The organism is Wenjunlia vitaminophila DSM 41686, from assembly GCF_000380165.1.
Classification (GTDB): Bacteria; Actinomycetota; Actinomycetes; order Streptomycetales; family Streptomycetaceae; genus Wenjunlia; species Wenjunlia vitaminophila.
In genome coordinates this window covers 113,843-229,185 of record NZ_KB904669.1, presented here as the reverse complement: position 1 = coordinate 229,185, position 115,343 = coordinate 113,843, and the positions used below count along the sequence as shown (strand labels likewise).

Sequence of the window (115,343 nt, the reverse complement as noted above, 5' to 3'; positions counted from 1 at the left end):
CTCCGTCGCCAACAGCGCGTCCGTGGCACAGTTGCTCACCGCCTGGCAGCACACCGCCGAGATCCACTCCGATCCCGAGCTACTGGCCGCCCTGACCAGGAGCCACGACACCGACCACGGCCCCGTTCCCGACCCCAGGGAAGACGCGTGACCCCTGGGCGCGGGGACCGGGCGGCACCGCCCGCACCGGAGGGGCAGTGGGAGGTGCGGTTCGCCGACGCGGCCTCCGCCAAGGGCTGGTTGTGCCTTTCCCAACAGGCCGCGGAGAACACCTACCGCGCCTGGCTCACCCTGCGCACCGACCCGGCACCGATGACGGAGACCTCGCGCCACCACCGTCTGAAGGGCAAGCTCGCGCACGGCACTTACCGTGGTCGGACCTGCGAGCAGTGGCAGATAGAGGTGACCTCGGGCGGCCGGATCTGGTACCTGCTGGACACCCCGAACGCCACGTGTTGGATCACCTTCGCGGGGACCGGCCACCCGCGGGCCACGGACCCCCCGGCGCGGTGAGCGGGGGCCGCGTCGGAGAGTGTCCGGACAAACGGTTGTCGTGGACGCCCCCGAACCCATGTCGCGGTCACCCTCACCCAACGGCGGTCGGCGGCGTTCCTGTGGCAGAACCCCCGGGTCCGGCGTGCTGGAGTCCGCGTCGCACGCCGGACCCGAGACCCAGGGTTCGGGTCAGCCCTTGGGCAGTTGGCCCTTCTTGTCCACGACGGTGACCTCCAGCACGGCGCTGGAGCTCGTGACCTTCCCTGCCCTGATCCGCTCCAGGGTGGTCATCTTCTTACCGGCGGTCCCCTTGCCCGGCTTGATCCAGACGGAGCGGTTGCCCAGGAACTCCAGGGTCTTCTCGTCGAAGAGGGCCTGGTCGCACCAGCCGCCGTTGTACGAGTCCACCCGGGCGATGGCGACGGCGGGACGCCCCGCCGCGTCCTTGACGTCGGGAACGACGATCACTCCGGGAATCCTGCCCGCCGCCCGGTACATGGCCGCGCTGACGTCCGGCGGCACCAGTGCCTCGCCCATGAGGTCCCGGACGAGGTTGAACGCCTCCTGGTTCGCGTCGCGGTCCTCTCCCTTGACGCCGTTCGACAGCAGCCACTGGAGCATCTCGTCGGGGTCGGTGGGCAGGGTCTCCAGGTGACGGTAGTTGTTGCTGTACTCGTACCCGGTCTCGCCGGGGGCCGGATCGGGCTCGGTGACGTCGATGTCGCGCCCGAGGGCCACCCGGTCGCGGATCAGGATCCCGCGGGTGCCGTCCACCGAGTGCCACACCTCCCGTTTGTGGAGGGGGATGACCTTCGTCCTCGTCGGCTTCGCCTTCCCGTCCTTGTCCACGTCCAGGGTCTGGACCACGGAGGTGTCCATGCTGCGGACGTAGACGAACTGGTCGTCCCGGATGTGCGCCGGCACCGTGGACTCGGCCGCGACCGTGGCGATGCGGTCGAGGAGCGGCACGGGGTCGCTCGGGTCATCGGGGGTGTGCGGGGTGACCTGGGAGGCGTTCCCGCGGTCCTTCGCCGTCGGCGTGCCGTCGCCGTGCGAACCGCCGAGCACCGTGACGCCCGCGACCAACGCCAGGGTCAGCACGCCCGCGGCGGCGGGTGCGGCGACGGCCGGACGCAGCCACCGGGGCCGGGACGGGGCCTTGTCAGCGGTGTCGTCGCGTCGTATCTCGCGCATCAGGTGCTCCTTGAGCTGTCGGTGACGGCCCGGCGGGAGGTCGCGCTCGGGAAGCGACGGGGTGTCGTTCATCGGTTTCCCTCCTGTATGGGCCTGGCCGCAACGACGCGGCCATCTCTCACCTGTCCCCGGTCCGGTCGGGGTTCCCGTCTCTCCGCGGCTGCCGCGAGTTTCCTGCGCGCCCTGGACAACCGGGACCTGACCGTGCCGACCGGCACCCGAAGCGCCCGCGCCGCCGAGGCGTAGTCCAAGCCGGACCACACGCACAGCGCGAGCACCTCGCGTTCGGGGCGGCGCAGGGTCTGTAGGGCCTGCTGGACGGCGGCCAGCGAGGCGGCGTCGTCGAGGCGCCCGGCGACCTCGTCCGCGATGTCAGGCAGCGCCTCCTCCGCGGTCAACCGGGACAGCGCCGCCGCGTGCCGGCGGGCGGCGCGCCGGGTGTTGCGCACGACGTTGGTGGCGATCCCGAGCAGCCACGGGCGCAGCGACCCGCCCTCGGCGTCCACCCGCCCGCGTAACCGCCACGCCTCGAGGAAGGTCAACGAGACCACGTCCTCGGCGACCGACCAGTCCCACGTCAGGCGGAAGGCGTGGTTGTACACCGAACGCGCGTAGGCGTCGAAGAGCTCGGCGAACGCGTCGCGGTCCCCCTCGCGGACACGTGTCCGCATGTTCGTCTCCACACCACTGCCCTGTCCGGGCGCCCACGGCTGGTTCCCGTGACGTGGGTCACCGGGCGGGCGGCGCCGGTTCTGCCGCCGGCACGGCCCAGCGGCTTATCCACGCGTGCATGGCGATGGCGGCGGCGGCCCCGGCGTTGATCGACCGGGTCGAGCCGAACTGGGCGATGGAACACACCCTCTCGGCGTGCTTCCACGCCTGGGCGCTGAGGCCGGGCCCCTCCTGCCCGAACAGCAGCACGCACCGCCGGGGCAGCTCGGTGGTCTCCAGGGGCACGGCGCCGGGGAGGTTGTCGATGCCGATCAGCGGCAGGTCGTTCGCGTCGGCGTAGGCGGCGAGCGCGTCCACGTCGGGGTGGTGCCGCAGGTGCTGGTAGCGGTCGGTGACCATGGCCCCGCGGCGGTTCCACCGACGGCGCCCCACGATGTGCACCTCGGCGGCGAGGAAGGCGTTGGCGGTGCGGACCACGGAGCCGATGTTGAAGTCGTGCTGGAGGTTCTCCACCGCGACGTGGAAGGTGTGCCGGCGGGTGTCGAGGTCCGCGACGATGGCCTCCCGCCGCCAGTAGCGGTAGCGGTCCACCACGTTGCGCCGGTCCCCGTGGGCCAGCAGCTCCGGGTCGTACCGCTCGTCCCGGGGCCAGGGGCCGGGCCACGGCCCCACGCCCACCGCACCGGCGAGACCGTCGTCGTACTGCAGGGGCTCACCCGCCTCATCACTCACACGGGAAGGGTACGTGGACCGCGGCCGACCGGCGCCCGCACCGGGCTCGCCCGGTCCCGGCGCCGGTCCGTACCGCGGGCTCGAGCAGCGTGGCCAGGGCGGCGAAGGCATACACCAATCTGGTACATACGCTAATCTTGGTACATGGCCATGAAGCGCACGAACGTCTACGCCGATCCCGAGGACCTGGCGGTCATCAAGGAGGCCGCCAAGCGTCGGGGGGTCAGCGAGGCCGAGATCATCCGCCAGGGAATCCACCTCGCGGCCATGGCCAACCGCGTCTGGGACGAGCCCCTGTTCTCTCGCACCTTCCAGGGACCGGGCCGCACGATGTCGCGGGCCGAGGTCCGTGACGCGGTGGCCGACGCCGTCACCCACGAGACGGAGCCCGGAACCGCCGCGTGATCATCGTCATCGCCGACGCCTCCGGCCTGCTTGCCGCCCTCGACTCCGGGCATCCAGAGCACGCGGCGGCGAGCGAGACCATCCTTTCCGCGGGGCTCCTGGTCATCTCCCCGCTCCTGCTCGCCGAACTGGACCACGTCGCTACGCGTGAACTGGGCCGTCAGGCAGCTCTCAGCGCGGTCAGCGATATCCGGCACTGGATGCGCAGGGGCCGCGTCGTGGTGCCCCAGATCACGGCGGATCACCTGGAGGCCGCCCAGTCCGTCCGAGCCCGCCACCAAGCGCTCGGACTCGACCTCGCCGACGCGGTGAACGTCGCTTTCGCCGCCGACTATGACACGGACGCGATCCTGACCCTCGACCGCCGCGACTTCAGGGCCCTGCGCCCACTCGGCCGCCACAAGGCCTTCCGGGTCCTACCCGACGACCTCCCCCTGTGAGCCGCCGGTCCACCCCGCACCGGCGCCCGGTCAGCCCAGGGCCACCGTCTTGGAGGCGTCGGCCGGCGGGGGTGTCGGGGTGCTGGGCCGTGACCCGGTGCCCGTCAACCGGCGCACCGCGGTGGTGGTCCTGGCGCCGGACCACACCAGGAAGGCGGTGGGCAGGAACACCGCGTCCGCGGAGATCATGGCGAGGGAGAAGAACGGCAGGCCCATCAGCACCGCTATGCCGGCGTGCTCGGCCATCATCAGGACCAGCAGGACATTCTTGACCTTCCGGTTGAACAGGGTGAACGGGAAGGCCACCTGCACCATCACGGTGCCGTAGGTGAACAGCATGATCAGCAGCCCGCTGGCGGAAAGGACGTCGGTGACCTCGGGCCAGGGGTTGAAGTAGTCCAGGTTGAACGGGTAGTAGGAGGCCGTTCCGTCCTGCCACCGCGATCCCTGGATCTTGTACCAGCCCGCGGTGGAGTAGATGAGGCAGACCTCGATCACGATGACCACCATGGCGCCGTTGTGGATCAGGTTGCCCATGATCTGGAAGACACCGCGCGCCTGGGACCTGGGGTAGTAGCGGTCGAGGCACCACCGCACCCCGTGCAGCGCCCACAGTCCCCACAGCAGCAGGCCCCAGCCCATCAGGGGCAGCAGCCCCTCCTGGTCGAAGAACGGCAGGTCGGCGAAGCCACTGGCGTGGGCGACGAGCAGCAGCGCGCCGCACAGCGACCACAGTGCCATACCCACCTTGTCGTTCACGGCTCCGGCGACCGGGTCGGCGGGGTCCTGCCCGGCGGCACGCCGCGCCCGGCGGGCGTCCAGTGACCAGACCTGCCCGCACCGGACGAACACCAGGTAGATCGCCATCAGGTGGACGACGTTGTCGCCGCCGTCCCCCATGAAGACGCTGCGGTTCTGCACCGACAGCACGCCGATCATGAACAGCACCGACGCCGTCCGGGTCCGCCAGCCCAGCAGCAGCAGCACCCCGGCGAGGATCGCCCCGTGGTAGACCACCTCGAACCACAGCCGGCTGTCCGACCAGATCAGCACGGTGAACGCGTCGTTGGTGGCGATCAGCCGACGGGCCAGGTCGATGCTCCAGGGGCTGGTGTCGCCGTAGAGCTCACTGCGGTTGGGCCACTCGCGGAGCAGGAAGACGGTGAAGGTGAGCGCGAAGCCGATCCGGACGATCGCCGCCTGGTACGGGGCCAGCGCGCTGCCGGTGATCCGCCGCAGTCCCCTGGCCAGGGTCGCGTCGAGCCGGGCGCCTGCGCCGGCGAGCGGTGAGGCGGGCGCGCTCATGAGAAGTCCTCGTCGAAGACGGTCCACCAGGGCAGTTCCCGGGTGGTCGGGTTGGTGTTCAGGTTCTCGTTGCTCCAGTCCGGCGCGGCCACCGGGGTGGACACCGAGCGGAGCTGGATGCGGTTCACCCGGCCGCCGTTGAGCTCCGGGCCGAGGCGGTGGGCGGCGATCCGGCGCAGGTACTCCTCGGAGATCTCGCCGCGTTCACCGCGGGGGGCGCCGTTCTGGTCGTGGGAGTTGCCGTAGAAGTCGAACGCCCGGCGCAGCAGGTTCTGGTCGGCGTGGCTCGGCGCGGGGTGGTGCTTGATCTGCGAGGTGTCCAGGGCGGTGAGGTCCACCCAGCCGGTGACGGTGAGCTTCCCGTCGTTCCGTCGGACCTCGGCCCGCGCGTGCACCGCGACGTTCTGCTGGACCGGGTTGGGGGCGAACAGCTTCCAGTTCTGCTCGAACTCCGGGAGGACGTACTCGTTGATCTCGTCGTTGTTCTGCCGGGACACCGTGTTGGAGGGCGCGAGGTAGAGGAAGACGGCGAGCGCGTGGACCACGACGGCGACACAGACCGCGGCGACCGCGCCCGCGATGGCTATCCGCGCGGGTATCGACCACTCGCCACCGCCCGGCGGGTCGGGGAGCACCTCCTCGGCGCGCCGCTCGCCGTCCAGCGTTGGTTCCGTCATGATTCCCCGCCCGCCTGCCTGCTGTGGTGACGCCGCCAAGATACGACCTTGACAGAGTTCCCAGCAGGCCCGCATCATCGAACCGAACGGTCGGTTGGTAGCACTCGAACAGATCCGGCACCCGGCAGGGGCCGGCAGGGGTCAGTGGAGAGGTCTGGCGATGACCGCCGTACGAGAGACTCCCCCAGCGTCGCGGTCCGCCCCCGACGCAGGACACGAAGCCGCGGACGCCGGGCTCGAGGCGGTGTTCGAAGCCACCCTGGCGGCCGACGAGCGCGTGGAACCACGGGACTGGATGCCCGACGGGTACCGGGCCACCCTGATCCGTCAGATCGCGCAGCACGCGCACTCCGAGATCATCGGCATGCAGCCGGAGGCCAACTGGATCACCCGCGCGCCCTCGCTGCGCCGCAAGGCGATCCTGATGGCCAAGGTCCAGGACGAGGCCGGGCACGGGCTGTACCTGTACAGCGCCGCCGAGACGCTGGGCGCCAGCCGCGACGAGCTGCTCGACAAGCTCCACTCGGGGCGCCAACGGTACAGCTCGATCTTCAACTACCCGACGCTGACCTGGGCTGACGTCGGCGCCATCGGCTGGCTGGTGGACGGCGCGGCGATCATCAACCAGGTTCCGCTGTGCCGCTGCTCGTACGGCCCCTACGCCCGCGCCATGGTGCGGATCTGCAAGGAGGAGAGCTTCCACCAGCGGCAGGGGTTCGAGTCCCTGCTGGCGCTCAGTCAGGGCACCCCGGAACAGCACGCGATGGCGCAGGACGCGGTGGACCGCTGGTGGTGGCCGTCGCTGATGATGTTCGGGCCGCCGGACGCCGACTCCACCCACTCCGCCCAGTCCATGGCCTGGAAGATCAAGCGGCACTCCAACGACGAGCTGCGCCAGCGCTTCGTGGACATCTGCGTCCCGCAGGCCGAGGCCCTCGGCCTCACCCTGCCCGACCCCGAGCTGCGGTGGAACGACGAGCGCGGGCACTACGACTACGGCGCCATCGACTGGGACGAGTTCCAGCAGGTGCTGCGGGGCAACGGGCCGTGCAACGAGCAGCGGCTCACCCGTCGGCGCCGGGCGCACGACAACGGCGCCTGGGTACGCGAGGCGGCGTCCGCGTACGCGGCCAAACACGGACCGGAGGAGCGATGAGTCAGGGCCAGCTCTGGGAGGTCTTCGTGCGCAGCCGCCGCGGCCTGTCCCACACCCACGTCGGCAGCCTGCACGCGCCCGACGCCGAGATGGCGCTGCGCAACGCCCGGGACCTCTACACCCGTCGGCAGGAGGGCGTGAGCATCTGGGTGGTGCCGTCCACCGCCGTCACCGCGTCCTCGCCGGACGAGAAGGACCCGTTCTTCGCCCCGGCCGGGGACAAGCCCTACCGGCACCCGACCTTCTACGAGGTGCCCGAAGGGGTGCGGAACCTGTGACCACCGCCCGACCCGAGACCCCCGCGGCGGACGCCGGCCCGGCCGAGCACCTCCACGCCGCCCTGGCGCTCGGTGACGACGCGCTCGTCCTGGCCCAGCGGCTCGGGGAGTGGACCGGCAACGCCCCCACCCTCGAGGAGGACGTGGCGCTCACCAACATCGGCCTCGACCTGCTCGGCCAGGCCAGGCACCTGCTGGGCCTGGTGGGCGACGAGGACGAGCTGGCGTTCCACCGGGACGAGCGGGAGTTCCGGAACCTGCAGTTGGTGGAGCAGCCCAACGGGGACTTCGCCCACACCATCGCCCGTCAGCTCTACTTCTCCTGCGCCCAGTCGCTGGTCCACCGGGAGCTCGCCGCCAGCGACTCCCCGCTGGCCGGGCTCGCCGGGAAGACGGTCCACGAGGTGGCCTACCACCGCGACCACGCCGTGCAGTGGACGCTGCGGCTGGGGGACGGCACCGAGGAGAGCCGGACCCGGATGCAGCGGGCCCTGGACGCGCTGTGGCGGTACACCGGTGAGCTGTTCGACCCCGTGCCCGGGCTGCCGGTGGACCTGCCGGCGCTGCGCGCACCGTGGCTGCGGGACGTCACCGAGGTCGTGGAACGCGCCACCCTGCGCCTGCCCTCCGGGCCCGACCGGGCGGCCTGGGCGGCCGGCGGTGGCCGGGACGGGGTGCACACCGAGGCGTTCGGGCGGTTGCTCGCCGAGATGCAGCACCTGCCCCGCAGCCACCCCGGAGCGCGCTGGTGAGCACGGCACCGGGACGCACCGGCGCGGGGGGAACCGCGCCGGGCGGGACGACCACCGAGGCGGAACTGCGGCGGCTCGCCGGCGCGGTGCCCGACCCGGAACTGCCGGTGCTGACCCTGGAGGACCTCGGGGTGCTGCGCGCCGTGCGGGTGCTCGGCCCCGGACGGGCCGAGGTGGACCTCACCCCCACCTACACCGGCTGCCCCGCGGTGGAGTCGATGGCCGCCGACGTCACCGGGGTGCTGGCCGCGCACGGTTGGCAGGCGGAGGTGCGCACGGTGCTCAGTCCGGCCTGGTCCACGGACTGGATCTCCGCGGAGGGACGGCGCAAGCTCCGGGAGTACGGCATCGCGCCGCCCGGGCCGGCCCGGCCGCGGTCCGGCCCCGTCCCGGTGGAGCTGTCGGTGCGCTGTCCGCGCTGCGGCTCCCCCGACACGGCCCTGCTCAGCCGCTTCTCCTCGACCGCGTGCAAGGCGCTGCGCCGGTGCCGTGCCTGCGACGAGCCGTTCGAGCACTTCAAGGAGGTGTAGCCGGTGGCCGGTGGCTTCCACCCGCTGCGGGTGACCGAGGTCCAGCCGTTGACCGAGGATGCGGTCGCGGTGACCTTCGCCGTCCCGCCCGAGTTGCGTCCGGCCTACCGCTACACGGCGGGTCAGCACCTGATCCTGCGCAGGGTGACGTCCGACCAGGACGGCACCCCTCAGGAGATCAGGCGCACCTACTCGATCTGTGCCCCCGCTCCGGGGCCGGACGGGCCGGCCACCCTGCGGGTGGGCATCCGCAGGGTGCAGGGCGGCGAGTTCTCGACCTTCGCCCACAAGGAGCTCGCCCCCGGGGACCTGCTGGACGTGATGACGCCGACCGGCCGGTTCACCCTCGTGCCGCGGCCGGGCCGGTACGCCGCCGTGGTCGGCGGCAGCGGCATCACCCCGGTCCTCTCCCTGGTCTCCACGCTGCTCGCCGAGGAGCCCGACGCCGAGTTCTGCCTGGTGCGCAGCGACCGCACGGTGGCCTCGGCGATGTTCCTCGACGAGGTCGCCGAGCTGAAGGACCGCCACCCGCGACGCCTGCACCTGGTGCAGGTCCTCACCCGTGAGGAGCGCCAGGCCGGCCTGGAGGCGGGGCGGCTGGACGAGGACAGGCTCACCGCCCTGCTCCCCGCCCTGCTCCCGGTGGGCGAGGTGGCCGGCTGGTTCCTGTGCGGACCGCACCGGCTGATCGAGCAGTCCGCCGGGGCGCTGCGGCGCCTGGGGGTGGACCGCTCCCGCGTCCACCAGGAGATCTTCCACGTGGACAGCGAGCCGCCCCCCGGGGACGGGACCCTGGCCGATCGCGGCACCGCGGGTGCCTTCGGGGCTGACGACGACGCCGGAGCCGGAGGGCACACCGTCACCGCGGTGCTCGGCGGGCGGTCCGGGAGCTGGGTGGGCCAGCCGGGGGAGACGGCGCTGGAGACGGTGCTCAGGCACCGCCCCGACGCCCCGTACGCCTGCCGGGGCGGGGTGTGCGGCACCTGCAGGGCGCTGCTGGTGTCCGGCACGGTCCGCATGGACCGCAACTACGCCCTGGAGCCGGACGAGCTGGACGCCGGCCACGTGCTGGCCTGCCAGTCCCACCCGACCTCCCCCGTGGTGGAGCTGGACTTCGACCGCTGAGCCCCCGGCGCCGCCCGCGCCCGCGGAACGGCGCCGGGGCCGCCCCGGCGGAAGCCGCTACAGTACCGTCCCCGCGGTGCCGTCGTCGGTGACCACCGGGCGCCCGGCCGCGGCCCAGGCCGTCATGCCGCCGTCCACGTTGACCACGTCCCGGCCCTGGCCCAGCAGGTACTGGGCCACCCGGGCCGACCGGCCGCCGACCCGGCACATCACGTGCACCCGGGTGTCCCGGGGCAGTTCCTCGATCCGGCCCACCACCTCGGACATGGGGATGTGGGTGGCGCCCTCGGCGTGGCCGGCCGCCCACTCGTCGGGCTCCCGCACGTCCAGCACATAGGCGTCCTGGGGCACGTCGGCGGCGGGCACGGCGGGGATCTGGGCGTCGTACACGGGTTGGCCTTTCCTGAGGGGAGTCGGTGGGGGCTGCGGCGGCGGCCAGGAGCGACCGGGCAGCGCGGTGGGGACCCGGGTCAGTCCCTCGCCGGGTGGAGGAGCTCGCCGAGCCGGGCCTCGCGCTCCGCGACCTGGGCGAGGAGCTGCTCGGCGATCTCGTTGAGCAGCCCGTCCGGGTCCTGGGGGGCGAGCCGCAGCATGGCGCCCATGGCGCTCTGCTCGAGCTCGGAAGAGCGGGCCGCCAGAGCGTCCCTGCGGGCCGCGAGCCACTCCAGCCTGGCGTAGAGGGTCTGTAGCCGGTTCTCGGTGGCCGGTGCCGCGGCGGGTTGTTCCGGGCCCGAGTCCCACTCCTCGGCGAGCTGCCGCAGGGCGGCCTCGTCGCCCCGGGCGTACGCCTCGTTGACCCGGGCGATGAAGGCGCTGCGCCGCCGCTGCTCGCCGTCCTCCTGGGCGAGGTCGGGGTGGGCCCGGCGGGCCAGTTCGCGGTAGAGCCGCTGCGCCTCCCTGCTGGGCCGGACCCGGCTGGACAGGGGGGCGTCGTCGGGCAGCCCGGGGTCCGCCGGGTCCCGGCCGGCCCACGGTCCCCCGCCCGCCCGGCCGAACAGTTCGTCCACGTCCGGCATCGGCTGGACGAAGGCCCGCGCCTGCTGGGCGCGGAGGATGTCCTCCGGGTCCCCGGTTCTCGCCGCGACCGCCTCCGCTATCAGCGCGTCCAGCTCGTCGAGGCGGGCGTACATCGGTCCCAGCCGCTGGTGGTGCAGCCGGGCGAAGTTGTCCACCTCGACCCGGAACGTCTCCACGGCGATCTCGAACTCGATCAGTGCCTGTTCCGCCGTGGACACGGCCTGGCTCAGCCGTTCCTCGTCGTCCCGCGCAGCGCTGTCTGTCCTGGCGTTGTCCTCACCCACCGGGACAGCGTAACGACCCCGCTACCAGGCGCAGGCCGGTCCTTCGTCACACGTCGGTCCGCGCGGCCAGGCGCCCGGCGCGGACAGCGGCCACGAGTTGGGCGTGGTCGGCCTCGGTCTGGTCGGCGTAGGCCACCGCGAACGCGGCCACCGCCTCGTCCAGTTCGCCGTTCTTCCCGCAGTACCCGGCGAGCAGCCGCGGGTCCACGCTGTGCGTGTGTGCCCGGGCCAGCAGCGCCCCGGTGAGCCTGCCGTAGTCGTCCAACTGCCCGGGGGCCAGCGCGGCGGGGTCCACGCTGCCCTTGCGGTTGCGGAACTGCCGCACCTGGTAGTCCCGGCCCTCGATCGAGGTCCAGCCGAGGAGGTGGTCGCTGACCACCTGCATCCGCCGCTGCCCCAGCACCACCCGGCGGCCCTGGTGCCCGGTGTCGGGGACGGGCAGGCCGGCCCTGGCCAGGTGGGGCAGGAGCGCCGAGGGGCGGGCCTCCTTCACCTGGAGGACCAGGGCCTGCCCCCGGTGGTCGGTCAGCAGCACCACGTAGGAGCGGGTGCCCACGCTGCCGGTCCCGACCACCCGGAAGGCCACGTCCTGCACGGTGTACCGGGCCAGCAGGGGCAACCGGTCGGCGGGGAGGGTGTCTAGGTAGGAGGGGAGTGCGCCGGCGACCGCGGCGGCCTCCTTGTCCGGTACCCGGCGCAGTACCGGCGGGGCGTCGGTGAAGCGGAGGCCACCGCCGGGCACCCGCACGGTGCTGCGGGCGGCGAACCTGGCGCTGGTGTTCCGGCGCGCCTTGCCCGCCACCTGTTCGAGGGTGCCCAGCAGGTCCCTGGCGTCGGCGTGCCGGACCAGGTCCTCGTCGGCGATGGCGTTCCACGCGTCGAGGGCGGGCAGCCCGGCGAGCAGCCGCACCGTGTGCCGGTACGCGGCCACGGCGTCGAGCGCGGCGGTCCGGCAGGCGTCGGCGCCGGCCCCTGACTCCCGTCCCGCCAGGACCAGCGAGGTGGCCAGCCGCTTCAGGTCCCACTCCCAGGGGCCGGGGGCCGTCTCGTCGAAGTCGTTGATGTCGATGACCAGCCGACCGGTGGCGTCCCCGTACAGTCCGAAGTTCGCCGCGTGGGCGTCGCCGCACAGGTGCGCCACCACCCCGGTGGTCGGGGTGTGCACCAGGTCGGCGGCCATCAGCCCGGCGCTGCCCCGCAGGAACGCGAACGGGCTTGCGCACATGCGTCCGACCCGGATGGGCACCAGTTCGGGCAACCGGTCCTCGTTCGACCGGATCACCGCCTCGACCGGGGAGATCCGTCCCGGTACGGGCGCGTACCCGGCGTGCTCCGCCCGGGGGACCCGGGACCGCAGGTCCTTGCCCACCCGCCGGGGTGACACCGGGGAGGGCCAGGAGGCGAATCCGGGCACCGCGGGCACCCGCGGGCCACCGCCCGGTTCGGGTTCGCGCGTCCCTGCCCGAGCCGGACGCGGTCCGGTCCTGCCGACCGCCTCCGTCAACTGCGCGCCTCCGCCTTCACCCGGCGCTGGCGCCATCCGCGCGGCGTCCGGCATCACCGCACCCTCCTCCCGCTCGACGGCCGGTCCCCGGCCCGCCGCCTCCGTGTCACCGGCAGTCTCATCCCTGTCTGGCCGCTCGGGGAGCCCCTCTGACAAAACGTTCCTGTAAAGCGGTCACTCCCGTATTGCCTATAGCACTCAGGTCACACTTGGGGGGCATTCTCGCCAATCCGCCGTCTTCACCAGACGTTTCATGTTTCGCTGTGCTTGCGGCGCGCCACCGGTGTCATAGGGGCGATCACCGCACCGTTCCCACCCTCCAGTAGGTACGTGCACCCCCGCTCGCACGTCACACACCACGACGGGAACGCACACCACCGCACTGTCCGCGCCACCCCAGCGACGGAATCCACCAGCGGAGACACACCTGAGATGATCCTGCACACCGGGCCTCTCACCACCGCAGGCGTGGTCGCCTGCCTGCGCCTCGCCATCCTGTCCGTGGACGCGGACGGGTCGATCGTCTACTGGAACCGGGGAGCCGAGGAGCTCTTCGGCCACCGGTGGGACGACGTCTTCGGCCGTCGCGCCCTGGGGTTGCTGCCGACGGTGGAGCAGCAGGTGACCGTGCCCTCCGCACGGCGCCCCACCGGTGGCCCCCCGGAGCCGGCCGGCGGCGGCACCGCACCCCGGCCGCACCTGGACGCCCTGGACCGGCTGCACCAGTCCACCGCCCCGGTGTGGGCCGGGCCCATGGCCGCGATGGACCGCGACGGGCGGGCCAAGGACGTGCTGTGGTGGTCCTACCGGCTGACCGAGTCCCCGGGCCCCGACCTGCTGGTGCTCGCCGCCAACGCCGAGCCGCTGCGGACCACGGGACCCCGGCTGGCGGTGGGCGACCGGCTGCTCGACTACGCCAGCACGGGGCCGTCCCGCGCCGGTGAGCTGCGGCTGACCGTCGGGTTCGCCAAGGTCGCGGACGAGGTGCTCGCCGAGCGGCTGGGCAGCCGGCTGAGCACCACCCTGCCCCGGGCCAACCCGGCCCGGCTGGACCGGATGGCCCGGGAACTGGTGTCCCTCGGCTACCCCGTCCTCACGGTGGACGACGCGGGGCCGTTCGCGGTGCTCCCCCAGGAGGTCTCCGCCGACCACCGCAACAGGCCGAACGGCCGGCGCGGCGCGGACCGGCCGTCCGCGGAGCCCGGCCGGTCCGCGGCGGAGAACGGCGTCACCGGGACCGGGGCAGCGCCGCCGGAGGACCCCCGTGCCCCGGGCCGCCGCCAGGAGGCCCAACGGGAGCGGTCGGCGCTGCTCCAGGCGGACGCGATGGGGTCCCTCGACACCGCGCTTGACCTGGACGCCACCGCCCGGGCGCTGTGCTCCCTGGTGGTGCCGCGGTTCGCCGACCTCGCCGCAGTCGAGGTGGTGGACCAGCTCATCGAACACGCCGAACCACCGCGCGACCAGCGCCCCGACGAGATGGTGGTGCTGCGCCGGCTGGCGGTCGAACACTCCGGGCTGCCGGCCGCCACGACCGAGCTGGCCCCCGAGGGCGAGCTGCTCGACCCGGTGCCCGGCACCCCGTGGGGCCGGTTCGCCGAGCCGATGCTCACCACCGTGGTGACCGCGGCGCTCGCCGAGGAACTGTCCCGGGACCTCGGAGCACCGGACTGCGCGCCCCTGCTGGTCGGGCACTCCCTGCTCAGTGTTCCGCTGCCGGCACGGGGCACCGTGCTCGGCCGGATGCTGCTGCTGCGTGGAGCCGGTCGCCGCCCGTTCGACCACGAGGACCTCACCACCGCCGCCCGACTCGCCACCCAGGGAGCCCTCCGGCTGCACAGCGCCCGGATGCACCTGCTGGAGTCCAAGGCAGCCGCCACCCTGCAACGCAGCATGCTGCCCACCAGCCCGCCCCGGCTGCCCGGGGTGCGGATCGCCCACCACTACCGGCCGGGTGACCGGCAGGCCCAGGTCGGCGGCGACTGGTTCGACGCGGTGCAGCTACCCGGCGGACGGGTGGCCCTGGTCGTCGGGGACGTGATGGGCCACGGCCTGCACTCGGCCGCGGTCATGGGGCAGTTCCGCACCGCCGTGCAGACCATGGCCGCCCTCGACCTGCCGCCGGCGCAGCTCCTGCGGCACCTGGACAACCTGGCCCACAAGCTGGGGCCCGACCACCTGGCCACCTGCATCTACACCATCTACGACCCGGTCAGGCGAACCCTCACCCTGGCCAACGCCGGCCACGTGCCGCCGGTGCTGTCCTCCGCCGACGGCCCCAGCCAGCTCCTCCAGGTGCCGGCCGGCGCACCCATCGGGGTCGGCGGCGTCCCCTTCGAGACCGCGGAGATCCGGGTACCGGACGGGAGCTGGCTGGTGCTGTGCACGGACGGGCTGGTGGAAGTGCGTGACGAGGGTGGAATAGGCGCGGGACTCGCCGCCCTGTGCGAGAACGTCATCGAACCCGACCAGACCCCGGAGGAGGTCTGCGGCACCATCCTGGGGCGGCTGCACAGCGAGGACCGCAGCGACGACGTGGCGCTGCTGGTCGCCAGGTTCGAGGGAATCCCCTCGCAGGACGTCGCCGAGTGGAAGCTGGCCCTCAACCCGACCGAGGTGCGCACGGCGAGGGCACTCACCCGCAAGCAGCTCACCGAATGGGGGCTCGGTGCCCTCGGTGACCTGGCCGAGCTCCTGGTCAGCGAACTGGTCACCAACGCCCTGCGGGCGGCGAGCCGCTCACTTGAGCTACGCCTGATGCGGGTGGGCAAACTGCTGGTCGAGGTCACCGACGACGACCACAACCTGCCGTTGCTGCGCCGTGCCGAAGGGCACGACGAGGCCGGTCGGGGCCTGGCCCTGGTCAGCAACCTGTCCGCCCGGTGGGGGACGAGCAGGCAGGCCGTGGGCAAGGTGGTGTGGTTCGAACTGCCGCTGCCGCACGGAACGGCACAGGACTGACTCCCCGGTCGGGCGCCCCGGGCCGCCCGACCTGGACCGCGCCCCGGGCCCGAGGAACCGGCACGGGCCCGGGAGGACGGCAGGGACACCCGTCACCGAGACCGACCACGGCCTGGACCGGCCGCAGCCGGCGTCACCCCTGCGCGGAGCCCGGGGGTATGGCGCCGCCGAAGTTGATGGACAGTCCGTAGAAGTCCTGTCCCTGGACCACCGGTGCGTTCTGTACCCCTCCGCTGACCGAGTTGCTTATCGACCCGGCACAGCGGGCGCCCTCGGCCGGCGGCTCGAACTCCTCGAGCAGGGCCCGCAACTCCTGGGCGAGCGCCGGGTCCTGACGCAGCACCCTGCGCAGCCGGGACCGCCACTCCGCCTGGATCTCCTCCGTGACCGAGGCGGACTCGGACTCCTGCGCCGCCGTCACCTCGCCCCGAGCCGCCTCCAACTCGGCCGCGAGCTGCTCCGTCTGCCCGTCCCTGTCCCTGCCCAGGAAGGCCGCCACCCGGTCCCTCACGTGGGCCCAGGAGTCCGTGACCATCGACCCGACCAGGGTCGTCGCCCCGGAAACGGCCAGCGCCGCCAACTCCGCCTCCACCGCAGTGCCCCCTCCGTGCGTCTCCTACGACACACCGTAGGAGACGCACGGAGTCGCGGCCACCACCTGTGGACAACCCACTCGTCCGTGCCCGGGAGCGGCTGCCTACCAGGTGGCCTTCCGCGTCGAACGCACCGAGAACACCCGGGCCGCGGGGCCGTCGGGCACGTCAAGGGTGACCGACCCGTCCGCGTGCGCGTGCCACGGGTCGGCGTCGGCGGGGTAGACCACCGAGACCTCCCGGGCATCGAGTCCGTCGAGCCGGACCTGACGGCCCGCGCCGCGGGACCAGACGGCGAGCAGGGCGTCCTCGCCCGGTGCCTGCAGGGCCAGTGCCAGGACGTCGTCGTCCCAGCCTGGCAGGCCGAGCGGCCAGCGGGGGTGGGCCAGGGCGATGCGGGACCGCCACCGCTTGTGCACCTCGACGGCCTGGTGCACCAGGTGGCGCTGGGACGGCCGGAGTTCGGGGAGGAACCCCGACAGGTAGAGCCGGCCCATGATTCCGGACACCATCGCGAAGACGGTCTCCTGGTCGGTCATCGCCGCCGAGGGGTAGGCCCAGTTGCCGCACTGTTCCGGCAGCACGCTGGCGGGCGCCGACACCGCGATCGGTGGGTAGCGCAGGTGGTCCTGCTGGTCACTGGTGGACTGCAGGTGGGTGACGGACAGCAGCGAGTAGTCCATCCGCATGGCGCCGGACGCGCAGTTCTCGACGAGCAGGCCCGGGTGGCGGTGCTGTATGGACCGCAGCCAGCTCCGCAACGCGCGGGTGTGGCCGAGCAGTCCGGCGCCGGCGTGCTCGCCGGTGCCCACGCCGGGGTTGATGTTGTAGTCCAGCTTGAGGAACGAGATGCCGAGGTCGGCGACGAGTCGGTCCACGGTGCGGTCCAGGTGTTCGACCGCCGCGGGGTGCCGCAGGTCCAGGTGGTAGCGGCGGTCCTCCACCACCCGGGTGCCGAACCGGCGGAAGAACGCCTCGTCGGGCAGTTCACCGGCGACGGGCGAGTCGATTCCGACGATCTCCGGTTCCAGCCAGATCCCCGACCTCATGCCGGCGGCGTGGATCGCCCCGAAGACCGAGGACAGCCCGCCGGTGAAGCGGGTGGGCGCCTCCTGCCAGGCGCCGATCGAACTCCACCAGTCCTTGCTGTCGTCGAACCAGCCCGCGTCCACGCAGAAGTACTCGGCCCCGGCCTCGGCAGCCGCGCCGATCAGCGGCAGCAGCTTCTCGGTGCTCGGGTCGGCCATCAGGGTGTTCATGAAGTCGTTGTAGATGACCGGGAGCTGCCCCTGTGGCGGGCGCAGCGTCCTGCGGTAGTCGGTGAGCGCCGCGAGCGCCGCGTCCCGTCCGCCGTCGGCCACCGCGACGCCCACGGGCACCGTGGTGAACGACTGCCCGGGCGCGAGGCGCTGGGCGAACTGGTGCTCGGCGTCGGTGGGCCCCAGCAGGCTCAGGTAGCAGCCGCGCGCGGTCTGGCCCAGCTCCCAGTGCCAGCCCGCGCTGCTCTCCACCTGCCAGGCGAGCCCCGACCGCCCGAAGAGGACGCCTGTCGGCAGGAACTCCCCGGTTGACCAGGAGCCGTGACTGGTCCGGGTGAACCTGCCCCGGCCGTCCTGGCCGTGCAGCGCGAGGTTGAGGTCGGGCAGTGCCTGGCGCAACGGTTGCTCGTGCCAGCGGCCCTCCGCGAGCCACTCGCTCTCGCCCCACAGCAGCCGGAGGTCGGCGGGGTCACCAAGACCCAATGTCAACGTTGTCATCGCGGTCAGCACCACGTCGTGCTCCGACTCGTTGATGACGGTGACCATGGCCCGCAGCCCGCTCGTCCCCGGCGCGATCTCGAACTCCGACGTCACCAGCAAGCCGCTGACCACGTCGAACTGTCGGATGCTCAGGGTTCTCTCGTCCGCGGTGTGATCGCGGTAGCGCAGTCGTTCACCCACCGCGGAACGCACGTAGCCCTGGCTGGTCCGGCCACGCTGTTCCGCCGCGGTGAACACCTCAACCAGCGGCTGCGCGTGGACCATGCCCGGGCCGCCGTTGCCCGCCGACAGGTGGGCGAGCAGCACCGGATGGTCACCGCACAGGAAGGTGGCGCACAGGCTGTCGCTGCCCCACTCAATGGTCAGGTCGGACACCTCAAGGTCCTTTCACGGGGTTCGACCGCCGGTCGTCGGTCGACACGAGAGATCATCGCACCGCGGACGGAGCCCTCCTCGGTGCTGACGACGCCCGGCCCGAAGGTGTCCCCGGCTGGCCGGGCGGGGCGGGCGAGGTCCCTCCCGGGCAGCTCAGTCGGACACCGCGGTCACCTCGGGCTCCGCCGCCGGCGCCCCCGGCTCCCCGGCGGGGCGGCCCACCGCACGGGTGGCCGGTGGGGTGCGTCCGCGAGTCAGGCGTTTGCCCAGGGGTTCGGTCCAGCGTGCGGCGAGCGGGCCGAGGATCACCAGGATCAGCACGTACGCGGTGGCCAGCGGGCCGATGCGGGGCTCGGTGCCCACCGCGAGACCGGCGATGACGATGGAGAACTCGCCCCGGGCCACCAGGGTGCCCCCGGCCCGCCAGCGGCCGGCCGGCTTGATCCCGGCCCGGCGGGCGGCGTACCAGCCGGTGGCGACCTTGGTCAGCGAGGTGACCAGGGCCAGCGCCAGGGCGGGCAGCAGCACCGGTGGGATGTCCGTGGGGTCGGTGGACAGGCCGAAGAAGACGAAGAAGACGGCGGCGAACAGGTCCCGCAGCGGGGTGAGCAGGTTGCTCGCCCCCTCGGCGACCTCACCGGACAGTGCGATCCCGACGAGGAAGGCGCCGACCGCGGCGGACACCTGGAGCTCCTGGGCGACCCCGGCCACCAGGAGGGTGAGGCCGAGGACGACGAGCAGCAGCATCTCCGCGTTGTCCGAGGAGACGGCGCGGCTGATCACCCGGCCGTGGCGCAGGGCCACGTAGAGGACGGCCCCGACGGTGCCGAGGGAGATCAGCAGGGTCAGGCTGCCACCGGCCAGGCTCACCCCGGCCAGCAGGGCGGTGAGGATGGGCAGGTAGACGGCCATCGCCAGGTCCTCGATGACCAGGACGCCCAGGATGACCGGGGTTTCGCGGTTGCCGAGGCGGCCGAGGTCGCCGAGCACCTTGGCGATGACGCCGGAGGAAGAGATCCAGGTGACGCCGGCAAGGGCCACCGCGGCGACCGGCCCCCAGCCGAGGAGCAGCGCGGCCACGGCCCCGGGCACGGCGTTGAGCAGGAAGTCCACGGCGCCGGAGGGGTACTGGGTCTTGAGGTTGGTGACGAGGTCCGACGCGCTGTACTCCAGGCCCAGCAGGAGCAGCAGCAGGATGACGCCGATCTCCGCGCCGGTGGCGACGAACTCCTCGCTGGCCGTCAACGGCAGGATGCCGCCCTGGCCGAAGGCGAGTCCGGCGAGCAGGTACAGGGGTATGGGGGAGAACCCGACACGTCCGGCGAGGCGTCCGAGCAGGCCGAGGGCGAGCAGGATGGCCCCGAGCTCGATGAGCATGGCGGTGGGGTCGTGCATCGGCGTTACCCCCCGGTGATGAGCTCGGCGACGGCGTCCACGCCCTCCCTGGTGCCGACGACGACGAGGGTGTCACCGATGGCGAGGCGGAAGTCGGGGGTGGGTGAGGGAACCGCGGCGGTCCGGCGCAGCACGGCGACGATGGAGGCGCCGGTGCGGGTCCGTGCCTGGGTGGCCCCCAGGGGGCGGCCGGCGTACGGGGAGCGTTTGGTGACCTCGATGTGCTCGGTGACCAGGTCGATCTCCAGGTGCTGGTGCAGGTGGGAGACCGGGTCGGGGGTGAGCAGCTCGGCCAGGGCGGTGGCCTCGGCGGTGGTGAGTGTCGCCGCGTCCTTGCAGTTGTCGTCGTCCTCGGGGTCGTGGAAGGCGAGGATGCGCCGACCGTCCTGGTGGACGACGAGGGACAGGTGCTTGCCCGCCGCGGTGGCGAGGTCGTAGCGGGTGCCGACGCCGGGCAGCGGGGTCCTGCTGGTGTGGGCTGGGTGTTCCATGGTTCTGTGCTCCAGGGGGCGCGGATGGGGACGGGCGGCGACCACGAGCGTGCGCGGGCTGCGGACCCTGCCGGGCGCACGGGGTGGGTCACCGCGGCCCGGCCGGTCCGCGTCGGTCGGGGGCGGTCAGCCGCGGGCTGGGCGCTCGATGGCGCCGGCTGTCGGGGCGGCTTCGGGAACGCTGTCCCGGGCGGCGTTGTGGACGCGCACGGCGCGGGGGGAACGCGAGGCCGGACAGGTGCGGGCACCGTCAACGACGGGTGGGCACGTGACGCGGACGTCCTCGCCCATGACGTGCCCCCTTCGCTGACATCCGGCGCTCGGATCGCCGGTTCGTCCAGTGCCGCACCATTCGAACACTTACCCGGGCGCACTCACAAGTGCGCACTCACCTCAAGGATAAGCAAAAGTCAGGCAAAATCACTGGCCGGTCCTGGGGTCGACCGGGGCCGTCACTCGCCACGACCGAACAGATCCGGACAGGTATCGAACGCTGCTCGCCGGGCAGGGCGGGAGGTCCCCCTGCGGTCCGGCGTTCGGGGGCCCACCGGGACCGAGCACCGACCCTCCCCACCGGACGCGGGACACGGCGTCTGCCTCACACCGCGGCCGACACCGCCGGAACCACCCCTCGTGGTCCGCGAGTTCCTGAGCAGACCCGCCGCCGCCCCGGCAGCACCGGACCTCCGCCCGCGGCCGTCAACGAGCGGACGGCCGCGGGCACTTCCCGTACGACGGGGCAGGACCGCGACACGACAGAGCGGGGCGCGGACACAACAGAGCGGGCCCCGTCGTCGTCACGACGGGGCCCGCTCAGTGTTCTGGGGTGGCACCTTCACAGGTGCTCCCTGGTGCGCGAGGGGGGAGTTGAACCCCCACGCCCTTTCGGGCACTGGAACCTGAATCCAGCGCGTCTGCCTATTCCGCCACCCGCGCATGGGTGTTGTCATGAGATTCTCTCACAGCCTACGACCATGGAACGAATCCATGATCACAATCCCCGGTTCACCGATCACCGACCAGTACCACTGGTTGACCAGGATCACTGGTGACCGAGAACACTGGCCTCTCAGGTCACTGGTGAGCCGAGGTGTCGGGTCTCGCTGGGAGAGCGCCTCGCGACACCACTGACACTAGCACGCGGCGCCGGTGTGAATCATCTCGATAAGGTCCGCCCGGTGCGGGCCCTCGTGGCCGTACCCGTTCCCCCGGGTGCACGGATTCACCAAGGCTTGCGGGACACTGGAGCAGGCCCCCTCTACCATCCCCCTAACGGAGACCCGGGGGAGGCCGGCCGGACACCGGCGACCGGGGCGGCACGCACAGCCAACGGGAGAGCAGCGGCAGGCCGCGGGCGTCGGACACCTGACGGGCGACGGGCACCGGCCCGGACGCTCACGAGACGTGTGAGTGGCGACACTCACCGTGTGGGCGGAAACGGGGAACCACGGGATTTCCCGGAGCGTGGATACGATCAGTAAGCAGTACCAGGTAGGCAGTCCAGGTAGGCAGTACGCGGCACCAGGCAGAGCACATGCGTCGGACGTTGAGGAGGGAGGTGCCAGGTGGGCGTCCTCAAGCGTTTTGAGCAGCGGTTGGAGGGCATCGTCAACGGCACCTTCGCCAAGGTGTTCAAGTCGGAGGTGCAGCCGGTCGAGATCGCGGGTGCGCTCCAACGCGAGTGCGACAACAACGCCACGATCTGGAACCGCGACCGCACCGTCGTGCCCAACGACTTCGTCGTCGAGCTGAGCGCCACCGACTACGAGCGGCTCAGCCCCTACGCGACGCAGCTCGGCGAAGAGCTCTCCGGAATGGTGCGGGACTACGCCGCGCAACAGCGGTACACCTTCATGGGGCCGGTCCGGGTGCACCTGCAACGGGCCGACGACCTCGACACCGGTCTGTACCGGGTGCGCAGCAGGAACCTGGCCTCCAGCGAGTCCCAGCCCCCGCCCGCGACCGGCGGCGGCGCACACGGCGCCCCGGGGACCCACGGGGGTCAGCACGGTGGCTACGGAGGGGCGCAGGGGGGTCCCCCGGCAACGCACGGCGGGCCTGGTCCGCAGCGCGGTGGCTACCCGTCCCCCCCACCGTCACCGCCGCCCATGCCGCCCGGCCCGCCGCGGGGGCAGCCGCCCGGACACGGATCGGTGAGCCGCTTCCCCGGCACCGGAGGTGGCCCGGCCACCATCCGGCGTTGGGTGGAGATCAACGGCGTGCGTCACCAGCTCTCCCGTTCCGTGCTGGTCCTGGGCCGCAGCACGGAGGCGGACGTACGGATCGACGATCCGGGCGTTTCGCGCAAGCACGCGGAGATCCGCGCCGGAACACCGTCGGTCATCCAGGACCTGGGTTCGACCAACGGCATCGTGGTGGACGGACAGCACACTCAGCGCGCTACGCTCCGCGACGGCTCTCGCATCGTCGTGGGCAGTACCACCATCGTGTACCGGCAAGCCGAAGGGTGAAGCGGGGGCAATGTCAGAGCTGACCCTCACGGTCATGCGGTTGGGTTTCCTCGCCGTGCTGTGGTTGTTCGTCATCGTCGCGGTACAAGTCATCCGCAGTGACCTGTTCGGCACGCGGGTGACCCAGCGCAGCACCCGGCGCGCCGCCACCCAGGACCGCCCGCCCGCCCGGCAACCGGCGCAGCAGCCGCCCCGGCAGCAGAACCGCTCCGCTGGCCGCCAGCGCCGGGGTGCCCCCACCAAACTGGTGGTCACCGAGGGTTCGCTGACCGGTACCGTGGTCACGCTCCAGGGCCAAACGATCACTTTGGGCCGGGCCCACGACTCCACCATCGTGCTCGACGACGACTACGCGTCCAGTCGGCATGCCAGGATCTACCCGGACCGTGACGGTCGGTGGATCGTCGAGGACCTAGGCTCCACCAACGGCACCTTCATGGACCGGTCTCGGCTCACCACTCCGACACCGATTCCGCTCGGTGTGCCGATCCGCATTGGCAAGACGGTCATCGAGCTGCGGAAGTAGTCGCACAATGAGCGAACGAGGCGAGCTCAAACACGGAGGGTGGGCACCGTGCGGATGTACCCGGAGCCAACGGGGGAGGTGCGCATGAGCCTGTCTCTGCGTTTCGCCGCCGGTTCTCACAAGGGCATGATCCGGGAGGGCAACGAGGACTCCGGCTACGCCGGCCCGCGGCTGCTCGCGATCGCCGACGGCATGGGCGGCCAGGCCGCCGGCGAGGTGGCGAGTTCCGAGGTGATCTCCACCCTGGTCCAACTCGACGACGACATCCCGGGTTCCGACCTGCTCACCGCGCTCGGCAGCGCGGTGCAACAGGCCAACGACCAACTCCGGCAGATGGTCGAGGACGACCCGCAGTTGGAAGGGATGGGGACCACCCTCACCGCGCTGCTGTGGACCGGCCAGCGGCTGGGGATGGTGCACGTCGGCGACTCCCGGGCCTACCTGCTGCGGGACGGGGTGCTCACCCAGATCACCCAGGACCACACCTGGGTGCAGCGGCTGGTGGACGAGGGCCGGATCACCGAGGAGGAGAAGGAGACCCACCCGCAGCGTTCGCTGCTGATGCGCGCCCTGGACGGACGCGGCCAGGTCGAGCCGGACCTGTCGATCCGCGAGGTGCGGGCGGGCGACCGCTACCTGCTGTGCTCCGACGGCCTGTCCGGGCCGGTGAGCCACCAGACCCTCGAGGAGACCCTCGCCGGCTACCACTCGCCGCACGAGACCGTGCAGGAGCTGATCCAGTTCGCGCTGCGCGGCGGCGGCCCCGACAACATCACCTGCATCGTCGCCGACGTCCTCGACGTGGACGACAGCGACACCCTGGCCGGCCAGCTCAACGACACCCCGGTGGTGGTCGGCGCGGTCGCGGACAGCCCGCCCCCGGCCACCGACCACAAGACGCTGAACACCCCCGCGGGACGGGCCTCGGGCCTCGGACGCCCGGCCCCCCAGGTGTCCCCTGCGCCGGACGGCGCGTTCGGCCCGGCGCAGCCGCTCTCCGGGGACCCGGAGGGGGACTTCGGCCCCTACGGCACGGACAAGCCGAAGCGCCGCCGCAACCCGTGGATCAAGCGCTCGGTCATCATCGTCGCCGCGCTGGCACTGGTCGGCGGCGGGTTGTACGGCGGGTACCGGTGGACCCAGACCCAGTACTACGTGGGCGCGATGGACGGCCACGTCGCGGTCTACCAGGGGATCGACGAGGAACTCGCCGGGGTGAAGATGTCCGATGTCTACCGGGAGCACCCCGACATCGAACTGAAGTACCTACCGGGCTACCAGCGCGAACAGGTGCGGGACCACATCCAGGTCAGCAGCCTCGGCCAGGCCGAGGACCGGATCGGCACGCTGCGCCAGCAGGCCAAGGTCTGCAAGATCGTGGCCGAGGCCGAGGCCAAGGCCGAGCGCGAGGCCGAGGCGAAGAAGCCCGACAAGGACAAGGGCGACACCGGGGAGCAGCGGCCCGGGACGCAGACCCCCGGGGGCGAAACCGGCCTGCCGTCCGGCACCAACCCCGACGGCGCCGACCAGGGTGGCGCGGACACCGGGGGCGTCCAGCGCATCCTCTTCCCCGGGGCCGACCTTTCCGTGGTCACGACCGTGGCCAACCCGAAGGACTCCTCAGCCGAGGACCCCTCCCCCACGAGCTCGTTCTCGCCCGAGGAGCGCAAGCTCGCCCAACAGTGCGGGCAGCGGTGAGGCCGGATCGTTGTGAGTAGCTCCAACACCACGACCATCACCCCACAGGGAGCCCCCAACCGGCGGAACACCGAGTTGGTCCTGCTCGCCTTCGCGGTGCTGGTCCCGGTCTTCGCCTACGCCAACGTGGGTCTGGCGATCGACGGTTCGCTGCCCGCGGGCATGCTCGGCTACGGCCTCGGACTCGGTGCGATGGCCCTGGTCGCGCACCTGGTGGTGCGGAAGTTCGCCCCCTACGCGGACCCGATCCTGCTGCCCATCGCCACCCTGCTCAACGGCCTCGGGCTGGTGCTGATCTGGCGGCTGGACCAGTCGAAGTACCTGGCCAGGCTGGGCCAGGGGGAGGGCACCTCCAACCAGTTGATGTGGTCCTGCCTGGGCATCGCCTTCTTCGTCGGCGTCCTGGTGCTGTTGAAGGACCACCGCATCCTCCAGCGCTACACCTACATCTCCATGGTGGTTGCGCTGATCCTGCTGGCCGCGCCGGCGTTCTTCCCCGCCCGGGCGCAGTCCTTCGGCGCCAAGATCTGGATCTACATCGGCCCGTTCTCCATCCAGCCGGGCGAGTTCGCCAAGATCATCATCGCGATCTTCTTCGCCGGCTACCTCATGGTCAAGCGGGACGCCCTGGCCCTGGCCAGCCGGCGCTTCATGGGCCTGTACCTGCCCCGCGGCCGCGACCTCGGCCCGATCCTGGCGGTCTGGGCGCTGAGCATCCTGATCCTGGTCTTCGAGACCGACCTGGGCACCTCGCTGCTGTTCTTCGGCCTGTTCGTGGTGATGCTCTACGTCGCCACCGAGCGCACCAGTTGGATCGTCTTCGGCCTGCTGATGTCCGCGGCCGGCGCCGCCTTCGTCGCCTCCTTCGAACCGCACGTCCAGCAGCGGATCACCGCCTGGCTGCACCCGATGGACATCTTCCTGCCGGAGGACCAGCGGCCGGCGGGCCTGATCTCCGACCAGTCCGCCCAGTCGCTGTTCTCCTTCGGCTCCGGCGGGGTGCTGGGCTCCGGGCTCGGCCAGGGCCACTCCGAGCTCATCGGGTTCGCCGCCAAGAGCGACTTCATCCTCGCCACGGTCGGCGAGGAGCTGGGTCTCGCCGGGATGATGGCGGTGCTGCTGCTCTACGCCCTGCTGGTGCAGCGCGGCATGCGCACCGCCCTGGCCGCCCGTGACCCGTTCGGCAAGCTGCTCGCCGTGGGCCTGTCCTCGGCGTTCGCGCTCCAGGTCTTCATCGTGGCCGGCGGGGTGATGAACCTCATCCCGCTGACCGGCATGACGATGCCGTTCCTGGCCCAGGGCGGCTCCTCCGTCATCACCAACTGGTCGCTCGTGGCCATCCTGCTCAAGATCAGCGACACCGCGCGCAGACCCGCGCCCGCCCCCGCGCCCACCACTGACGCGGAACCGACACAGGTGGTGCGACTGTGATCGGCGTGCCCGACAGACGCATAGCCGATCCCCACCAGGTCGTGTTCCCCGGTGCGGTGCCCACCACCACTCACCTCGACACCGAGGAAGGAGCCCTGACATGAACAAGCCGCTGCGTCGGGTGGCGGTCTTCTGCGGGCTGCTCATCCTCTCCCTGCTGGTCCGCGACAACTGGATCCAGTTCGTGGCCGCGGACGACCTGAAGAACCACAAGAACAACCGCCGGGTGCCGATCGAGCGGTACGCCCAGCCGCGCGGCGACATCATCGTGGACGGGGAGCCGATCACCGGGTCGGTCAAGGTGGACACCGGTGACTTCAAGTACAAGCGGACCTACAAGAACGGTCCGATGTACGCCCCGGTCACCGGGTACGCCTCGCAGGTCTTCGGCACCACCCAGATCGAGAACCTCCAGGACTCGATCCTCACCGGCGACGACGACCGGCTGTTCTTCAACCGCACCCTGGACGTGCTCACCGGCAAGCCCAAGAAGGGCGGCGACGTGGTGACCACGATCAACCCCGACGCGCAGAAGGCCGCCTGGGAGGGCCTGGGCGACAAGAAGGGCGCGGTCGCCGCCATCGACCCGGAGACCGGCGCCATCCTCGCCCTGGTCAGCACCCCGTCCTACGACCCCTCCGCCTTCGCCGGGAGCAGCGACGAGGACGGCAAGGCCTGGAACGCCCTGCAGAAGAAGAACAACTCGGACGACCCCATGCTCAACCGAGCGCTGCGGCAGACCTACCCGCCCGGTTCCACCTTCAAGGTGGTCACGGCGGCGGCGGCGCTGGAGGAGGGCATCTACGACGACGTCAACGGCAAGACCGACTCCCCGCTGCCGTACATCCTGCCGCAGACCACCACCCCGCTGAAGAACGAGGGCAACCTCCCCTGCGAGGACGCCTCCCTGATGAAGGCGCTGGAGGTGTCCTGCAACACCGTGTTCGCCGCCGCCGCGGACAAGGTCGGCAACGAGAAGATGCAGGAGTACGCGGAGAAGTTCGGGTTCAACAACCCCAAGGTGGACACCCCGACCCGGGCCGCCGAGTCGGTCTACCCGGAGGACAACCGCCCGCAGAACGCCATGGCCGGGATCGGCCAGGCCAGCAACCGGGCCACCCCGCTGCAGATGGCCATGGTGGCCGCGGCCATCGCCAACGACGGCAAGCTGATGAAGCCGTACCTGGTGCAGCAGCTCGTCGCCCCCAACCTCAACGTCATCGAGCAGACCGACCCGTCGAAGATGTCCGACGCCGTCTCCCCGGAGACCGCCCAGAAGCTCCAGCAGATGATGGAGAACGTGGTCGAGCGCGGCACCGGAACCAACGCGAAGATCTCCGGCGTCACGGTGGGTGGCAAGACCGGTACCGCACAGCACGGTGTTGACAACAGCGGAAATCCCTACGCCTGGTTCATCTCCTACGCCAAGACCGACGACGGCTCCCCGGTCGCCGTCGCCGTCGTGGTGGAGGACGCCAGCGGCACCGCCCGTGACGACATCGCAGGTGGCCGCCTCGCCGCGCCCATCGCCAAGGACGTCATGCAGGCCGTGCTGAAGAAGTGAGCGCGGTGACCGAGGACCGCCGCCCGGCCGGTGCCGGGGTCACCGGCACCGGCCGGGGCCGCATACCGGTCGGGTATCGGGTCGCGGTCCGACCCGGGCTCCGTCCGGCTGGGCGGGTACCGTATGCGCGAGCAGCACGAGGCCGATGATTCGGCGAGGGAGAGGGCTGGAGCTATGGAAGAGCCGCGTCGCCTCGGCGGCCGGTACGAACTGGGTGCGGTGCTCGGCCGCGGCGGCATGGCCGAGGTCTATCTCGCCCATGACACCCGGCTCGGCCGTACCGTCGCCGTCAAGACCCTCCGTGCCGACCTCGCACGCGACCCGTCGTTCCAGGCCCGGTTCCGTCGCGAGGCGCAGTCGGCCGCGTCGCTGAACCACCCGGCGATCGTCGCGGTCTACGACACCGGCGAGGACTACGTCGACGGCGTCTCCATCCCGTACATCGTGATGGAGTACGTGGACGGGTCCACGCTGCGCGAGCTGCTGCACTCCGGTCGCAAGCTGCTGCCCGAGCGGGCCCTGGAGATGACCGCCGGCATCCTGCAGGCGCTGGAGTACAGCCACCGCAACGGCATCGTGCACCGCGACATCAAGCCGGCGAACGTCATGCTGACCCGTACCGGCCAGGTCAAGGTGATGGACTTCGGCATCGCCAGGGCCATGGCGGACTCGGGCATGACCATGACCCAGACCGCCGCGGTGATCGGCACCGCCCAGTACCTCTCGCCGGAGCAGGCCAAGGGCGAGCAGGTGGACGCCCGTTCCGACCTGTACTCCACCGGCTGCCTGCTGTACGAACTGCTGACCGTGCGCCCGCCGTTCGTCGGGGACTCCCCGGTGGCGGTGGCGTACCAGCACGTGCGGGAGGAACCACAGCCGCCGTCCACCTTCGACCCGGAGGTCACCCCGGCGCAGGACGCCATCGTCCTCAAGGCGCTGGCCAAGCTCCCCGACGACCGTTACCAGTCCGCGGACGAGATGCGCGCGGACATCGAACGGGCCCTGGACGGCGTGCCGGTGGTCGCGCCCTCGGTGCACGGCGCCGGTGGCTACGGCGACTACGGCTACGGGGACGGGGCGCCCACCACGGCCCTGCCCCCGCAGGACGGCCCGCGCACCTCGATGATGCCGCCGGTCGCGGGTGACGGGGACGACGACGAGTACGGTGGCCGGGCCAGCCGCCGCCAGACGAAGAAGAGCAGCACCTCGATGGTCCTGCTGGTCCTCGCGGCCGTGCTGGTGCTGGCGGGCACGTTCTTCATCGGGAAGTCACTCTTCGGCAGTGACCCCAACACCAGCACCACCGTGCCCAACCTCACCGGGGAGACCGCCAAGTCCGCCCAGCAGGCGCTGGAGAACAAGGGCCTGGTCTACGCGGAGGGCGAGTCGAAGAACTGCGAGGAGGCGAAGGGCACCGTCTGCGACACCAGTCCGAAGGCCGGTGAGTCGGTCGACAAGGGGGACACGGTCACCGTCAGCCTGTCCCAGGGCCCGGAGACGGTGGAGGTACCGGACGTCGTCAACGACGACGAGGACACCGCCCGGAACGACCTCGAGGACGCCGGCTTCAAGGTGGAGACGAAGACCGAGGAGTCCGAGCAGCCGGAGGGCACCGTGCTGAGCCAGGACCCCGAGGGCGGCAGCCGGCAACCGCCGAACACCACCGTGACCATCACCGTGGCGGTGAAGCCGGAGGCCCAGCTCACCGAGGTGCCCAACGTGGTCGGCCAGTCGTACGCCACGGCCGAGCAGATGCTGAAGAACCTGGGCCTGAACGTGGCGAAGGTGGAGGAGGACGCGCCGGACAAGCCGCAGGACGTGGTCTTCAAGCAGAGCCACTCCCCGGGCAGCCAGGTGAACCCCAGCGAGACGATCACGCTCACCGTGCCCAAGGTCGTCACCAAGGTGCCCGTCCCGACGCTGTTCGGCAAGACCGTCCAGGACGCGACGGCGGAGCTCCAGGGCATGGGGCTGACATTGAGCGTCGCCAACGGCCCCGGCGACCCGACCGCCATCATCACCGGCCAGGACCCGCAGGGCGGGACCCCGGTCGATCCCAACACCACGGTGAACGTAACCACCGTCGCTCCCGGCGACATGAGCCAGGGCGGGGACGGCGGCGGGGACGGGGGAAACGGGGGAAAGCCGGACGACGGGGCCATATTCGGCCAAATGGGTAGCGCCGGCTGACCCACGACCGCACGGCTCGGGGCCGCGGACCGACTGGTCCGCGGCCCTCGTCATGGGCCCGGGCCCCCGCGGACCACCCCGAGATGACCGGAATCCCGGTGAGACAAGGGTCCAAACACGTACGGAGTACATACAGGACGTTATTTCGTTACGCGTGCCCCATTTCCTCGTTCGGTTCTCACAGCAGCTACCTGTTCCGCTGGAGAAAGCGAGGAACTGTGAGAGCCGTTCGCCTTCTGCTCGTCGGCGTCTGCGCAGGTGCCATGTCGCTCGGCGGATTCACCGCCGCCGAGGCGATGGGTCTTAACAGCCCCGGTATGGGGCAGCCGTCGAACCACGCCGGGAAGCACGACAAGCACGACAAGCACGGGAAGCACGGGAAGCACGTCAAGTACGTGAAGATCCGGACTGACCGGCACGACCGCGACCACCACAAGTCCAAGAAGGTCCACTACCACAAGAGCACCAAGATCCACATCTCCAAGAAGGACCACAAGTACTACCGGCTCAACAAGTCCTGCGTGAACAGCACGTTCGACTACTGCACCAAGAAGGTGGTGTTCAAGCCGGTGCTGATCGGCCGGTTCACCCTCACCGGCAGCACCACCACCACCGGCGCGACCACCGGCACCAACGGCGTGACGACCGGTGTGACGACCGGCACCACCACGCCTGGTACGGCTCAGTGGTGCTCGCCCGGCTTCTGGAAGAACCACCTGGCGGACTGGGGCCCGACCGGCATCAGCCCGGACGACCTGTACAGCGCCTTCTTCGGCTCCGCGCCGGAGCGGACGCCGCTGGGCATCTCCCAGGGCGCCCCGACCGACCCGACCCTGTTCACCGTCGTGGACAACCCGCAGTGGTACGGCGGTGACGCGGCCAACAACGTCGCCGACCTGCTCAGCGCCAACCACCCCGACATCAACTACGAGGGTGTCCGCGTAGACAACTGCCCGCTGTAACCCCGTCGCGCTCCACCGGGACCGGTCGGGCGCCGAGGACGCCATGTGGCTCCGAGGCGCCCTTCCGGGTGAGCAGACCCCCGGTGGCCGCCCCGGAGCAAGGCCCGCCGGGCAGGCGTTCGTCGCCTGCCCGGCGAGCCGTGGAACAGAAGGAACCCGATGGAACGATCCGGCGAGCCCACCACCAGCCGGCCGACTGACCCAGCCCTCCCGACCGGGCTGGCCGCGAAGGACCAGGAAGGACCGGAGGTGAGCCTGGTCTTCCCGCCTCCCCGGGAGGGGGACGCCGGCGCACCGGGGCCCGGGCACGACGACGGTCCGCGGTGCCCGCGGGGAACCGCCGGGCAGCGCTCGCCGTGGGCGGTCGGAGTGCTCACGTTCACGGCGATCGTCCTGGTCGGCGCCATGCTGGTGCACCTGGCCATGCTCTTCCTGAGCGTCGCCCCGCCCAACGCCCTCAGCAAGCAGTACCGGGACCGGATCAACACCTACGTCCAACCCGAGTTCAGCCAGAACTGGCAACTGTTCGCGCCCAACCCCGCGCAGCTCAACCAGGCCGTCGGCGCCCGGGTGCGCACCCAGGGGGCCGACGGGACCGTGCACACCTCGGACTGGATCAACATCACGGCCAAGGACATCGAGGCGATCAAGGGCAACCCGGCGCCCAGCCACGCGCACCAGAACATGCTCCGCCGGGCCTGGGAGGCCTACACCGACTCCCACAACTACAAGGAACAGACCAACGGGCCGCTGGGCCGGGTGGCCGCCGCCTACCTCAAACGGGTGGTGCTCCAGCGGCTGGGGACCGAGCGGCACGGGGAACCCATCGTCGGGCTGCAGATCGCGGGCCGCATCACCCTGGTGCCCCCGCCCGCATGGACCGAAGAGGACGATCCCGACTCCACCACCTACCGGATTCTGCCGTGGTCCCGGGTGACGGAGCGGGACCACGAGGGATTGTGAGTTGAGTACCGTGCCATCGACGTCCACGCGTCTCCGGTTCCTGGCGTCCACGGGACGGTGGCTGGGGGACCTCCTCGTCCGGATCGGCCGGCTCGCCCGCGGCACACAGGCGCCGTACCAGGCCGCGGTCTTCCGCATCGGGCTCGCCGGCTCTGTGCTCCTCTTCCTGCTGCGGGAGTGGCCGCACCGCAGGACGCTGTACGGCGACCGCAGCCCCCTGTCCTGGGACCTGGCCCACACCCTGACCCGGCTCGAGGGCACCTTCACGGTGCTGAACTGGTACGGCGGGCGGCTGTGGTTCGAGGTCGTGTACACCCTGGCGATCGCGGCGGCCGTCGCCGTGCTGGTCGGCTGGCGCACCCGGACCGCGTCCGTGGTCTTCATGCTCGGGATGTTGTCCCTGGAGAACCGGAACACCCTGCTGGGCGACGGCGGGGACAACCTCATCCGGATCATGGTGATCTACCTGGTCTTCACCCGGTGCGCCGAGGTGTGGTCGCTGGACGCACGCCGCGCCGCCCGCGGGCCCGCCGACCAGCAGGACCGCACGGGCGTGATCCTGTGGTCGGTGACCGGACCGCTGCTGGCCTGGGGGTTCGGCGCCCCGACCGGGGGGTGGTCGCTGGTGCTCTGGACGTTGTGGGCCGGGCACGCGCTCTGGTACGCGGCGAACCGGTGGTTCCCGCGGCACGAGGCCCGCGCGGTGCTCGACGACTGCGCGTCCATGCTGCACAACTGCGCGATGCTGGTGATCGCCGCGCAGGTCTGCCTGGTCTACGCCTCGGCCGGCTGGTACAAGATCCAGGGTCTGCGCTGGCAGGACGGCAGCGCCCTGCACTACGTGATGCACCTCGACCACTTCACCCCGTGGCCCTGGCTGTCCGGAGCCCTGGTGGGCCACAGCCTGTTGCTCCTCGTGCTGGGCTACCTCACGGTCATGGTGCAGGTGGCGTTCCCGTTCACGCTGGGCGCGCGCAGGGTCAAGAACGTGCTGCTCGTGGTGATGGTCATGGAGCACCTGGGGATCGCGGTGCTGCTCGGCATCCCCTTCTTCTCGCTGGTCATGATCGCCTGTGACGCGGTCTTCCTGCCCACGGCGTTCCTGGTCGCGCTCGGCGGCCACTGCACGGGACTCACCTCGCGGCTCCGCACCCGCAGGACGGGGAGGGCGCGGCCGGTGGAGCCGGCCGTCGGCGTGGCCGCCGGCGGTTGACCGGCCGTTCCGGAGCCGGGGCGCGGCTCAGCGCAGTTCCGCCGGCAACGTGCGCTTGTCGTCCACCTTCTGCGTGCGCACCATCTCGCCCCAGACGATCAGGCGGTGCCGGGAGGTGTACACCGGGGTGCAGGTGGTCAGCGTGATGTAGCGGCCCGCGCGCTTCTTCCCCGAGCCCTTGGGTATCGGCTCGAGGGCCCCGACGTTGTACTTGGAGGTCTCGGGCAGGGTGTTGAAGACCCGGTACACGTACCAGGTGTCCTTGGTCTCCACGACCACCACGTCGCCCTTGTCCAGCTTGTCGAGCTTGTGGAACTTCGCCCCGTGGCCATCCCGGTGCGCGGCGAGCGAGAAGTTGCCCCGCTTCGCCCAGGGCATCGCGGCCCGCACCGGCTCGGTGTAGTAACCGGCGACGCCCTTGTTCAGCTCCTCGGTGCCGGTGCCCTTGACGATCAGCACCTCGTAGCCCTTGCCCAGGGCGGGCAGGTGCAGGAAGCCGACGCCGTCCCGCGGGTCCCAGGACCGCCCCGGCGCCTCCTCCGCCTCCTGCGCCCAGTGCTCCCGCACCTTCTCACTCTTCCGGGCGGCCTCCCGGTTGGCGACGACGTTGGTCCACCACAGGGAGTAGACGACGAAGAGGGCCAGGACGAGCCCCACGGTTATCAGCAGTTCACCGAGGACGCCGACGACCGCTGCCACACCGCCGCGACGGCGCCGGGGCCCGGCACCGGTGTCCGCGTCGGGGCCGGCGGGGGTGTCTTCGGGGCTCGTCTCGGCTCCGGGGGCCCGGGGGGAGTCCTGTCCGGCGCCGCCGGTCTCCAGGACGTCGTCGTTCTCGGTGGTCACCGCGTTCTCCCCCTCGTGTGGCCGGGCGGGGCGGCCCGACTACCCAACCAGCGCGTCGGGCTTCCCCTCGCTGCGCGGACGTTCCTCCACCATCTTGCCCCACACGATCATTCGGTACTTGGAGGTGAACTCCGGAGTGCAGGTGGTCAGCGTGATGTAGCGCCCCGGCTCGGTGAAGCCGGACTCCGGTGGCACCGGGCCTATCACCCCGATGTTGGACGGTGAGGTCTGCGGCAGGATGCTGGTCATCTCGTAGACGTAGTAGTGGTCCTGGGTCTCCACCACGATCGGGTCACCCGGTTCCAGTTTGTTGACGTACCGGAACGGCTCGCCGTGGGTGTTGCGGTGGCCGGCGAGCGCGAAGTTCCCCTTCTTGTCCCACGGCATCGCGGACTTGAGGTTGCCCGAGTAGTGACCGACCATGCCCTTGTCCAGGACCTTGTGCTTGTCGATGCCCTCGGCGATCGGCGTCTTGACGTCCAGCTTGGGGATGTAGATGATCGCGAAGCCCTCGCCCGCGTCGAAGGCCCCGGGCTCGCGCTCACCGTCGGACTCCCTCCACTTCTCCTCCAGGTCCCGGGCCGCGGCGTTGGCCGCCCGGTGCGCGATCACGTTGGTCCACCAGAGCTGGTAACCGACGAACAGCAGCATCAACACGCCCAGCGTGATGAACAGCTCGCCGGCCACCCGGCTGATCACCACAGCCGGCCCGTCCTTGGCGGCCCGTGCGGCCCTGCGCGCCTCGAGCCGGCTCAGCGGCTGGCCGTCGGCGGACTCCCCCTCGGCCCCGGCCGAAGCCGACGCGGCGGGCAGCGAGGCCGTGGACGCCCTCCTGGCGCGCTTTCCGTGAGCCGGGGGACGTTTGCCCCGTACCGGTCGTCGCGCCTCCTCCTGGGCGGCCCTGCGCCGTGCGGCGCGGCCCCCGGGGGCCGGCTCGGCGCCCACTTCTGACGCGGACCCCGTGCCGGCAGCAGCCGGGGCCCCCTCGTCCCGGGCCGCCCGGCCCGCCCGGCTCGCCTGGGCTGCCTGGGCCGTCCTTCGCCGCGCGGCGCGGCCCCCGGACGGCGGGTCCGCAGACGGCAGGTCCCCAGACGGCAGGTGCGGGCTCGGGCCGGGGAGGGGGTCCTGGGACCCGGGCACCGCCCCTCCCGGCAGCCCGAGCGGGTCCACCTGGGGCAGCGGAACGGTCTGGTCAGGTGCGGCCAGCGACCGCTGCGCCGGCACCGGGACCCAGTCGGGGCCCGGCCCCCCGGCCACCGGCTGCGGGTCCTGGACGAACGGCTCCGGCCCGTACGCGTCGGGAAGGTACGGGTCAGGGAGGTACGGGTCGGGGAGGTACGCGTCGGGGAGGTACTGGTCGGACGGGTACGGCTGGAGGGCGTGGGCGTCGGACGGCGGGGGCAGCTCGGGCTGGTACGGACTGGACGGGTGGGGCTGGGGACCGAACGACGGGCTGTGCTGCCGGCCCGGCAGCGGGTCGTTCAGCGGGTCGGCGAGCCCCCCGACCGCATCGACGAAGCGTGCGGGGTCGGACGACTGGCCATCGCGCTCCGGAGGGAGCACCGTCACTTGCCGATCACCGGTGCGAGTCCGGTGGACCGCCCCACCGCCTCGGAGTCCCCGCACACCGCCAGCCAGTTGGCCAGCATCCGGTGGCCCCACTCGGTGAGCACCGACTCCGGGTGGAATTGCACCCCCTCCACCGCCAGGCGCGGGTGGCGCAGCCCCTGCACCACCCGGTTCCCACCCTCCCCGGTCCACGCCGTGACCTCGAGCTCCTCCGGGATCGAACCGGGGTCCACGGCGAGCGAGTGGTAGCGGGTGGCGGTGAACGGCGACGGGAGCCCGGCGAAGACGCCCACGCCCCGGTGCGCGACCGCCGACGTCTTGCCGTGGAGCAGTTCCGGGGCCCGGCCGACCACCCCGCCGTAGGCCACGGCGATCGACTGGAGGCCCAGGCAGACCCCGAAGACCGGCAGGCGCCGATCGGCGCAGTACCGCACCATGTCCACGCAGACCCCGGCCTCCTCCGGCGTGCCGGGGCCCGGCGAGAGCAGCACCCCGGAGAAGCCGTCGCCGGCGTCGGCGGTGCTCACCTCGTCGTTCCGCGCCACCTCGCACTCGGCGCCCAACTGGTACAGGTACTGGACCAGGTTGAACACGAAGCTGTCGTAGTTGTCGACGACGAGGATTCTGGTTCTGTTCATCGGTCGCCCCCACCGGTGCCGGTTCCGCTGTCGACGGTCACGTCACCGAACGGGAGCAGCGGCTCAGCCCACGGGAAGACGTACTGGAAGAGCACGTAGACGACGGCCAGCACCAGCAGGAGGCAGATCAGCGCCCGCACCCATGCGTTGCCGGGGAGATGCCGCCAGATCCAGCCGTACATCCCGCTCCCTTCCTCGGCCTTCCGTCCATCCGCACCAGGGTACGGGGGATCGCCGCTCAACCGGCCAACGCGGCGGGTTTTCCCTGGCCCGCGGGGAGCACGTCAACCAGGTGCGCCCAGACGACCAACCGGTGGCTGCGCCCCCACTCGGGGTCGCCGGTGGTCAGGGTGAGGTAGCGGCCCGGCCCGGGATAGGGGGCTGCCGCGGCCACGGCCGGCGCGGGGGTCGGTGCGACCACCCCGCCGTCCCCGGGAAGCGTGCGGTAGGGCTGGGCGTCCACCTGGTAGGTGAACCAGGACTCGCCGTCGGTGAGCACCACCGCGTCTCCGGGCCGGAGCCTGGGCAGGTCGCGGAACGGGTCCCCGTGGGTCCTGCGGTGCCCGGCGACCGCGAAGTTGCCGACCTCGCCGAGCCGCCCGGTGCCGCGGTAGTGGCCGAGCCCGCGCTGGAGCACCCCCGCGGACGTCCCCTCGAGCACCGGCTGTCGCCAGTCGTCGCCGAGCCTGGGGGCGTACATCACGGCGAACGCGGTGCCCTCGCGGTAGGGGGCGCCGGCCGGCGGGGCGCCCTGCCCCGCGCCACCGTTGAGCCGGGTGCCCGTCGAGTCCTGTGACCAGCGTTCCCTGAGGCTGCTGAGTTCCCGGTCCGCCCCCTGGTCGTAGGTGACCCCGGTCCAGTACAGCGTGTAGAAGGTGAAGAGCAGCAGGACCGTGCCGAGGGTGAGGAAGACTTCGCTGAGCGTGCGGACGACCAGCCTGATCGGCACGGATCCTCCCGGCGACGGTGGGCGCCCCGCTACTCCGCGAGGGGCTCGGCATGTCGAAGGTCCACTGTGCCCGAGTAGCCGCGCAGCGTCACCATGCCGTGCTCCTCCACCTTCCAGCCCAACCCGTAGGCCTCGACGTACTGGAGGTAGTTCTCGATCGCCGGGTCGTCGTCAAGGGCGGCGCGCAGCCGGTCGCGGTCGCCGACGGCCGTGACGGTGTACGGCGGGGAGTAGACCCGTCCCTGGAGGATGAGGGTGTTGCCGACGCAGCGCACCGCGCTGGTGGAGATCAGCCGCTGGTCCATCACCCGTATCCCGGTGGCACCGCCCCGCCACAGGGCGTTGACCACGGCCTGGAGGTCCTGCTGGTGGATGACCAGGTCGTTGGGGGAGGGCTCCGGCACCTCCGGGATGCGGGGCCTGGCGTCGGGGGGCGCGTCGGTGAGGGTGACGGTGACGGCGGGGCCGCGGACCGGCTTGGTTCCCGCGGCGTCCCGCAGCCGGTCGAGTTGCCGGGTGGCCGCCGGGTGGCCGTTCTCCTCGCGGTTGCGCCGGTCCACCTGCTTGTGCAGGGCGGAGAGGTCCTCGTCGAGCTCGGCGTTGCGGTCGCTGCGCTGGCCGATCAGGTCGGACAGCCGCAGCAGGGAGTCGTCGGTGCGCAGGTTGGTCCCCTGGGCCGTGTCGAAGCTCACCCAGAACAACAGGCCGGCCAGGGCGAAGACCCCGGCGGAGAGCAGTCGCGGAACCTGTCCCGCGAGGGAGCGGAGAGACGGACTCATCTGGCGAATGCGCACCGTATCCTTATCTCCTTAGCACCCTGGGAGGCACTACGCTAACGGACGCCCGGACGACTGTGGTTGCGCGCCCGGGGAGCAGACCGTACGAAGAGCCCGCGCGGTTACGCAGCGCATCGACAGGAGACCCACTCGTGCCGAAGTCACGGATCCGCAAGAAGGCAGAGTTCACGCCCCCGCCGGAGAAGCAGGGCGCCGTCAAGTTGTCCGGAGGCAACCGCCAGTGGGTGGCGCCGGTGATGCTGGCGCTGTTCCTGATCGGTCTGGCCTGGATCGTGGTGTACTACGTCACCAACACCGACCTGCCGGTCGAGTCGTGGGGCGACTGGAACATCATCGCCGGTTTCGGCTTCATCGCCGTCGGCTTCGTCGTCTCCACCCAGTGGAAGTAGGGTCCGCACCGCCACTGGGTGCCGCACCGGACGCGTGACCGCACCGGGGTCCCTGGCTCGAGCTCTCCGACCCACCGGGGCGCGCGCCGTTTCTTCGTGGTGCCCGCGTTCGCGCCGGGGCGTTGGCCGTGTCGCGCCGGGGCTCGCTGGCCAGGCAGCCCCGCTGGCCAGGTACCCAGGCCCGGCGGTCTCGCTCGTTTGTCCACAGGGTTATCCACAGTGTTGAAAAGGTCGGAAGATCTGTGGATAACTCATAGGGCTTTCCCGTCGGTATGACTGCGTCGCTGCCCCTGGCCAGCCGTAAAACCCCGATCTTGCTGGGGAAACGCACAGAGTGGCGGTGCTGCACACGGTGTGGTGGCACTGTGCACACCCCTTCGACCTGGTGTGGATAACTCTTCGGTCATCCGGTGATGCGCACCGTGCCCACCCACACCATCACCACGATCAGCAGCACCGCACCCACACACGTGAGGACCTGCACCTGCGTGCGGCGCTGCCGCGGGGCGTACACCATCCCCGCCGCCACCAGGCCTCCCATCACCAGCCCGCCGATGTGCGCGCGCCAGTCGATGCCGGAGAACGCGAAGGTGATCGCGAGGTTCAGCACCAGCACGATGATGATCGGGCGGGTGTCACCGCCGAGCTTGTGGACCACCACCCCCAGCCCGCCCAGCAGACCGAAGATCGCGCCGGACGCGCCGAGCGACGCCTGGTTGGCGTCGGCGAGCATGAACGACGCCGCTGAGCCGCCGAGCCCCGCCAACAGGTAGAGGGTCAGGAAACGGACGCGGCCGAGCGCCGTCTCCAGGGCAGGACCGAGCCACCACAGGGACAGCATGTTCAGGGCGATGTGCGCGACGGCCTGGTGCAGGAACATCGCGGTGAGCAGGCGGTACCACTGGTCGGGCCCCTCCGCGACACCCACGAGCTGACCGCTGTAGTCCACGCCCCGGCCGACCAGCTCCAGGTCCATCACGAAGTGGTCCCCGAGCGAGAGCGCCAGCAGCCACACCACCACGTTGACGGCGATCAGGCTCTTGGTGACGACGGCGTCGTGGGAGACCACCCGCCCGCCGAACGCGGTGCGCGGAGCCCTGGAGCCCTGGTGGCCCTGCTGAACGCACTGCGGGCACTGGAACCCGACGGAGGCGCTGACCATGCACTCCGGGCAGACCGGACGGTCGCACCGGGTGCAGCGCACATTGGCCTCCCGGTCCGGGTGCCGGTAGCACATCTGCTGGGTGGCGGGTGCGCCGTCCATCTGCGAGTCCCTTCCTGGCGGCCGCTCCCGTCCGCCCTATCAGGCAGGACGGACGGGACGGCCGGGTTGTTCCCGAGGGCCGCTTCGCTCCCGGGTCAGCCCTCCCGGCGGACCTTGATCGTCTCGATGACCACGTCGCTGGTGGGGCGGTCGGTGCGCGGGTTGGTCTGGGTGTTGGCGATCTTGTCCACCACCTTCTGGCTCGCCGGGTCGGCGACCTCGCCGAAGATGGTGTGCTTGCCGGTGAGCCACGCGGTGGCGCCCACGGTGACGAAGAACTGCGAGCCGTTGGTGCCGGGACCCGCGTTGGCCATGGCGAGCAGGTAGGGACGGTCGAACGCCAGGTCCGGGTGGAACTCGTCACCGAACTGGTAGCCGGGGCCACCGGTCCCGTTCCCCAGCGGGTCCCCGCCCTGGATCATAAAGCCGGAGATGACCCGGTGGAAGATCGTCCCGTCGTAGAGCGGGGCCTTGGTCGGCTGGCCGGTCTTCGGGTCGATCCACTCGCGGGTGCCCTCGGCCAGCTCCACGAAGTTCTTCACGGTTTTCGGCGCATGGTTCGGCAGGAGCCGGACGTCGATGTCGCCCTGGTTGGTCTTGATGGTGGCGTAGAGCTGCTCGGCCACGGTGCACCTTCCCTGAGGTTTCTCGAACAACGTCAGATCCTCGCACGCCCGGCGGGTCACCCGTACCGCGGTGGACTCCCGGTCCCCCCGCTCGACCGGCATCCCACACGTGGTCACGCCCAGCGCGGACGGACCAGTTCCACATGCCGGGAAAGCACGGGAAAGGCATGATCTTTCACTGGATGGAAAGGCGACCATGCCGAACGCCACCGAGAAGGAGGTTCCCGTGACCCGCTTGGCTGACTACACGGACAACGTCCGCGTCGCCGCGGCCCAGGACAAGTACCGGCAACTGGCCCCCCGGGCCAAGAAGGGGGTCCTGCGCGCCGCCACCGTGGCCACGCCGTACGCGGGCAGGGTCGCGAGCACCGCGGTGCGCGGCGCCGGCCTGGCCCGGCAACGCCTCGGCCCCCGCGTGACGCTCGTGGTGTGCCAGGCCCGCGAGGCGCTGCCGCCCCGGGTCGAGCACGCCGTGGACAGCGTGGCCCAGCGCACCCGGAGCTCCGTCCGCGTCGCCACGGACGTGGTGCCCAAGGTGGGTCAGGCGGTGGAGAACGCGCGCGCCACCACCGCGCCGGCCCGGCAGGAGGCCGTGGCGCGGGGATCGGCCGCCGTCGCCGCGCTTCGCGGTCAGGTCACCCCGACCGACGTGGCCCGGGCCCGCCGCGCCCGTGCCCGCCGCGGACAGACGGTCAAACGGCTCGCCGTCGCCGGCGTCGCCTTCGGCGGCGCGTGCGCCGCCTGGACCTGGTGGAGCCGCCGCAGCGACCAGGACTGGCTGGTGGAGGCCGCCGAGGCGACCGAGGGCGTGGACCTCGACACCGCCGGCGCCACCGCCACCGCCTACGACTCCGCCACCGGCACCGGCACCGGCACCGGGGGGCTGACGGTCCCGGAGGCCCAGGCCGAGCAGGCGGAACAGGCGGTCGTGGAGGAGGTGGAGCGCTCCGCGCGGCACCGGTCCCACGAGTGAGGGCGGCCCCGCGCGTCCCGGCGGCGGCACCACCCGTCCCGGCGGCGCCACCGCCACGGACGCACCACGCCGTGGGCCGGGACCACCGTGAGCCGGGGTCACCGATGGCCGGGGTCACTCGCGAAAGGAGGTGACCGCGGCGGCGACCGGGTCCACCGCGGCACCGCCCTCCGCTGACCGTCATCTCCCCCTGACTCCTCCCGGTGCATGGCCTGCGCAGTTTCCTGATGGAACTGCTCAGAACCAGCCCCTACGCACTCCATCAGGCCACCACTACGCTGGAGCCATGCTTGGTCGCAGCTACGAGGGACAGAACTGCTCGGCCGCCCGCGCCCTGGAGGTCGTTGGCGAACGTTGGACCCTGCTGATCCTGCGGGACGCGCTGCTACGCGGCATGACCCGGTTCGGCGAGTTCCACACGAGCCTCGGGGTGGCCAAGAACGTGCTCTCCACCCGGCTGGACCGGTTGGTCACCGAGGGCCTGCTGGAACGCCGCCGCTACTCCGCCAAGCCCGACCACCACGAGTACCTGCCGACCGAGAAGGGCATCGACCTGCTGCCGGTGATCGTCGCTCTCGCTGCCTGGGGAGACCGCTGGGCGGCCCCGGACGGGCCCCCGGTGGTCTTCCGGCACGCCGACTGCGGCGCCCCGATCACGCAGGACCTCACCTGTCACACCTGCGGCCCCGTTCCCGCCGCCGCCGTCCACACGACCCCGGGACCGGGCATGCCCGAGCGACCCGCGGCTGCCCGCTGACGGCCGCGCGACGGGGCCGTCACCCGGCGCCCCTCCCCCTGGTGCGCGCGCCCACGGCCCCCACCCGCACCGTCTACCGTGGGGCGACCGCGCCCTCGTGGCGCACGCCGACACAGGGGGAGCCATGGTGGGCCAGCCGCTCAGCCGTCGCGGACTCAACCGCGCCACCCTGGACCGGCAACTGCTGCTGCGCCGCTCCCCGCTCCCCGTCATCGACGCCGTCGAGCACCTGGTCGGCCTCCAGGCACAGACCCCGCAGAGCTGGTACGTCGGCCTGTGGAGCCGGGTCGCCGGGTTCTGCCCCGAGCAGGCCGCCCGTCCGCTCGCCGACCGGGCCCTGGTCCGCATCGCCCTGATGCGCTCCACGATCCACCTCGTCAGCGCCGCCGACGCGATCGAACTGCGCCCCCTGACGCAGCCCGTGTCGGACCGGGACCTGACCCGGAGCTCCACCCACACCGCACCGCTGAGGGGTGTGGACACGGCCGCGCTGACCGCCGCCGGCCGGGAACTGCTCGCCCGGGGGCCCCTCACCAACAAACAGCTCGGCGCGGATCTGGGCGAACGCTGGCCCGACGTGCCCCCCGCCTCACTCGTCCACGCGATCCGCAGCCAACTCCCCCTGGTGCAGGTCCCGCCCCGAGGTCTCTGGGGCCGCAGCGGCCCGATAGCGCACACCACCGTGGAGACCTGGCTCGGCCGTGACCTGGCTCCCCGGCCCTCGCTCGACCGCATGCTCCTGCGCTTCCTCGCCGCGTTCGGCCCCGCCTCGGTGCGGGACGCGCAGACCTGGTGCGGCCTGACCCGCCTCGCCGAGGTGTTCGACCGGCTCCGGCCCGACCTGGTGGTCCTACGCGACGGGAGCGGCAGGGAGCTGTTCGACCTGCCGGACGCCCCCCGCCCCGACGAGGACGTGCCGGCCCCACCACGGTTCCTGTACGACTTCGACAACCTGCTGCTGTCCCACGCCGACCGCACCCGGGTGATCAGCGACGACCAGCCCAGGCAGCGGCACCCGGGAGCCGGGGGCACGCCGCAGCTCGTGCTGGTGGACGGCTTCACCGCCGGCGCCTGGCAGGTCGAGAGGAAAGGCGACGCGGCGACGCTGGCCGTGCGGCCCCACCGACCGCTCGCCACGCGGGACACCGCCGCGGTGGAGGAGGAGGGCGGCCGACTGCTGGAGTTCCTCGCCGCCGACGCCGCGACCCGGAACGTCGAGGTGCACCACCCGCCGGGGTGAACCGGCACGGCTCCGCCACGGTCGGGAGGGGCGGGACCCCGGGGGCGTCACGTCGTCGCAGCCGTCACGGTGTCACAGCCGTCACAGCTCGAAGCCGGTGAACCCGTACGCGGCGGGAACCGGGCCAGCACTGGCCCTGAGGGACGCCCCCGTCGCCGTCCCGCCCCGCACCGGGTCGCCGGTAGCCGGTCCGCCACCGGGAGCCCGGCACGCGCGAAGGGCTGAGACGTCACACGGGGACCAGCCGGACCCCGTGGCCGCACAGCTTGGTCATGTCGTCGACATCCGAGGTCAGCATGACGACCGGCCGCTGCTGCCGGAGCGCCCCCTCGGCGACGGCCGCATCGATGGCGTACTTGTGACCGTGCAGGCCGGCTCCTGTCAGCAGCGCCGAGGCCGCCTTCGCCTCCTCATCTCCCACCGGGATCACACGGAGGCCGGACAGCAGCCAGCTCAGCCGTGCCTTGTTGGTGCGGGCGTGCACGGCCTCGATGATGGTGAGCGCGCAGATCACCACTTCCATGCCACGCGAGCGCGCCTCCGCGACCAGGGCCACTACGGTCTCGTCATCAGCGAGCAGCTTGGAGAGTCCCTCGCTGTCAAGGACCAGCGTCCCCTCATGACTCAGCTTGCGGCGGGCCACTGGTCTTCCTCGGCGAACACCTCGTCGAACACCTGCCTCGCTCGCTGCTGCGCCTGCTCGGTCACCGGCCCCTTGCGGCTCTCGTAGTCCGCCAGGTACTCATCCAGCACCTGCCCCCTCAGCTCCCGCTCGACGGCCGCAGCGATGAACGCGGAAAACTCCCGTTTACCGACCCGGGCTCGGATCGCCTCCGCGGTCCCCTCAGGTAGCGACAGGCTGACCCGGGTCGCTGGTCCCTCTCCGATGCCGTACGTCATCTCAGACATGGAAGCGATTGTGTCAAAGGAGTAGGAAATCAGGAAGCCCTGCGCAACCCAGTCCCCATCCAGGAGATCCACGGGGGGGAGCCAGCGGCGGGCAGCTCCCCGACGCTCCGCTGAGCCAGGCGATCCGCCAGGGGAGAGAAGGCCGTCCCGTGCCCCGGAGAACACGGGCCACCAGAGGCTCACGCCCAACACCACCGTGCTGACACGTCGATGCGGGGATACGGGACAAGAACACCCCCCTGACCGCGTATCCGCAGGTCAGAGGGGGCTTCAGGTGTGGAGCCTAGGGGAGTCGAACCCCTGACATCTGCCATGCAAAGACAGCGCTCTGCCAACTGAGCTAAGGCCCCTCGGCGGTCGGCGGACGGCCGCCGGTGACCAGGGTACCGGGTGTCCGCGCCGGAGCCGAACGAGAAAGCCGGCACCGGGGGCGCCACGCCCGCCGCGTACCCTTCGTCCAGCGGCGGACGGCACCGCCGTCCGGCCGAGGACGACCACGAGCGTCCGCCACGCCCGCACCCGGACAGGCGGGAGGGGCGAGGTTTCCCAGGGGGACACCGAGCCGACCGGCACCACGGACGGCGCCGCACCGGCACTACGGGCGGCACCACGGACGGCGCCACGGCGCGGCGGAACGGGACGACGACGAGGTGGGGTGGAACGGGCCATGGGCGAGCTCTTCGCGGGTCGGTACGAACTGGCCGACCCGATCGGTCGTGGTGGGGTCGGTGAGGTCTGGCGGGCCTGGGACCACCGGCGAGGGCGTTACGTCGCGGCCAAGGTGCTCCAGCAGAGCGACGCCCACGCCCTGCTGCGGTTCGTCCGGGAGCAGGCGCTGCGGATCGACCACCCGCACGTGCTGGCGCCGACCGGCTGGGCCGCCGACGACGACAAGGTGCTGTTCACCATGGACCTGGTGCGCGGCGGCTCGCTGGCGCACCTGATCAGCCACTACGGCGCGCTGCCGCCCCGACTGGTGTGCACCCTGCTCGACCAGCTCCTCGCCGGGCTGACCGCGGTGCACGGCGAGCAGGTGGTGCACCGGGACATCAAGCCGGCCAACCTGCTGCTCGAGGCCACCGGCACGGCACGGCCCCACCTGCGGCTGTCCGACTTCGGCATCTCGGTGCGGCTCGGCGACGCCCGGCTCACCGAGACCCACCTGGTGGTGGGCACCCCCGGCTACTTCGCGCCCGAGCAGCTCCTCGGCGCCGACCCGGACTTCCCCCAGGACCTGTACGCGGTCGGTCTGGTGGCGATGTTCATGCTGACCGGGACCAGGCCGGACGCCGAGACGCTGTCCGCGTCCTACGTCTCCGGGGGTTTCCCGGCCGCCCCCGAGGGGGTGCCGCACGCCCTGTGGCAGCTCGTGGCCTCCCTGCTCAACCCGAACCCGGACGCCAGGTTCCGCACCGCCATCGGGGCGCGCAAGGCGCTCACCGCGGCCTGGGAACTCCTCCCCGACCCGCCCACCGACGCGGCGGACGGCGTCGACATCCCCGACCAGCTCGGGCCGCCGCCACCGGGGTTCGGTCCCCGGGGGCCGGCCCGTCCCCCCGCCGGGGCCACCGCACCGACCGATCCCCGCGCGGCGGGGCGGGGGCCGATACCCGGGCCGGCCGTCGGTCAGCCCCCGACGCCACAGCCGGCGGAACCGTCCACTCCGACCCCGACGGTCGCCTCGACGTCCGGGGACGACTTCCCGCTGGCCGCGCCGCGGACTCCGCCGGAGCCGCTGCCGGAGGTCGTACCGCCCCGGGCGCTGGCCGGCGTGCCCACCGTGACCCGCCCGGGCCCGACCCGGCCGACGGCTGTCTCTTCGCTGCCGGAGGGCGACCCCGGCTCGGACGTGCCGCCGACCGACCGCGACGACGACCGGGAACGGGTCCTGGTCCGGCGCCCCGGTCCACCGCGGACGGTGGTCGTCCCGGTCCTGCTGCTGGCCGCGGCGTGCTTCGCGGTGGGGTTCTGGGCACTGCTCACCGGATAGGTCAGGCGGGACCGGGCCGGCCCGCGGCGCGGCGGCGGGCGATCAGGGTCCAGCCGGCCAGCCCGAGCACCAGCGCGCTGCCGGTGCCCAACCCGGCCACCGCCAACACGGGCCTGACGTCGTCGGCCCCGGCGCCTCCCGGCACGACACCGCGGCGGGCAGCCGCCCGGTCGGCGTCGGTGACACCGAACCCGGCCGCCGTCGCGTCCCCGTCGTAGGGCGGCTCCTCCGCCTCGGCCGACTCCTCCAACCGGACCAGCACGTTGAGCGACACGCCACCGCTGACGAAGTCCGCCGTCTCCGGATGGAGGCTGACCGCCAGGTAGTACCACCCGGACATGCGCATGCTCTGGACCTCGTAGTCCGCGTCCGCGTCGTCGCGGTGGGCGTACGACACGGGGGCGGTGCCGAGCGCGGCGACCTCCTTCTCACCCGCGTACGGGCCCTCCTCCCAGGAGACCAGCCCCCGGGCGGGGTTGAACAGCTCCATCCGGATGCCCTCGGAGGCGTAGCCCCGGTCATCGGTGACCTGGTCCGCGTTGGCGAACCGCGCCTCGGCGAAGAGCTGCTCCCCCCACTCCACGGGCACCCGGTAGAAGAGGGTCTGCCCGGGCAGGATGCGGTCCCCCCAGACGCCCTGGCCGATGGCCGGCGCGTCCTCGAATCCGGTGCCGCCGCGGACCGGGCGCCGGTCCTGGGTGAGCCCGGCCGGCGGTGTCGCCGCCCACTTCCCGGGCGCGTCCGGCACCGGTTCGCCCTTCTCCAGCCCCGGTTCGACCATGAAGGACAGCTCCAGCGGCCACACGGCCTGGTCGGACTCCTCGTCGCTGATCCGCTCCACCGAGAACAGGTAGCGGTCCGCCCGTTGGCAGTCCAGGTCGGGGCCGATCCTGCGCACGACGTAGTCACCCACCGGCCGGGCGGCACCGTCGCTGTCGAAGGTGGGCTGCTCGTCGAAGCAGGTGGTGTCGTCGGCGCTCTCCAACTCCACCATGATCCCGTCGGAGTGGGCGACCGTGCTGCGGGGCTCGGGGAACGCGAACGCCGCCACGTAGGCGTCGGAGGTGGAGTCCAGGTCCACCGCGTAGTACTTCTTCTGCCCCGGGGCGATGGTGTCCCGGTAGCTCCCGGGCTCCAGGGCGGGGGCGTCGGTGCTGGCCCTGGTGCCCCTGACGACGGTGTCCGCCAACTCGTAGGGCGGCAACCGGTCAGGATCGGGGCCGTCCTCGGCGGCGACGGCGGGGAACTGGGCCGCTCCGACCGCCGCCAGCGCGCACACCGCCGCGACCCAGCCCCGGGCACCCTTCCCCATCCGCTTCACCCTCGCTCGTCCTTCGCCGTCCTTCGCCGTTCTGGCACGCCCGGTGGCCGGTCACCGGTTCCGGCGGGCCCACCGGGCAGCACAGCGTACGGAGCGGGGAGGACACGGAGCGGAACCGGGAAACGTCACGGCTCCGGCCGCCATGGCGACCGGAGCCGGAGGGAGGCTTTCACATCTGAGTCAGCGTGCGCCGGACCCGGCGGGAACGGAGTCGGTGGCCTCCGTCCACAGGTCCTCCTCGGCACGACCAGCCTGGATCTGGCGGTACACGAAGAGACCGCCGACAGCCGCCAGTGCGATCAGGAGAAACTTCTTCACCGCGCGACCTCTTCCTTGCGACATTGGAGAGTTGAGCACTTGGCACCCGCTGGAGCGAATGCACCGTGCGCCCGATGATACACACCGGCCGAGATCAATCGGTGACCTGGCCCGATACCCAAGCGCTCCCCAAGTCAAACTGACCCGCGGTGTCAGTCTGGTGCGCGACCGCCTCCCGGCCCGAACCCGGCGCCCGACGGCTCCCGGCCCCCCGTCCGAACCCGGCGGCCCCAACACGGACAGCCACGCCATCGACGGTCCGTCGCAACGGACAAGCCCGGCTCCGCCACGGGAAAAATCTTCCACGGCGGGAACCGGGCCAATGACCTGCGGTTTCTCTACTGGTGGGGCTAACAGGACTTGAACCTGTGGCCTCTTCCTTATCAGGGAAGCGCTCTAACCGTCTGAGCTATAGCCCCGAGCCGCACCGAAAGGCTAGCGCACCTCGGGGCGACTGCCCAAATCGGTTACTCGTCCTCGGCCAGGGTCAGCTCGACGCCACCCACGAATCCGGCGGAGAGGTTGTACAGGAAGGCAGCCAGGGTCGCCAGGGCCGTCGCCAGCACCACGTCGATGACCGCGATCAGCGAGGTGAACGTCAGCACCCGGGGCAGCGACAGGAACGACTCCAGGTCGAAGCCACCGTCGGTCCCGGAGCCCGTCGCCCCCATGATCGTGTCGCCGACGGTGCTGAACACACCGATCGCGTCCAGCACCATCCACAGCACCGCCACCGCCACCACGGTGCAGATGCCCAGCGCGATGGAGAGCAGGAAGCTGACCTTCATCACCGACCACGGGTCGGCCTTGGCGACCCTCAGCCGTGCCTTCCGGGTGCGCGGCACCGTCCGGGCCGCCGGGCGCGGGCGACGGCGCGCACCCGACGTGGCCCCACCGGCGCCGGACGGCCCAGCAGCGGCCCCCGGGTAGCCCTGGGGGCTCGCCGGTGCTGTGGCCGGAGGCGGATACGCCTGCGGCGGCTGGTGCGGCCGAGGCCCCTGGGGGTGCTCTCCAGCCCCGCCGTGGGAGGGGGCGTAGGCCGCCCGCCCTGTGCCACCTGCGGCGCCGCCCGGGGCTCCACTCATCAGTCCTCCTGCTCCCCGGGCTGCTGCCCGGCGCCCTCCGCAGCGCCCTCAAGAGAGGCCACCTCGACCTCTTCGGCCTCGGCGCCGGCCTCGGCGTTGCGGGCGATGCCCACCACGGCATCGCGCTTGCCCAGGTTGATCAGTTGGACGCCCATGGTGTCACGGCTGGTCTCCCTGACCTCGTTGACCCTCGTGCGGATCACTCCGCCACTGAGGGTGATGGCCAGGATCTCGTCACCCTCCTCCACCACGAGCGCACCGACGAGTGAGCCGCGGTCCTCGACGAGCTTAGCGGCCTTGATGCCCAGTCCGCCTCGCCCCTGGACCCGGTACTCGTCCACCTTCGTACGCTTCGCGTACCCGCCGTCGGTGGCGGTGAACACGAAGGTACCGGGGCGGACCACGTTCATCGACAGCAGTTCGTCGCCTTCCCGGAAACTCATGCCCTTCACGCCCGTGGTGGCACGGCCCATCGGCCGCAGGGCCTCGTCCGATGCGGTGAACCTAATCGATTGCGCCTTCTTGCTGACCAGAAGCAGATCATCTTCGGCCGAAACCAGTTCTGCGCCGATCAGCTCGTCGTCCTCGCGGAGGTTGATGGCGATCACGCCACCCGACCGGGGGGAGTCGTAGTCCTTCAGCGGGGTCTTCTTCACCAGCCCCGACTTGGTGGCGAGCACCAGGTAGGGCGCCGCCTGGTAGTCCCGCACCGCCAGGACCTGGGCGATGGCCTCGTCCGGCTGGAACGCCAGCAGGTTCGCCACGTGCTGCCCACGGGCGTCCCGCCCGGCGTCCGGCAGCTCGTACGCCTTGGCCCGGTACACCCGGCCCTTGTTGGTGAAGAACAGCAGCCAGTGGTGGGTGGTGGACACGAAGAAGTGGTCGACGATGTCGTCCTGCTTCAGCTTGGCGCCCCGCACCCCCTTGCCGCCGCGCTTCTGCGACCGGTAGTCCTCGGTCTTGGTCCGCTTCACGTAGCCGCCACGGGTGATCGTGACGACGATGTCCTCCTGGGCGATGAGGTCCTCGATGGACATGTCACCGTCGAAGGGCACCAGCTTGCTGCGCCGGTCGTCGCCGAACTTCTCCACGATCGCCGCGAGTTCCTCGCTGATGATGCCGCGCTGCCGTAGCGGGGACGCCAGGATCTCGGTGTACTCGTTGATCTTCGCCTGGAGTTCGTCGTGCTCAGCGGTGATCTTCTGCCGCTCCAGGGCGGCCAGGCGGCGGAGCTGCATCTCCAGGATGGCGTTCGCCTGGATCTGGTCGATCTCCAGCAGGTCCATCAGCCCGGTCCTGGCGACCTCCACCGTGGCCGAGGCCCGGATCAGCGCGATCACCTCGTCGATGGCGTCCAGCGCCTTCAGCAGACCGCGCAGGATGTGGGCCCGCTCCTCGGCCCGGCGCAGCCGGAACGTGGTCCGCCGGACCACCACTTCCACCTGGTGGGTGACCCAGTTGCGGACGAACGCGTCCAGGGACAGGGTCCGCGGCACCCCGTCCACCAGCGCCAGCATGTTGGCGCCGAAGTTGGTCTGCAGGTCGGTGTGCTTGTAGAGGTTGTTCAGGACGACCTTGGCGACCGCCTCCCGCTTCAGCACGATGACCAGTCGCTGGCCGGTGCGCGACGAGGTCTCGTCGCGGACGTCGGCGATCCCGCCGACCCGGCCGTCCTTCACCAGGTCGGCGATCTTCTGCGCCAGGTTGTCCGGGTTGACCTGGTAGGGCAGCTCGGTGACCACCAGGCACTGCCGGCCCTGGATCTCCTCGACCTCGACCACCGCCCGCATGGTGATCGAGCCGCGCCCGGTCCGGTAGGCGTCCTCGATCCCGCGGCGGCCCACCACCAGCGCCCCGGTGGGGAAGTCCGGGCCCTTGATCCGCTCGATCAGGGCCTCGAGCAGCTCCTCGTGTGAGGCCTCCGGGTGGGACAGCGCCCACTGGACACCCGCGGCGACCTCCCGCAGGTTGTGCGGCGGGATGTTGGTGGCCATGCCCACCGCGATGCCGGCAGAGCCGTTGATCAGCAGGTTGGGGAACCGGGCCGGCAGCACCGCCGGCTCCTGGGAACGGCCGTCGTAGTTGTCCGTGAAGTCGACGGTCTCCTCGTCGATGTCGCGGAGCATCTCCATGGCCAGCGGCGCCATCCGGCACTCGGTGTACCGCATGGCCGCCGCCGGGTCGTTCCCCGGCGAGCCGAAGTTGCCGTTGCTGTCCACCAGCGGCATCCGCATCGACCACGGCTGGGCCAGCCGCACCAACGCGTCGTAGATCGACGCGTCGCCGTGCGGGTGGTAGTTGCCCATGACGTCGCCGACCACCCGGGCGCACTTGTAGTAGCCCCGGTCCGGGCGGTAACCGCCGTCGTACATCGCGTACAGCACCCGGCGGTGGACCGGTTTCAGGCCGTCCCGCACGTCGGGCAGCGCCCGGGAGACGATCACGCTCATCGCGTAGTCGAGGTAGGAGCGCTGCATCTCCGTTTCGAGGCCCACGGGCTCGATGCGCAGCGTGCCCTCGGCGGGGCCTTCGGTGGGTGGCATCTCGTCGACCATCGCTGGTCCAGGTCCTTTCAGGAACAGCCCCTCGGGGCTGCGGCATACGGGCCGGCTCCTCGTGGGTCCCGGCCACCGGCCCGTCCTGGACGGGACTCAGGCGCCGCGGATCGTAAGGGCCCGGCGGGGGCTCCCCCGTGACCGGCCGGCCGGACGAACCGGCGGAGGCGCGGCCCCGGGGGCCGGGACGGGCGGGGAGGGAGGGGAGACGGGCCGGGAACGGTGGTGCCTTTCAGGTGTGGCCTCTCGGGTGCTGCCGCTTTCAGATGTCGAGGAAACGGACGTCCTTGGCGTTGCGCTGGATGAACGAGCGCCGCGCGTCCACGTCCTCCCCCATCAGCACGGAGAACAGGTCGTCGGCCTGGGCCGCGTCGTCCAGGGTCACCTGGCCGAGCACCCGGTGCTCGACGTCCATGGTGGTCACCCGCAGTTCCTCGGCGTTCATCTCGCCGAGGCCCTTGAACCGCTGCACCGAGTCGTCCTTGATCCGCTTGCCGTTCTGCCGGCCGAGCTCGATCAGGGCGTCCCGCTCACGGTCCGAGTAGGCGTACTCGAAGTCGTCCCGGGACCACTTGATCTTGTAGAGCGGGGGCCGCGACAGGAAGACGTGCCCCGCCTCGACCAGCGGACGCATGAACCGGAACAGGAAGGTGAGCAGCAGGGTGCTGATGTGCTGGCCGTCCACATCGGCGTCCGCCATCAGAATGATCTTGTGGTAGCGGAGCTTGGCGATGTCGAAGTCCTCGTGCACCCCGGTGCCGAACGCCGAGATCAACGCCTGGATCTCGGTGTTCTGCAGGATGCGGTCGATCCGGGCCTTCTCCACGTTCAGGATCTTGCCGCGGATCGGAAGGATCGCCTGGTACTGCGGGTCCCGGCCCGACTTGGCGGAGCCGCCCGCGGAGTCGCCCTCGACGATGAAGATCTCGCACTTCGCCGGGTCGTTGCTCTGACAGTCGCTGAGCTTGCCCGGCAGCGACGCGGTCTCCAACAGGCCCTTGCGGCGGGTGAGGTCCCGCGCCTTGCGGGCCGCCACCCGGGCCGTCGCCGCCTGGATCGCCTTGCGGACGATGTCCGCGGCTTCGTTGGGGTTGCGGTCCAGCCAGTCGTTGATGTGCTCGTGGACGACCTTCTGCACGAAGGTCTTGGCCTCGGTGTTGCCCAGCTTGGTCTTGGTCTGGCCCTCGAACTGCGGCTCGCCGAGCTTCACCGAGATGATCGCCGTCAGACCCTCGCGGATGTCCTCGCCGGTGAGGTTGTCGTCCTTCTCCCGCAGGAGCTTCTTCTCCCGTGCGTACCGGTTGACCAAGCTGGTCAACGCCGCCCGGAAGCCCTCCTCGTGGGTACCGCCCTCATGGGTGTGGATGGTGTTGGCGAACGAGTACACGCCCTCGGTGAACTGCGTGTTCCACTGCATGGCGACCTCGACCGAGATCATCCGCGCCTTGTCCTCGTCACCGAAGTCGATGACCGAGGGGTGCACCACCTCGCCCTTGCGGGAGTTCAGGTAGCGCACGAAGTCGGCGATGCCGCCCTCGTAGTGGTACCGCACCGACAGCGGGCTGCCGTCCTCGTTGGCGTGCACGGCCCGCTCGTCGGTCAGCGAGATGGTCAGGCCCCGGTTGAGGAACGCCATCTCCTGGAACCGGCGGGACAGCGTCTCGAACGAGTACTCCGTGGTCTCGAAGATGTCCGGGTCCGCCCAGAAGGTGACCGTGGTGCCGGTGTCCTGCACCGCCTCGTTCCTGGCCAGCGGAGCCGTCGGGGCACCCAGCTTGAAGTCCTGGGTCCACCGGTAGCCGTCCCGCTTGACCTCCACCGACAGGCGGGTGGACAGCGCGTTGACCACGGAGACGCCCACGCCGTGCAGACCACCGGACACGGCGTACCCGCCGCCGCCGAACTTGCCTCCGGCGTGCAGCACGGTGAGCACCACCTCGACCGCCGGTTTGCCCTCGCTGGGCACGACGTCCACGGGGATGCCCCGGCCGTTGTCCACGACCCGGACGGCACCGTCAGGCAGGATCGTCACGTCGATGGTGTCCGCGTGGCCGGCGAGGGCCTCGTCCACCGAGTTGTCAACGACCTCGTAGACGAGGTGGTGCAACCCACGCTCACCCGTGGTGCCGATGTACATGCCCGGTCGCTTACGGACCGCCTCGAGCCCCTCGAGAACGGTGATCGCACTGGCGTCATACGCCGTGCCGCCAGGCTCGGCGGCGGACGACGTGGATGGGATGTTGTCATGAGGATTGCCGGAATCGGCCACGAAGCGCCCTTTCTGGCACAGCACGAGCCGACTCCTCGGTGAGGGGGCGGCTGCGTCGTTCGGCACATGATCCGCAAGCGGCGGAGTATCTCCCAGTCTACCGGTAGCGCCGACATAGATGAGGCTTTGGCGGTGCCTGGGTTCCCATGTGCCGCGCTGAACCGCCTCCTATCAACTCCCCACACGCGGGGCAGGGCGCCAAGAGGCTGTAATGGGCGCTGAAGGCTTTCGGATGAGCACCCTCCGCAGTTGCCGTCCGCTTACCCGTAGGTGTCCCCGGGCCCCCGGCTCCCCGGTGCCCGCAACCGCCCCCGCGGTCCCGGCGGGGCAGCCGGCCCCCGCACCTTGATCAGCCGCACCGTGCCCTGCCCCAGGTCCTGGTTGAGCCGGGCCACGAGCTGCGGGGCGAGCAACCGCAACTGGGTCGCCCACGCCGTGGAGTCGCACGCCACGGTCAGCGCCCGCTCCTGCTGGTCGTAGCCGAGCGGACGGCAGTGCTGGGCCACCCCGGGCCCCACGAGCTGCGGCCAGCGGCCCATCACCCCGCCCACCGCCGCCGGTGTCTCCCAGCCGCGCTCGGTGATCAGCCGGTTCACCGCGACCCCCAGGGGCAACGGGTCCCGGCCGTCGGCCCGCGCCCCGGACCGCAGCCCGCCGCGCCGCGCCTGCCGCCGCCGCACCACCTCCTCGCCCCTGGCCCGCGCCTGCTCCCGGGCGGCCCGCAGCGCCACCCGGGCCAGGTCCACCCCCGAGGGGGCCGCGGGCGACGGAACGGAGGAGCCGGCCGGGCCGGCGGCGGAGGGCCCCACCGGCGGCCCCGCGGGTTGCTCGGGAACGTTCACGACACCCTCTCCACCACGCCGCCGTGGACCGAGAAGCGCGCCCCGACCAGCACCTCGGGCACGTCCTCGGGGACCGCCGCGGTCACCAGGACCTGCTCGCCCGGTGCCACCAGCTCGGCCAGCCGTTGCCGGCGCGCCACGTCCAGCTCCGCGAACACGTCGTCCAGGACCAGCACCGGCTCCCCCGCCCGTCGGCCCTCGCCCTCCTGGGCCGGGGGCAGCCCGGGCGGGTCCGGACTCTCCGCGCGCAGCAGGTCGTACGAGGCGAGCCGCAGCGCCAACGCCAACGACCACGACTCGCCATGGCTGGCGTACCCCTTCGCCGGCAGGTCACCGATGCCCAGCAGCAGGTCGTCCCGGTGCGGACCGACCAACGTCACCCCGCGCTCCAGCTCCTGTCCGCGCGCCTCACCGAGCGCGGCGAGGAGGGCCGACTCGAACCGCTCCCGCCCGCTCCCCGGGGCCCCGGCCGGCGCCGGCTCACCCGCGGTCCCGCGGTACTCGAGCGTCGCCGGCCCGCCTCCCGGCGCGAGCTGCTCGTAGGCCTTGCCCACCAGTGGCTGCAACGTCGCCACCAGGTCCCACCGGGCGGCGAGCAGCTCCCCGCCGGCCCGGGCCAGGTGCTGGTCCCACACGTCCAGGGTGGACAGGTCCACCCGGCCGCCCCTGGCCCTGCGCGCCCACACCGCGGACTTCAACAGGGCGTTGCGCTGTTTCAGCACCCGCTCGTAGTCCCCCCGGACCCCGGCCATCCGCGGGGAACGCGCAACGACCAGCTCGTCGAGGAACCTGCGGCGCTCCGCCGGATCGCCCTTCACCAGGGCGAGGTCCTCCGGCGCGAACAGCACCGTCCGCAGGATTCCCAGCAGGTCCCGCGGCCTGACCTGCGCCGACCGGTTGATCCGGGCCCGGTTGGCCCGCCCCGGGTTGATCTCCAGCTCCAGCAGCCGGCTGCGGTCCCCGGCCACCACCGCGCCCCGCAGCACCGCTCGTTCCGCGCCGTGCCGGACCAGCGGACCGTCCCCGGACACCCGGTGGCTGCCCAGGGTGGCGAGGTAGCCGACCGCCTCCACCAGGTTGGTCTTGCCCTGGCCGTTGGGACCGATCAGCGCGGTCACCCCCGGGTCGAGGGCCACCTCGACCCGGGGGTACGAACGGAAGTCGGCGAGCGACAGGTGGGAGATGTACATCCGGAGGTCATCCCTGGTGGTGCGCCAGCGTGCGGAACCGACCGCCCCGGGGGCCCGCCGGCGGTAGTGCCAGCCGAGGTTACTCGGCCTGGGTCACCGCGTGACCGCCGAACTGGTTGCGCAGTGCCGCGATCATCTTCATCTGGGGGGAGTCGTCCTGCCGGGAGGAGAACCTGGCGAACAGCGCGGCGGTGATCGCCGGCAGCGGCACCGCGTTGTCGATGGCGGCCTCCACCGTCCAACGGCCCTCGCCCGAGTCCTGGGCGTACCCCCGCAGCGAGGTCAGGTGCTCGTCCTCGTCCAGCGCGCGCACCGCCAGGTCCAGCAGCCAGGAACGGATCACCGTCCCCTGCTGCCAGTTGCGGAAGACCTCACGCACGTCGGTGACCGAGTCGGCCGCCTCGAGCAGCTCCCAGCCCTCGGCGAACGCCTGCATCATGGCGTACTCGATGCCGTTGTGGACCATCTTGGCGAAGTGCCCCGCACCGACCCTGCCCGCGTGCACCGCACCGAGGTCGCCCTCGGGCTTGAGGGCGTCGAAGACCGGCTGCACCTTGGCCACGTCCTCGGGCCTGCCCCCGTACATCAGGGCGTAGCCGTTCTCCAGGCCCCAGACGCCCCCGGAGACCCCGCAGTCCACGAAGCCGATCTCCCTGGCCCCCAGCAGGTCGGCGTGCTGCTCGTCGTCGGTCCAGCGGGAGTTCCCGCCGTCCACCACCACGTCGCCCGGGTCCAGCAGGTCGGCGAGAGCCTCGATGGTCGCCTTGGTGGCGTTGCCCGCGGGCACCATGACCCACACCACACGGGGCCCGGACAGCGCGTCCACAAGCTCCTTGAGGCTGTGGACGTCGGCGAGGTCCGGGTTCCGGTCGTACCCGATGACGGTGTGGCCGGCGCGGCGGAGCCGCTCCCGCATGTTCCCGCCCATCTTGCCGAGACCGATGAGACCGAGCTCCATCACAGACCCTTCACTCGTTGCGGTGCGTGCGGTGCCTCGAGAACGGCTGGACCTCGGTCCGCAGGCGCGCTCGAGCCTCCGCGGACGAGCCTACGCGGCGCCCTGGCCGACCGCCTCGGCCGGTCAGCCGGAGAGTCGCACCGGCATGATCAGGTAGCGGTAGGCCTCGTTGGCCTCGGCGTCGATGGCGGGCCGGCCGGAGAGCAGTGCGGGCTTGGTGTGGGTGGTGAAGGAGAGCTGGGCGACGGGTGAGTCGATCGCGGACAGGCCGTCGAGGAGGAACGTGGGGTTGAAGGCGATGGAGATGTCGTCGCCCTCCAGGCGGGCGTCGAGGCGCTCGGTGGCCTGGGCGTCGTCGCTGGAGCCGGCCTCCAGGGTGAGCACGTCCTGTTCGAAGGTGAGCCGGACCGGGGTGTTGCGCTCGGCGACCAGGGCGACGCGCTTGACCGCCTCCACGAACGGCGCGGTCTCGATGACCGCCACCGCGGAGAACTCGGTGGGGAACAGGGTGCGGTACTTGGGCAGGTCGCCCTCGAGCAGCCGGGTGGTGGTGCGGCGTCCCGCGCCCTCGAAGCCGATCAGACCCTCGCCCCCGCCGCTGCCGGCCAGGGCCAGGCTCACGGTGTCCCCGCTGGTCAGCGACTTCGCCGTGTCGAGCAGGGTCTTGGCGGGGACCAGCGCCACCGCGGACATGTCCGAGACCTCGGGCTTCCACAGGAACTCCCGGACCGCGAAGCGGTACCGGTCGGTGGCGGCCAGGGTGACGGTGTCGCCCTCGATCTCGATCCGCACGCCGGTGAGCACCGGCAGGGTGTCGTCGCGGCCGGCGGCGATGGCGACCTGGGCGACCGCGGCGGCGAACACGTCCCCGGGCACGGAGCCGGACGCCTCGGGCATCGCCGGCAGCGCCGGGTACTCGTCCACCGGCAGGGTGTGGAGGGTGAACCGGGAGCTGCCGCAGACGACGTTGACCCGCACGCCGTCGGTGGAGAGCTCCACGGGGCGGTTGGGCAGGGACCTGGAGATGTCGGCGAGCAACCGGCCGGAGACCAGCACCGTGCCCTCGTCCTCCACGTCGGCCTCCACCTCGACCCGCGCGGAGACCTCGTAGTCGAACCCGGACAGGCTCAGGGTGCCCGCGCTGGCCTTGAGCAGCAGGCCGGCCAGGACCGGCGCTGGTGGCCGGGCCGGGAGACTGCGCGCCGCCCAGGCCACTGCCTCCGCGAGGACGTCTCGCTCCACCCGGAACTTCACCGGAACCGCCTCCTGCTGTTGCTGGCCAATCTCTCGAGCTGTTGCCGGAGACAGTCTGACGCACCCGACGGACACCGGGGAGCCACAAGGGCACACCGAGGTGTCGACTAACCAACCGGCCGGTCTGCAATCGTCCACAGCGCCCACTTCGAACCGAAGCTCCCGGTATCTCAGTGTCGTCGTAGTAGTAGGGGTTGTGGATACGGTGGATAACCCTGTCCGGCGCAGGTCAGGCGCAGTTTTTTGTCCACCGAGCCTGTGCATGGGAGCAGTGGATAACCTGCCTCTGCTGTGGATGCAGAAGTAGTTATCCACAGTCATCCACAGGAACCCTGCGATTGTCCCCAGAGTGATCCACAAGTTTTACCCACGTTGTCCCCAGGGCAATCGTCACACTGGTGTGACGTCTTTCACTCCAGGCGGGGAAAAGGCATCTGATGTTGTCGAACAGTGGACAGAGGTGTGGAAAAGTGCCCCCAAGCTGTGCACAACTGGGGGTTCGCTGTGGGTAACCAGTGGACAACCGGAGACGCCGCTGAGGGCACCCAAGTTATCCACAGGCTGTGGATAGAGGTTGACCACATATCCCCATCCCCGCGAGCTGCGACGACGGGCCACCGGACAAGCTCCTGTGGAGGGAGACGGGGATAACCACAGCATCCCCAGGCTGTGGACGGGGAACCATGGCTGATTCTGTGGACAGTCTGCCGCTCGCCACCGGGTGTTCGAACGGGCCCCGACGCCGGATCAGCCCCGAACGCGGCTCCCCACGGCCGGCACGGCCGGCACGGACGCGGAGGAACACCCGTCGGTGGGAGACATCATGGACCGCCCCTCTGACAGCGCACGGGGACCTGCCGGAGCCCGCGGGCCGGACGGCCTGCCCCCGGGCGACGGGACAGGCCGTCCCGGGCAGGCCAGCTCCCCCGCCCGCCGCGGCCCCCGGACGGGCGTGGGGACGCGGGCGGCCGGGGCAAGGAGCAGGAGTGGCCGGGCCAAGGGCCGGGCGTGACCACACCAGGGGGCGGCGGGCGGCGGGCTGGGCGCGGGCCGGGGCCGTGGGAGGTGCCGCGGGGCGTTAGCTCTTGATCCGGTTGGTGAGCTCGGTGACCTGGTTGTAGATCGAGCGCCGTTCGGCCATCAGGGTGCGGATCTTGCGGTCGGCGTGCATCACGGTGGTGTGGTCACGGCTGCCGAACTGTGCCCCGATCTTGGGCAGCGACAGGTCGGTGAGTTCGCGGCACAGGTACATCGCGATCTGCCGGGCGGTAACGATGACCCGGCTCCTGGAGGGGCCGCACAGGTCGTCCACGGTCAGCCCGAAGTAGGAGGCGGTGGACGCCATGATGGTCGCCGCGGTGATCTCCGGGCCGGTGTCGTCGCCACCCGGCATCAGGTCCTTCAGCACCGTTTCGGTGAGCTGGAGGTCCACCGGCTGGCGGTTGAGGCTGGCGAAGGCGGTGACCCGGATCAGGGCGCCCTCGAGTTCCCGGATGTTGCGGGAGATCCGGCTGGCGATGAACTCCAGCACCTCGGGGGGCGCGTTGAGCTGCTCCTGGATCGCCTTCTTGCGCAGGATGGCGATCCGGGTCTCCAGCTCGGGCGGCTGGACGTCGGTGATCAGACCCCACTCGAACCGGTTGCGGAGCCGGTCCTCCAGGGTGACCAACTGCTTGGGCGGGCGGTCGGAGGAGATGACGATCTGCTTGTTGGCGTTGTGCAGGGTGTTGAAGGTGTGGAAGAACTCCTCCTGGGTCTGCTCCTTCGTCTCCAGGAACTGGATGTCGTCCACCAGCAGGATGTCCATGTCGCGGTAGCGCTTGCGGAAGCCGTCCGCCTTGCCGTCGCGGATGGAGTTGATGAACTCGTTGGTGAACTCCTCCGAGCTGACGTAGCGCACCCTGGTGCCCTCGTAGAGGCTGCGCGCGTAGTGCCCGATGGCGTGGAGCAGATGGGTTTTCCCCAATCCGGATTCGCCATAGATGAACAGCGGGTTGTACGCCTTTGCTGGTGCCTCGGCGACGGCAACCGCCGCGGCGTGGGCGAAGCGATTACTGGCGCCGATCACAAAGGTGTCGAACAGGTATTTGGGATTGAGCCGCGCGGCCGGTTCCACCGGGCCGTGGCTCGATCCGCTCCGGGACCGGTGCTGTGGGGGGCTCCCGCCGGGGTCCTCGCCCCGGGCCTCCCCCCTGCCCTCGGGCAGCCGGTGGTGCTCACCGCGCTGGACCGGCGGCCCCGAGGGCTCGAGCGACTGCTGTGTGCGGCGGCCGGGGGACCCGGACCAGCGGTCCCCCGGGTCGTAGTCGCCCCCCGGGTAGTCGCCCCCCGGGTAGGAGTCGTCGGGGTAGCCGAGCCGTGGCTGCTGCCAACTGTCCCGTTCGGAATGGCTGGAATCCGTCGTGTGGCTGGGGGACTGTGGGTATCCGGCGCGCCGGCGCAACACCGGTCCGTCCTGGGCGTCGGACCGGTCGTAGTCGGAACGGTGGCCCCGCTGGGCGTACTCGTCGGACTCCGTGGGGCGGGGCCTGCCGGGGAAACGGGCACCTGTCGGAGCCGGTCCGTCGAGCGGGCCCGGCCGGCGCCCCGACGGTGACGGCGGCGGGGCGGGCACGGGCGCGGTGTTCTGCTGGGCGGTGGCGCCCGCGGCCGGGTCGACGGTGACCGCGATCCGGATCGGCCGGCCGAACTCGTCGCTCAGCCCCTCGGTGATCTGCTTGAGCAGGCGGCCCTCGAGAACGGTCTTGGCGAACTCGTTGGGCACCGCGAGCAGCGCGGTGTCGGAGACCAGGGCGAGTGCCTGGCTGGTCCTGAGCCAGTGCCGGTCCTTGGCCCCCACCCCGTCGTCGGCGCTCAGTCGGTCCACGACCCTGGCCCACCCTGCGGCAAGATCCGCGGTTACGTCAGCCACAGTGCACGCTCTCTCGCTTTGGGGGTGGGATTCGCACCGGCCCCCGTCGGGTGGGCACCCCGGCGTTGACCCAGCGGGCCGGAGCCGGTGAAGTCCAGCAACGGTAATCAGCGGGCCTGTGTGCTTCAAGTTGTTGTCCACAGGCTGTGCATAAATGTGCCACGCGCCCAGAACGGGCGGTGCGGGGCCCTGGTGCCGGGCTCCGCGGTTTGACCGGATGGCGTAGTCGCGCGTACCGTGACCAGGTCGAGTTGTCGATGGCTGCTGCCGCATGCCTCCGAGGGGCCAAGATCACAAGCGCTTCGGTGATCGGGAAGCGGTGCACCACTGAGGCGTATCGCGAGCCATCTCGTGGGCGCACGGTGACAGCCAGGCGACGCCCCGCAGTCACGATTCTTCCTGGAGCCCTCGAGTGAGCAAGCGCACCTTCCAGCCGAACAACCGCCGCCGCGCGAAGACCCACGGCTTCCGGCTGCGCATGCGCACCCGTGCCGGCCGCGCGATCATCGCGTCCCGCCGCAGCAAGGGCCGCGGGCGCCTGTCCGCCTGATCGCATCAGGCCAGGTTATGCCGTGCTGCCCACTGAGAACCGGCTGCGGCGGCGCCAGGACTTCGCCACCGCGGTGCGCCGCGGGCGTCGGGCTGGCCGTCCGCACCTGGTCGTGCATCTGAGCGGCGGCCACCCACCCGTCAGGGACACCAGGGACCCGCACGCCACAGGGGGAACGCCCCCGAGTGCGCGTGCGGGTTTCGTCGTCGGTAAGGCGGTGGGCCCCGCCGTGCAGCGCAACCTGGTGAAGCGGAGGCTGCGGCACCTGGTGCGGGAACGGCTCGCTCTGCTGCCGCCCGGTAGCCTGATAGTCGTACGGGCGCTCCCCGGCGCGGGCACCGCGGACCACGGGGAACTCGCCCGGGACCTGGACGCCGCGCTTCGACGGCTCTTGCCGGCCAAGGCAGGAGGGGCGAGATGAAGTACCCGCTGCTCGGGCTGATCAAGTTGTACCAGTGGACCATCAGCCCGCTGCTCGGGCCCGTGTGCAAGTACTACCCCTCGTGCTCCCACTACGGGTACCAGGCGATCGACCTGCATGGCGCGGTGAAGGGGACGGCGCTGACCGTCTGGCGGATCCTGCGTTGTAACCCCTGGTCGGCCGGAGGAGTCGACCACGTGCCGCCGCGCAAGCGGCCACCGATCTTCCGGCGCGCCACCACCGGTGGAGCCGACAACAGCCCGGCGCCCACGCCCGCGCCCGATGCCCAAGGAGCCTGACCGTGGGTCTGTTGAACCCGCTCTATGACGCAGTGTCATGGATCATCGTCCAGTTCCATTCGCTGTACAGCCACGTCTTCGACAAGGACAGCGGGTGGGCGTGGGGCCTGTCCATCGTTTCGCTGGTGATCGTGATCCGGATCTGCCTGATCCCGCTCTTCGTGAAGCAGATCAAGGCGACCCGGAACATGCAGGCGCTCCAGCCGAGGATGAAGGCGATCCAGGAGCGCTACAAGAACGACCGGCAGCGCCAGTCCGAAGAGATGATGAAGCTGTACAAGGAGACGGGCACCAACCCGTTCTCCTCGTGCCTGCCGATCCTGGTGCAGTCCCCGTTCTTCTTCGCCCTGTACCACGTGCTGACCCGCATCGCCAACGGCCACGAGGTCGGTGTGATCCGCGGGGACAAGGCACACCTGGTGGACAGCGCCCGTGAGGCCAAGATCTTCGGGGCCCCGATCGCGGCGAAGTTCATGGACAGCCAGGAGAAGCTCGACCAGTTCACCGCCACGCTCACCGACGTGCGCGTGGTCACGGTCATCATGATCGTGCTGATGTCGCTGTCGCAGTTCACCACGCAGCGGCAGCTCATGACCAAGAACGTCAACCTGACGGTGAAGACGCCGTTCATGCAGCAGCAGAAGATGCTGATGTACGTCTTCCCGATCGTGTTCGCGGTCTTCGGCATCAACTTCCCGGTGGGTGTGCTCGTCTACTGGCTGACCACCAACTTCTGGACCATGTGCCAGCAGCTCATCGTCATCCGGCGGAACCCGACCCCGGGCAGCAAGGCGTTCGAGGCCCGCCAGGAGCGGCTGAAGGCCAAGGGCAAGGGCCTGGACCCGAAGACCGGCAAGGTCGTCCCGCTGGAGAAGGCCACCGCCCCGGCCGCGGCCGCGGAGACCGCCACGGTCCGGCGCCAGCAGCCGAAGCGACAGACCAAGGCCAAGCGCCAGACCGGAGGCACCGCGACACGGCAGCAGCCGGGCGGGTCGGAGTCGCCGCAGGACGCCGAGGGGCCGTCCGACGCCGGGGGCTCCGGGAAGGCCGCACCGGGCAAGGGAGAGTCCGGTGGGGCGCCGGACACCGAGAAGACGTCCTCCGGTCGGTCGTCGGCCACCGGGGACAGCCAGGACGCCGGCCGGACCAAGGACAAGTCGCCGCAGGACCGGCCCCGCCAGGGTTCGTCCTCGTCGTCGGCCCAGTCCAACCGGTCGCAGGGAGGCCAGCAGCGCAAGGGCGGCAAGGGCGGACGGCAGGGCAAGGGCGGCAAGCCCCGTCAGCCGACCGGCTCCCGTCCGGGCAAGAAGTAGTCCTCGGGCGGCCGACGGGGGCGGACCCGCCCCCGTCGGCCGCCGACCGACGTCTCCGCTGTGACGTCCAAGGCCGACCCCCACCACCCCGCACCGCAAGATCCAGAAGGAGTCCATCCGTGACGGACACCACCCCCGCTACCGAGGGCAAGGTCTCCGACCCCGCCGACGGCGACGGCCTGACCAAGCTCGAGCAGGAAGGGGAGATCGCGGCCGACTATCTCGAGGGCCTGCTGGACATCGCTGACCTCGACGGCGACATCGACATGGACGTCGAGGGCGACCGTGCCTCGGTGTCGATCGTCGTTCCTGACGACGCCACCTCGGGCCGTGACCTGCGCAAGCTCGTCGGCCGGGACGGGGAGGTCCTGGAGGCCCTCCAGGAGCTCACCCGACTGGCGGTGCACCGGGAGACCGGCGACCGCAGCCGGCTGATGCTGGACGTCGCCGGGTTCCGGGCGCGCAAGCGCGAGGAGCTGGCCGAGATCGGCGCCAAGGCGGCCGAGGAGGTCAAGGGCAGCGGGGAGCCGGTGAAGCTCCGCCCGATGACGCCGTTCGAACGTAAGGTCGTGCACGACGCGGTTGCCGCCGCCGGGCTGCGCAGTGAGTCCGAGGGCGAGGAGCCGCAGCGCCGGGTGGTCGTCCTCCCGGTCTGACGCGGCCGGGTGCGGAAGTGACGAGTCGGCCCCGCCTGTTGATGGGACAGGCGGGGCCTTGTCGTGTGCCAGCCTGGTGTTCACCGGGAAACAGGAACCTCTCCCGTCCCCTGGCGGGGGTCGGGAGGGCCGAAGGGAAGGGCGGTTCCGTGGTCGAGGCAGCGAGGGTACCGGCGGCGCCGGACGAGGCGCACACGGTGTTCGGCGAACACTTCAGCCAGGCCGTGCGGTACGCGGAGCTCCTCGCGGACATCGGGGTGGGGCGTGGGCTGATCGGTCCGCGGGAGGTTCCCCGGTTGTGGGAGCGCCACCTGATCAACTGCGCGGTGCTCGGCGAGGTGGTGCCCGAGGGCGTGTCCGTGTGCGACGTCGGTTCGGGTGCCGGGCTTCCCGGTATCCCCTTGGCACTGACCCGGCCGGACCTGCGGATCACCCTCCTCGAACCGCTGCTGCGTCGGACGATCTTCCTCCAGGAGACCGTGGAGGAGCTGGGCCTGGACAACGTGACCGTGGTGCGGGGACGGGCCGAGGAGGTGGCCGGCAAGCTGCCTCCGGTGGACGTGGTGACCGCACGGGCGGTGGCGCCGTTGGAGAGGCTCGCCGGGTGGGGGCTTCCCCTGCTGCGTCCCCGTGGGGAGATGCTGGCGTTGAAGGGGGAGACGGCGCAGGAGGAGCTGACGTCGGCCCGGGACGTGCTGCACAAGCTGGGCGCGGTGGAGTGGTCCGTGGTGCGGGTCGGTGCCGAGGTCTCCGAGACCCCGGCGACGGTGATCCGGGTGTTGGTGGGGGAGAGCCCGGGAGGTGTGCGCGCCGGTGCCCGCAGGGCCAAGGCGGTACGGGCCAGTCGTGCGGCGCGTGGTGGTGGTGGGCGCCGACGCCGCTGAGCCCCGGGGGCCAAGCAGGCAAAACGGAGTGTCGCTTGGCAAAACGGACCACGCTGTGGGCATCGTGTTTCACGTGAAACGTCGCTCGCTGCTGCCGGGAATCCTCAGCCGTGGTCGCGCCGCGACCGCACGTGCCGTCAACTCCGAGAAAAAAGCACATTCCAGCGTCGAAGGAGAGGTTTCCTCCCCCGAACCACGAACCGCTGTGGTTTCTGGTGCCACGGGCATGGCAGGCTCTGTGTGTCGTGAGCCCGAAGTCCTCGAGAGCGCACCGGAGAGTGAACCCTTGCGGTCCGAAGCTAATCTGGCGGGTCCGGTGGCCGAGCCGGTCCCCGCTCCCCGGAGTGAGCCGGGGGAGAGCACCTCACTGATGGATGACACCCCCATCGCCAGGGCGGCACAGCTCGCCGTGGAGGCACTGGGGCGTGCCGGTGAGGGACTGCCCCGGCCCGAGCAGACCCGTGTCATCGTGGTGGCCAACCAGAAGGGTGGGGTCGGCAAGACCACGACCACCGTGAACCTCGCCGCGTCCCTGGCGATGCACGGCGCCCGGGTGTTGGTGATTGACCTCGACCCCCAGGGCAACGCCTCCACGGCGCTGGGCATCGACCACCATGCCGAGGTGCCGTCCATCTATGACGTGCTGGTGGAGAGCAAACCACTGGCCGACGTGGTGCAGCCCGTGCGCGATGTGGAGGGGCTGTTCTGCGCCCCGGCCACCATCGACCTCGCTGGTGCGGAGATCGAGTTGGTCTCTCTGGTGGCCAGGGAGAGCCGGTTGCAGAGGGCCATCCAGTCCTATGACCAGCCGCTGGACTACATCCTGATCGACTGTCCGCCGTCGCTGGGGTTGCTGACCGTCAATGCCCTGGTGGCCGGGGTGGAGGTGTTGATCCCGATCCAGTGCGAGTACTACGCGCTTGAGGGGCTGGGGCAGCTCCTGCGGAACGTGGAGTTGGTGCGGGGGCACCTGAACCCGCAGCTCCACGTCTCCACCATCCTGCTCACCATGTACGACGCCAGGACCAGGCTCGCCGCCCAGGTGGCGCAGGAGGTGCGCAGCCACTTCGGTGAGGAGGTGCTGCGGACCGCCATCCCGCGTTCGGTGCGGGTGTCGGAGGCTCCCAGCTACGGGCAGACGGTGCTCACCTACGATCCCGGTTCCACCGGCGCCCTCTCCTACTTCGAGGCGGCGCGGGAGATCGCACAGCGCGGGGGCCCGCACGTCTCCCACGGCGGGCGGCAGGGGAGCACCTACCAGTACGGCGGCACCACTTCGAAGGGGATGCAGTGAGCGAACGACGCAGGGGCCTGGGGCGCGGTCTGGGAGCGCTGATCCCCGCGGCGACGGATGGCGCCGCCACGGTGGCCGGCCAGGGGGGCGCGGCACCGGGCGGTGTGCTCGCTCCCGAGCGGGGCGCCGCGGTGGCGGGCGTCGCGGCGCTTCCGGATTCTCCGGCGGTGCGGGATGTTTCACGTGAAACAGGGGTCCAGTCGGTGGCGGGCGCGCACTTCGCCGAGATCCCCCTCGACGCGATCTCCCGCAATCCCCGTCAGCCGCGTGAGGTGTTCGACGAGGACGCCCTGCTGGAGCTGGTTCACTCCATCCGGGAAGTGGGGTTGCTCCAGCCGGTGGTGGTGCGGCGCACCGGGCCGGAGAGCTATGAACTGGTCATGGGCGAGCGCCGGTGGCGAGCGAGTCGGGAAGCGGGGTTGGACCGGATTCCCGCGATCGTCCGGGCCACCGACGACGAGAAGCTCCTGCTGGACGCCCTCCTGGAGAACCTGCACCGGGTGCAGCTCAATCCGTTGGAGGAGGCCGCCGCCTACGACCAGTTGCTGAAGGACTTCTCCTGCACGCACGACGAGTTGGCCGATCGGATCGGGCGGTCGCGTCCGCATGTCACCAACACGCTGCGGCTGTTGCGGCTCTCTCCGCAGGTGCAGCGGCGGGTGGCCAGCGGGGTGCTGTCGGCGGGTCACGCCCGGGTGCTGCTGAAGATCAGTGACCCCAGGGAGCAGGACGAGCTGGCCCGCCGGATCGTCGCGGAGGGGCTCTCGGTCCGTTCCGCGGAGGAGATCGTGGACCTGATGGAGGGCAGCGAGCAACGACGTCGCCGCCCCCGGGGGCCCCGGGCCGGTAAGCGGCTGTCCCCCGCACTGGCCGACCTGGGGGCACGGCTGTCGGATCGCTTCGAGACCCGGGTGAAGGTGGACCTGGGGCAGCGGAAGGGCAAGATCGTGGTTGAGTTCGCCTCGGTGGAGGACCTTGAGCGAATCCTCGGGACCATGGCGCCGGGTGAGTCCGACGTGCTGAAGGGGAACCTGTCCGGGGAGGGTGCGGGCGGGACGGCCGACGGGTCCGTCTGAGGGACGCCGGGCCCGGCGAAACGGGTGCGGGGGCGGCGTTGTTTCACGTGAAACAGCGCCCGCCTTTCCCGCTTGGTGGCCGGTTCGGTGCCGGCTGGGGTGCCGGGGAACGAAAGTGCCGTCTGGCGGAGCCGTGGATACGATGCGCTCAGGATGGCGGGTCCACCTGGAGGAAGGCCATGCGATCACTCAGCCAGCGAGCCGGGCACTGGCCGCGAGGTGCCCTTGTGGCCACGGGATTGGGTCTGGGGGCGGTCGGCGGGTTCCTGGGAAGCCTGGTCCACCAACGACGTGAAGCGCTCGCCGCGGCGGATGCGGCTGACTCCTGGAACCACGGCGCCTCCTGGAGGGACCGCGGGGCGTCGCCCGACCAGGGGACGCGGGCCCGCGACGGGGGCCGGGGTGCCGCCGGGCACGGGGCTCCTGGACTGCCTGTCGTTGGCAGCAGTGAGCCGGGGGCGTAGTCCATGGGGCGTCGTTTGGTGCCGCTGACGTTGGACAACCTCACCGACCTGCCCAAGCGTTGCCGTCGGTGCGTCTTCTGGGAGTTGGACCCGGTCAGTGGCGAGGCCGCGGTCCAGGCGGGGGCTCCGGAGTTGGAGAAGGAGGCGTGGATCTCCGCGGTGCTGTTGGAGTGGGGTTCCTGCGGCCGTGTGGTCTATGTGGACGAGGTGCCCGCGGGTTTCGTGCTCTACGCTCCCCCGGCCTATGTGCCGCGTTCCACGGCGTTTCCGACCAGTCCTGTGTCCCCGGACGCGGTGCAGTTGATGACCGCGCGGGTCCTCCCCGGTTTTCTCGGGCAGGGGCTCGGCCGGGTGATGGTGCAGACGGTCGCCAAGGACCTGGTGCGCCGGGGGTTCCGGGCGATCGAGGCGTTCGGTGACACCCGTTGGGACGAGCCCGCCTGTGTGTTGCCCGCGGACCACCTGTTGGCCGTGGGGTTCAAGACCGTGCGTCCGCATCCGCGGTTCCCGCGGCTACGGCTGGAGCTGCGGACGACGATCTCCTGGAAGGAGGACGTCGAGGTGGCGCTGGAGCGCCTGCTCGGTGCCGTGCAGAAGGAGCCGGTGTTCCGCCCGGTGTGAGGTGCTGCCGCATGTTTCACGTGGAACACCGGTGGTCGGGCACCGTGCCGGCCGGGTCATGAGGTTGCCTCGTCCATGGTGGGCGGTGCGGTCAGGCGCAGCGGCAGGTTGAGCACCCCGGTGGGGGCGTCGTCCTCCGGGGGGAGGTAGAGCCGTTGCAGGGCCACCGCGATGGATTCCACGATCAGGGTCTGGGCCTCGGCGCTGGCCAACCGGGCGGCGTCGTCCGGGTTGCTGAGGTAGCCCAGGTCGAGTCGGACCGTGGGCATGCGGGTGGTGCGCAGGAGCGTCCAGGTCTTCCCATGGCTGCGGTTGTCGCCGAATCCGCAGCGGGCGACGATCTCCCGCCGGGCGAAACCGGCGAAGCTGCGGCCGGTGTGGGACCAGCGGCCGTGCCGGTCGTAGCCGTAGTAGTAGGCGGAGACGCCGTGTGCCCGCGGGTTGGGGTGGCTGTCGGTGTGCAGGGAGACGGCCAGGTCGGCCTCGGTGGCGTTGGCGAAGCGGGCCCGGTCGGCTTCGGTGCCGCCGGTGTGCTGGCTCCGCGTCAGGTACGTGCGTACCCCCAGGGCGGTCAGCCGTCCCTCGAGGCGGTTGACCAAGTCCCACATCACGTCGGCCTCGCGGAGCCCGTGGCAGGTGGCACCCGGGTCGTCACCGCCGTGGCCGGGGTCCAGCACGAGGACCTTGCCGGCGAGTGACGGCCCCGAACGGCGCAGCTCCTCACTCTCCCGCATCACGTGCGGGTGTCCGCCGACCACGGTCCTGGTGAGGCGGGCCAGCACGGTGAACGTGGCGGGGCCGCAGGTGCCGTCGGGCCGCAGGCCGGTGTTGCGTTGGAACTCGCGTACCGCCTGGGCGGTGTCCGGCCCGTAGATGCCGTCCACCCGTCCTGGGACGAAGCCCATGTCCAGGAGGCGCTGCTGGAGTCGGGCGATGTCGTCCCCCACCATGGGGTGGCTGACGCTGTGGGCCAGAAGGCGGTCACCCAACCGCCAGCGTGCCTCCTCCAGATGACGGAACGTCTCGGGGCCGACGACGCCGTCCGCGGTCAGCGCACGGTCCTGCTGGAAGTGGCGGACCGCGTCTTCCATCGCGGTGTCGAAGACCGCGTCATCGGGGGTCTGTGCGCGGGGATCGTCCGGGAGCAGGCGCAGGGCGACGAGCCGGGAGCGGATGTCGGCCACGGCGGGGCCGGTGTCTTCGCGCTTGAACAGGAAGTTCGCTGTGGAGGGCGGCTGCTGGGTCACGTGCCTGATGGTAAGCAGACGATCCGCTGTTTCACGTGAAACGCCACAGAGGCGGTTCGTCCCGTGGGGGACGAACCGCCTCTGTGGGGGGTGTGCCGGGGCTGTGGGGCCGCGACTCAGATGAACTCGGCCAGGTCACGCTCGAGCGCGTTCTTGGGCTTGGCTCCGACGATGGTCTTCACGACCTCGCCGTTGCGGTAAACGCTCATCGTGGGGATGGACATGATGCCGTACTTGCTCGCTGTCTCCGGGTTCTCGTCGATGTTCAGCTTGACCACGCTGATCGCGTCCGAGTGCTCGGCGGCGATGGCCTCCAGGACGGGGGAGACCAGCTTGCACGGGCCGCACCACTCGGCCCAGAAGTCGACGAGTACGGGCTTGTCGCTCTTGAGGACCTCGTCCTCGAAAGAGGCGTCGGTCACGACCTTGGTGCTTCCGGCCACGGAATTCTCCTCGTTGTTGTGAGCGGTTGGCTCGTGCGGGACTGCGGTGGGCGAGCCGACGGCGAAGGAACCGCCAGGTCAGATGGAGATGGCTCCGGCTTCCGCGGTGGTCAGCTCGGGCTCGCGGGCGTGGTTGCTGTGCTCACCGTCGGCGAGGGCGGCGAGGAAGTGCTCGGCGTCCAGGGCCGCGGCACAACCGGTGCCGGCCGCGGTGATGGCCTGGCGGTAGGTGTGGTCCACCACGTCTCCGGCGGCGAAGACACCCGGGACGTTGGTGCGGGTGGAGGGGGAGTCCACCTTCAGGTAGCCCTGGTCGTCCAGGTCGAGTTGGCCCTTGACCAGCTCGGTGCGCGGGTCGTGGCCGATGGCGATGAACAGACCGGTGACGGCCAGTTCTGAGGTCTCACCGGTGTGGACGTTGCGCAGGGTCAGCCCGGTGAGCTTGTTCTCGCCGTGCAGTTCGGCCACCTCGCTGTCCCAGACGAACCGGATCTTCTCGTCGGCGAAGGCACGGTCCTGCATGGTCTTCGACGCGCGCAGGGTGTCGCGGCGGTGGACGATGGTCACCGACCTGGCGAAGCGGGAGAGGAAGGTCGCTTCCTCCATGGCGGTGTCGCCGCCGCCGATCACCGCGATGTCGTGCTCGCGGAAGAAGGCCCCGTCGCAGGTGGCGCACCAGGAGACGCCTCGCCCGGACAGCGCGTCCTCGCGGGGCAGCCCCAGCTTGCGGTGCTGGGAGCCGGTGGCCACGATGACGGCCTTGGCCCGGTGGACCTGGCCGGTGGAGTCGGTGACCGTCTTGATCGGCCCCTCCAGCTCGACGGCCTCGACGTCGTCGGTGACCAGCTCGGCACCGAAACGCTCCGCCTGGGCCCGCATCTGGTCCATCAGCTCGGGGCCCATGATGCCGTCGCTGTAGCCGGGGTAGTTCTCCACCTCGGTGGTGTTCATCAACGCACCACCCCAGGTGACCGAGCCCTCGAAGACCAACGGTTTCAGGGAGGCCCGGGCGGTGTAGAGCGCCGCCGTGTAGCCCGCAGGGCCCGAACCGATGATGATCACGTTACGGACTTCGCTCACGATGTCTTCCCTGTCTGCCGGCTGGGTGTGCTGGTCCTGGGTCTCGCGGTGGATTCCCGTGGGGAGCTGTACCCCGTAACGGATACTAAGGGCCGGACATTCCCGAGCTGGGGCTCGGACGCGGAGGCCGGTGCGGTGTGCACGCGGACGGCCACGGCGCGCGGAGCGCGCCGCCGAGGGGTTCAGGGGCGGGGGACGTCGCGCCGCAGCAGGACGGCGCCCGGCTCGTCGGACGCCGTGCCGGCGCAGGAGGAGTCCACGACGTACACGTTGACCCGGTCCTCGGAGGCCGGGTCGGGCAGCACCACGACACCCACCGGACGGCCCTGGTACTCGCCCTCGTCGGTGGCGACCGGTCGTTCGCCGGGACGGTCGGTGGCGCTCAGCACGCATCCGGGCAGGTCCGGGCCGATGAGGTCGTGGTCGGCGCCGTTCTCGCTCTGCGGGCTGGCTGGCAGGGCGCTCTCGGCCGGGGCCTGGACCTCCTTCTGGTCCTCGCTCCGGGCCCCTCGGTCGGGGTCGAGCAGGTCCCGCACCCTGGAGTCGATGTTGCCTTCCGTGTACACCCAGGTGGTGGCGGTGGCGTCGAACGCCTTCTGGGCGGCCCCCTTGTCCATGTCGTCGGACGCGTCGTTCGACAGGTCGAGGAAGAACACCCCGAACCCGACCAGGGCGACGGTGCAGGCGGCGGCGAGCAGCCCGGCGCGCCACCGGCCCCGGCGGGAACGCCCGGGCCCCGTGCCACCCCGCCGGGGGGGCCCGCCCGGCCCGGTGGGTCCGCCCGGGTGCCGGGGGGCCGGCCGCGGGCCGGGCACAGTGCTGCCTGGCGTGCCGGTGGTGGTCGTCGGTGCTCCGGCCTGCTCGGGTACGGTTCGGTGGCCTGGTGTCCCCTCGGCGCCCCGGGGGCTGGCAGCCCGGGTGGCGTCGCGCGGGGGCCCCGCGTCGCCCCGTTCACCCGGCCCCTGGGCGGCTTCCGGCGCTGCGGGTGACCCGGTCGCCGCCAGCAGTGCCTCGGCGGCCAGGGCGGCGTCGATCCGCCCCGCCACGTCCGCGGGCATCCGGGGCGGCCCCGGGAGACGGCCCAGCAGGCTGCGGATCTCGTCCAGGGAGTCGTGCACGTCGGCACAGAGCGGGCAGTCCGCCAGGTGGTCACGGAGCCGCTGGGCCGCGTGGTCCGGGAGGACGCCCTCGGTGAGTGCCGAGATCTCCTCGACCTCGGGGTGCTCCCCGTGATCGACGACGGAGTGCGGATCGATGTTCACTGTGTCCGACCTCCGCCCTGGTCCGGCTCTGATGCTGCCGTCTGTGTGACGGATGCCTTGCTCGTCCGGTTCCTTCCCCCATGGTCGCCCCCGCTACCCCCGGGTCCCGCCCGCAGGTGGGAGATGAGCGGCAGCAGCCGGGCGCGCCCCCTGGCGCAGCGGCTCTTGACCGTGCCGGTGGGGATGCCCAGGATGTCCGCGGCCTCCGCCACCGAGTGCCCCTGCATGTCCACCAGGACCAGGGCGGCCCGCTGCTCCACCGGAAGGGTGAACATCGCCCTGACCAGCTCGGCGTGGAGCTCGCCGCGCTCTGCCGGTGCCTCCGCGGACTCGTGCGGCTCCAACAGGTCTTCCAGGGACAGGGTGTCCGGAAGCGCCGCGGTCCTGCGGTTCTCGGCCCGGCGCAGCCGGTCCAGGCAGGCGTTGACGGTGATGCGGTGCAGCCAGGTGGTCACCGCGGACTGGCCGCGGAAGGTGTGCGCGGCGCGGAACGCGGAGACGAAGGCGTCCTGCACGGCGTCCGCGGCCTCCTCCCGGTCGCCCAGGGTGCGCAGGGCCACCGCCCACAGCCGGTCGCGGTGCCGGCGGACGATCTCCCCGAAGGCGTCCGGGTCGCCCGCCACGTGCCGGGCCAGGAGGTCATGGTCGCTCGGCGACCTCGCCGGTCCTTCCACGACACGCCCTCCCCGTTGGTCCCGGACCCGAGCCGTGGTGACCCACCCGCGGCCTCACTGCTTGAGCCCGGTGAACGACACCTCGGTTATCCCCTGCCGGTAGTTGTTGTCCGGCGCCCGGTACGGCAGGGCCGTCATCCACACCAGCACGTAGCGGGTGCTGACCGGCTTGGCCGCGCTGAACTCTACCGAACTCCCGTCGGTCGTCTTGGTGCCGATCTTCTTCATCCCGGACAGGAGCTGGCTGGGCGAGTCGGCCGCGTACAGGTGCACGGTGGTGTGGTCGCCCCCGTAGAGGAGCCGCACCGAGGCGGTGCTCAGTTTCCGCTCCTCGCCGAGGTCGTAGACGACGCCCAGGCCCTTGACGAGCTTGACTTCGGGTCCGTCCAGGTAGTACTTGGTGCGCCAGTAGCTCCCGGGGTCCCCGTCGTGGGTGAGGTGGACGTCCTCGGCGTTGTCCGGGCCGTCCTCGGCGCTGTACGCCTCGGCGCCCTCGACGTCCAGGGGCACGGGTTTGGCGGTGACCGACTGGCCGCTGGTGGACGGGGACGGGGCGGCGTCGTCGCCCCGGTCGCCTCCGCCGCCGTTGAACAGGGCCTCGGTGATCTGCCAGCTCCCCAGGCCCAGCGCGACGGTCAGCAACAGGGCGACGATCCACTTCAGGGCCTTGCCGGCCCGGCCGGGCAGGGCGGGCGGTGGCGGTGGCGGCGGAACGGGCTGCGGTGGCGCGGCGACGGGCGTGCGGGACGGGGGCTGGCGGTAGCCGCCCTTGCGGTAGGCCGTGGCACGGTAGCCGCCCTGCTCGTAGTCCGGGAACTCCGGCTCCGGGGGCCGGATCTTGGGCGTGGCCGCCGCTGCCCTGGCCAGTTCGGCGGGGGTGACGTAGGGCGGCTCCTGGCTGGCGGCGGTGGCTCCGTCGTTGACCAGGGCCCGCATGGCGAGCTCGGCGAGGCCGCGGTGCACGCCGGCGCGGACCTGGTCGGGCGGGACCAGGCCGAGGTCGTCGGGGAGGCCGGAGAGCCCGTAGGCGTCCTGCGGGGAGGGCCAGCGGTGGGTGAGGGCGGCGTACAGCAGGGCGCCGATGGCGCGGGTGTCCTCCGCGGCGGGCTGGTCGGACTCGCGTCCGTGCAGGGCCGCCGCGACCGCCAGGCCACGGACGTGGAACTGTCCGTCCTCGGTGCACAGCACCGTGTGCGGGGTGAGCATCAGGTGGGCGAGGCCCTCGCGGTGCGCGGTGGCCATCGCGTCGGAGAGCTGCCGCACCATCCGGTCGGCCTGGTGGGGCGGGAGCGGCCCCTCGGCGAGCAGGGTGGTGAGTTCCACGGCGTCGGGCAGCCACTCGTGGACCACGTAGCACAGCTCGTCGTCCTCGACCGCGTCGAGGACCTGGACGAACCGGGGGTCGGCGACGAGGGCCGCGGAGCGGGCCGCGGCGAGCACCCGCTTGGCCCGGTCGTGCCAGGACGGCAGGACGTGCACCCCGACGGCGCGGCGCAGCATCTCGTCCACGGCCCGCCAGCTACTGAAGTCCTCGGAGCGGGTCAGGCACTCCTCGAGGCGGTAGCGGTCGGCCAGCTTGTGCCCGCTGTGCAGTTCGGGTGCCGGACGGGTGGTGGGGTCCTGTTCTGGCTCCCCGTCGTCGCCCGGCGGTTCCGGCGGCTCCTGCGGGGGGCTGCCGTCACCGTCCGCGCGGGGTGCCGCTTCGGGGTCCGTGTGGGGTTCTCTTCCGCTCTGCTCCGACCCGTCGACGTTGGCCTCGGGGGTGTGGTCCGTGTCCGCTGCCCCGTTGAGCGTTGCTCCACTGCCGTCGGCCATGTCGACGGCAGCCGTGCTCCGATCCGCCACCGTCGCTCCTGCCTCCCCAATCGTTGGCGCGTCCACCGATAACAAAAGGCGTCCGAGGGCAATTGTGCCCACTGCCGGCCAGTGTGCACGACTCGCGAGCGGCCCCCAGGGTTGCCCCCAGCTCGCAAATTGGCTGGAACTTTTGGTAAATCCGCTGGTCACCCAGGGGGCCGCGGTGCGGATCTAGCGTCCGAGTTTGCTTCGGACCATGCCCACCAACGCGGTCATCTCCTCGATGCGCATCCGCTTTCCGATCATGAAGAAGAGGACGAGCAGGACCGTCCCTCCAGCCAGCAGCGCCGCCGTCGATCCCAGGACCCCGTTGCCGAGCGCTCCGAGCACGAGGTACGCCACGCCGCCGGCGCAGGCCGCCGAGGGCAGGCAGGCGCCGATCAGCCGGGCGTAGGTGCGGACGATGTGTGGCCCGTCCATGTCGCCGCCGAGCCGGTCGCGCAGCCGGACGACGGCCACCCGCACGCCGATGACGTAGGCGATGCCGTAGGAGGCGGCCATGCCGGTCACCACCCAGCGCGAGGGCAGCACGAGGTAGCACAGCCCGGACAGGGCCGCCATGGACGCGGCGACGATCACCGTGTTGAAGAACGGGGTCCTGGTGTCCTCGTAGGCGTAGAAACCGCGGAGCACCACGTACTGGACGGAGAACGGGATCAGGCCGAGGCCGAACGCCATCAGGATGTAGCCGATCGACCGGGCTCCGGCGTCCCCGGCGCTGGAGTACATCAGCGTGGACATCGGCACGCCGAGGGCGAGGAAGGAGAACGCCGCCGGGACGATCGCCACCGCGGAGGTGCGCAGCCCGTAGGAGATGTCGTCGCGGACGGCCTGCCGGTCGCCGTCGGCGGCGGCCCGGGAGATCCTGGGCAACACCGCGGCCATCACCGACACGGTGATGATCGCCTGGGGCATCTGCCAGATGAGCTGGGCGTTCTGGTACGCGGTGATGCCGGTTCCGGGGTTGCCCTCGCGTTCCGCGGTGGAGCCGGCGACGGTGGCGAGCTGGGTGACCACGATCAGTCCGACCTGGTTGGCCAGCACGAACAGGAACGTCCACTTGGCCAGCTTCGCGGCGTGGCCCAGGCCGTGTCCGCGCCAGTCGAACCGCGGCCGGAAGGTGAACCCGGCGTCCCGCAGGTAGGGCAGCATCGCCAGGGCCTGCACGGCCAGGCCCAGCAGGGTGCCGATGCCGAGCAGCCGCACCCCCTCCGGGGAGATCGTCTCGGCGCCCATCTCGGTGCTGGAGAACGACCCGAAGACCCAGATGAACATCCCGAAGGTGAAGATCATCACGATGTTGTTGAGGACGGGCGTCCACATCATCGCGCCGAAGCGCCCGCGGGCGTTGAGGATCTGGCCCATGACCACGTGCACGCCCATGAAGAAGATCGTGGGCAGGCAGTACCTGGCGAAGGTGACCGCGACGTCGAGCTTCACCTCGTCGTTGGCGATCTCCGCCGACATGGCCTTGATCAGCAGGGGGGCGGCGAGCACGGTGACGGCCACGATGGCGCCCAGGATGACCATCACCAGGGTGAGTAGTCGGTTGGCGTAGGCGAGGCCGCCGTCCTCGTCGTTGCGCATGGCGCGGACGAGCTGGGGCACGAACACGGAGTTCAGGCCGCCGCCGATGGTGAGGATGTACACCATGGTCGGCAGCACGTTGGCCACCTGGTAGATGTCACCGAGGGAGGCCAGGCCGATCGCGGCGGCGATCACCAGGGTCCGTAGGAAGCCGGTGACCCGGGACACCATCGTGCCCGCGGCCATCAGGGCACTGGACTTCAGTACCCCGCCGGACTTGCCGCCGGCGGCCGGCGGCGGTGGTGGCGGTGCCTGCCGGCGGGGCGCGGCCCGGGTGCCGCCGGGCGGCCGGCCCGGCGGCACCCGCTCGTCGCGGAAGAGGTGCGCGTAGGCGTCCCGTTCCCGGTCGTCGGGGCCGCTGAGGAACTCGTCGACGCCGACGTAGCCGGCGGCGTCCTGGTCGCCGTGGGGCAGCCGCCGGTCCACCGCGCCGGAGGGCTCGGGCTCCGGGGTCGGGGCGTACAGGCGCGGGTCGGGCTGTGGGTGCCCCTGGTACTGCTGGGGGTGACCGACCTGGCCTGGCTGCTGGTACGGCGCCTGGTCCGGGTAGCCGCCCTGTTGCGGCTGGCCGTACCCGGGTGCTCCCGCCCAGCCGTCCGCGTACCTGGGGTCGGCCTGCGGGTCGCGCCGCCGGGAGCCGGACCGGCGGGACTGCGACTGCGCCGAACGGTCGTACAGGGCGCTGGACAGCGGGTCCGGTACGGGCGGGATCTGACCGTACAGGGTGTCACCGATGTAGGTGTCGGTCAGGTGCGGGTCCTGGGCGTACCCCTGCTGGTAGTAGCCCTGGTACGGGTCCTGCCAGCCGCCGGACGACTGGGCGTAGCCGAGCCGGGGGTCGCCCCCCTGCGGGTAGCCCTGGTGGGGGTCCTGGGCGTACGGGTCGTATCCGCCGTGTGCGGAGCCGGCCGCGTACGGGTCCTGTGCGTACGGGTCCGCGCCGTGCTGGGCCTGCCCGGCGCCCTGGGCCGGGTAGCCGCCGTCGGGGTGGCCCTGGTTCGGGTACTGCTGGTCGCCGTAGCCCGACGATGGGTAGCCCTGGGCCTGGTAGCCGGGGTCGGCCTGGCCCTGGTACCCACCGTCCTGATAGCCACCGTCCTGGTACCCACCGCCCTGGTACGGGTCCCCCTGGTAGCCGCCGTCGGGGTGGCCCTGGTTCGGGTACTGCTGGTCGCCGTAGCCCGACCCGGCGTAGCCGTCGGCCTGGTAGCCGGGCGACGGGTAGCCCTGGTCGTCCTGGCCGGCGTGGGGGTAGTGGCCCTGCTGCTGGTAGGGGTCCTGCGGGTAGCCGTAGCCCGGGTCGGCGTACCCCTGCCGGGGGTCCCGGGGTGCGCCCCGGTGGGACGACGGGGGCGGGACCTGGCCCTCCTCGGCCTCCCGGTCGCGCTCACCGTCGTACGGCGCGTTCATGCGGCACCCCTCTTGTCCGGCCGGGCACGAGGCACGACCCCACCTACCGCTCTACTTTCTCATCCGCGGCGTCCGGTACCGGGTCACCGTCCGCAGTGTCCGGGCCGGGGTCACCCGACCGTCGCTCCCGCGCCGCCCCCGGCTCCCAGCCGGGGGTGCCGGCAGGTTCCGGCCAGCCGGCGCCGTGCGGGACGTCGCCCGTCGACTCCCCACCGTCGTCGAACGGCCCGCGGTCGCCCCCGTCCACGGCGCCGCGGACGGCGTCGTCCTCGGCCTCCTCGTGGGGGACGGCGTCCTCGGCGTCCTCGGCGGCACCGTCGTGGTCGGCCCCCGTGCCGTCCTGGAGCGCCGCCCTTTTGCGCTGCCGGTACATCCGCGCCCCGGCGAGTATGAGCAGCAGCACACCGCAGGCGATGACGATGAGTACGGTTCCGGTCACCGAGGTGACGTTGACCTGGAACGTCACCGGCTCGCCGTAGGGCACCCCGTCCTCGGTGAGGAGCTGGGCCACCACGGTCGCGCGCCCGTTGGCGTGCGCGGAGGTGGGGAACTCGAACGACTTGCGGTGCCGCCCGTCGATCGTCACCTTCTGGGCCTGGCCCACCGTGAAGCGCTGCTTCTGGGTGGAGCGCAGTTCCAGGACCAGGTTCTCGACCTTCTGGTTGAGGTTGTTCTCCACGGTGACCTGGAGGGTGCCGCTGCTTCCGGAGAGGGTCACATCGGACTTGTCCCGGATGCGGACCGCGTTCCTGAGCCCCGACAGGTGTTCCTGGAGGGAGGCGCGGTAGGCCCTGCCGGCCGCGGCATCGGTCCGCCAGGAGTTCGACATGGACCGCAGCACGGCGTTGCTGAACGGGGTGTCCGCCCGGTCCTTGCGGGACAGGATCTGCAGGAACCCGCGGAGCGAGTCCTGGGTGTCCCGGATCTGGCCGAACGTGGCCGTGCTCAGCTCCTGTTTGCGCAGTCGGCCCGGATACTCGGAGGCCGGCGGCAGGGTGCGGTCAGCGCCCTTGTCGGGGGCCGCCCGCTCGAGGGTGCGCAGGTCCACCGGGGTGATCCATCCGCCGTCCCGCCCCTCGACCAGGGCCTTGGCCATCGTCTGGGCCGCGCTGGCGGTGGGCCACCGCTGGGGGGCGACCAGGATGCTGCGCTTGCTGCTCGGCGCCTCCATGGTGATCATCAGGGACTGGGCGAGGAACTGCTGCACGGCGAGCGTGGACTCGCCGGCCACCGCGTTGTCCCCGTCGAAGGCCGTGGACAGCGCGGAGTCCGCCACCAGGGCGGTGGCGCCGCCGCCGAGCGGGCGGGGGGAGTCGGGGGTGCGGTCCATGGAGCCGGAGCCCAGGGCGGAGCTGTTGACGATCACCGTGTCGGCCTTGGTCGCCCGGGCGACGTTCACCACGGAGCGGTCGGCGGCGCCGTCCATCGGCCAGGCCACGTCGGTGCGGGGTTCCACCCCGAGGACGGTCCTGGTGGTCTCCACGGCCAGTTGCTGGGCCGAGTCCAGGTGCACCAGCGTCTCGGGGACGTTCTTGCCGCGGTGGGCGATCGACGCCAGGTCGGGGTCGGCGAACGGCAGGGCGATCACCTGCTTGCCCCGGACGGCGGCCCGGAACTCGTTCAGCCACCGGGCGGCGACCTCCGAGCCGGTGCCCGGCTCGGCGTCCTGGATGGAGACGTCGTCGGCCGCGACCTTGTACCCGTCGGCCATCGTGTCCACGGTGGCCAGCAGGTCCGGATCGACGACCCAGGTGACCGGCAGGTCCTTGCCGACGCTCACCAACTGTCCCAGGCGCCCTCCCGGGGCCAGGTCGGCGGCGAGGCGGTCGTCCCTGAGCACGGGGGTCCGCCGGGTGTCCGCGTCGGTGCGGGCGTCCATGTGCGGGCGGTCGATCACTGGCCAGACCATGGTGACCTGTGTGTGCTTGGTCTGGTTCGGGTCGGGGTACCACGGCACGAAGGTGCGGACGATGCCCAGCACCTGGGGGCCCGAGGTCTTCTTCGTCTCCCCGGTGAGGGAGACACCGAGCTGGTAGACGCCGTTGCCCCGCAGGTTCAGCTCCTTGACCGGCACCTGGAGGGTGAACGGGTGGCTGACGCCGGGGGACAGCGACGGCAGGTCGGCGACCCGGTCCGGGATCTCGTCGCCGTCGTCGTAGGTGAAGTCGGTGCGCTGGGCGATCTCGGCCAGGTGGCTGCGGCTGGCCATCGGCTGCCCGTTGAGGCCCACCCGGACCCCGACGTGCGCGTCGGTGACGGTGGACCTGCCCGTGTTGGTGACCGTGCCGGTGAGCGTCACGGTGCCGTTCTCGGTCGGCACCGCCGGGGACATCTCGTTGAGGGCGACCCGCACGGTGCGGTCGTCGGAGTTCTGCTTCTGTCTCTTCTGCGGCTGCTGGTGCTGGCCTGCCGGGGCGGTCCGGCTCGCCGGGGTGGTGGCCACCGCGGCCGGCGTCAGCGCGCCGGCCAACAGCAGCCCGCCGGCCAGCAGCGCACCGGCTCGGCGCGCTCGGGCCCAGGCAGGGGTCGTACCACGATGACGTGCCGCCTTGCCCACGCGTTCGCCGCCCTCGGTGTTCGTCGGAGATCCCCTAGTAATCGCTCCTGGAATGGTAACGAGGTACGACGGGGCGCGTGGTCGTCGGCAAGATCATGGCCGGGTTGGTGGCGCGGGTGTTTCCCCCGGACGCGCACCTCGTTGCCGACAGCACCGATAACGGGTGAGCTCGGGTCGCCGTGGGCCCGTACCCTTTTCTGTTGTGCCGAACGCCAATCATGACAGCCGTACCCTGCCGCAGTCCCCTTCCGCGCTGAGCCAGGCGCAACGCCGGGCGGTGAGCGAGTTGCTGCGCGTCTCCCCCGTCGCCGACGACCTGGCCCGCAGATTCCAGGAGGCCGGCCACAGCCTGGCCCTGGTCGGGGGCTCGGTGCGGGACGCGCTCCTGGGTCGCCTCGGCAACGACCTGGACTTCACCACGGACGCCCACCCCGAGCAGGTCCTGAAGATCGTGCGCCGCTGGGCGGACGCGGTCTGGGAGGTGGGCATCGCGTTCGGCACCGTGGGCTGCCGCAAGACGCTGACCGGCACGGGCCCGGGGGCCCAGAGCTTCCACCTGGAGATCACCACCTACCGGGCCGAGGAGTACGACCGCACCTCCCGCAAGCCGGAGGTCACCTACGGGGACTCGATCGAGGAGGACCTGGTCCGCCGGGACTTCACGGTCAACGCGATGGCGGTCGCACTTCCGGACAAGACGTTCATCGACCCGCACGGGGGTCTCGCCGACCTGGCCCGGCGGGAGCTGCGCACCCCGAGCACCCCGCAGCAGTCGTTCTCCGACGACCCGCTGCGGATGATGCGGGCGGCGCGGTTCGCCGCCCAGCTCGACTTCGCGGTGGCCCCCGAGGTGGTGGCCGCGATGCGGGACATGGCCGACCGGATCGAGATCGTCTCCGCCGAGCGGGTGCGGGACGAGCTGTCCAAGCTGGTCCTGTCCGACCACCCGACCAAGGGGCTGCACCTGATGGTGGAGACCGGGCTCGCCGAACGGGTGCTGCCCGAGCTGCCGGCGCTGCGCCTGGAGCGGGACGAGCACCACCGGCACAAGGACGTCTACCAGCACTCGCTGACCGTGCTGGAGCAGGCCATGGACCTGGAGGGACCGGCCGACCAGCCCGGCGGCGGCCCCGACCTGACGCTGCGGCTCGCGGCGTTGCTCCACGACATCGGCAAGCCGAGGACCCGCCGCTTCGAGTCGGACGGCCGGGTCTCGTTCCACCACCACGAGGTGGTCGGGGCGAAGATGACGCGTTCCCGGATGACCAAGCTGAAGTACCCCAACGAGCTGGTCAAGGACGTCTCCCGGCTGGTCGAACTGCACCTGCGCTTCCACGGCTACGGCACCGGGGAGTGGACCGACTCCGCGGTCCGTCGTTACGTGCGCGACGCGGGACCGCTGCTGGACCGGCTGCACAAGCTCACCCGCTCCGACTGCACCACCCGCAACAAGCGCAAGGCGGCGGCCCTGTCCCGTGCCTACGACGGCCTGGAGGAGCGGATCGCCCGGCTGAAGGAACAGGAGGAGCTGGACGCGATCCGCCCCGACCTCAACGGGAACGAGATCATGTCCGTCCTGGGGATCCCGCCCGGCCCCGAGGTCGGCCGCGCCTACCAGCACCTGATGGAACTCCGCCTGGAGAAGGGGCCGCTGGGTCACGACGCGGCGGTGGAGGAGCTGCGCAAGTGGTGGGGTGAGCGGGAAGGCGGGGCCTGAGGGCGCGATGGCAGACACCGTGGTGGCTGGTTTCACGTGAAACCAGCCACCACGACACGTGCGGGGCCTCACCGGGCCGCCTACTCCGTTGCGACCTGCCCGGAGAGCCGACCTGGTGGGAACGGGGAAGGTGACGTGGAAAGGACTGAGGTGTCAGGCGTCAGCCACGGTACTGCTCTGGGCGGTGGGGCCCGGTAAAGCCCATGGGTGGTGTGTTTCACATGAAACACACCACCTGGGTTGGCTGGTTCCCTAGTGGCACTAGCCCACAGGGGTGAGGCAGAGCGCGATGTCCTCGCCCCGTCCGGTCTCCTGGTACTCGGCGTACTTGTTCTGGTCGCAGCCGTTGGGCTTCTTCTTGTCCATGACCTTGAAGTTGGCGTCCGGTGAGGTGCAGTCCACGATCTTCAGCTTCGCGTCGATCTCGTTGCCCGTCACCTTGACGCAGTCGCCCACGTCCGCCGACTTGGCCTCGGTGTCGTTGCCGATGAAGTAGCCGCCGATGGCGATCAGCAGCCCCGCGATCGGCACGATGAACCCCAGGATCTTGCGCACCGGCGGACGCTGACGGGTCGGGGCCGGCGCCGGGCCGCCGGGTGGGAAGCCGCCGCCCTGGTTCAGGTACGGGGAGGGCTGGGGAGCGCCGCCGGGGAAGCCGCCCTGGGGTTGGGGCTGACCGTAGGGGTTCCCCGTCTGCGGGTAGCCGTAGCCGCCGCCCTGGGGTTGGGGCTGGGTCTGGCCGTAGGGGTTGCCGCCCTGTGGGTAGCCGTAGCCGCCGCCCTGGGGCTGCGCGAACGGGTTGCCGCCCTGGGGCTGCTGGGGGGTGGTCATGCTGTGGTCCTCTGCGATGGTATGACTTTCAGACAGCGCAGGTTATAGGGCTGGGCCGACATCACCACACCCCCTTTCGTCACAGCCCTGTCGCAGTGCCGCACTAACCCCGTGGAACGCGGACAAACGGCCTGTTGCGCATGGCATGCGCGTACAGCACGGCGGTCGCCGCGTAGAGGCCCGACACCACCAGCAGCAGCGCCGACGACTTCCCGTCCGGGGGGAGCATCGCCGCGGCGAAGGCCGCCGCGGCGACGAAGGAGACGTTGAACAGGACGTCGTACAGGGCGAAGACCCGCCCTCGGTAGGAGTCGTCCACGGTGTTCTGCACCACCGTGTCGGTGGCGATCTTGGCGCCCTGGGTGACCACGCCGAGGACGAAGGCCGCCCCCAGCGTCGGGGCCACCGCGAAGGGCAGCCCCAGGGACGGCACGAAGACCGCGGAGAGCGCCGCGCACAGGGTGATCCAGCCGGTGACCCCGACCTTGCGGGTCGCCCAGGGGGTGACCAGCGCGGCGGTGAAGAACCCCGCTCCGGAGAGCCCCACGGCGAGCCCCAGCAGCGCCAGGCCGCCCGAGGAGTCGTCCTCACCCGACGAACCGCCCCCCGGGGTGAACGCGTAGCGGCAGAGCATCAGCACCATCACGGTCAACGCGCCGTACCCGAACCGCATGGCACCCATCGCCGCGAGGGTGCGGGCGGCCTGACGGCGCGACGCCAGGTGGCGCAGCCCCGCGGCGAGACCGCGCAGGGCGTCGGCGAACGCCGCGGTGAGTCGGGGCGGGACCTGCGTCCGGTCCGGACCGAGCAGGTCGATCGGGATGCGCCGCGCGGCCAGTGCCGCGCACAGGTACAGCCCGGCGGCGAGCACCACCACCACCGCGTCGGCCCCCGCGCCCCGTGCTATGAACAGGCTGACTCCGAAGGCCACCCCTCCCCCGGCCGCCGCGGCGACCGTGCCGGCGGTCGGTGACACCGCGTTGGCCATGAGCAGGTCGCGGGCCGGGACCACCCGCGGCAGTGCTGCGGAGAGACCGGCCAGCACGAACCGGTTGACCGCGGTGACCGACAGGGCCGAGGTGTAGAAGAGCCAGTCGGGTACCCGGGCGAGGATGAGGACCGCGGTCACCGCGGCGAGGCCGGCCCGCAGCAGGTTGCCGAACAGCAGCGCCTGACGTCGCCGCCAGCGGTCGAGCAGCACCCCGGTGAACGGGCCGAGCAGCGAGTAGGGCAGCAGGAGCACCGCCATGGTGGAGGCGATGGCGGCGGGGGAGGTCTGCTTCTCGGGGGAGAACACCACGTGCGCGGCGAGCGCCACCTGGTACACCCCGTCGGAGAGCTGCGCGAGCAGCCGCACCGCGAAGAGCTGCCGGAAGTCCCGCAGCCGGAGCAGCTCGCCGAGATCGCGCAGAAAGGACACGGGGCCAGGGTCGCACGGAAAGGACGACGTCCCCCGATGGCTCCCGGTCCCGCCCGGCGGCGAGGGGGCGCCGGTCACCGGGCCGGGCGCACCGTGCCGGGGCGGGTACGCACGCCGCCCCGGCGCCGTGGGCGCCGGGGCGTGCGGGTGCCTGGGGTGTCTCGTCCCTGGGTGTCTCGGGTCCCTGGGGTGTTAGCGCTCGACCTCGTTGCGGATGAACTTCTCCACGTTCTCCCGCGCCTCGTCGTCGAAGTACTGCACCGGGGGCGACTTCATGAAGTAGGAGGACGCCGACAGGATGGGGCCGCCGACGCCGCGGTCCTTGGCGATCTTCGCAGCGCGCAGCGCGTCGATGATCACGCCGGCGGAGTTGGGGGAGTCCCAGACCTCGAGCTTGTACTCGAGGTTCAGCGGCACGTCACCGAAGGCCCGGCCCTCGAGCCGCACGTACGCCCACTTGCGGTCGTCCAGCCACGCCACGTAGTCGGACGGGCCGATGTGCACGTTCTTCGCGCCGAGGTCCCGGTCGGGGATCTGGGAGGTGACCGCCTGGGTCTTGGAGATCTTCTTGGACTCCAGGCGCTCCCGCTCCAGCATGTTCATGAAGTCCATGTTGCCGCCCACGTTGAGCTGCATGGTGCGGTCCAGGACGACCCCGCGGTCCTCGAACAGCTTGGCCAGCACCCGGTGGGTGATGGTGGCGCCCACCTGGGACTTGATGTCGTCGCCGACGATCGGCACGCCAGCCGCGGTGAACTTGTCCGCCCACTCCTTGGTGCCCGCGATGAACACCGGCAGGGCGTTGACGAACGCCACCTTGGCGTCGATCGCGCACTGGGCGTAGAACTTGGCGGCGTCCTCGGAACCGACCGGCAGGTAGCACACCAGCACGTCGACCTCGCGGTCCCTGAGCACCTGGACCACGTCGACCGGCTCGTCGGCCGACTCCTCGATGGTCTGGCGGTAGTACTTGCCCAGGCCGTCGTAGGTGTGTCCGCGCTGGACGGTGACACCGGTCGGCGGGACGTCGCAGATCTTGATGGTGTTGTTCTCGCTGGCCCCGATGGCGTCTGCGAGGTCCTGGCCGACCTTCTTCGCGTCCACGTCGAACGCGGCCACGAACTCGATGTCCCGCACGTGGTAGTCGCCGAACCGCACGTGCATCAGGCCGGGCACGCGGCTGTCCGGGTCGGCGTCCTTGTAGTACTCGACGCCCTGCACCAGCGACGCGGCGCAGTTGCCCACGCCCACGATGGCTACGCGAACCGAACCCATTCCGGATGCTCCCTGTGGTCTGTCGAGGTCCGCGGCGGCGAACCTCATGTGGTGGTGTCGGACGGGTCGGGGCCGGATGCCCGGTCCCGGGCTGTGCCGCCCGTGTCGGTGAGGTCAGTTTTGATCAAGCCGTTGGCGGTGTCGCCGGCTTCCGGGCCGGCGGGACGCGTCGGGCCCCGGCCCCGTGGGCCGCTTCCCGACACGGCACCCGACGTGCCCCGGGGCGCGGACGGCTCGGGACCGGTGGACGGACGTGCCTCGCGTCCCGCCCGCTCGGTCTCGATGAGCTCGTTGAGCCACCGCACCTCGCGCTCGACCGACTCCATGCCGTGGCGTTGCAGCTCCAGCGTGTAGTCATCGAGCCGTTCCCGGGTGCGGGCGAGTGACGCCCGCATCTTGTCCAGGCGCTCTTCGAGGCGGCTGCGCCGTCCCTCGAGCACCCGCATACGGACGGACCTGTCCGTCTGGCCGAAGAACGCGAAGCGCACCCCGAAGTGCTCGTCCTCCCAGGCGTCCGGCCCGGAATTGGTGAGCAACTCCTCGAAGTGCTCCTTCCCTTCGGCGGTGAGCCGGTAGACGATCTTCGCCCGCCGGCCGGACAGCGGTGCCGCGAGAGGATCCGGGTGGGGACTGTCCTCTTCGACCAACCATCCCTTGGCGACCAGCGCCTTCAGGCACGGGTAGAGCGTGCCGTAGCTGAACGCGCGGAACGTTCCGAGCAGGGTGTTGAGCCGCTTGCGCAACTCGTAGCCGTGCATCGGTGACTCCCGCAGCAGACCGAGGACCGCGAACTCGAGCATGTTCGATCGTCTGCTCATGGCCCGCATCCCCCTTGTCTGCTGTTGGGACGCCCACTGTAGGGGTGTCCGCGGTCGTGACGCCTGTCGGAGTGGCTGGCGGGGCGTCAGTCGCCTTGGTCATCAAGTCTCCTGACTGTCCGTCTGGCCGGCTGCTTCTTCGTGGACCTCCGTCTGGTCCTTGCTCCCGCGGCGTTCGCGCGCCGCGGTCCGGTGCTCCGGGCCCGTTGTCCTGGGTCGGTGCTCCGGGGCGGTGTCCGGTGTCCCAGGCTCCGCCCGATCGATGTCCGTTCTGTGCTTACTTTCGACTTCCTGGGGCTTCCCGGTTGGTGATCGGGTTCCCCGTTCTGTCGGCGGTATTCCACTGCGATGTATCGACTCGATACATCAGGACGATAGAACGGTGATCTGGATGGGGCAAGAGGAAGTCCGGTGAACCGCGTCACATGGAAGTTCTCCAGGGGGCAACTGCCCACTATGGTCGGAAAACCGTGGTCTGGCAGGTTTTGGAGATGCGTACGCTGTGCTCCATGCAACACGCGAACTCTGGGAACCGTGGGACCCTTCGTGGCGTCACCGCCCCCTGCCGGGTGAGCCGGCTCGCGTGTCTCGGGAACGGGCATCGGGGGGCCCGGAAGACCACCGCCGCCATCGGGCGTTGATGCCCGGCCGAGGAGTACCTGGAGCATGAGCGAGCACCGTCGGAAGCCGCCTGCCTCGAACAGCGGCGGTCGAGCCGCGCGACACGGGGGGCAACCGCCGTCCGGTCGGCGTGCGGCTCCCGATCATGGGGCCGGCAGCCACCACGGTCCGGCCGGCCAGGGAGCCGGCTCCCACCAGTCGCAGTCCCCACCGGGTGGGCGCCCCCCTGGCGGGCGGGCCGAGGCACGTCGGGCTGCGCGGGCCGCCTCGTCGCGGGGCGGACGCCGCAGGGCCGCAGCGCCGGGACAGCCGGGCCACGGTCCCGGCCGGACCGGTCGGAGCGGCCCGCCGCCGAGGAAGACCGGTTACCACCGCTTTATCGACTACCCGCGCACCGGGCGCACCGGACTGCGCCGCTGGATGCCGTCCTGGAAGCTCGTCTCCGGGTTGTCCCTGGCGTTCGTCGGCTCCCTGGTCGGTGCCTTCCTGATCGCGCTGTCACTGGTGACCGTGCCGAACGAGGCCAAGGCCGCGGCCACCCAGCAGAGCAACGTCTTCTACTGGGCCGACGGCACGGTGATGGGCACCAAGGGGGAGACCAACCGGCAGATCGTCGATCTCAAGGAGATCTCCATCCACATGCAGGACGCGGTGATCTCCGCGGAGAACGCCTCGTTCTACGACGATCCCGGTGTCGATCCCAAGGGCATCGCCCGTGCCATGTTCAACATGGCCACCGGTGGTGACACCCAGGGTGGCTCGACCATCACCCAGCAGTACGTGAAGAACACGTACCTGGACCAGAGCCAGACCCTCAACCGCAAGCTCAAGGAGATGTTCATCTCCATCAAGGTGGGCACCACCCAGCAGAAGGAGGAGATCCTCCAGGGGTACCTGAACACCGCCTGGTACGGGCGCGGGGCCTACGGCATCCAGGCCGCCTCGCAGGCCTACTACCAGAAGGACGCCAAGGACCTCAACGCCAACGAGAGCGCGTTCCTCACCTCTCTGCTGAAGAACGCCAACCTGTACAACCCGGACGGCGGCGTGGGCGCCAGCGCCACCCCCGAGCAGAACCGCAAGCGCGTGACGGGTCGGTGGCGTGACGTCCTCAACCTCATGGTGAAGAACGGCAAGCTGGAACAGGCCGAGGCCGACTCCTACAAGTTCCCCGAGCCCAAGAAGCAGCAGGCCACGGAGGGCCAGGCGGGCCAGGTCGGCTACCTGATGGAGACCGCCGAGAACTACGTGCTGAAGATGGCGAAGAGCGGCCTCACCAAGAAGGACCTGGAGCGGGGTGGTTACCGCATCTACACCACGTTCGAGAAGGACAAGGTCGCGAAGCTCCAGAAGGCCGTGGACAAGGTCAGCAAGACGTACCTCGACCCGAAGAAGCGGGAGAAGGACAAGTACGTCCAGGTCGGCGCCGCCTCCGTGGTGCCGGGAGACGGCAGGATCATCGCTCTCTACGGCGGTCCCGGCTACGACAAGGAGCACTTCACCAACAACGCGGACACCCGGGGCGTGCCCGTCGGCTCCACCTGGAAGCCGTTCGTCCTCGCCGCCGCGATGGAAGAGGGCACCTACAAGACCGGCGGCCAGCCGCTGTCGCCGCAGAGCAAGTACCTCGGCAACGACAACATCAAGATCTACGACCAGAGCGGCAAGCCGGTGCTGAAGAAGGACGGCACGCCGTTCTACCAACAGAACGAGAGTGACTACCCCTGGGGTCCGATCACCCTCTACGAAGCCATGCAGCACTCGATCAACACGCCGTTCGTCCAGCTCGGCATGGACGTCGGCATGGAGAAGGTGAAGAAGCTCGCGGAGGACTCGGGGATCTCCGAGGAGAGCATGAGCGAGATCAACGCCTCGTTCGCGCTGGGCACCTCCACGCCGAGCGCCATCCGCATGGCCGACGCCTACGCCACCTTCGCCGACCACGGCCGGCAGGTGGAGCCGTACTCGGTGATCAAGGTCGTCAAGGGCGGCGAGGAACTGGCCGGTTTCGAGAAGCCGAAGACCCGCCAGGCGATGGACAGCGACGTGGCGGACACCGTCACCGACGTGCTCCAGAACGTGGTGGAGAACGGCACCGGCACCAAGGCCAAGAAGCTGGGCCGCCCGGCGGCGGGCAAGACCGGAACCACCGACAAGAACAAGTCGGCGTGGTTCGTCGGCTACACCCCCGAGCTGTCCACCGCGGTGGCGATGTACCGCGAGAAGCCCGGCGAGCCCAAGCTGCTGTCGATGAACGGCACCGGTGGTTTCGACTCCATCCACGGTGGTGACTTCCCCACCGAGGTGTGGACCGAGTACATGAAGGCGGCCCTGAAGGGCAAGCCGAAGAAGGACTTCGACAAGCCGGGGCCGCTCAACGAGAAGGTGGCCAACGGTGCCGGCGTCACCTCCTCCGCCCCGCCGGTGAAGGAGACCGAGGACCCGGAGCCCGAGGAGAGCCAGTCCACCCCCGAGGACACGCCGAGCACCAAGCCCTCCAAGCCGAACAAGCCGAGCACCCCGCCGCCGCCGTCCTCGAGCTGTTCGCCGACGGACTGGAACTGCCCGCCGGACGGGGACACCAGCGGCAGCACCAACGGCAATACCAACGGCAACGGCAACGGTGGTCCCGGAGGCTCCACCGACCCGTCACCCAGCGACTCCGAGACCATCGGCTGGATCCGCGGCCAGGGGGACACCAGCCCCTAGCCGTCCTCGAACGGCCTTGGCCCCGGCTCGGGGCACCCGGCGGCCACGGCGAGCCTCGGCTCGCCGTGGCCGTTCGCTGTCGTGCCGCGCATTCGGGCGTCTGCCCCCGGCCCTGGCCCGTGGGCCCGCGTGCACGGGTGCACGGACGTCGGCGCGGCGGCCCGGGCCGGTAGGGCAGGATTGCCGCATGACGAGCCAGCGCGATGACCGAAGCGGTGACCTCCTGGTGTCGCCGACCACCGAGGACGCCGTCGCGGCCAGTGGCAGCGAGCTCATCGGCGGCCCGCCGGGACGGCGGGCCGCGCTCGGCGTGAGCTGGTGGACGCCGGTGCGGGTGCTCGCGGTCGTCATGGTGGTGATGTTCGCGCTGGGCATGGTCCAGAAGTACCCCTGCTACGACGGTGACTGGTTCTTCGGGGCCAACGCGCAGTACACGCACGCCTGTTATTCCGACATCCCCCACCTGTACCAGGGGCGCGGTTTCGCCGACGGGCTCCACCCCTACTTCGACAAGATCCCCCCCGAGCTGTCCAACGGGATGGACCACCTGGAGTACCCGGTGCTCACCGGGGGGCTGATGCAGCTCGCCGCCTGGCTCACCCCGGACGACGGCGACCTCCAGGACGAGGCGCGGATGTTCTGGTTCGTCAACGCCTCGCTGCTGATGGTGTTGGCCGTGGTCGCCGTGGTCGCGGTGGCCCGCACCCACCGTCGCAGGCCCTGGGACGCGTTGCTCGTGGCCCTGGCTCCCGGGATGGCCCTCACCGGCACCATCAACTGGGACATGCTCGCGGTCGCGCTGACCGCGCTCGCCATGTGCCTGTGGTCCCGCAGCCGGCCGGGCTGGGCGGGCGTCCTGCTCGGCCTGGCCACCGCCGCCAAGCTGTACCCGGTGCTGCTGTTCGGGCCGCTGCTGCTGCTGTGCCTGCGGGCGAACCGGCTGCGGGCGTTCGGGACCGCGTTCGGCGGGGCGGTGGCGGCGTGGCTCCTGGTGAACCTGCCGGTGATGATCCCGGCCACCGACGGCTGGTCGAAGTTCTACACCTTCAGCCAGGAACGCGGCGAGGACTACGGCACGTTCTGGCTGATCCTGATGCAGCAGCGGCACGAGGCCCTGGACCACCTCAACGCCTACGCCTCCGCCGCGATGCTGTTGGCCTGCGCGGGCATCGCGGTGCTCGCCCTGTACGCGCCGCGCCGCCCACGGTTCGCCCAACTGGCGTTCCTGGTGGTGGCGGCGTTCGCGCTGACCAACAAGGTGTACTCGCCGCAGTACGTGCTGTGGTTGATCCCGCTGGCCGCTCTCGCCCGCCCCCGCTGGCGTGACTTCCTGATCTGGCAGGTCGCCGAGGCGGCCTACTTCCTCGGGGTGTGGATGTACCTGGCGGACACGGTCTCCGAGAAGGGCCGCGGGCTCACCGAGGGCGGCTACCACCTGGCCATCGCGGTCCACCTGCTGGGCACCCTGTGGTTCTGCGCGCTGGTGGTCCGGGACGTCCTGGTGCCGGAGTGCGACCCGGTCCGGGCCGACGGTTCGGACGACCCGTCCGGTGGGGTCCTGGACGGTGCCCCGGACGCCTTCGCCCTGCGGTCCGTCGACCGCTCCCCGGGCGGGGGCGCCCTGCCGCCGCTGGCCGGCCCCCCCGTCCCCCAGGTCCACTGGGGGACGACCGCCCCGCCCTCATCCCCGCCGCCTCCCCCGTCCGCTCCGCCCCGGGACTGAACGCCCCGGGACCGGACGCCCCGGGACTGAACGCCCCGGGACTGAACGCCCCGGGACTGAACGCCCCGGGACTGAACGCCCCGGGACCGGACGCTTCGGCGGGGCGCCGCGCGGTGACGTCAGCGTTGTGGGGTTCTTCCGGGTGGGGCCGGCGCGGGGGTCAGCGCCGGTCCACCAGCCGGTCGAAGTGCGTGGTGGTGTGCCGCAGTTGCGCCACCAGTTCGTCGCCCACCGCGGGGGGCGCCACGTCCGCGGGCAGGTACAGGATGCTCACCTGCATGTGCGGGGGTTCGGCGAACCAGCGCTGCTTGCCCGCCCACACGAACGGCGAGAGGTTGCGGTTCACGGACGCCAGGCCGGCCCGGGCCACGCCCTTGGCCCGCGGCATCACCCCGTGCATCGCCTTGGGCGCCTCGAGCCCCACCCCGTGCGACGTCCCCCCGGCGACGACCACCAGGTGGCCGTCCGAGGAGGTCCGCTGCTGCCGGTAACCGAAGCGGTCGCCCTTGGCGACCCGGGTCACGTCCAGGACCGCCCCCCGGTACTCGGTGGCGTCGTGGTCACCGAGCCACAGCCGGGTGCCGATCCTGACCCGGAAGGTGGTCTGCGGGTACTCCTGTTGCAGCCGGCCGAGCTCCTCCTCCTTCAGGTGGCTGACGAACATGGTGTGCAGCGGAAGCCGCGCCCCGCGCAGCAGGTCCATCCACCGGGTCACCTCGTCCACCGCGTCGCTGCCGTCGGTGCGGTCCAGCGGCAGGTGGATGGCGAAGCCCTCGAGCCGCACCCCCTCGATCGCGCTGTGCAGCTTGCCGAGGTCGTCCTCGGTCACGCCGTGGCGGCGCATCGAGCTCATCACCTCGATGACGACCCGGGCGCCGACCAGGCCGCGCACCCCCTCCACCGACGACACCGAGCGGATCACCCGGTCCGGCAGCGGCACCGGGTCCTCACCCAGCCGGTAGGGGGTGAGGACCAGCAGGTCGCCGTCGAAGTAGTCCTTGACCCTGGCGGCCTCGTAGGTGGTGCCCACGGCGAGCAGGTTGGCCCCGAAGCGGGTGACCTCCTCGGCGAGCCGGACGTTGTCGAAGCCGTAGCCGTTCCCCTTGGCGACGGGGACGAGTCCGGGGAAGGCTCCGAGCACGGACTTGATGTGGGCACGCCACCGTTCCGTGTCCACATAGAGCGTGAGCGCCATGGGTGCTTGCCTCTCTCGCTGGCTCGATGACTCGCTGGCTCGATGACGGGGGTCGATGACCGGGGTGACTGGGGGCGGGACCGCGCGGGACCGCTTCGAGAACACGCCCGCCCCGGGGAGGACCCGGGGCGAGGCGGCGCTCGGCGTCAGCGGCGGGACATATACATGTCCAACGCCTTGTGCAGCAGCTTGTTCAGCGGGTAGTCCCACTCGCCGATGTACTCGGCGGCGTACCCCCCGGTCCCCAGCTTGAACTGGATGAGACCGAAGAGGTGGTCGTTCTCGTCCAGGCTGTCACCGATCCCCCGCAGGTCGTAGACGGAGGCCCCGAGGTGGTAGGCGTCGCAGAGCATGCGCCACTGGATGGCGTTGCTCGGCCGCACCTCGCGCTTGTGGTTGGCGGACGCGCCGTAGGAGTACCAGACGTGCTCGCCGACCACGAGCATGGTCGTCGCCGCCAGCACCTCGCCCTCGTGCACCGCGAGGTACAGCCGCATCCGGTTGGGGTCCTCCGCGCTCAGCGCCTTCCACATCTGCTGGAAGTAGCTGAGCGGGCGCGGGCGGAAGCCGTCCCGCTGGGCGGTCACCACGTACAGCTCGTGGAAGATCTTCAGCTCGTCGTAACCGCCCTGGTACACCTGGACGCCGGCCTTCTCGGCCTTCTTGATGTTGCGCCGCCAGAGCTGGTTGAACCCGCGGTGCACGTCCTCCAGGGAGCGTCCGGCCAACGGGACCTGGAACACGTAGCGCGGCTGGACGTCCCCGAAGCCGGCGCCGCCGTCCTCGCCCTGTTGCCAGCCCATCCGGCGCAGCCGGTCGGAGACCTCGAAGGCCCGCGGCTCGATGAAGGTGGCCTGCACGTCCCGCAGGCGCTTGGCCTGCTTGCCGGCGATGGCCTCCTTGATCGCCGCGGCCTCCCAGCGGCGTATCACCACGGGCGGGCCCATCTTGACGGAGAACGCCCCCGCCGACTTCAGATGCGCCAGCATGGGCTTCATCCACCGGTCAAGATCGGGGTCGAACCAGTTGATCACGGGCCCCTCGGGCATGTACGCCAGGTACCGCTTCAGCTTGGGGAGCTGCCGGTAGAGGACCAGGGCGGTGCCCACGAGCTGTCCGGTGGTGTCGAACCAGCCCAGACGCTCGGAGCGCCACTCCGACTTGACGTCCGCCCAGGAGGGAACCTGCATGTGACTGGCTGAGGGCAGGCTCTGGATGAAAGCCAGGTGCTCCTCGCGGCTGATCGTCCTCAGGCTCAGGGTCATGCGCGGCGCTCCTCGGGGGTGCAAGGCTGTCGAGGCGCAGCCTACTGTGACCCCGTGGCGCCCGCGGCCGGGTAGGAGGGCCTCTGGGCGAGCTTCCGCCACGCCCGGAGGGTGCCGGACCGACCCGCGGTCAGCCCACCACGCCGCCGAACAGGCCCCCGTGGGCCATGCCGAGGAAGAAGCCCACCCCGGCCGCGCCCATGCCCACCACCGTGACGAATCGCTCACCCGTGGTAGCCGAGACCATCTGCGACACCCCGCCGGTGAGCAGCCCCGCCAGGCCCGTCCAGGAGCTGAGCAGGTGCAGGCCCGGCCAGAACGCGGTGACCAGCGCGACGACCCCGAACACAGCGGTGGCCATGGTCAGGGCGTTCTCCTTGGGATGCGTCCTGCCGTCGGTGTTCAGCGTTCGCTCGGACAGATGCCGGATCGTGTGTGCCATGGGCACCTCCACTTGGTGGTTTCCGGTCTGGCCCCCCCGGCGTACGTCGCCGTCACCGTTCCCCTACCCACTGGAGCCCCTGCCCACCGGAACTCCTGCCCACCGCGTGGGTGCGGCCCCGGCCCCGGCGCCCGGGGGGACGGCTCCGGAGACCCATGATTCCCGTTCCGCGGGTCCCGCGCTCGTGGATCTTCCGCGGACGGGGCCGGGGTCGGGGTCGGCCCCGGAGCGGCCGGCGAGCGCGCTGGTGCGGGCGGGTGCCAGGGCCCGGGCCGGGTACCGGTAGGCTGTACCTTCCGCATCGGTGTCTGTTTCGGGCCGCCCGGACAGGCGGGAGCCTGTCACCGGTCCTCGGGGGTCTGTCAGTGGCCCCCACTATCGTTGCCCGCAGTACCGTTGCCGACGCAACACAACCCTCCTGCCACGGAGAGACCGTGGCCGCTGAGTCCAGAGGAGGTGGGTTCACGCATGCGTCACTACGAGCTGATGCTGATCCTCGACCCGGATCTCGAGGAGCGGGCGGTTTCCCCGCTCATCGAGAACTTCATGGCCGTCGTCCGCAATGGCGGCGGCAAGGTGGAGAAGGTCGACACGTGGGGCCGTCGGCGCCTCGCTTACGAGATCAAGAAGAAGTCCGAGGGCATCTACTCGGTCATCGACCTCAACGCACAGCCCGAGGTCGTCAAGGAGCTCGACCGCCAGCTCAACCTGAGCGAGTCGGTGCTTCGGACCAAGGTCCTCCGCCCGGCGACGCACTGAGCCCCCGGGCTCAGTCCGGCACCGGGTACACCACCGAAACGCCAGCACACCGCCGAGAGGTCACCCGTCATGGCAGGCGAGACCGTCATCACCATCGTTGGCAACCTGACCGACGACCCCGCGCTGCGCTTCACGCAAAGCGGTGCGGCCGTCGCCAGCTTCACCATCGCGTCCACCCCGCGCACCTTCGACCGTCAGTCGAACGAGTGGAAGGACGGCGAGGCGCTGTTCATGCGCTGCTCGCTGTGGCGGCAGGCAGCGGAGAACGCAGCGGAGTCGTTGCAGCGTGGGATGCGCGTGGTCGCCCAGGGGCGGCTGCGGCAGCGCTCCTACGAGGTCAACGGTGAGAAGCGGACGGTCGTGGAGATGGAGGTCGACGAGATCGGCCCCTCGCTGCGGTACGCCACCGCCAAGGTCACCAAGACCGGGGGACGGGGCGGCCAGGGCGGTTACGGCGGCGGCCCCTCGGGCGGTGGCTGGGGCGACGCCCCGGCCGGTGGCCCGCAGGGCGGCCCGTCGGGCGGTGCCCCAAGCGACGACCCGTGGGCGACGGGGGCTCCGGCCTCCGGCGGCCAGGGCGGCGGTTGGGGCGGGGCTCCGTCCGGCGGTGGCGGTGGTGGGTACTCGGACGAACCGCCCTTCTAGCCCCCTCGGGGCTGATGACCGGTGCGCCCCGCGGCGTCCCGGTCCCCACCCCCACTTCTTGAACCTCTTGGGAGAGGCACCATGGCGAAGCCGCCTGTGCGCAAGCCGAAGAAGAAGGTTTGCGTGTTCTGCAAGGAGAAGATCTCCTACGTCGACTACAAGGACACGAACCTGCTGCGGAAGTACATCTCCGACCGCGGCAAGATCCGTGCCCGCCGGGTCACCGGCAACTGCACCCAGCACCAGCGCGATGTCGCAACGGCCGTGAAGAACAGCCGGGAGATGGCGCTGCTGCCCTACACCTCGACTGCTCGCTGAGAGAGGGGGACCAAGGCATGAAGATCATCCTCACCAACGAGGTCAGCGGCCTCGGTGCCGCGGGCGACATCGTCGAGGTCAAGGACGGTTACGCGCGCAACTACCTGATCCCGCGCCGGTTCGCGATCCGCTGGACCAAGGGCGGCGAGAAGGACGTCGAGCAGATCCGCCGGGCCCGTCGGGTCCGGGAGATCCAGACGCTCGAGGACGCCAACGCGGTCAAGGCCCGTCTGGAGGCGGTCAAGGTGCGGCTGCGCACCCGGGCCGGCGACAGCGGCCGGCTGTTCGGTTCGGTCACCCCGGCGGACATCGCCGCGGCGATCAAGGAGGCCGACGGCCCCGCGGTGGACAAGCGCCGCATCGAGCTGAGCGCGCCGATCAAGTCGGTCGGCTCGCACAGCTTCACCGTGCGGCTGCACCCGGAGGTCGCGGCCACCCTCGACATCGAGGTCACCGCGGCCTGACGGACCCAGGGGCGGGCCCTCCCGCTCCGCGTCTCACCGGGACTGTTCCCGAACCGCACGCCGGGCCCGCGTTCCCCTCACCGGGAGCGCGGGCCCGGCGTCGTGTCCCCACCTTTCCCCGTCCTGGGCCTCCCCCGCGGTGCCCTCCGCTCAGGCGCGGACCGCCCCGGTCACCACCCAACGGCCCGAGCGGGCCCTGGTCCACAGGAACGCGAGCCTGGCCAGCATGAACAGGTTCATCGTCCACCACAGGGCGGTGAGTCCGCCGCCCACCGCCGGCACCGCCAGCGCCGCGGGCAGGAACACCGCCAGGGTGCCCAGCGACGCCCAGGCCAGGTAGCGGCCGTCCCCGGCGCCGAGCAGCACCCCGTCCAGGACGAAGACGATCCCGCAGACCGGTTCCGCCAGCGCCACCACCAGCAGCGCCGCCATGAGCTCCGCGCGGACCTCGGCGTCCGACGTGTACAGGGGGGTGAGCAACGGCCTCGCCGCCAGGAGCAGTCCGCCGAGGACGACACCCGACACGATGCCCCAGCGCACCATGCGCCGGCACACCGCCCGCGCCCCCTCCGCGTCGCCCGCGCCGAGGTGGCGGCCGATGATGGCCTGCCCGGCGATGGCTATGGCGTCCAGGGCGAACGCCAGGAGGCTCCACAGGGTCAGGACGATCTGGTGCGCGGCCACCTCGGTGTCGCCCAGGTGTGCGGCGACGGCGGTGGCGATCAGCAGCACCGCGCGCAGGCTGAGGGTGCGCACCAGCAGCGGCACACCGGCGGTGGCGCTGGCCCGGATGCCGGCGAGCTCGGGTCGCAGCGGCGCGCCGTGCCGCCGGGCCCCGCGGACCACGACCACCACGTACGCGGTGGCCATGCCCCACTGGGCGGCGACGGTGCCCCAGGCCGACCCGGCGATGCCCAGGTCGGCTCCGTACACCAGTGCCGCGTTGAGCCCGGCGTTGGCGGTGAAGCCGCCCACGGCGACGTACAGCGGGGTGCGGGTGTCCTGTAGCCCCCGCAGCACTCCTGTGGCGGCCAGGACGAGCAGCATCGCCGGGATGCCCAGGGAGCTGATCCGCAGGTAGGTCACGGCGTGCGGGGCCGCGGTGGAGGAGGCGCCGAAGGCGTCAACCAGCGCCGGCGCGGTGGGCAGGGTCACCGCGATCACCAGTGCGCCGAGCAGCGCGGCCAGCCACAGGCCGTCGATGCCCTGCCGGATGGCGGACCGCAGGTCTCCGGCGCCCATCCGGCGGGCCACCGCGGCGGTGGTGGCGTAGGCGAGGAAGATGAAGAGGCCGACGGCGGTGGTCAACAGCGCTGCGGCGACACCGAATCCGGCAAGCTGTGGAGTGCCCAGATGACCGACGATGGCCGAGTCGACCATCACGAACAGCGGCTCGGCGACCAGCGCTCCGAAGGCGGGGACGGCCAGGGCGATGATCTCCCGGTCATGGCCACGGGCCCGGGCGGGACCCGTCGGAGCGGGGCCGGTGGGGCCGCCTCCGTCCGGGGGACGGGCGCTGTCGGAGGAGGGGTGGTCGTGCCGACGTTCGCGCGGACCTGGGGGGCCTGGGGTCGTTGCGGCAGGGGACATCCACCCACGGTAGTCGGCTCGGGGCGGTCGTCCACAGGTAAGAGACAGAATTCATTGGTGACTATTACTTTGGTGTCGTTCTGGTGACGGCGCGCGCACCGTTTGTCGCGATCTTGCTCCCCAGGGAGAAGTTTTTCTCGTACACAGCCGGTGGATGGAAAACCAGCAGGTCAGTCGCTTGATCAAGTCATCTTCGAAGGGTTGTCCACAGAGTCTTCCCCCGCCTTGTGCACAGGTTGGGGCGAGTTCTCCACAGAGTTGCCGCTGTCATCCACATGGCCTGTGGATAACCATCTTGGCTGACGGTGCTGAGGGCCTTAGCGTGGGCCGCTGCGCGCTGTCCTGGAACCGACGCGCCGAAGGCGGACGGCGCCCGTGGTGTCCGAGCCGTGCCGTAAGAAAGAGGGGCGCAGTCCGGTACGTGGTTCGCCGCGCGGACGGGGAGGAGATGGCCGGGTGACTCGTGCCGGGCACGGTGGAGCGGGCGGTGGCACCCCCCCACCGGACGACCACTGGCCGGACGAGCCGCCCCCGGAGGAGGAGCTCGGCTCCCTGCCCTCCCCGCGCTTCCGCTCCGAGAGCCGGCCCGCCCCGGGTCCCGGGGCCTTCGAACGCGTCCCCCCGCAGGACATCGACGCCGAACAGTCCGTCCTCGGCGGCATGCTGCTGTCCAAGGACGCCATCGCCGACGTGGTCGAGGTCATCAAGGGCAGCGACTTCTACCGTCCCGCCCACGAGACGATCTACTCCGCGATCCTCGACCTCTACGGCCGGGGAGAGCCCGCCGACCCGATCACCGTCGCCGCAGAGCTGGTCAAACGCGGCGAGATCACCCGCGTCGGCGGTCCCTCCTACCTGCACACCCTGGTCTCCTCGGTCCCCACCGCCGCCAACGCCCAGTACTACGCCGAGATCGTCCACGAACGGGCCGTCCTGCGGCGCCTGGTCGAGGCCGGCACCCGCATCACCCAGATGGGGTACGCGGCGGACGGGGACGTCGACGAGATCGTCAACTCCGCCCAGGCCGAGATCTACGCCGTCACCGAGCAACGCACCTCGGAGGACTACGCCCCGCTGGCCGACATCATGGAGGGCGCGCTCGACGAGATCGAGGCCATCGGCTCCCGCAGCGGCCAGATGTCCGGGGTGCCCACGGGCTTCACCGACCTGGACTCGCTCACCAACGGCCTGCACCCGGGGCAGATGATCGTGGTCGCCGCCCGGCCGGCGATGGGCAAGTCCACCCTGGCGCTCGACTTCGCCCGGGCCTGCTCGATCCGGCACTCCATGCCCAGCGTCATCTTCTCGCTGGAGATGGGGCGCAACGAGATCGCGATGCGGCTGCTCTCCGCGGAGGCCCGGGTGGCCCTGCACCACATGCGGTCCGGGAGCATGACCGATGACGACTGGACCCGGCTGGCCCGGCGGATGCCCGAGGTGACCCAGGCACCGCTGTACATCGACGACTCGCCGAACCTGACCATGATGGAGATCCGGGCCAAGTGCCGGCGGCTCAAACAGCGCAACGACCTGCGGATGGTCGTCATCGACTACCTCCAGCTCATGCAGAGCGGCGGCTCCCGGCGGGCGGAGAGCCGCCAGCAGGAGGTGTCGGAGATGTCCCGGAGCCTGAAGCTGCTCGCCAAGGAGCTCGAGGTGCCGGTCATCGCCCTGTCCCAGCTCAACCGTGGTCCCGAGCAGCGCACCGACAAGAAGCCGATGGTCTCCGACCTGCGCGAGTCCGGCTCCATCGAGCAGGACGCCGACGTGGTCATCCTGCTGCACCGCGAGGACGCCTACGAGAAGGAGTCACCCCGCGCCGGCGAGGCCGACCTGATCGTCGCCAAGCACCGCAACGGCCCCACCGCCACCATCACCGTGGCGTTCCAGGGGCACTACTCCCGCTTCGTGGACATGGCGCAGACGTGAGCGGCCGTGTTGTAGGTTTCCAGATTCCGTGGCCACTTTCCATCAGCGATGGCCACTGCGTGGCCAATAGGACACGGGGATGGAAATCCCCAACGAGCCACCGGCTCCACAGCAACGGGCCAGGTCAGGGGCTACTCCGTTGTTTTTTCAGCGAGTACTACCGGGACCCCAACTACGTGATGGGAAAATCGAAGTAGGTGTCCGGATAAGGTTCGTCGTTCAGTGTGTAGTGCCACCACTCGCACTCGTACGAGCTGAAACCGCAGCCTTCCATGATGGAACGCAGGTGTTCCCGGTTTCGCGCTTCGACCTGCCCGATCCCCGTTGCCCCATGATGGGAGAGGGAATCCATCAGGTCGTGACCACCACCCATGGAGGCAAGTTCGCGGGTATCCAGGTGATACAGCGTCATGTCCACGGTGCTGCCCCGACTGTGGCCCGACTTGGTGGCCACGTATCCCATCTCGAACATGTCGGATCTGTCGATGTTCGGATAGTGCCGTGGCTTCGTCAGGCCGTCCTCCGGCTGTTGCGACCAGCGCACGAAGCAGTCCACGGCGCGTTGCGGGCGGTAGCCGTCCCAGAGCAGCAGGCCGAAGCCGATGGACCGGGCCTTTTTCTGCACCTTCTCCAGAGCCGCGCACAAGGCTTTCGTGCCGACGATGCGATTCGCCAGGTAGCCGTCCACCGGCTTGCCGGTGAAATTGTCCCAGGTGGCGTACTTGGCGTCCCAGCGTATTCCGGGGACGAGCTCGTCCACGAAGGCGAAGTCCTTGTTCATCGGAGCTTCCCCGTCAGTGCCAGCGACACCAGCCGGGCGATCACTTCGGCGAGCGGCAGATCCGCGGCCGCCATCATCCTCGGATAACGGCTGTACGAGGTCATACCGGGAAAAGTATTGACTTCGTTGAGGACCACTTCGCCATCCTCCTTGAGGAACATGTCCACTCGCGCCAGTCCCCGGCATCCCAGGACGCGGTAGACGGCCTTCGCCTTCTCCTGGACGAGCGATCGCGACTCTTCCGGAATGTCGGCGGGAACGATGGCTACGGAGTTGTCGGATCCGGTCTCGGGCCGGTCCTCCTGATGGATCCTGAAGAAGCCGTGGGAGAGTGCGATGCGGTCCACCTGTCCCGCGATCAGGTCCAGCTCGTTCCCGAGGATGGCGCATCCGATCTCGCTGCCGGCGACGGCCTCTTCGATCAGCACCTTCGAGTCGTACTGCCGGGCGGTTTCCACCGCACTGAGCAGTTCTTCCTTCCGGGAAACCTTGCTGACGCCGAAGGACGACCCCGAACGGGCCGGCTTCACGAAGACGGGAAAGGTGATCCGGTCGGGATCGATGTTCTTGTCCGCCGTGACGGTCCAGAAATTCGGCGTGGCGATTCCCGCGCTTCCGGCGACGAGGTAGGCGAGGGACTTGTCCATGCACAGCGCGGAACTCTGGATGTCGCAGCCGATGTAGGGGATGCCGGAGAGCTCGAGGAGACCCTGTATCGCGCCGTCCTCGCCGAGCTTGCCGTGCAGCACCGGCAGCACAACATCCAGGGCGATCGTCTCGTACCGCCCCTGGTCCAGGACGAGCAGTCCGCGGACGCTCCGGTCCGGTGACAGCACGGCCGGGCGGTAGTTGCCCTTCTCCCAGTCCGTGTCAGGCCCGTCGCAGAGCCTCCAGTCACCGCCCTGCGTGATCCCGATGTAGAACGGCTCGTACTTCTCGACGTCGAGATTCCGCGCGACCTCGCGCGCGGACTTGACGGAGACAGGGTGCTCCTCGGAGCAGCCGCCGAATATGATTCCGACCTTCAGTCTAGCCATGCTGATTCCTTCTTTCGAATTTCAGGCAGTTGGCCATGGAGTTTTCGACCGTGTCGCTCAGGGCGTGGTCCGTGTAATACGCGGTGTGCGGAGTTATGAGCACGTTCGGCATCTCCTGCAGCCGCAGCAACGCTTTGCTTTCGATGCGCTTGTTGCGGCAGTCGGCGTAGAAGATGCCTTCTTCTCCTTCGATCACATCCAGCGCCGCACCGCCCAATCGGCCGTTTTCCAGCGCCGAAACGAGGGCCTCGGTGTCGATCAGGGAACCGCGTCCGGTATTGATGATGAAAGCGCCGTGTTTCATCTGCTCGATCCGTTGACGGCCAAGGAGATGATGCGTATCCGTGGTGAGCGGCGCGTGGAGCGTCACGATGTCGCTCAGCCGCAGCAACTCATCGAGGGAAACGTAGTCGGCAGCCGTCTTGGGGCGACGGTCACAGGCAAGTATTCGACCGCCGAAACCCCGCAGCCTTTCCACGACCGCCGTGCCGATGCGTCCTGTTCCGACGACCCCGATGGTCAGATCGCGCAGTTCTTTTCCGCGCACCTCGTTCAGCCGGTAGTCGTGGCGGTCCGAGCGGCGCACAGTGGCTTTCGCGTTCCGTACCGCCATCAGCATCAGCATCAGTGTGTAGTCGGCCACACTGTCGGGTGAGTAGGCGATATTTTCGACGGAGATTCCGACGCTAGCCGCGTATTCCACATCGATGTGGTTGCAGCCGATGCTCCGTGTGGAGATGTACGTGACGCCGGCTCGGCTGAGGGCGAGAAGTGCGGGATTGGTGATCCGGGTCTTATGACCTACGCTGATGCACCGATTTCCGGAGGCCAGTCCGGTATTGGCTTCGGATACCGCCGCATCCGTGATGGTGACTGTGACGCCGAAGCGGGGTGCCATCTCCCGGAACAGAGCGGCCTCGTCCTGCCCGCATCCGTAGACAGTGATACCCGTTGCCGGGGCGGCCGAGGAGGACGAGTTCGCCGGCGATCGGGGGCGGTCGGCCGCTTTTCGGGCTGGTTCGCTGTAGGCCATGCCGACAGTCAAGGTGACGGGATGTTGCAGGAGCGTATGCGGTTTTCGATACGCCGACGATATGCAACAGGCCGGTAGCGTCGAGCACATGACTATGTTGATCGGCCCATCAGATCCCGCGTTTCCCGCACCCGTTCTCCGAGACCCGCGAGGCCTCGGCGTGATCCCGCTCAGCCTCGGTGAGATCGCCGCGGTCGTCGACGGGACGATCTCGGGCGACGGCTCCGTGACGGTGACCGCGCCGGCCGTGCTCGACGGCCGGCAGGCCGAACAGGGCAGCCTCTTCGTCGCCTTCACCGGCGAGCACGTCGACGGCCACGACTACGCCGAGCAGGCAGGCCGGGCCGGCGCCGTGGCCGTGCTCGGCTCCCGGCCCACGCCGCTGCCCACCGTCGTCGTCGAGGACGCCCAGGCCGCGCTGCAGGCGCTCGCCGCCCACGTCGTGGGCCGGCTGCGCGACGGGCTGACCGTTGTCGGGCTGACCGGTTCGCAGGGCAAGACCAGTACCAAGGACCTGCTGGCGGCCGTGTTGTCGAGCACAGGGCCGACGATCGCCACGGCCGGCTCGTTCAACAACGAGCTCGGTGTGCCGCTCACCATGCTGCGCGCCGACGCGGCCACCCGGTTCCTCGTACTCGAGATGGGAGCCCGCCACGTCGGCGACATCGCCGAACTCACCGGCCTGGTCGCGCCCGACATCGCCGTCGTCCTCAACGTCGGCCAGGCCCACCTCGGCGAGTTCGGATCGCGAGCGGCCATCGCCAAGACCAAGGGCGAACTGGTGCAGGGGCTGGCGCCCGGCGGCACCGCCGTACTCAACGCCGACGATCCCCGGGTGGCCGCGATGCGCTCGCTCACCGACGGTCCGGTGCTGACCTTCGGCCGGGCGTTCCACGCCGACGTGCGGGTGCACGGCCTGGCTCTGGACCGGCTCGGCCGGCCGTCCTTCACACTGCGGACCGCCGACGCCTCGGCTCCCGTCGCGCTGCCGCACGTGGGCGCCCACCAGGCGCTCAACGCGTCGGCTGCCGCGGCCGCGGGGCTGGCGGCCGGCGTACCCCTCGACATGGCCGCGGCGATGCCGGCCACCGCCTCGCTGTCGAAGTGGCGCATGGAGCTGCGCCACCTCGCCGGCGGCGCGACGCTGCTCAACGACTCCTACAACGCCAACCCCGACTCAACCCGCGCCGCCCTGGACGCGCTGGCCGCGATCGAGGGCGGGCGCCGCATCGCCGTCCTCGGCGAGATGCTCGAGCTCGGCGACGACAGCGAGGCCGAGCACCGCGCAGTCGGGGAGTACGCCGCCTCCCGGGCCGACGTGGTGGTCGCGGTCGGCGAGGCCGCCCTGTCGGTCGCCGACGGTGCGGGGGAGCAGGCGGTGGTGGCGGCCGACAACGACGCGGCCGTCGACTGGCTGCGCAATCACCTGGCCGCCGGCGATGTGGTGCTCGTCAAGGCCTCCCGCGGGGCGCGCCTCGACGAAGTGGCCGCCGCGCTCGCGTAGGTCGGGTTCATCGCCCGCGCCGCTTCATGTAGAGGTCGAAGGCCCGGTAGACCATCGGCCGCAGCGGCAGGTCCCATTCGCCGACGTACCGCACCGCCTGACCGCCGGTGCCGGCCTTGAACTGGATCAGCCCGACGTGCGGGTCGTCGGAGTCGAGGGTGGGGGTGATGCCACGCAGGTCATAGACGTCGCAGCGGGCCGCCAGCGAGTCCCGGATCATCGCCCACTGGCAGGCGTTGGAGCCGCGCACCTCGCGCTTCTCGGTGGAGGAGGCACCGTAGGCGTACACCGCGTGGGCGCCGACGCGGACCAGGATGGTGGCGGCGACCAGGTCGCCCTGGTGGCGGGCCAGGTAGAGCCTGATCCGCTCAGGGTCCTCGGCATTCAGTGCCGCGAACATCGTCTCGAAGTAGCGCAGTGGCCGGGGTGTGAAGCGGTCGCGCTCGGCGGTGTGGACGTACAGGTCGTGGAACGCCTTCAGGTCCTCACCGACCGTGACCTCGACGCCCTCCTTGGCCGCTTTCTTGATGTTGCGGCGCCATTGCTGGTTCATGCCCCTGAGCAGGTCGTCCTCGGTTTTGCCGGCCAGCGGAATCTCGTACTTGAACTGCGGATGCCCGACCCCGAAGCCGTCCTTGGGGCTCTGCGGCAGCCAGCCGGCGTCTTTGAGCCGGCCGGCCACGCGGGCGCCGACCGGGTCGGCCCACTCGCTCGGCAGATCGGTGAGCCGCTTGATGCCCGGGTCGGCGATGCCCTCCTTGACCTGGGCGGCGCTCCAGGTGTCCGTGCACACCGGCGGGCCGAGCCGGATCGCGAACGCGCCGTGCTCCTTGAGATGGGCCGCCAGCGGGTCGAGCCACGCGTCGATCTCGCCGGTCCAGCCGATGACCGGGCCCTCGGGCAGATAGGCCAGCGTGAAGCGGTCGAGCCGCGGCACCGGGCGGTGCAGAACGAGTCCGGCACCGACCAGCTGCCCGCCGTCGAACCAGCCGAGGGACTCGCTGCGCCACTCGGCTTTGACGCGGCCCCATGTCGGGGTCTGCAGGAAGCTGACCGACCGCTGTGCCCGCACGAACGCCAAGTGCTCGGCGGCGCTGATCGGCGCGACGGTCAGACTCAAGCCGGTTCGTGCTGGTTCGCTGGAGAACATGCCCGCCAGTCAAGGCGGCGCGGTGTTGCCGGCATGTATGCGGTTTTCGATACGCCGACGATATGAGCCGGCTCGTAGCCTTGATGACATGCGTGTGTTGATTGTCGAGGACGAGCCGTATCTGGCAGAGGCCATCCGCGACGGCCTACGCCTGGAAGCGATCGCGGCCGACATCGCCGGTGACGGCGACACCGCTCTGGAAATGCTGAGCATCAACACCTACGACATCGCCGTCCTCGACCGCGACATCCCCGGACCCTCCGGCGACGAGATCGCCAAGTGCATCGTTGCCTCCGGCAGCGGCATGCCGATCCTCATGCTCACCGCCGCCGACCGGCTTGACGACAAGGCATCCGGGTTCGGACTCGGCGCCGACGACTACCTCACGAAGCCGTTCGAGATGCAAGAGCTCGTCATGCGGCTCAGGGCGCTCGACCGCAGGCGTGCGCACGCCAGGCCTCCCGTGCGAGAGATCGAAGGCCTGCGGCTGGATCCGTTCCGCCGCGAGGTCTACCGCGACGGCCGCTACGTCGCGCTCACGCGGAAACAGTTCGCCGTGCTCGAAGTCCTCGTTGCCGCGGAGGGCGGTGTCGTCAGCGCCGAAGAGCTGCTGGAGCGGGCATGGGACGAGAACGCCGACCCGTTCACCAACGCCGTACGCATCACGGTCTCGGCGCTGCGCAAGCGTCTCGGCGAACCCTGGGTCATCGCCACCGTGCCGGGCGTCGGCTACCGGATCGACACAGCACCCGTCGCCGGGCATGGGGGTGGTGACCGTGGATAGGCAGCCCGGCTTGAGCGTCCGCCTCAAGCTCACCCTCAGCTACGCCGGATTCCTCATGCTCGCGGGTGCCTTGCTGCTCACCGCCATTGGAGTATTTCTCCTGCAACAGGGGTGGCTGCGAACCACCCCAGAGGGGGCATGGAGACAAACTCCGGGCGTCGACTTCGTGCGCGGTTTCGCCCCGATGGCAGCCGCAGTAATGGCGTTCCTCCTGGTGTTCGGCCTGCTGGGAGGATGGATTCTTGCCGGACGCATGCTCGCCCCCCTGGACCGCATCACCCACGCCACCCGTACGGCCGCAGCCGGATCGCTGTCCCACCGGATCCAACTGCAGGGCCACAAGGACGAGTTCCGCGAACTCGCCGACGCCTTCGACACGATGCTCGCGCAGCTCGAAGCACACGTCGCCGAACAGCAGAGATTCGCAGCCAACGCCTCTCACGAGCTGCGCACCCCGCTGTCGGTCTCGAAGTCACTGCTCGACGTGGCCCGCGCCGATCCGAACCGCGCCACCGACCCACTCATCGACCGCCTCCACGCCGTCAACACCCGAGCCATCGACCTCACTGAAGCACTGCTCCTGCTCAGCCGCGCCGACCAGTGGTCCTTCACCCGCGAACACGTCGACCTGTCCCTCGTGGCGGAAGAAGCCACCGAAACGCTCCTCCCCCTCGCGGAAAAGCGTGGCGTCACCATCGAGACCTTCGGCGACATCGCCCTCACGAGCGGATCGCCGGCGCTCCTGCTGCAGCTGACCATGAACCTCGTGCAGAACGCGATCGTCCACAACCTGCCTGAACAGGGCACCGTGTGGGTGAATACCAGCGTCCGCCCCCGGACGGTGGTGCTCACCGTCGAAAACACCGGCGAGCAGGTCACCCCGGAGCTGGTCTCGACGCTCACCGAGCCGTTCCAGCGCGGCACCGAGCGCGTACACACCGACCAGGCGGGCGTCGGCCTCGGGCTGGCCATCGTCAAGACCATCACCCACGCACACGACGGAACGCTCACCATCACCCCGCGCTCCGCCGGCGGGCTCCGCATCACTGTGGAACTGCCCACAGCGTCCCCGCACCATGGCAGTGGTGCGCCGCAACGACCGTGGCCGGCGCCCAGACCTGAGCGACGCAGGACATCCCCTCACGATTGACACAACGCCGCGGCGAGATCGTCCTGGATGCCACAGCCGGCTCGCGCCCGCCGGTTCCTTGAAGTGGGGGATTCCGTGTATCGCGAGCGTATCGAAAAGCGCATACGCCACCGCAACATCCCTCCGTATTCAGTTGAGGCATGGACCAGAACACACCACCGTCAGCCCCGGCCCGTCGCGCGCGGAGGATCGTCTTCTGGATCGTGCTCGTCGGTCTGGGGATCCCCGGTGCGGCGGTCGCCGTGTTCGTGCTGCGGTTGCTCGTGCGGTCCGTGCCGCTGGTCATGCGCGGCGGGTGGCACGCCTGGCTCTTCACCTTCAACGGTGTGGTGCTCAGCGTGGTGGCCGCGCTGCCGTTGTCCGCGCTGGTGGTGTGGCTCCTGGCGCGCCGCCGGAGGGCCGTCGGCACCGAGTCGGCCTGGGCGCGGCGCAGGTCGCTGGCCGAGGTCGGCTTGGTCCACGGGACGGTGCCGTGGGTGTGGCTGATCCTGATGCCGGGCGCGCGGGCCGGCGAGGTCCCCGGCCGGGTGAGCCTGGTCCCGGTGGTGGACCTGCTCACGATGGGGCTGCTCGGGATCCTCGGCAACCTGCTGGTGTTCGCGGCGCTCGGCTTCTTCGCCCCGATGCGGTTCACCGCGCTGGCGTCGGTGCCGCGGATCCTGGCGCTCGGGGCGGGCTGCTCGGTCCTGGTCGAGACGCTCCAGTACGTCCTGCAACTGGACCGGGTGTCCTCCGTGGACGACGTACTGGTCAACGCCACCGGCGCCGCCCTGGCCGCACTGGCGTCCCGCCGCTGGTGGCGCGCCCCGGCCGCAGCGCCGACCGACAAGCCCCGGCCGGCTCTGGAACCGGCGGGTTGACCCGTCCTCGCTCCGGCGGGCTGCCGGGGCGCCGCGTGCCGACGAAACCGGACGAGAACTCATGCTCGACATGCGGCAGGTGGCAGTTTCCAGGTGAGCAACAGAACAGACGTGCGCCGTGCCGGCTCGCCTCCCGCCGCCCGCTCCAGGGCATGCGCCCACCAGGCTGCCCGGCGCCGCCGGACAACCGCCAGTCCTCGTAGTCCGTGACCAGGCGCAAGGCCCCTCGCCTGGGGTCAACCACCAAGGCCGTCCCGGTCGCTTGATCCCAGCCCCCAATGCGCACCATGCGGCCGATCTCGGTTCCGGAGATGTCTTCCGGCCCCAGCAGTAGTGCGTCATCGGGGGTCCGGGCAGCCAGGGCCATGTGAACATCGGAGAGTGATCGACGATGAGGAGCTGTTCGGCGCTGCCCGTCGACGGCTTCGAGCGGTCGCGATAATTGACCGATGAGTACCATCGAACGCCCTCTGCCGCCCCTGAACGCCGATGAGCGCACCACGCTCGAAAGCTGGCTCGACTTCCACCGGGCCACACTCGCCATGAAGTGCGAGGGCCTGGACGACGAGCAGGCCGCCGTCGCGTCCGTGCCACCGTCCGGCCTCACCCTGACGGGCCTCGTCCAGCACATGGCGGAGGTGGAGCGGAACTGGTTCCGTCGGGTGTTCGCCGGGGAGCAGGCCCCGCCCATCTACGACCCGCAGGCGGACCCGCGCGGCCCCGATGGCGGCTTCGACCTGGCCGCGGGGGCCACCCTGCGTGATGCCCTCGCCACGTGGCACGCGGAGGTCGCCCGCGCCCGTGAGCACTGCGCGGGTCGTGCTCTGGCCGACACGGGTCGTTTCATGGAGCAGGAGGTGAACCTCCGCTGGATCTACGTCCACATGATCGAGGAATACGCCCGCCACAACGGGCACGCGGACCTGCTCCGCGAGCGCATCGACGGCACGGCCGGCGTGTAGCACCGGGAACGGCGGCGCGGTTGGCGATCTCGCCGTTCGTCGTGGGCGTGCTGCACGCTCGCGTCGGCGGGGACCGGGCGTGCGGGCCCCAGGGGCGTCGGGAGGCGGGTTCAGGCCGTCCACTTCACCACGCGGGGCCGCGCCGGGTCGTTGTTGTCGATCACCACGTCGGCGGCGAGTTCGGGTGCGGCCGTCCCGCGGTAGAGCCGCTGCCCGGGTAGGTAGCGCCGTTCGTAACGTTCGCGTACGACGTCCGGTCCGCCCATCACCACCGCGTCACGCACCAGCGCCCGTCGCAGTGCCTCCTCCTCGCTCACGTCGACGAAGATGCTCACGTCCCAGTGCTCGCGCAGTTCGGGCCGGAGCACGAACACTCCGTCGAACAGCAGGACCGCACCCTCCGGTGCCACCCGGGCCGGCTCGTCCGTCGCCGCGTCGACCCGGTGGTCGAACACGGCAGTGCGGTACCGGCGGTCCCCACCGGGGCCCAGTGGGTCCAGGACCGTCCTGCGGACGGCGTCGTGGTCGAAGGAGTCGTGGTAGAAGCCCTCCGGCGACAGGCTCCCGCGCCGGAGCCGGACGCTTCGGGGCCGGTGGAACCCGTCGATGCCGACGCGGATCGCCTCGCGCCGCCCGGACAGGTTCCGGGCCAGCTCGTCGGCGAGGGTCGTCTTGCCTGCCGCGTCCGGACCGTCCACCGCGACGCGGAGCACCCGCTCCGGGCTCCTCGCCACCAAGAGCTCCACCAGAGCCCCGACCAGCGCCGCCCGTGGCACTCGTTCTCCCACTGCGCCCGCCCTTCCCAACGGCTCGCGCGGGACGTCAGGTCTCGTCGCCGTCCCCGCACCGTGTGACCACCATGTGAGGTCCATACTCGCCGAAGACCCGCGTGCGTCGGGTGCCTACCGGTCCCGGTGCCGCCTTCCCGGCCGGTACACCAGCCGTCGCAGTGCCGTCTCGGCTGGGCCACGGTGGCCGACGAGCTCCAACGCGTACGCCGCGGCCAGCGTGACCAGCCAGACCGCGGCGGCGAAGAGCGCCATGGTCGCGCTGGACAGGTGTGCCCCGAGTCCCAGCCCCCAGGCCGCCAGCAGTGGCGCGAAGATCAGGGAATGGGCGAGGTAGCAGGACAGGGACCGCTTGCCGACCGCGCGGAGCGCCGCCACACCTCTCGAGCCGCACCGGCCGGGCCGGCCCGCCCACCAGTGGGCGAACAGCGCGACGACGGCGACGTAGCCGAGCCCGGCGGCGTTCCCGGTCATGTCCCGGAGCACCGTGAGCGCCCCCGCCTCGCTCTGCGCGTCGTCCGGCACGTCGAGTGCGCCCACGTGGGCCAGGGCGGCGGGCAGGCCACCGAGCCAGCCCACGGTGATGCCGATGACGGCAGTGCGGCGCAGCAGGGGCAGGTGGCGGCCCGGGTCCTCCAGGACGCGGCGCCGGGCTGCCCAGAAGCCGAGCAGGAAGATCACGTAGGAACCGCCGAGCAGGGCCCCGGACGCGCCGACGAAGGTGACGTACAGCCCGGTCGTGAGCCGGGTGCCGGCCGCGGCGAGCCAGCTCTCCTCCGCCGCCCCGTACGCCTCGTACCCCGCCTCCGCTCCGGCGTCCCCCATCGTCCCCGGCTCTCCCTGGAGCAGGGCCGTGAGGACGGGGGCGCCGGCCAGCAGCACGAGCTGGGCGGTGGCGGCGCCGATCCACCACTTGAGGGCACGGTCGCCGCGCCGCAGGAAGAGCCAGCCGAGCACCAGGCTCAGCAGCCCGTAGTAGCCGAGGATGTCACCGGCCATCAGGAGCGTGGCGTGGGCCAGCCCGATGGCGACCAGCCACAGGCTGCGTCGGCGCAGGAGGGCGACCGCGTCGCGCTGGGAGGTTCCGGCGGCGGTCTGGCGGAGGTGGAGCTGCGTCATGCCGTACCCGAAGAGGAACGCGAACAGCGGGTACACGCGCAGGTCCAGCGTGGTGATCATCGTGAACTGGACGGCGCGGTCGGCGAACGAGCCGTCCGCGGGGTGCCATCCGGAGGGTCCGCGGGGCGCCGCCCACAGGTGGAACGCCGTGTTCGAGACCACGATGAGCAGCAGCATCGCGCCGCGCGCGAGGTCGGGCGCCAGTGCCCGTTCCACGGGCCGCACGGCTCCCCGCCACGGCCGTACGTCTGGGGTCTCCACCGTCACCCCTCGACGCTAGGGAGGCCGCCGACTGCGGGGCACCCGTCAGCGGTCTGCCCGTGGTCGACCAAGGGATGACACCTGGTGGCCGGGCCGCGACCAAGGGAGTACGCCCGCCCCGTCCTTCAGCCGTCGGGCGTCCCGCGCCGGGCTTGCCGCCGCCGGGCGAGGGGTTCAGGGCCCCGTCGTGGGTACCCGTCGGACGCGCTCCGCGGCCAGGCAGGCGCGGCTGAGGGCGACCCGGACGTCCGCGGCGCTGCTGCCACTGCACTTGATGACGTAGAACAGCACGATGTTGATCGCGGTGACGGCCGCCGCGTACACGTAGACGTCCTGGACCAGCCCGACGTAGATCAGCGTTCCGATGGTGGATGCCGAGATGCAGTAGAAACCCGATGTCGGTGCCCAGTTGCTGAACACCTCGAGCCCGGCGATCCGGCCGCTGGGGACGGTGGACAGACCCCTTCGGCGGGCCTGGCGAACGGCCTCGCGGGCGAAGCGCAGGCAGGTGAAGTTGCACAGGAAGATGCAGAGGATGCCGATCGCGGTGCAGATCGGCCACCAGTCACGTTGGACCAGGGTCGGTGGCAGCACCAGCACGGCCGGCACCAGGGAGAAGCCCCGCATGGAGAACTCCGCCAGCGAGGCCAGGAGGCTCAGCCGTCCCAGACCACGGCCGGTCGTCCTGGTGGTGATGCCGGCAATGGTGTTCTGGTAGAAGCGGACACCTGCCAGGAGGAAGCTGAGTCCCACCATCCGGATCGGCAGGTTCCCGCGCAGGTCCGGGATCGGGTAGTCGTCGGCTCGAACGCCGTCGAGGACGGGCAGTTCGTCGTCGGAACTCCCCGCGGCGCGTTGCAGCGCGGTGGTCAGGTGGTTGCCCCAGTTCCAGTCGAGGTCGCGCAGCCACCAGGTCATGGCGAGGAAGGCGGCGACGTACCACGCGTAGGCCGACACCCTGGACCAGGCGAGCAGCCAGCGCACGTGCATTCCCCGTTCCGGGTCGGCGTACAGGGACTGTGCGCGCCGGACCTCCCACAGGCGACGCTGCCGCCCCGGCGCGTCGGCCAGTGGGGTGCGCAGGTCGAGCAGGGTCGCCAGCCACCGCTTGTCCGTGGCCGGCCGCTGGGCCCTGGCGGCCTCGACCGCCTGGAGTTCCTCCTCGAGGAAGTGGAGCAGTTGTCGGTAGCGCCCCCGTGGTCCTTCGGGCCGGAAGATGACGAGTCGGTTGTCGGGGTCCCGGCCGGTGAGGTCCTCGAGGAACCGCGCCAACATGGGGGTCTCCGCGTAGAACGCATCCGGGACGGTGCTGTCGGGCTCGTCGGGCACACCGGCGATGGCGATCAGCAGCCTGCCCGCGGAGTACAGGTCGGCCCTGTCGTTCTGCGTGGCGTCGGTACGGACCTCGGGGGCGACGTAGGCGGCGTCGGGGCCGTCCGACCCCGGCACCTCGTGTGCGTAGAGGTAGTTGACGCCGAGGTCGACCAAGACGAAGGACAGCTCCCCCGACGGCCCGCTCCTGACGATGATGTTGCTCGGCGACAGGTCGCAGTGGCGCAGTCCGGCGTCCTCGAGGTCGGCGAGCGCGTCGAAGAGCTCCCGCCCCAGCAGCGCGAGCAGGTCCACCCTGATGTCTCCGGGCGGCGCGTGCGGACGGACCTGGCGTTGCAGGTACTCGGCCAGTGTCTCCCCGGGCACCAGATCCATCATGATCCACCGGGCTTCGCTCGCCCACACCCGGGCCAGGTGCCGTGCCTCGGTGTCGGGCACGGAGTACGTCTCCCGGTAGCGGCGGGTGTTCCGCACGATCGCCGGAACCCTGAGGTACGGATAGGTGATGCACTTCAGCGCCAGGGAGCGTCGGCGCCCGTGCACCGTTGTCGCCGACCGGCCGGACAGGATGAAGGAGGTCGTTCCGTGGCGGTGGAACCGGAGACTGTCCACATCCATGCGGTTCCACTCCGCCTGGGTGAGCGGGTCGGCAGCGTGCCCGGCCACGCCGACCGCGTCCAGCGGCGTGCCTGGCGCGTAGAGGGCGACGAGCGCTTCCCGCACTGCCGGTTCGCACATCAGGGGCTGGCACACGACGGCGCAGTCGTGCGGGGGCCGTGCGTCGGCGGCCCCGGCGAGACCATAGCGGCGCTCGTAGGAGTGGCGCAGGGAGACGAGGGTCAGCAGCAGCAGGCCGAGGTTCCCGAAGACGGATCTGTATCTCCGCCTTGCCGAATCGGGCCGGTCCGGGAACTGGCCGCACCAGTGGCGCAGGTCGTCAATGACCGTGCCCCAGGGCAGTTCGAACTCGCCGAGGAAGGTGTAGGCGTCCCAGGGCAACTCCAGGAAGAGACGGTGCCATTCCTCAGCGGGCCAGGAACGCAGCTCCTCCTCGCACATGGTGGCCGCGGTGACCGTGTGAACACCGGACACCAGGCGGACGACGACCCGTAAGCCACTCATTTCGATGGTTCTAGCCGTCGTTTCCATTCACGATGCTCAGACGCGGCACCGCTCGAATCCGGCCTTGTTGAACCAGCCGTGGGTCCTGTCGTTCGGTCGCGCAGTACATCGTCTCGTATCCGCCGCGTGCCCCGGCGAGAATTCGTCCCGGGTCCAGTTCGTGCCGCTTCACCTGTGCCATCCATGGCAGCGGGGCCAGATCGAGGACGTACGGGGGGTCGCCGGGCTCCGTCATGCGGCGTTGCAGGGTGCGCCGTTCCTCCCGGTACCGGACGATGGCGTCCCGGTATCCCCATCCGAGGCCTTCGTGGATCTTGTTGAGATGGCGAATTCCGTATCGCTGCGAGAGGGTGAGCTGTTCGGGCGGGGGTGAGACCGGCCTGGTGCTCAGTGACAGCACGTGGGTGCAGCCGTCGTCGAGCGCGAGGCGGTACGGGTGCGGCGTCAGCACGCCCCCGTCCAGGGCCCTCCTGCCCCGGAACTTGGTGGTGCCGTGCAGTGCGACGGGTAACCAGGCACTCGCCACGAGGGCCTCGCGCAGGTCCGCCCGGTCGGTGAAGTCGCACGCGGCCTCGGTCCGCAGTTCGTCGACCAGGGTCACGGCGATGTGCAGTTTCGTGGGCGAGGCGATGACGGCCTCGTAGTCGAGCGGCTTGACCCTGTCGACGATCTCGAAGGCGTAGTCGAGATCCATGATCTCGCCCCGGAGGAACCTGCGGAAGTCCACGAATCGGCGAGTGGCGAGATCGTCGTAGTAAATGGACAACGGGTACCAGGTGTTGCCCAGGAGGAAGTACCCACTGTTGATCGCCCCGGAAGAGGCGGAGTACACCGAGTCGAACGCGTTCAGGAATCCCAGGTCCTCGAGTGCGCAGAGCATGGCCGCGGACACCACGCCGCGGATTCCCCCACCTTCGACAGCAAGCCCGATCTTCAGGTCGTCGGCGGGGTTCTCCCGGGTGTGGCCTTTCTCGCGCCTACGTCGCAGAACCTCGAGTACCGGGTGATCAGCCAGCCATACGCTGCCGTCCATCGCCTCAACTCCAGGCGTTCGGTGACAACAGGGACAGCCAGATTGGCACGCACGGTTATGACGAGTCAACGTCGACAGGGCGAAATCGAACCACTCCAACGGTTGTTGAAGAACATGCCATGGGCATTGTTCGGATGACGGTCGTGTGTGCGGCGGTGGAGGGTTGCCGCGGCCGGCCTACCGCTGTTCCGCGAGCCACTCG

The 115,343-nt window shown here is 70.9% G+C and carries 102 protein-coding genes, 3 tRNA genes and 1 pseudogene (2 of these 106 running past the window's edge); 46 read left to right on the top strand and 60 right to left on the bottom strand.

The annotated features are described in order from the left end of the window. A protein-coding gene (locus tag A3IG_RS0114310) for a hypothetical protein (protein ID WP_018384258.1) crosses the window boundary here: on the top strand, positions 1-151 show its final stretch. 329 nt of this gene lie to the left of the window's left edge; only the last 151 of its 480 coding nucleotides appear in the window; its start codon lies beyond the left edge, outside the window; it ends in the stop codon at positions 149-151. After that, positions 148-513 (top strand): hypothetical protein, encoded by a 366-nt coding sequence (locus A3IG_RS0114305; protein ID WP_018384257.1) that lies wholly within the window; start codon positions 148-150, stop codon positions 511-513. Before A3IG_RS0114310 ends, A3IG_RS0114305 begins: the two co-directional genes overlap by 4 nt. A gap of 171 nt (positions 514-684) precedes the next feature. Here A3IG_RS0114305 and A3IG_RS0114300 read toward each other — a convergent pair whose 3' ends face one another. Genes A3IG_RS0114300 through A3IG_RS0114290 form a run of 3 tightly spaced genes read right to left on the bottom strand, consistent with a single transcriptional unit; the run spans position 685 to position 3,093 of the window. After that, complete coding sequence (locus tag A3IG_RS0114300; RefSeq protein ID WP_018384256.1) at positions 685-1,761, bottom strand: CU044_5270 family protein; 1,077 nt, start codon at positions 1,759-1,761, stop codon at positions 685-687. Continuing rightward, the gene (locus A3IG_RS0114295) at positions 1,758-2,360 is read right to left on the bottom strand and encodes an RNA polymerase sigma factor (protein WP_018384255.1); all 603 of its coding nucleotides are present in this window, start codon (positions 2,358-2,360) and stop codon (positions 1,758-1,760) included. The genes A3IG_RS0114300 and A3IG_RS0114295 overlap by 4 nt, the downstream gene beginning before the upstream one ends. Positions 2,361-2,418: 58 nt before the next feature. Beyond that, positions 2,419-3,093: a TrmH family RNA methyltransferase gene (locus tag A3IG_RS0114290; protein WP_018384254.1), complete on the bottom strand. Its 675-nt coding sequence runs from the start codon at positions 3,091-3,093 to the stop codon at positions 2,419-2,421. 144 nt (positions 3,094-3,237) lie between these two features. Here A3IG_RS0114290 and A3IG_RS0114285 point away from each other — a divergent pair, with 144 nt between their 5' ends. Beyond that, entirely contained in the window at positions 3,238-3,498 is a 261-nt protein-coding gene (locus A3IG_RS0114285; RefSeq protein ID WP_018384253.1) for a ribbon-helix-helix domain-containing protein, read from the top strand. Then, positions 3,495-3,938 carry a PIN domain-containing protein gene (locus A3IG_RS0114280; RefSeq protein ID WP_018384252.1) on the top strand — a complete coding sequence of 148 codons (444 nt, stop codon included), beginning with the start codon at positions 3,495-3,497 and terminating at the stop codon, positions 3,936-3,938. The genes A3IG_RS0114285 and A3IG_RS0114280 overlap by 4 nt, the downstream gene beginning before the upstream one ends. 30 nt (positions 3,939-3,968) lie before the next feature. On the opposite strand, the gene A3IG_RS29750 is transcribed toward A3IG_RS0114280, so the two are convergent. Both A3IG_RS29750 and A3IG_RS0114270 read right to left on the bottom strand, forming a co-directional pair. Then, positions 3,969-5,243: an HTTM domain-containing protein gene (locus A3IG_RS29750; protein ID WP_018384251.1), complete on the bottom strand. Its 1,275-nt coding sequence runs from the start codon at positions 5,241-5,243 to the stop codon at positions 3,969-3,971. After that, positions 5,240-5,920: a DUF5819 family protein gene (locus A3IG_RS0114270; RefSeq protein ID WP_018384250.1), complete on the bottom strand. Its 681-nt coding sequence runs from the start codon at positions 5,918-5,920 to the stop codon at positions 5,240-5,242. Before A3IG_RS0114270 ends, A3IG_RS29750 begins: the two co-directional genes overlap by 4 nt. Before the next feature lie 160 nt (positions 5,921-6,080). Between A3IG_RS0114270 and paaA the strand changes: the two genes are divergently transcribed. Genes paaA through A3IG_RS0114245 form a run of 5 tightly spaced genes read left to right on the top strand, consistent with a single transcriptional unit; the run spans position 6,081 to position 9,761 of the window. Further along, positions 6,081-7,076, top strand: coding sequence for a 1,2-phenylacetyl-CoA epoxidase subunit PaaA (gene paaA, locus A3IG_RS0114265; protein ID WP_018384249.1), 996 nt, complete (start codon positions 6,081-6,083; stop codon positions 7,074-7,076). Next, entirely contained in the window at positions 7,073-7,354 is a 282-nt protein-coding gene (gene paaB, locus A3IG_RS0114260; protein WP_018384248.1) for a 1,2-phenylacetyl-CoA epoxidase subunit PaaB, read from the top strand. Before paaA ends, paaB begins: the two co-directional genes overlap by 4 nt. Then, on the top strand, positions 7,351-8,106 hold the full coding sequence (gene paaC / locus A3IG_RS0114255; protein WP_018384247.1) for a 1,2-phenylacetyl-CoA epoxidase subunit PaaC: 756 nt from the start codon (positions 7,351-7,353) through the stop codon (positions 8,104-8,106). The genes paaB and paaC overlap by 4 nt, the downstream gene beginning before the upstream one ends. Then, complete coding sequence (paaD, locus tag A3IG_RS0114250) at positions 8,103-8,636, top strand: 1,2-phenylacetyl-CoA epoxidase subunit PaaD (protein ID WP_018384246.1); 534 nt, start codon at positions 8,103-8,105, stop codon at positions 8,634-8,636. The genes paaC and paaD overlap by 4 nt, the downstream gene beginning before the upstream one ends. 3 nt (positions 8,637-8,639) lie before the next feature. Beyond that, positions 8,640-9,761 carry a 2Fe-2S iron-sulfur cluster-binding protein gene (locus A3IG_RS0114245; RefSeq protein ID WP_018384245.1) on the top strand — a complete coding sequence of 374 codons (1,122 nt, stop codon included), beginning with the start codon at positions 8,640-8,642 and terminating at the stop codon, positions 9,759-9,761. A 57-nt stretch (positions 9,762-9,818) separates the two neighbouring features. On the opposite strand, the gene A3IG_RS0114240 is transcribed toward A3IG_RS0114245, so the two are convergent. The 3 genes from A3IG_RS0114240 to A3IG_RS0114230 all read right to left on the bottom strand — a co-directional run bounded on the left by A3IG_RS0114240 (position 9,819) and on the right by A3IG_RS0114230 (position 12,602). After that, positions 9,819-10,151 (bottom strand): rhodanese-like domain-containing protein, encoded by a 333-nt coding sequence (locus tag A3IG_RS0114240; RefSeq protein ID WP_018384244.1) that lies wholly within the window; start codon positions 10,149-10,151, stop codon positions 9,819-9,821. An 80-nt stretch (positions 10,152-10,231) separates the two neighbouring features. Next, positions 10,232-11,062, bottom strand: a complete 831-nt coding sequence (locus tag A3IG_RS0114235; protein WP_018384243.1) for a hypothetical protein — start codon at positions 11,060-11,062, stop codon at positions 10,232-10,234. 46 nt (positions 11,063-11,108) lie between these two features. Further along, the gene (locus A3IG_RS0114230; protein ID WP_078500494.1) at positions 11,109-12,602 is read right to left on the bottom strand and encodes a DUF2252 domain-containing protein; all 1,494 of its coding nucleotides are present in this window, start codon (positions 12,600-12,602) and stop codon (positions 11,109-11,111) included. Positions 12,603-12,998: 396 nt separating this feature from the next. Here A3IG_RS0114230 and A3IG_RS0114225 point away from each other — a divergent pair, with 396 nt between their 5' ends. Beyond that, a complete protein-coding gene (locus A3IG_RS0114225; RefSeq protein WP_018384241.1) occupies positions 12,999-15,527 on the top strand; it encodes an ATP-binding SpoIIE family protein phosphatase in 2,529 nt (842 codons plus the stop codon). 133 nt (positions 15,528-15,660) lie between these two features. Here the strand turns inward: A3IG_RS0114225 and A3IG_RS0114220 are convergent, their stop codons facing one another. From A3IG_RS0114220 to A3IG_RS0114200, 5 genes are all read right to left on the bottom strand, one after another. Continuing rightward, positions 15,661-16,119, bottom strand: coding sequence for a hypothetical protein (locus A3IG_RS0114220; protein WP_018384240.1), 459 nt, complete (start codon positions 16,117-16,119; stop codon positions 15,661-15,663). A 105-nt stretch (positions 16,120-16,224) separates the two neighbouring features. Next, entirely contained in the window at positions 16,225-18,255 is a 2,031-nt protein-coding gene (locus tag A3IG_RS0114215) for a glycoside hydrolase family 36 protein (protein ID WP_018384239.1), read from the bottom strand. 153 nt (positions 18,256-18,408) lie between these two features. Further along, the gene (locus tag A3IG_RS29745; RefSeq protein ID WP_018384238.1) at positions 18,409-19,650 is read right to left on the bottom strand and encodes a cation:proton antiporter; all 1,242 of its coding nucleotides are present in this window, start codon (positions 19,648-19,650) and stop codon (positions 18,409-18,411) included. A 5-nt stretch (positions 19,651-19,655) separates the two neighbouring features. After that, a complete protein-coding gene (locus A3IG_RS0114205) occupies positions 19,656-20,141 on the bottom strand; it encodes a cation:proton antiporter regulatory subunit (protein ID WP_018384237.1) in 486 nt (161 codons plus the stop codon). An 849-nt stretch (positions 20,142-20,990) separates the two neighbouring features. Beyond that, positions 20,991-21,077: transfer RNA gene (locus A3IG_RS0114200), tRNA-Leu, on the bottom strand. Positions 21,078-21,706: 629 nt separating this feature from the next. Between A3IG_RS0114200 and A3IG_RS0114195 the strand changes: the two genes are divergently transcribed. The 9 genes from A3IG_RS0114195 to A3IG_RS0114150 all read left to right on the top strand — a co-directional run bounded on the left by A3IG_RS0114195 (position 21,707) and on the right by A3IG_RS0114150 (position 33,159). Next, positions 21,707-22,612 carry an FhaA domain-containing protein gene (locus tag A3IG_RS0114195; protein ID WP_018384236.1) on the top strand — a complete coding sequence of 302 codons (906 nt, stop codon included), beginning with the start codon at positions 21,707-21,709 and terminating at the stop codon, positions 22,610-22,612. A gap of 10 nt (positions 22,613-22,622) precedes the next feature. Further along, complete coding sequence (locus A3IG_RS0114190; RefSeq protein WP_018384235.1) at positions 22,623-23,138, top strand: FHA domain-containing protein FhaB/FipA; 516 nt, start codon at positions 22,623-22,625, stop codon at positions 23,136-23,138. 84 nt (positions 23,139-23,222) lie between these two features. After that, positions 23,223-24,836 carry a PP2C family protein-serine/threonine phosphatase gene (locus tag A3IG_RS0114185; RefSeq protein WP_236719252.1) on the top strand — a complete coding sequence of 538 codons (1,614 nt, stop codon included), beginning with the start codon at positions 23,223-23,225 and terminating at the stop codon, positions 24,834-24,836. Between the two features lie 12 nt (positions 24,837-24,848). Continuing rightward, on the top strand, positions 24,849-26,267 hold the full coding sequence (locus tag A3IG_RS0114180; protein WP_018384233.1) for an FtsW/RodA/SpoVE family cell cycle protein: 1,419 nt from the start codon (positions 24,849-24,851) through the stop codon (positions 26,265-26,267). A gap of 100 nt (positions 26,268-26,367) precedes the next feature. Beyond that, the gene (locus A3IG_RS0114170) at positions 26,368-27,831 is read left to right on the top strand and encodes a peptidoglycan D,D-transpeptidase FtsI family protein (protein ID WP_018384231.1); all 1,464 of its coding nucleotides are present in this window, start codon (positions 26,368-26,370) and stop codon (positions 27,829-27,831) included. A gap of 174 nt (positions 27,832-28,005) precedes the next feature. Further along, positions 28,006-30,021, top strand: a complete 2,016-nt coding sequence (gene pknB / locus A3IG_RS0114165) for a Stk1 family PASTA domain-containing Ser/Thr kinase (protein WP_018384230.1) — start codon at positions 28,006-28,008, stop codon at positions 30,019-30,021. Positions 30,022-30,284: 263 nt separating this feature from the next. Continuing rightward, the gene (locus A3IG_RS31940; protein ID WP_051087497.1) at positions 30,285-30,983 is read left to right on the top strand and encodes a hypothetical protein; all 699 of its coding nucleotides are present in this window, start codon (positions 30,285-30,287) and stop codon (positions 30,981-30,983) included. 159 nt (positions 30,984-31,142) lie between these two features. Beyond that, the gene (locus A3IG_RS29735; RefSeq protein WP_018384228.1) at positions 31,143-31,946 is read left to right on the top strand and encodes a DUF5819 family protein; all 804 of its coding nucleotides are present in this window, start codon (positions 31,143-31,145) and stop codon (positions 31,944-31,946) included. 10 nt (positions 31,947-31,956) lie between these two features. After that, on the top strand, positions 31,957-33,159 hold the full coding sequence (locus A3IG_RS0114150; RefSeq protein WP_018384227.1) for an HTTM domain-containing protein: 1,203 nt from the start codon (positions 31,957-31,959) through the stop codon (positions 33,157-33,159). Positions 33,160-33,186: 27 nt separating this feature from the next. On the opposite strand, the gene A3IG_RS0114145 is transcribed toward A3IG_RS0114150, so the two are convergent. Genes A3IG_RS0114145 through A3IG_RS0114120 form a run of 6 tightly spaced genes read right to left on the bottom strand, consistent with a single transcriptional unit; the run spans position 33,187 to position 37,940 of the window. Beyond that, complete coding sequence (locus A3IG_RS0114145) at positions 33,187-34,005, bottom strand: class E sortase (protein WP_018384226.1); 819 nt, start codon at positions 34,003-34,005, stop codon at positions 33,187-33,189. 39 nt (positions 34,006-34,044) lie between these two features. Next, entirely contained in the window at positions 34,045-35,574 is a 1,530-nt protein-coding gene (locus A3IG_RS0114140; protein ID WP_018384225.1) for a class E sortase, read from the bottom strand. Further along, positions 35,571-36,212: an aminodeoxychorismate/anthranilate synthase component II gene (locus A3IG_RS0114135; protein WP_018384224.1), complete on the bottom strand. Its 642-nt coding sequence runs from the start codon at positions 36,210-36,212 to the stop codon at positions 35,571-35,573. Before A3IG_RS0114135 ends, A3IG_RS0114140 begins: the two co-directional genes overlap by 4 nt. Then, on the bottom strand, positions 36,209-36,394 hold the full coding sequence (locus tag A3IG_RS0114130) for a hypothetical protein (RefSeq protein ID WP_018384223.1): 186 nt from the start codon (positions 36,392-36,394) through the stop codon (positions 36,209-36,211). Before A3IG_RS0114130 ends, A3IG_RS0114135 begins: the two co-directional genes overlap by 4 nt. Before the next feature lie 56 nt (positions 36,395-36,450). Further along, entirely contained in the window at positions 36,451-37,161 is a 711-nt protein-coding gene (locus tag A3IG_RS0114125) for a class E sortase (RefSeq protein WP_018384222.1), read from the bottom strand. 29 nt (positions 37,162-37,190) lie between these two features. Then, a complete protein-coding gene (locus A3IG_RS0114120) occupies positions 37,191-37,940 on the bottom strand; it encodes a DUF881 domain-containing protein (protein WP_018384221.1) in 750 nt (249 codons plus the stop codon). Between the two features lie 149 nt (positions 37,941-38,089). On the opposite strand from A3IG_RS0114120, the gene crgA reads away from it, so the two are divergent. Further along, positions 38,090-38,347 carry a cell division protein CrgA gene (crgA, locus tag A3IG_RS0114115; RefSeq protein ID WP_018384220.1) on the top strand — a complete coding sequence of 86 codons (258 nt, stop codon included), beginning with the start codon at positions 38,090-38,092 and terminating at the stop codon, positions 38,345-38,347. Between the two features lie 403 nt (positions 38,348-38,750). Here the strand turns inward: crgA and A3IG_RS0114110 are convergent, their stop codons facing one another. Both A3IG_RS0114110 and A3IG_RS0114105 read right to left on the bottom strand, forming a co-directional pair. Beyond that, positions 38,751-39,611 carry a rhomboid family intramembrane serine protease gene (locus A3IG_RS0114110; RefSeq protein ID WP_018384219.1) on the bottom strand — a complete coding sequence of 287 codons (861 nt, stop codon included), beginning with the start codon at positions 39,609-39,611 and terminating at the stop codon, positions 38,751-38,753. A gap of 95 nt (positions 39,612-39,706) precedes the next feature. Continuing rightward, positions 39,707-40,237 (bottom strand): peptidylprolyl isomerase, encoded by a 531-nt coding sequence (locus A3IG_RS0114105; protein ID WP_026220259.1) that lies wholly within the window; start codon positions 40,235-40,237, stop codon positions 39,707-39,709. A 226-nt stretch (positions 40,238-40,463) separates the two neighbouring features. Between A3IG_RS0114105 and A3IG_RS0114100 the strand changes: the two genes are divergently transcribed. The 3 genes from A3IG_RS0114100 to A3IG_RS0114090 all read left to right on the top strand — a co-directional run bounded on the left by A3IG_RS0114100 (position 40,464) and on the right by A3IG_RS0114090 (position 43,207). Then, positions 40,464-41,210 carry a DUF5324 family protein gene (locus A3IG_RS0114100; protein WP_158676912.1) on the top strand — a complete coding sequence of 249 codons (747 nt, stop codon included), beginning with the start codon at positions 40,464-40,466 and terminating at the stop codon, positions 41,208-41,210. Positions 41,211-41,496: 286 nt separating this feature from the next. Continuing rightward, positions 41,497-41,967 carry a winged helix-turn-helix transcriptional regulator gene (locus tag A3IG_RS0114095; protein ID WP_018384216.1) on the top strand — a complete coding sequence of 157 codons (471 nt, stop codon included), beginning with the start codon at positions 41,497-41,499 and terminating at the stop codon, positions 41,965-41,967. A gap of 124 nt (positions 41,968-42,091) precedes the next feature. Further along, entirely contained in the window at positions 42,092-43,207 is a 1,116-nt protein-coding gene (locus tag A3IG_RS0114090; protein ID WP_018384215.1) for a winged helix DNA-binding domain-containing protein, read from the top strand. A gap of 229 nt (positions 43,208-43,436) precedes the next feature. Here the strand turns inward: A3IG_RS0114090 and A3IG_RS0114085 are convergent, their stop codons facing one another. The 3 genes from A3IG_RS0114085 to A3IG_RS0114075 form a co-directional block, all read right to left on the bottom strand. Further along, on the bottom strand, positions 43,437-43,850 hold the full coding sequence (locus tag A3IG_RS0114085; protein WP_018384214.1) for a hypothetical protein: 414 nt from the start codon (positions 43,848-43,850) through the stop codon (positions 43,437-43,439). Next, positions 43,832-44,116 carry a hypothetical protein gene (locus A3IG_RS0114080; RefSeq protein WP_026220257.1) on the bottom strand — a complete coding sequence of 95 codons (285 nt, stop codon included), beginning with the start codon at positions 44,114-44,116 and terminating at the stop codon, positions 43,832-43,834. Before A3IG_RS0114080 ends, A3IG_RS0114085 begins: the two co-directional genes overlap by 19 nt. 277 nt (positions 44,117-44,393) lie before the next feature. Continuing rightward, positions 44,394-44,466 (bottom strand) — tRNA-Ala (locus A3IG_RS0114075). 317 nt (positions 44,467-44,783) lie between these two features. On the opposite strand from A3IG_RS0114075, the gene A3IG_RS0114070 reads away from it, so the two are divergent. Beyond that, positions 44,784-46,106, top strand: coding sequence for a serine/threonine-protein kinase (locus A3IG_RS0114070; RefSeq protein ID WP_018384212.1), 1,323 nt, complete (start codon positions 44,784-44,786; stop codon positions 46,104-46,106). Position 46,107: 1 nt separating this feature from the next. On the opposite strand, the gene A3IG_RS29730 is transcribed toward A3IG_RS0114070, so the two are convergent. The 11 genes and pseudogenes from A3IG_RS29730 to dnaA all read right to left on the bottom strand — a co-directional run bounded on the left by A3IG_RS29730 (position 46,108) and on the right by dnaA (position 60,809). Next, complete coding sequence (locus A3IG_RS29730) at positions 46,108-47,427, bottom strand: hypothetical protein (RefSeq protein ID WP_051087496.1); 1,320 nt, start codon at positions 47,425-47,427, stop codon at positions 46,108-46,110. A 180-nt stretch (positions 47,428-47,607) separates the two neighbouring features. Beyond that, on the bottom strand, positions 47,608-47,745 hold the full coding sequence (locus A3IG_RS34560) for a DLW-39 family protein (RefSeq protein ID WP_018384210.1): 138 nt from the start codon (positions 47,743-47,745) through the stop codon (positions 47,608-47,610). A gap of 342 nt (positions 47,746-48,087) precedes the next feature. Beyond that, positions 48,088-48,164 (bottom strand) — tRNA-Ile (locus A3IG_RS0114055). 48 nt (positions 48,165-48,212) lie between these two features. Then, positions 48,213-48,830, bottom strand: a complete 618-nt coding sequence (locus A3IG_RS32595) for a DUF3566 domain-containing protein (protein ID WP_078500474.1) — start codon at positions 48,828-48,830, stop codon at positions 48,213-48,215. After that, positions 48,830-51,385, bottom strand: a complete 2,556-nt coding sequence (gyrA, locus tag A3IG_RS0114045) for a DNA gyrase subunit A (RefSeq protein WP_018384208.1) — start codon at positions 51,383-51,385, stop codon at positions 48,830-48,832. Before gyrA ends, A3IG_RS32595 begins: the two co-directional genes overlap by 1 nt. A 262-nt stretch (positions 51,386-51,647) precedes the next feature. Further along, positions 51,648-53,678, bottom strand: a complete 2,031-nt coding sequence (gyrB, locus tag A3IG_RS0114040) for a DNA topoisomerase (ATP-hydrolyzing) subunit B (protein WP_026220256.1) — start codon at positions 53,676-53,678, stop codon at positions 51,648-51,650. 236 nt (positions 53,679-53,914) lie between these two features. Further along, entirely contained in the window at positions 53,915-54,496 is a 582-nt protein-coding gene (locus tag A3IG_RS0114035; RefSeq protein ID WP_018384206.1) for a DUF721 domain-containing protein, read from the bottom strand. After that, complete coding sequence (gene recF / locus A3IG_RS0114030; protein WP_018384205.1) at positions 54,493-55,686, bottom strand: DNA replication/repair protein RecF; 1,194 nt, start codon at positions 55,684-55,686, stop codon at positions 54,493-54,495. Before recF ends, A3IG_RS0114035 begins: the two co-directional genes overlap by 4 nt. Positions 55,687-55,765: 79 nt before the next feature. Continuing rightward, positions 55,766-56,659: pseudogene (gene gnd, locus A3IG_RS0114025) on the bottom strand (phosphogluconate dehydrogenase (NAD(+)-dependent, decarboxylating)); the annotation flags it as partial. Between the two features lie 108 nt (positions 56,660-56,767). Beyond that, a complete protein-coding gene (gene dnaN / locus A3IG_RS0114020) occupies positions 56,768-57,898 on the bottom strand; it encodes a DNA polymerase III subunit beta (RefSeq protein WP_018384203.1) in 1,131 nt (376 codons plus the stop codon). A 1,078-nt stretch (positions 57,899-58,976) separates the two neighbouring features. After that, the gene (dnaA, locus tag A3IG_RS0114015; RefSeq protein ID WP_051087495.1) at positions 58,977-60,809 is read right to left on the bottom strand and encodes a chromosomal replication initiator protein DnaA; all 1,833 of its coding nucleotides are present in this window, start codon (positions 60,807-60,809) and stop codon (positions 58,977-58,979) included. A gap of 412 nt (positions 60,810-61,221) precedes the next feature. On the opposite strand from dnaA, the gene rpmH reads away from it, so the two are divergent. The 9 genes from rpmH to A3IG_RS0113970 all read left to right on the top strand — a co-directional run bounded on the left by rpmH (position 61,222) and on the right by A3IG_RS0113970 (position 68,387). Further along, positions 61,222-61,359 carry a 50S ribosomal protein L34 gene (gene rpmH / locus A3IG_RS0114010; RefSeq protein WP_018384201.1) on the top strand — a complete coding sequence of 46 codons (138 nt, stop codon included), beginning with the start codon at positions 61,222-61,224 and terminating at the stop codon, positions 61,357-61,359. 22 nt (positions 61,360-61,381) lie between these two features. Beyond that, a complete protein-coding gene (rnpA, locus tag A3IG_RS0114005) occupies positions 61,382-61,780 on the top strand; it encodes a ribonuclease P protein component (RefSeq protein WP_018384200.1) in 399 nt (132 codons plus the stop codon). After that, on the top strand, positions 61,777-62,079 hold the full coding sequence (gene yidD, locus A3IG_RS0114000) for a membrane protein insertion efficiency factor YidD (protein WP_018384199.1): 303 nt from the start codon (positions 61,777-61,779) through the stop codon (positions 62,077-62,079). Before rnpA ends, yidD begins: the two co-directional genes overlap by 4 nt. Positions 62,080-62,081: 2 nt before the next feature. Then, complete coding sequence (yidC, locus tag A3IG_RS0113995) at positions 62,082-63,392, top strand: membrane protein insertase YidC (RefSeq protein ID WP_018384198.1); 1,311 nt, start codon at positions 62,082-62,084, stop codon at positions 63,390-63,392. Positions 63,393-63,511: 119 nt separating this feature from the next. Then, positions 63,512-64,048: a Jag family protein gene (locus A3IG_RS0113990; RefSeq protein ID WP_018384197.1), complete on the top strand. Its 537-nt coding sequence runs from the start codon at positions 63,512-63,514 to the stop codon at positions 64,046-64,048. A gap of 149 nt (positions 64,049-64,197) precedes the next feature. Continuing rightward, entirely contained in the window at positions 64,198-64,932 is a 735-nt protein-coding gene (gene rsmG, locus A3IG_RS0113985) for a 16S rRNA (guanine(527)-N(7))-methyltransferase RsmG (RefSeq protein WP_018384196.1), read from the top strand. Positions 64,933-65,158: 226 nt separating this feature from the next. Continuing rightward, positions 65,159-66,226: a ParA family protein gene (locus A3IG_RS0113980; RefSeq protein ID WP_078500468.1), complete on the top strand. Its 1,068-nt coding sequence runs from the start codon at positions 65,159-65,161 to the stop codon at positions 66,224-66,226. After that, positions 66,223-67,302 carry a ParB/RepB/Spo0J family partition protein gene (locus A3IG_RS0113975; protein ID WP_078500466.1) on the top strand — a complete coding sequence of 360 codons (1,080 nt, stop codon included), beginning with the start codon at positions 66,223-66,225 and terminating at the stop codon, positions 67,300-67,302. Before A3IG_RS0113980 ends, A3IG_RS0113975 begins: the two co-directional genes overlap by 4 nt. Before the next feature lie 467 nt (positions 67,303-67,769). Beyond that, positions 67,770-68,387: a GNAT family N-acetyltransferase gene (locus A3IG_RS0113970; protein ID WP_026220254.1), complete on the top strand. Its 618-nt coding sequence runs from the start codon at positions 67,770-67,772 to the stop codon at positions 68,385-68,387. A 56-nt stretch (positions 68,388-68,443) separates the two neighbouring features. Here A3IG_RS0113970 and A3IG_RS0113965 read toward each other — a convergent pair whose 3' ends face one another. The 8 genes from A3IG_RS0113965 to A3IG_RS29720 form a co-directional block, all read right to left on the bottom strand. Next, positions 68,444-69,634, bottom strand: coding sequence for an N-acetylmuramoyl-L-alanine amidase (locus A3IG_RS0113965; RefSeq protein ID WP_018384192.1), 1,191 nt, complete (start codon positions 69,632-69,634; stop codon positions 68,444-68,446). 116 nt (positions 69,635-69,750) lie between these two features. Continuing rightward, complete coding sequence (gene trxA, locus A3IG_RS0113960; RefSeq protein ID WP_018384191.1) at positions 69,751-70,077, bottom strand: thioredoxin; 327 nt, start codon at positions 70,075-70,077, stop codon at positions 69,751-69,753. A gap of 78 nt (positions 70,078-70,155) precedes the next feature. Then, positions 70,156-71,157, bottom strand: coding sequence for a thioredoxin-disulfide reductase (trxB, locus tag A3IG_RS0113955; protein WP_026220253.1), 1,002 nt, complete (start codon positions 71,155-71,157; stop codon positions 70,156-70,158). 182 nt (positions 71,158-71,339) lie between these two features. After that, a complete protein-coding gene (locus A3IG_RS0113950) occupies positions 71,340-72,419 on the bottom strand; it encodes an anti-sigma factor family protein (protein ID WP_018384189.1) in 1,080 nt (359 codons plus the stop codon). Then, complete coding sequence (sigM, locus tag A3IG_RS0113945) at positions 72,416-73,093, bottom strand: RNA polymerase sigma factor SigM (protein WP_018384188.1); 678 nt, start codon at positions 73,091-73,093, stop codon at positions 72,416-72,418. Before sigM ends, A3IG_RS0113950 begins: the two co-directional genes overlap by 4 nt. Before the next feature lie 54 nt (positions 73,094-73,147). Continuing rightward, positions 73,148-74,938 (bottom strand): protein kinase family protein, encoded by a 1,791-nt coding sequence (locus tag A3IG_RS0113940; protein WP_018384187.1) that lies wholly within the window; start codon positions 74,936-74,938, stop codon positions 73,148-73,150. 183 nt (positions 74,939-75,121) lie between these two features. Next, on the bottom strand, positions 75,122-77,947 hold the full coding sequence (gene murJ, locus A3IG_RS29725; protein ID WP_018384186.1) for a murein biosynthesis integral membrane protein MurJ: 2,826 nt from the start codon (positions 77,945-77,947) through the stop codon (positions 75,122-75,124). Positions 77,948-77,990: 43 nt separating this feature from the next. Continuing rightward, positions 77,991-80,504: a DUF6049 family protein gene (locus A3IG_RS29720; RefSeq protein WP_157862336.1), complete on the bottom strand. Its 2,514-nt coding sequence runs from the start codon at positions 80,502-80,504 to the stop codon at positions 77,991-77,993. Between the two features lie 202 nt (positions 80,505-80,706). Here A3IG_RS29720 and A3IG_RS0113920 point away from each other — a divergent pair, with 202 nt between their 5' ends. Beyond that, positions 80,707-82,221 (top strand): CCA tRNA nucleotidyltransferase, encoded by a 1,515-nt coding sequence (locus A3IG_RS0113920; RefSeq protein ID WP_040911431.1) that lies wholly within the window; start codon positions 80,707-80,709, stop codon positions 82,219-82,221. Positions 82,222-82,482: 261 nt separating this feature from the next. On the opposite strand, the gene A3IG_RS0113915 is transcribed toward A3IG_RS0113920, so the two are convergent. The 4 genes from A3IG_RS0113915 to A3IG_RS29715 form a co-directional block, all read right to left on the bottom strand. Then, positions 82,483-83,052: an LppU/SCO3897 family protein gene (locus A3IG_RS0113915; protein ID WP_018384182.1), complete on the bottom strand. Its 570-nt coding sequence runs from the start codon at positions 83,050-83,052 to the stop codon at positions 82,483-82,485. 103 nt (positions 83,053-83,155) lie between these two features. Further along, on the bottom strand, positions 83,156-84,472 hold the full coding sequence (locus A3IG_RS0113910; protein ID WP_018384181.1) for an MFS transporter: 1,317 nt from the start codon (positions 84,470-84,472) through the stop codon (positions 83,156-83,158). A 192-nt stretch (positions 84,473-84,664) separates the two neighbouring features. Then, complete coding sequence (locus A3IG_RS0113905) at positions 84,665-85,747, bottom strand: inositol-3-phosphate synthase (protein ID WP_018384180.1); 1,083 nt, start codon at positions 85,745-85,747, stop codon at positions 84,665-84,667. A gap of 44 nt (positions 85,748-85,791) precedes the next feature. After that, entirely contained in the window at positions 85,792-86,565 is a 774-nt protein-coding gene (locus A3IG_RS29715) for a PadR family transcriptional regulator (protein WP_078500463.1), read from the bottom strand. Between the two features lie 1,041 nt (positions 86,566-87,606). Between A3IG_RS29715 and A3IG_RS0113895 the strand changes: the two genes are divergently transcribed. Continuing rightward, positions 87,607-89,895, top strand: coding sequence for a transglycosylase domain-containing protein (locus tag A3IG_RS0113895; protein ID WP_018384178.1), 2,289 nt, complete (start codon positions 87,607-87,609; stop codon positions 89,893-89,895). A gap of 187 nt (positions 89,896-90,082) precedes the next feature. Then, a complete protein-coding gene (locus A3IG_RS0113890) occupies positions 90,083-91,618 on the top strand; it encodes a glycosyltransferase family 87 protein (protein ID WP_018384177.1) in 1,536 nt (511 codons plus the stop codon). 160 nt (positions 91,619-91,778) lie between these two features. On the opposite strand, the gene A3IG_RS0113885 is transcribed toward A3IG_RS0113890, so the two are convergent. From A3IG_RS0113885 to A3IG_RS0113875, 3 genes are all read right to left on the bottom strand, one after another. Further along, positions 91,779-92,813, bottom strand: a complete 1,035-nt coding sequence (locus A3IG_RS0113885; protein ID WP_018384176.1) for an alanine racemase — start codon at positions 92,811-92,813, stop codon at positions 91,779-91,781. Positions 92,814-92,959: 146 nt separating this feature from the next. Then, on the bottom strand, positions 92,960-94,078 hold the full coding sequence (locus A3IG_RS0113880; protein ID WP_018384175.1) for a lipid II:glycine glycyltransferase FemX: 1,119 nt from the start codon (positions 94,076-94,078) through the stop codon (positions 92,960-92,962). Between the two features lie 130 nt (positions 94,079-94,208). Next, entirely contained in the window at positions 94,209-94,520 is a 312-nt protein-coding gene (locus A3IG_RS0113875; RefSeq protein WP_026220251.1) for a hypothetical protein, read from the bottom strand. 468 nt (positions 94,521-94,988) lie between these two features. Between A3IG_RS0113875 and rpsF the strand changes: the two genes are divergently transcribed. From rpsF to rplI, 4 genes are all read left to right on the top strand, one after another. Further along, on the top strand, positions 94,989-95,279 hold the full coding sequence (gene rpsF, locus A3IG_RS0113870) for a 30S ribosomal protein S6 (RefSeq protein WP_018384173.1): 291 nt from the start codon (positions 94,989-94,991) through the stop codon (positions 95,277-95,279). Between the two features lie 69 nt (positions 95,280-95,348). After that, a complete protein-coding gene (locus A3IG_RS0113865; protein ID WP_018384172.1) occupies positions 95,349-95,924 on the top strand; it encodes a single-stranded DNA-binding protein in 576 nt (191 codons plus the stop codon). An 81-nt stretch (positions 95,925-96,005) separates the two neighbouring features. Further along, complete coding sequence (rpsR, locus tag A3IG_RS0113860) at positions 96,006-96,242, top strand: 30S ribosomal protein S18 (protein ID WP_026220250.1); 237 nt, start codon at positions 96,006-96,008, stop codon at positions 96,240-96,242. Positions 96,243-96,259: 17 nt separating this feature from the next. After that, on the top strand, positions 96,260-96,706 hold the full coding sequence (rplI, locus tag A3IG_RS0113855; RefSeq protein WP_018384170.1) for a 50S ribosomal protein L9: 447 nt from the start codon (positions 96,260-96,262) through the stop codon (positions 96,704-96,706). Between the two features lie 150 nt (positions 96,707-96,856). On the opposite strand, the gene A3IG_RS0113850 is transcribed toward rplI, so the two are convergent. Beyond that, entirely contained in the window at positions 96,857-98,296 is a 1,440-nt protein-coding gene (locus A3IG_RS0113850; RefSeq protein WP_018384169.1) for an MATE family efflux transporter, read from the bottom strand. Positions 98,297-98,848: 552 nt separating this feature from the next. Between A3IG_RS0113850 and dnaB the strand changes: the two genes are divergently transcribed. Further along, positions 98,849-100,225 (top strand): replicative DNA helicase, encoded by a 1,377-nt coding sequence (gene dnaB, locus A3IG_RS0113845; protein ID WP_407701025.1) that lies wholly within the window; start codon positions 98,849-98,851, stop codon positions 100,223-100,225. Positions 100,226-100,397: 172 nt separating this feature from the next. Here dnaB and vanX read toward each other — a convergent pair whose 3' ends face one another. Genes vanX through vanH form a run of 3 tightly spaced genes read right to left on the bottom strand, consistent with a single transcriptional unit; the run spans position 100,398 to position 103,076 of the window. Then, complete coding sequence (vanX, locus tag A3IG_RS0113840) at positions 100,398-101,006, bottom strand: D-Ala-D-Ala dipeptidase VanX (RefSeq protein WP_018384167.1); 609 nt, start codon at positions 101,004-101,006, stop codon at positions 100,398-100,400. Further along, positions 101,003-102,043, bottom strand: coding sequence for a D-alanine--(R)-lactate ligase VanA-Sc (vanA-Sc, locus tag A3IG_RS0113835; protein ID WP_018384166.1), 1,041 nt, complete (start codon positions 102,041-102,043; stop codon positions 101,003-101,005). Before vanA-Sc ends, vanX begins: the two co-directional genes overlap by 4 nt. Further along, positions 102,036-103,076, bottom strand: coding sequence for a D-lactate dehydrogenase VanH (vanH, locus tag A3IG_RS0113830; protein WP_078500459.1), 1,041 nt, complete (start codon positions 103,074-103,076; stop codon positions 102,036-102,038). Before vanH ends, vanA-Sc begins: the two co-directional genes overlap by 8 nt. Before the next feature lie 160 nt (positions 103,077-103,236). Between vanH and A3IG_RS0113825 the strand changes: the two genes are divergently transcribed. Further along, positions 103,237-104,580 carry a UDP-N-acetylmuramoyl-tripeptide--D-alanyl-D-alanine ligase gene (locus A3IG_RS0113825; RefSeq protein ID WP_018384164.1) on the top strand — a complete coding sequence of 448 codons (1,344 nt, stop codon included), beginning with the start codon at positions 103,237-103,239 and terminating at the stop codon, positions 104,578-104,580. A 7-nt stretch (positions 104,581-104,587) separates the two neighbouring features. Here A3IG_RS0113825 and A3IG_RS0113820 read toward each other — a convergent pair whose 3' ends face one another. Next, positions 104,588-105,730: a lipid II:glycine glycyltransferase FemX gene (locus A3IG_RS0113820; RefSeq protein WP_026220249.1), complete on the bottom strand. Its 1,143-nt coding sequence runs from the start codon at positions 105,728-105,730 to the stop codon at positions 104,588-104,590. Between the two features lie 88 nt (positions 105,731-105,818). On the opposite strand from A3IG_RS0113820, the gene A3IG_RS0113815 reads away from it, so the two are divergent. The 4 genes from A3IG_RS0113815 to A3IG_RS0113800 all read left to right on the top strand — a co-directional run bounded on the left by A3IG_RS0113815 (position 105,819) and on the right by A3IG_RS0113800 (position 109,486). Beyond that, the gene (locus tag A3IG_RS0113815) at positions 105,819-106,514 is read left to right on the top strand and encodes a response regulator transcription factor (protein WP_026220248.1); all 696 of its coding nucleotides are present in this window, start codon (positions 105,819-105,821) and stop codon (positions 106,512-106,514) included. Next, on the top strand, positions 106,507-107,664 hold the full coding sequence (locus tag A3IG_RS29710; protein WP_086019943.1) for a sensor histidine kinase: 1,158 nt from the start codon (positions 106,507-106,509) through the stop codon (positions 107,662-107,664). The genes A3IG_RS0113815 and A3IG_RS29710 overlap by 8 nt, the downstream gene beginning before the upstream one ends. A gap of 140 nt (positions 107,665-107,804) precedes the next feature. Continuing rightward, on the top strand, positions 107,805-108,524 hold the full coding sequence (locus A3IG_RS0113805; protein WP_018384160.1) for a VanZ family protein: 720 nt from the start codon (positions 107,805-107,807) through the stop codon (positions 108,522-108,524). 449 nt (positions 108,525-108,973) lie between these two features. After that, complete coding sequence (locus A3IG_RS0113800) at positions 108,974-109,486, top strand: DinB family protein (RefSeq protein WP_018384159.1); 513 nt, start codon at positions 108,974-108,976, stop codon at positions 109,484-109,486. Positions 109,487-109,596: 110 nt separating this feature from the next. Here A3IG_RS0113800 and A3IG_RS0113795 read toward each other — a convergent pair whose 3' ends face one another. From A3IG_RS0113795 to A3IG_RS0113775, 5 genes are all read right to left on the bottom strand, one after another. Continuing rightward, on the bottom strand, positions 109,597-110,274 hold the full coding sequence (locus A3IG_RS0113795; RefSeq protein WP_104530755.1) for a nucleoside/nucleotide kinase family protein: 678 nt from the start codon (positions 110,272-110,274) through the stop codon (positions 109,597-109,599). A 114-nt stretch (positions 110,275-110,388) separates the two neighbouring features. After that, positions 110,389-111,618: a DUF418 domain-containing protein gene (locus A3IG_RS0113790; RefSeq protein ID WP_018384157.1), complete on the bottom strand. Its 1,230-nt coding sequence runs from the start codon at positions 111,616-111,618 to the stop codon at positions 110,389-110,391. Between the two features lie 210 nt (positions 111,619-111,828). Next, the gene (locus A3IG_RS31935) at positions 111,829-114,108 is read right to left on the bottom strand and encodes a protein kinase domain-containing protein (protein WP_051087494.1); all 2,280 of its coding nucleotides are present in this window, start codon (positions 114,106-114,108) and stop codon (positions 111,829-111,831) included. A gap of 10 nt (positions 114,109-114,118) precedes the next feature. Further along, positions 114,119-115,141: a patatin-like phospholipase family protein gene (locus A3IG_RS0113780; protein WP_078500451.1), complete on the bottom strand. Its 1,023-nt coding sequence runs from the start codon at positions 115,139-115,141 to the stop codon at positions 114,119-114,121. 177 nt (positions 115,142-115,318) lie between these two features. Then, positions 115,319-115,343 carry the end of an SDR family oxidoreductase gene (locus tag A3IG_RS0113775; RefSeq protein ID WP_018384155.1) on the bottom strand. It continues 719 nt past the right edge of the window, so the window shows 25 of its 744 coding nt (coding positions 720-744); the start codon falls outside the window, past its right edge; it ends in the stop codon at positions 115,319-115,321.

What these genes read in the sequence shown, in the direction of transcription:
- A3IG_RS0114300 (WP_018384256.1), bottom strand. Translation starts at nt 1,761, where the DNA reads ATGAACGACACCCCGTCGCTTCCCGAGCGCGACCTCCCGCCGGGCCGT.
- A3IG_RS0114295 (WP_018384255.1), bottom strand. Translation starts at nt 2,360, where the DNA reads ATGCGGACACGTGTCCGCGAGGGGGACCGCGACGCGTTCGCCGAGCTC.
- A3IG_RS0114285 (WP_018384253.1), top strand. Translation starts at nt 3,238, where the DNA reads ATGGCCATGAAGCGCACGAACGTCTACGCCGATCCCGAGGACCTGGCG.
- A3IG_RS29750 (WP_018384251.1), bottom strand. Translation starts at nt 5,243, where the DNA reads ATGAGCGCGCCCGCCTCACCGCTCGCCGGCGCAGGCGCCCGGCTCGAC.
- A3IG_RS0114270 (WP_018384250.1), bottom strand. Translation starts at nt 5,920, where the DNA reads ATGACGGAACCAACGCTGGACGGCGAGCGGCGCGCCGAGGAGGTGCTC.
- paaA (WP_018384249.1), top strand. Translation starts at nt 6,081, where the DNA reads ATGACCGCCGTACGAGAGACTCCCCCAGCGTCGCGGTCCGCCCCCGAC.
- paaB (WP_018384248.1), top strand. Translation starts at nt 7,073, where the DNA reads ATGAGTCAGGGCCAGCTCTGGGAGGTCTTCGTGCGCAGCCGCCGCGGC.
- A3IG_RS0114230 (WP_078500494.1), bottom strand. Translation starts at nt 12,602, where the DNA reads ATGGCGCCAGCGCCGGGTGAAGGCGGAGGCGCGCAGTTGACGGAGGCG.
- A3IG_RS0114225 (WP_018384241.1), top strand. Translation starts at nt 12,999, where the DNA reads ATGATCCTGCACACCGGGCCTCTCACCACCGCAGGCGTGGTCGCCTGC.
- A3IG_RS29745 (WP_018384238.1), bottom strand. Translation starts at nt 19,650, where the DNA reads ATGCACGACCCCACCGCCATGCTCATCGAGCTCGGGGCCATCCTGCTC.
- A3IG_RS0114205 (WP_018384237.1), bottom strand. Translation starts at nt 20,141, where the DNA reads ATGGAACACCCAGCCCACACCAGCAGGACCCCGCTGCCCGGCGTCGGC.
- A3IG_RS0114190 (WP_018384235.1), top strand. Translation starts at nt 22,623, where the DNA reads ATGTCAGAGCTGACCCTCACGGTCATGCGGTTGGGTTTCCTCGCCGTG.
- A3IG_RS0114185 (WP_236719252.1), top strand. Translation starts at nt 23,223, where the DNA reads ATGAGCCTGTCTCTGCGTTTCGCCGCCGGTTCTCACAAGGGCATGATC.
- A3IG_RS0114170 (WP_018384231.1), top strand. Translation starts at nt 26,368, where the DNA reads ATGAACAAGCCGCTGCGTCGGGTGGCGGTCTTCTGCGGGCTGCTCATC.
- pknB (WP_018384230.1), top strand. Translation starts at nt 28,006, where the DNA reads ATGGAAGAGCCGCGTCGCCTCGGCGGCCGGTACGAACTGGGTGCGGTG.
- A3IG_RS31940 (WP_051087497.1), top strand. Translation starts at nt 30,285, where the DNA reads ATGTCGCTCGGCGGATTCACCGCCGCCGAGGCGATGGGTCTTAACAGC.
- A3IG_RS29735 (WP_018384228.1), top strand. Translation starts at nt 31,143, where the DNA reads ATGGAACGATCCGGCGAGCCCACCACCAGCCGGCCGACTGACCCAGCC.
- A3IG_RS0114135 (WP_018384224.1), bottom strand. Translation starts at nt 36,212, where the DNA reads ATGAACAGAACCAGAATCCTCGTCGTCGACAACTACGACAGCTTCGTG.
- A3IG_RS0114130 (WP_018384223.1), bottom strand. Translation starts at nt 36,394, where the DNA reads ATGTACGGCTGGATCTGGCGGCATCTCCCCGGCAACGCATGGGTGCGG.
- A3IG_RS0114120 (WP_018384221.1), bottom strand. Translation starts at nt 37,940, where the DNA reads ATGAGTCCGTCTCTCCGCTCCCTCGCGGGACAGGTTCCGCGACTGCTC.
- A3IG_RS0114110 (WP_018384219.1), bottom strand. Translation starts at nt 39,611, where the DNA reads ATGGACGGCGCACCCGCCACCCAGCAGATGTGCTACCGGCACCCGGAC.
- A3IG_RS0114095 (WP_018384216.1), top strand. Translation starts at nt 41,497, where the DNA reads ATGCTTGGTCGCAGCTACGAGGGACAGAACTGCTCGGCCGCCCGCGCC.
- A3IG_RS0114090 (WP_018384215.1), top strand. Translation starts at nt 42,092, where the DNA reads ATGGTGGGCCAGCCGCTCAGCCGTCGCGGACTCAACCGCGCCACCCTG.
- A3IG_RS0114080 (WP_026220257.1), bottom strand. Translation starts at nt 44,116, where the DNA reads ATGTCTGAGATGACGTACGGCATCGGAGAGGGACCAGCGACCCGGGTC.
- A3IG_RS0114070 (WP_018384212.1), top strand. Translation starts at nt 44,784, where the DNA reads ATGGGCGAGCTCTTCGCGGGTCGGTACGAACTGGCCGACCCGATCGGT.
- A3IG_RS32595 (WP_078500474.1), bottom strand. Translation starts at nt 48,830, where the DNA reads ATGAGTGGAGCCCCGGGCGGCGCCGCAGGTGGCACAGGGCGGGCGGCC.
- gyrA (WP_018384208.1), bottom strand. Translation starts at nt 51,385, where the DNA reads ATGGTCGACGAGATGCCACCCACCGAAGGCCCCGCCGAGGGCACGCTG.
- recF (WP_018384205.1), bottom strand. Translation starts at nt 55,686, where the DNA reads ATGTACATCTCCCACCTGTCGCTCGCCGACTTCCGTTCGTACCCCCGG.
- yidD (WP_018384199.1), top strand. Translation starts at nt 61,777, where the DNA reads ATGAAGTACCCGCTGCTCGGGCTGATCAAGTTGTACCAGTGGACCATC.
- A3IG_RS0113980 (WP_078500468.1), top strand. Translation starts at nt 65,159, where the DNA reads ATGGCAGGCTCTGTGTGTCGTGAGCCCGAAGTCCTCGAGAGCGCACCG.
- A3IG_RS0113970 (WP_026220254.1), top strand. Translation starts at nt 67,770, where the DNA reads ATGGGGCGTCGTTTGGTGCCGCTGACGTTGGACAACCTCACCGACCTG.
- murJ (WP_018384186.1), bottom strand. Translation starts at nt 77,947, where the DNA reads ATGAACGCGCCGTACGACGGTGAGCGCGACCGGGAGGCCGAGGAGGGC.
- A3IG_RS0113915 (WP_018384182.1), bottom strand. Translation starts at nt 83,052, where the DNA reads ATGACCACCCCCCAGCAGCCCCAGGGCGGCAACCCGTTCGCGCAGCCC.
- A3IG_RS0113905 (WP_018384180.1), bottom strand. Translation starts at nt 85,747, where the DNA reads ATGGGTTCGGTTCGCGTAGCCATCGTGGGCGTGGGCAACTGCGCCGCG.
- A3IG_RS29715 (WP_078500463.1), bottom strand. Translation starts at nt 86,565, where the DNA reads ATGAGCAGACGATCGAACATGCTCGAGTTCGCGGTCCTCGGTCTGCTG.
- A3IG_RS0113895 (WP_018384178.1), top strand. Translation starts at nt 87,607, where the DNA reads ATGCCGTCCTGGAAGCTCGTCTCCGGGTTGTCCCTGGCGTTCGTCGGC.
- A3IG_RS0113890 (WP_018384177.1), top strand. Translation starts at nt 90,083, where the DNA reads ATGACGAGCCAGCGCGATGACCGAAGCGGTGACCTCCTGGTGTCGCCG.
- A3IG_RS0113885 (WP_018384176.1), bottom strand. Translation starts at nt 92,813, where the DNA reads ATGGCGCTCACGCTCTATGTGGACACGGAACGGTGGCGTGCCCACATC.
- A3IG_RS0113880 (WP_018384175.1), bottom strand. Translation starts at nt 94,078, where the DNA reads ATGACCCTGAGCCTGAGGACGATCAGCCGCGAGGAGCACCTGGCTTTC.
- A3IG_RS0113875 (WP_026220251.1), bottom strand. Translation starts at nt 94,520, where the DNA reads ATGGCACACACGATCCGGCATCTGTCCGAGCGAACGCTGAACACCGAC.
- rpsF (WP_018384173.1), top strand. Translation starts at nt 94,989, where the DNA reads ATGCGTCACTACGAGCTGATGCTGATCCTCGACCCGGATCTCGAGGAG.
- A3IG_RS0113865 (WP_018384172.1), top strand. Translation starts at nt 95,349, where the DNA reads ATGGCAGGCGAGACCGTCATCACCATCGTTGGCAACCTGACCGACGAC.
- rpsR (WP_026220250.1), top strand. Translation starts at nt 96,006, where the DNA reads ATGGCGAAGCCGCCTGTGCGCAAGCCGAAGAAGAAGGTTTGCGTGTTC.
- rplI (WP_018384170.1), top strand. Translation starts at nt 96,260, where the DNA reads ATGAAGATCATCCTCACCAACGAGGTCAGCGGCCTCGGTGCCGCGGGC.
- A3IG_RS0113850 (WP_018384169.1), bottom strand. Translation starts at nt 98,296, where the DNA reads ATGTCCCCTGCCGCAACGACCCCAGGCCCCCCAGGTCCGCGCGAACGT.
- vanX (WP_018384167.1), bottom strand. Translation starts at nt 101,006, where the DNA reads ATGAACAAGGACTTCGCCTTCGTGGACGAGCTCGTCCCCGGAATACGC.
- vanA-Sc (WP_018384166.1), bottom strand. Translation starts at nt 102,043, where the DNA reads ATGGCTAGACTGAAGGTCGGAATCATATTCGGCGGCTGCTCCGAGGAG.
- vanH (WP_078500459.1), bottom strand. Translation starts at nt 103,076, where the DNA reads ATGGCCTACAGCGAACCAGCCCGAAAAGCGGCCGACCGCCCCCGATCG.
- A3IG_RS0113820 (WP_026220249.1), bottom strand. Translation starts at nt 105,730, where the DNA reads ATGTTCTCCAGCGAACCAGCACGAACCGGCTTGAGTCTGACCGTCGCG.
- A3IG_RS0113815 (WP_026220248.1), top strand. Translation starts at nt 105,819, where the DNA reads ATGCGTGTGTTGATTGTCGAGGACGAGCCGTATCTGGCAGAGGCCATC.
- A3IG_RS0113805 (WP_018384160.1), top strand. Translation starts at nt 107,805, where the DNA reads ATGGACCAGAACACACCACCGTCAGCCCCGGCCCGTCGCGCGCGGAGG.
- A3IG_RS0113800 (WP_018384159.1), top strand. Translation starts at nt 108,974, where the DNA reads ATGAGTACCATCGAACGCCCTCTGCCGCCCCTGAACGCCGATGAGCGC.
- A3IG_RS31935 (WP_051087494.1), bottom strand. Translation starts at nt 114,108, where the DNA reads ATGAGTGGCTTACGGGTCGTCGTCCGCCTGGTGTCCGGTGTTCACACG.
- A3IG_RS0113780 (WP_078500451.1), bottom strand. Translation starts at nt 115,141, where the DNA reads ATGGACGGCAGCGTATGGCTGGCTGATCACCCGGTACTCGAGGTTCTG.